Source organism: Paenirhizobium daejeonense (assembly GCF_014280875.1).
Taxonomy (GTDB): domain Bacteria; phylum Pseudomonadota; class Alphaproteobacteria; order Rhizobiales; family Rhizobiaceae; genus Allorhizobium; species Allorhizobium daejeonense.
This window is the reverse complement of sequence record NZ_JACLAL010000001.1, coordinates 456,478-568,379: the sequence shown is the minus strand read 5'-3', so window position 1 is coordinate 568,379 and position 111,902 is coordinate 456,478. Positions and strand designations below refer to the sequence as shown.

The 111,902-nt window shown below is 61.5% G+C and carries 108 protein-coding genes and 1 pseudogene (2 of these 109 only partly in view); 41 read left to right on the top strand and 68 right to left on the bottom strand.

Annotated elements, in window-relative coordinates; translation table 11 throughout:
• On the top strand, positions 1 to 513 hold the 3' portion of the coding sequence (locus H4I99_RS02715; protein WP_163904347.1) for an AraC family transcriptional regulator. 276 nt of this gene lie to the left of the window's left edge; only the last 513 of its 789 coding nucleotides appear in the window; the start codon falls outside the window, past its left edge; its stop codon occupies positions 511 to 513.
• 33 nt (positions 514 to 546) lie between these two features.
• Here H4I99_RS02715 and H4I99_RS02710 read toward each other — a convergent pair whose 3' ends face one another.
• The 4 genes from H4I99_RS02710 to H4I99_RS02695 form a co-directional block, all read right to left on the bottom strand.
• On the bottom strand, positions 547 to 1,653 hold the full coding sequence (locus H4I99_RS02710) for a branched-chain amino acid aminotransferase (protein ID WP_163904345.1): 1,107 nt from the start codon (positions 1,651 to 1,653) through the stop codon (positions 547 to 549).
• 148 nt (positions 1,654 to 1,801) lie between these two features.
• Positions 1,802 to 2,548 carry a pentapeptide repeat-containing protein gene (locus H4I99_RS02705; RefSeq protein ID WP_163906198.1) on the bottom strand — a complete coding sequence of 249 codons (747 nt, stop codon included), beginning with the start codon at positions 2,546 to 2,548 and terminating at the stop codon, positions 1,802 to 1,804.
• Between the two features lie 191 nt (positions 2,549 to 2,739).
• Positions 2,740 to 4,404: an electron transfer flavoprotein-ubiquinone oxidoreductase gene (locus tag H4I99_RS02700; protein ID WP_163906196.1), complete on the bottom strand. Its 1,665-nt coding sequence runs from the start codon at positions 4,402 to 4,404 to the stop codon at positions 2,740 to 2,742.
• Between the two features lie 301 nt (positions 4,405 to 4,705).
• On the bottom strand, positions 4,706 to 5,713 hold the full coding sequence (locus tag H4I99_RS02695; RefSeq protein ID WP_163904343.1) for a magnesium transporter CorA family protein: 1,008 nt from the start codon (positions 5,711 to 5,713) through the stop codon (positions 4,706 to 4,708).
• A 336-nt stretch (positions 5,714 to 6,049) separates the two neighbouring features.
• Here H4I99_RS02695 and H4I99_RS02690 point away from each other — a divergent pair, with 336 nt between their 5' ends.
• Positions 6,050 to 7,456: an FAD-binding oxidoreductase gene (locus tag H4I99_RS02690; protein WP_163904341.1), complete on the top strand. Its 1,407-nt coding sequence runs from the start codon at positions 6,050 to 6,052 to the stop codon at positions 7,454 to 7,456.
• 24 nt (positions 7,457 to 7,480) lie between these two features.
• Here H4I99_RS02690 and H4I99_RS02685 read toward each other — a convergent pair whose 3' ends face one another.
• Positions 7,481 to 8,266 carry a DeoR/GlpR family DNA-binding transcription regulator gene (locus H4I99_RS02685; protein WP_163904339.1) on the bottom strand — a complete coding sequence of 262 codons (786 nt, stop codon included), beginning with the start codon at positions 8,264 to 8,266 and terminating at the stop codon, positions 7,481 to 7,483.
• A gap of 164 nt (positions 8,267 to 8,430) precedes the next feature.
• Positions 8,431 to 11,595: an autotransporter domain-containing protein gene (locus H4I99_RS02680; protein WP_163904337.1), complete on the bottom strand. Its 3,165-nt coding sequence runs from the start codon at positions 11,593 to 11,595 to the stop codon at positions 8,431 to 8,433.
• A gap of 375 nt (positions 11,596 to 11,970) precedes the next feature.
• Between H4I99_RS02680 and H4I99_RS02675 the strand changes: the two genes are divergently transcribed.
• From H4I99_RS02675 to H4I99_RS02665, 3 genes are all read left to right on the top strand, one after another.
• Positions 11,971 to 12,759, top strand: a complete 789-nt coding sequence (locus H4I99_RS02675; RefSeq protein WP_163904335.1) for an SDR family oxidoreductase — start codon at positions 11,971 to 11,973, stop codon at positions 12,757 to 12,759.
• Positions 12,760 to 12,911: 152 nt separating this feature from the next.
• Positions 12,912 to 13,136 (top strand): hypothetical protein, encoded by a 225-nt coding sequence (locus tag H4I99_RS02670; protein ID WP_099057200.1) that lies wholly within the window; start codon positions 12,912 to 12,914, stop codon positions 13,134 to 13,136.
• Between the two features lie 130 nt (positions 13,137 to 13,266).
• Positions 13,267 to 13,479, top strand: coding sequence for a hypothetical protein (locus H4I99_RS02665; protein WP_163904334.1), 213 nt, complete (start codon positions 13,267 to 13,269; stop codon positions 13,477 to 13,479).
• 24 nt (positions 13,480 to 13,503) lie between these two features.
• On the opposite strand, the gene blaOXA is transcribed toward H4I99_RS02665, so the two are convergent.
• On the bottom strand, positions 13,504 to 14,325 hold the full coding sequence (gene blaOXA / locus H4I99_RS02660) for a class D beta-lactamase (protein WP_163904332.1): 822 nt from the start codon (positions 14,323 to 14,325) through the stop codon (positions 13,504 to 13,506).
• Between the two features lie 101 nt (positions 14,326 to 14,426).
• On the opposite strand from blaOXA, the gene H4I99_RS02655 reads away from it, so the two are divergent.
• Positions 14,427 to 15,314 carry a LysR family transcriptional regulator gene (locus H4I99_RS02655; RefSeq protein WP_163904330.1) on the top strand — a complete coding sequence of 296 codons (888 nt, stop codon included), beginning with the start codon at positions 14,427 to 14,429 and terminating at the stop codon, positions 15,312 to 15,314.
• A 137-nt stretch (positions 15,315 to 15,451) separates the two neighbouring features.
• Positions 15,452 to 16,744 (top strand): Hsp70 family protein, encoded by a 1,293-nt coding sequence (locus tag H4I99_RS02650; protein WP_163904328.1) that lies wholly within the window; start codon positions 15,452 to 15,454, stop codon positions 16,742 to 16,744.
• A gap of 80 nt (positions 16,745 to 16,824) precedes the next feature.
• On the opposite strand, the gene H4I99_RS02645 is transcribed toward H4I99_RS02650, so the two are convergent.
• Positions 16,825 to 17,667 (bottom strand): arylamine N-acetyltransferase family protein, encoded by an 843-nt coding sequence (locus H4I99_RS02645; protein ID WP_163904326.1) that lies wholly within the window; start codon positions 17,665 to 17,667, stop codon positions 16,825 to 16,827.
• A 103-nt stretch (positions 17,668 to 17,770) separates the two neighbouring features.
• Here H4I99_RS02645 and H4I99_RS02640 point away from each other — a divergent pair, with 103 nt between their 5' ends.
• The 4 genes from H4I99_RS02640 (at position 17,771) to H4I99_RS02625 (ending at position 20,209) form a co-directional block, all read left to right on the top strand.
• Entirely contained in the window at positions 17,771 to 18,622 is an 852-nt protein-coding gene (locus H4I99_RS02640) for a LysR family transcriptional regulator (RefSeq protein ID WP_163904324.1), read from the top strand.
• Between the two features lie 68 nt (positions 18,623 to 18,690).
• Positions 18,691 to 19,569, top strand: a complete 879-nt coding sequence (locus H4I99_RS02635; protein ID WP_163904322.1) for a uracil-DNA glycosylase — start codon at positions 18,691 to 18,693, stop codon at positions 19,567 to 19,569.
• A 153-nt stretch (positions 19,570 to 19,722) separates the two neighbouring features.
• Positions 19,723 to 19,914: a hypothetical protein gene (locus H4I99_RS02630; RefSeq protein ID WP_163904320.1), complete on the top strand. Its 192-nt coding sequence runs from the start codon at positions 19,723 to 19,725 to the stop codon at positions 19,912 to 19,914.
• A gap of 136 nt (positions 19,915 to 20,050) precedes the next feature.
• The gene (locus tag H4I99_RS02625) at positions 20,051 to 20,209 is read left to right on the top strand and encodes a hypothetical protein (protein WP_163904318.1); all 159 of its coding nucleotides are present in this window, start codon (positions 20,051 to 20,053) and stop codon (positions 20,207 to 20,209) included.
• 38 nt (positions 20,210 to 20,247) lie between these two features.
• Here H4I99_RS02625 and H4I99_RS02620 read toward each other — a convergent pair whose 3' ends face one another.
• Positions 20,248 to 21,156 carry a hypothetical protein gene (locus tag H4I99_RS02620; RefSeq protein WP_163904317.1) on the bottom strand — a complete coding sequence of 303 codons (909 nt, stop codon included), beginning with the start codon at positions 21,154 to 21,156 and terminating at the stop codon, positions 20,248 to 20,250.
• A 366-nt stretch (positions 21,157 to 21,522) separates the two neighbouring features.
• Here H4I99_RS02620 and H4I99_RS02615 point away from each other — a divergent pair, with 366 nt between their 5' ends.
• The gene (locus H4I99_RS02615; RefSeq protein WP_163904315.1) at positions 21,523 to 22,755 is read left to right on the top strand and encodes an MFS transporter; all 1,233 of its coding nucleotides are present in this window, start codon (positions 21,523 to 21,525) and stop codon (positions 22,753 to 22,755) included.
• 26 nt (positions 22,756 to 22,781) lie between these two features.
• Here H4I99_RS02615 and H4I99_RS02610 read toward each other — a convergent pair whose 3' ends face one another.
• A complete protein-coding gene (locus H4I99_RS02610) occupies positions 22,782 to 23,717 on the bottom strand; it encodes a DMT family transporter (RefSeq protein ID WP_163904313.1) in 936 nt (311 codons plus the stop codon).
• 308 nt (positions 23,718 to 24,025) lie between these two features.
• On the opposite strand from H4I99_RS02610, the gene H4I99_RS24650 reads away from it, so the two are divergent.
• Both H4I99_RS24650 and pepN read left to right on the top strand, forming a co-directional pair.
• Entirely contained in the window at positions 24,026 to 25,135 is a 1,110-nt protein-coding gene (locus H4I99_RS24650; protein ID WP_163904311.1) for a methyl-accepting chemotaxis protein, read from the top strand.
• Between the two features lie 171 nt (positions 25,136 to 25,306).
• A complete protein-coding gene (gene pepN, locus H4I99_RS02600; RefSeq protein ID WP_163904309.1) occupies positions 25,307 to 27,955 on the top strand; it encodes an aminopeptidase N in 2,649 nt (882 codons plus the stop codon).
• A gap of 54 nt (positions 27,956 to 28,009) precedes the next feature.
• Here pepN and H4I99_RS02595 read toward each other — a convergent pair whose 3' ends face one another.
• On the bottom strand, positions 28,010 to 28,843 hold the full coding sequence (locus H4I99_RS02595) for a DUF4344 domain-containing metallopeptidase (protein WP_163904307.1): 834 nt from the start codon (positions 28,841 to 28,843) through the stop codon (positions 28,010 to 28,012).
• Positions 28,844 to 29,119: 276 nt separating this feature from the next.
• Here H4I99_RS02595 and H4I99_RS02590 point away from each other — a divergent pair, with 276 nt between their 5' ends.
• Positions 29,120 to 31,465: a PAS domain-containing sensor histidine kinase gene (locus H4I99_RS02590; protein WP_163904305.1), complete on the top strand. Its 2,346-nt coding sequence runs from the start codon at positions 29,120 to 29,122 to the stop codon at positions 31,463 to 31,465.
• Positions 31,466 to 32,019: 554 nt separating this feature from the next.
• A complete protein-coding gene (locus H4I99_RS02585; RefSeq protein ID WP_163904303.1) occupies positions 32,020 to 34,239 on the top strand; it encodes an autotransporter domain-containing protein in 2,220 nt (739 codons plus the stop codon).
• 229 nt (positions 34,240 to 34,468) lie between these two features.
• Here the strand turns inward: H4I99_RS02585 and H4I99_RS02580 are convergent, their stop codons facing one another.
• Positions 34,469 to 35,266, bottom strand: coding sequence for an ABC transporter permease (locus H4I99_RS02580; protein ID WP_206110872.1), 798 nt, complete (start codon positions 35,264 to 35,266; stop codon positions 34,469 to 34,471).
• A complete protein-coding gene (locus H4I99_RS02575; protein ID WP_206110871.1) occupies positions 35,259 to 36,080 on the bottom strand; it encodes an ABC transporter ATP-binding protein in 822 nt (273 codons plus the stop codon). The genes H4I99_RS02580 and H4I99_RS02575 overlap by 8 nt, the downstream gene beginning before the upstream one ends.
• Here H4I99_RS02575 and H4I99_RS02570 point away from each other — a divergent pair.
• The gene (locus H4I99_RS02570; protein WP_163904299.1) at positions 36,070 to 36,261 is read left to right on the top strand and encodes a hypothetical protein; all 192 of its coding nucleotides are present in this window, start codon (positions 36,070 to 36,072) and stop codon (positions 36,259 to 36,261) included. The two genes, H4I99_RS02575 and H4I99_RS02570, sit on opposite strands and share 11 nt — an antisense overlap.
• Before the next feature lie 120 nt (positions 36,262 to 36,381).
• Here the strand turns inward: H4I99_RS02570 and H4I99_RS02565 are convergent, their stop codons facing one another.
• The 21 genes from H4I99_RS02565 to H4I99_RS02465 form a co-directional block, all read right to left on the bottom strand.
• Positions 36,382 to 39,339, bottom strand: a complete 2,958-nt coding sequence (locus H4I99_RS02565) for a bifunctional [glutamine synthetase] adenylyltransferase/[glutamine synthetase]-adenylyl-L-tyrosine phosphorylase (protein WP_163904297.1) — start codon at positions 39,337 to 39,339, stop codon at positions 36,382 to 36,384.
• 334 nt (positions 39,340 to 39,673) lie between these two features.
• The gene (locus H4I99_RS02560) at positions 39,674 to 41,083 is read right to left on the bottom strand and encodes a sensor histidine kinase (protein ID WP_163904295.1); all 1,410 of its coding nucleotides are present in this window, start codon (positions 41,081 to 41,083) and stop codon (positions 39,674 to 39,676) included.
• 7 nt (positions 41,084 to 41,090) lie between these two features.
• Positions 41,091 to 41,792, bottom strand: a complete 702-nt coding sequence (locus H4I99_RS02555; protein WP_099059935.1) for a response regulator transcription factor — start codon at positions 41,790 to 41,792, stop codon at positions 41,091 to 41,093.
• Between the two features lie 142 nt (positions 41,793 to 41,934).
• Entirely contained in the window at positions 41,935 to 43,503 is a 1,569-nt protein-coding gene (locus H4I99_RS02550) for a Do family serine endopeptidase (RefSeq protein WP_163904292.1), read from the bottom strand.
• Positions 43,504 to 43,681: 178 nt separating this feature from the next.
• Positions 43,682 to 44,194: a cytochrome c-type biogenesis protein gene (locus tag H4I99_RS02545; protein WP_163904290.1), complete on the bottom strand. Its 513-nt coding sequence runs from the start codon at positions 44,192 to 44,194 to the stop codon at positions 43,682 to 43,684.
• A gap of 89 nt (positions 44,195 to 44,283) precedes the next feature.
• Positions 44,284 to 46,278, bottom strand: a complete 1,995-nt coding sequence (locus H4I99_RS02540) for a heme lyase CcmF/NrfE family subunit (RefSeq protein ID WP_163904288.1) — start codon at positions 46,276 to 46,278, stop codon at positions 44,284 to 44,286.
• A complete protein-coding gene (gene ccmE, locus H4I99_RS02535; RefSeq protein WP_163904286.1) occupies positions 46,275 to 46,721 on the bottom strand; it encodes a cytochrome c maturation protein CcmE in 447 nt (148 codons plus the stop codon). The genes H4I99_RS02540 and ccmE overlap by 4 nt, the downstream gene beginning before the upstream one ends.
• Positions 46,718 to 47,860, bottom strand: coding sequence for a c-type cytochrome biogenesis protein CcmI (ccmI, locus tag H4I99_RS02530; protein WP_163904284.1), 1,143 nt, complete (start codon positions 47,858 to 47,860; stop codon positions 46,718 to 46,720). The genes ccmE and ccmI overlap by 4 nt, the downstream gene beginning before the upstream one ends.
• A 117-nt stretch (positions 47,861 to 47,977) precedes the next feature.
• The gene (locus tag H4I99_RS02525) at positions 47,978 to 48,406 is read right to left on the bottom strand and encodes an RT0821/Lpp0805 family surface protein (RefSeq protein ID WP_163906192.1); all 429 of its coding nucleotides are present in this window, start codon (positions 48,404 to 48,406) and stop codon (positions 47,978 to 47,980) included.
• A 111-nt stretch (positions 48,407 to 48,517) separates the two neighbouring features.
• On the bottom strand, positions 48,518 to 49,915 hold the full coding sequence (locus H4I99_RS02520; protein ID WP_163904282.1) for an ATP-binding protein: 1,398 nt from the start codon (positions 49,913 to 49,915) through the stop codon (positions 48,518 to 48,520).
• 1 nt (position 49,916) lies between these two features.
• Positions 49,917 to 50,576: a response regulator transcription factor gene (locus H4I99_RS02515; RefSeq protein ID WP_163904280.1), complete on the bottom strand. Its 660-nt coding sequence runs from the start codon at positions 50,574 to 50,576 to the stop codon at positions 49,917 to 49,919.
• 75 nt (positions 50,577 to 50,651) lie between these two features.
• On the bottom strand, positions 50,652 to 50,939 hold the full coding sequence (locus tag H4I99_RS02510; RefSeq protein ID WP_163904278.1) for a hypothetical protein: 288 nt from the start codon (positions 50,937 to 50,939) through the stop codon (positions 50,652 to 50,654).
• A gap of 76 nt (positions 50,940 to 51,015) precedes the next feature.
• Positions 51,016 to 51,243, bottom strand: a complete 228-nt coding sequence (locus H4I99_RS02505) for a hypothetical protein (RefSeq protein ID WP_099057177.1) — start codon at positions 51,241 to 51,243, stop codon at positions 51,016 to 51,018.
• Between the two features lie 254 nt (positions 51,244 to 51,497).
• Complete coding sequence (locus H4I99_RS02500; protein ID WP_163904276.1) at positions 51,498 to 55,340, bottom strand: baseplate multidomain protein megatron; 3,843 nt, start codon at positions 55,338 to 55,340, stop codon at positions 51,498 to 51,500.
• Positions 55,341 to 55,349: 9 nt separating this feature from the next.
• Positions 55,350 to 55,787, bottom strand: a complete 438-nt coding sequence (locus H4I99_RS02495; protein WP_163904274.1) for an NlpC/P60 family protein — start codon at positions 55,785 to 55,787, stop codon at positions 55,350 to 55,352.
• Between the two features lie 373 nt (positions 55,788 to 56,160).
• Positions 56,161 to 57,054, bottom strand: coding sequence for a phage/gene transfer agent baseplate hub protein (locus H4I99_RS02490; protein ID WP_163904272.1), 894 nt, complete (start codon positions 57,052 to 57,054; stop codon positions 56,161 to 56,163).
• The gene (locus H4I99_RS02485; protein WP_163906190.1) at positions 57,051 to 57,692 is read right to left on the bottom strand and encodes a DUF2460 domain-containing protein; all 642 of its coding nucleotides are present in this window, start codon (positions 57,690 to 57,692) and stop codon (positions 57,051 to 57,053) included. Before H4I99_RS02485 ends, H4I99_RS02490 begins: the two co-directional genes overlap by 4 nt.
• A 12-nt stretch (positions 57,693 to 57,704) precedes the next feature.
• Positions 57,705 to 58,292 carry a phage tail tape measure protein gene (locus H4I99_RS02480; RefSeq protein ID WP_163904270.1) on the bottom strand — a complete coding sequence of 196 codons (588 nt, stop codon included), beginning with the start codon at positions 58,290 to 58,292 and terminating at the stop codon, positions 57,705 to 57,707.
• Positions 58,293 to 58,604: 312 nt separating this feature from the next.
• Positions 58,605 to 58,814, bottom strand: a complete 210-nt coding sequence (locus H4I99_RS02475; RefSeq protein ID WP_163904268.1) for a phage tail assembly chaperone — start codon at positions 58,812 to 58,814, stop codon at positions 58,605 to 58,607.
• The gene (locus H4I99_RS02470; RefSeq protein ID WP_163904266.1) at positions 58,811 to 59,230 is read right to left on the bottom strand and encodes a gene transfer agent family protein; all 420 of its coding nucleotides are present in this window, start codon (positions 59,228 to 59,230) and stop codon (positions 58,811 to 58,813) included. Before H4I99_RS02470 ends, H4I99_RS02475 begins: the two co-directional genes overlap by 4 nt.
• Positions 59,230 to 59,637: a phage major tail protein, TP901-1 family gene (locus H4I99_RS02465; protein WP_163904264.1), complete on the bottom strand. Its 408-nt coding sequence runs from the start codon at positions 59,635 to 59,637 to the stop codon at positions 59,230 to 59,232. Before H4I99_RS02465 ends, H4I99_RS02470 begins: the two co-directional genes overlap by 1 nt.
• Positions 59,638 to 59,744: 107 nt before the next feature.
• Here H4I99_RS02465 and H4I99_RS02460 point away from each other — a divergent pair, with 107 nt between their 5' ends.
• Complete coding sequence (locus tag H4I99_RS02460) at positions 59,745 to 60,941, top strand: MFS transporter (RefSeq protein WP_163904263.1); 1,197 nt, start codon at positions 59,745 to 59,747, stop codon at positions 60,939 to 60,941.
• On the opposite strand, the gene H4I99_RS02455 is transcribed toward H4I99_RS02460, so the two are convergent.
• The 11 genes from H4I99_RS02455 to H4I99_RS02405 all read right to left on the bottom strand — a co-directional run bounded on the left by H4I99_RS02455 (position 60,930) and on the right by H4I99_RS02405 (position 68,128).
• The gene (locus tag H4I99_RS02455) at positions 60,930 to 61,346 is read right to left on the bottom strand and encodes a DUF3168 domain-containing protein (protein ID WP_163904261.1); all 417 of its coding nucleotides are present in this window, start codon (positions 61,344 to 61,346) and stop codon (positions 60,930 to 60,932) included. The genes H4I99_RS02460 and H4I99_RS02455 overlap by 12 nt on opposite strands.
• A complete protein-coding gene (locus H4I99_RS02450) occupies positions 61,327 to 61,515 on the bottom strand; it encodes a hypothetical protein (RefSeq protein ID WP_163904259.1) in 189 nt (62 codons plus the stop codon). The genes H4I99_RS02455 and H4I99_RS02450 overlap by 20 nt, the downstream gene beginning before the upstream one ends.
• Positions 61,512 to 61,847: a phage head closure protein gene (locus H4I99_RS02445; RefSeq protein ID WP_163904257.1), complete on the bottom strand. Its 336-nt coding sequence runs from the start codon at positions 61,845 to 61,847 to the stop codon at positions 61,512 to 61,514. Before H4I99_RS02445 ends, H4I99_RS02450 begins: the two co-directional genes overlap by 4 nt.
• A 2-nt stretch (positions 61,848 to 61,849) precedes the next feature.
• Complete coding sequence (locus H4I99_RS02440; RefSeq protein WP_163904255.1) at positions 61,850 to 62,419, bottom strand: head-tail connector protein; 570 nt, start codon at positions 62,417 to 62,419, stop codon at positions 61,850 to 61,852.
• Between the two features lie 272 nt (positions 62,420 to 62,691).
• Positions 62,692 to 63,978, bottom strand: a complete 1,287-nt coding sequence (locus H4I99_RS02435; protein ID WP_163906188.1) for a phage major capsid protein — start codon at positions 63,976 to 63,978, stop codon at positions 62,692 to 62,694.
• Between the two features lie 14 nt (positions 63,979 to 63,992).
• Complete coding sequence (locus tag H4I99_RS02430) at positions 63,993 to 64,568, bottom strand: HK97 family phage prohead protease (protein WP_163904253.1); 576 nt, start codon at positions 64,566 to 64,568, stop codon at positions 63,993 to 63,995.
• 296 nt (positions 64,569 to 64,864) lie between these two features.
• Positions 64,865 to 65,188, bottom strand: coding sequence for a DUF6107 family protein (locus H4I99_RS02425; protein ID WP_163904251.1), 324 nt, complete (start codon positions 65,186 to 65,188; stop codon positions 64,865 to 64,867).
• A gap of 270 nt (positions 65,189 to 65,458) precedes the next feature.
• On the bottom strand, positions 65,459 to 66,640 hold the full coding sequence (locus H4I99_RS02420; RefSeq protein WP_163904250.1) for a phage portal protein: 1,182 nt from the start codon (positions 66,638 to 66,640) through the stop codon (positions 65,459 to 65,461).
• 71 nt (positions 66,641 to 66,711) lie between these two features.
• Positions 66,712 to 67,020 (bottom strand): Dabb family protein, encoded by a 309-nt coding sequence (locus H4I99_RS02415; protein ID WP_113457560.1) that lies wholly within the window; start codon positions 67,018 to 67,020, stop codon positions 66,712 to 66,714.
• Between the two features lie 87 nt (positions 67,021 to 67,107).
• A complete protein-coding gene (locus tag H4I99_RS02410; RefSeq protein ID WP_163904248.1) occupies positions 67,108 to 67,533 on the bottom strand; it encodes a hypothetical protein in 426 nt (141 codons plus the stop codon).
• Complete coding sequence (locus H4I99_RS02405) at positions 67,508 to 68,128, bottom strand: lysozyme family protein (RefSeq protein WP_163904246.1); 621 nt, start codon at positions 68,126 to 68,128, stop codon at positions 67,508 to 67,510. Before H4I99_RS02405 ends, H4I99_RS02410 begins: the two co-directional genes overlap by 26 nt.
• A gap of 349 nt (positions 68,129 to 68,477) precedes the next feature.
• Here H4I99_RS02405 and H4I99_RS24645 point away from each other — a divergent pair, with 349 nt between their 5' ends.
• Positions 68,478 to 68,612 carry a hypothetical protein gene (locus H4I99_RS24645; protein WP_280513847.1) on the top strand — a complete coding sequence of 45 codons (135 nt, stop codon included), beginning with the start codon at positions 68,478 to 68,480 and terminating at the stop codon, positions 68,610 to 68,612.
• Here the strand turns inward: H4I99_RS24645 and H4I99_RS02400 are convergent, their stop codons facing one another.
• Together H4I99_RS02400 and H4I99_RS02395 are read right to left on the bottom strand one after the other, a co-directional pair.
• On the bottom strand, positions 68,613 to 69,827 hold the full coding sequence (locus H4I99_RS02400) for a DNA-packaging protein (RefSeq protein ID WP_163906186.1): 1,215 nt from the start codon (positions 69,825 to 69,827) through the stop codon (positions 68,613 to 68,615).
• Positions 69,828 to 70,470: 643 nt separating this feature from the next.
• Positions 70,471 to 71,064 carry a hypothetical protein gene (locus tag H4I99_RS02395; protein WP_163904244.1) on the bottom strand — a complete coding sequence of 198 codons (594 nt, stop codon included), beginning with the start codon at positions 71,062 to 71,064 and terminating at the stop codon, positions 70,471 to 70,473.
• A gap of 304 nt (positions 71,065 to 71,368) precedes the next feature.
• Between H4I99_RS02395 and H4I99_RS02390 the strand changes: the two genes are divergently transcribed.
• Positions 71,369 to 72,241 (top strand): hypothetical protein, encoded by an 873-nt coding sequence (locus H4I99_RS02390; RefSeq protein ID WP_163904242.1) that lies wholly within the window; start codon positions 71,369 to 71,371, stop codon positions 72,239 to 72,241.
• A gap of 46 nt (positions 72,242 to 72,287) precedes the next feature.
• Here the strand turns inward: H4I99_RS02390 and H4I99_RS02385 are convergent, their stop codons facing one another.
• The 5 genes from H4I99_RS02385 to H4I99_RS02365 all read right to left on the bottom strand — a co-directional run bounded on the left by H4I99_RS02385 (position 72,288) and on the right by H4I99_RS02365 (position 76,722).
• A complete protein-coding gene (locus H4I99_RS02385; protein ID WP_163904240.1) occupies positions 72,288 to 72,638 on the bottom strand; it encodes a hypothetical protein in 351 nt (116 codons plus the stop codon).
• A gap of 89 nt (positions 72,639 to 72,727) precedes the next feature.
• Positions 72,728 to 73,078 (bottom strand): carboxymuconolactone decarboxylase family protein, encoded by a 351-nt coding sequence (locus tag H4I99_RS02380; protein WP_163904239.1) that lies wholly within the window; start codon positions 73,076 to 73,078, stop codon positions 72,728 to 72,730.
• Between the two features lie 334 nt (positions 73,079 to 73,412).
• The gene (locus H4I99_RS02375; protein ID WP_163904237.1) at positions 73,413 to 73,619 is read right to left on the bottom strand and encodes a heavy-metal-associated domain-containing protein; all 207 of its coding nucleotides are present in this window, start codon (positions 73,617 to 73,619) and stop codon (positions 73,413 to 73,415) included.
• A gap of 86 nt (positions 73,620 to 73,705) precedes the next feature.
• A complete protein-coding gene (gene cueR / locus H4I99_RS02370) occupies positions 73,706 to 74,122 on the bottom strand; it encodes a Cu(I)-responsive transcriptional regulator (RefSeq protein ID WP_163904235.1) in 417 nt (138 codons plus the stop codon).
• Positions 74,123 to 74,220: 98 nt separating this feature from the next.
• Positions 74,221 to 76,722, bottom strand: coding sequence for a heavy metal translocating P-type ATPase (locus H4I99_RS02365; RefSeq protein WP_425314349.1), 2,502 nt, complete (start codon positions 76,720 to 76,722; stop codon positions 74,221 to 74,223).
• A 185-nt stretch (positions 76,723 to 76,907) separates the two neighbouring features.
• On the opposite strand from H4I99_RS02365, the gene H4I99_RS24410 reads away from it, so the two are divergent.
• Positions 76,908 to 77,198 carry an antitoxin MazE family protein gene (locus tag H4I99_RS24410; protein ID WP_194362006.1) on the top strand — a complete coding sequence of 97 codons (291 nt, stop codon included), beginning with the start codon at positions 76,908 to 76,910 and terminating at the stop codon, positions 77,196 to 77,198.
• Positions 77,195 to 77,518, top strand: coding sequence for a type II toxin-antitoxin system PemK/MazF family toxin (locus tag H4I99_RS02355; RefSeq protein ID WP_163904233.1), 324 nt, complete (start codon positions 77,195 to 77,197; stop codon positions 77,516 to 77,518). Before H4I99_RS24410 ends, H4I99_RS02355 begins: the two co-directional genes overlap by 4 nt.
• Before the next feature lie 45 nt (positions 77,519 to 77,563).
• Here the strand turns inward: H4I99_RS02355 and H4I99_RS02350 are convergent, their stop codons facing one another.
• Positions 77,564 to 78,028, bottom strand: a complete 465-nt coding sequence (locus H4I99_RS02350; RefSeq protein ID WP_163904231.1) for a YcgN family cysteine cluster protein — start codon at positions 78,026 to 78,028, stop codon at positions 77,564 to 77,566.
• Positions 78,029 to 78,265: 237 nt separating this feature from the next.
• On the opposite strand from H4I99_RS02350, the gene H4I99_RS02345 reads away from it, so the two are divergent.
• Positions 78,266 to 80,443, top strand: coding sequence for a transglycosylase domain-containing protein (locus H4I99_RS02345; protein ID WP_246225577.1), 2,178 nt, complete (start codon positions 78,266 to 78,268; stop codon positions 80,441 to 80,443).
• 209 nt (positions 80,444 to 80,652) lie between these two features.
• Entirely contained in the window at positions 80,653 to 81,849 is a 1,197-nt protein-coding gene (locus H4I99_RS02340; protein ID WP_163904229.1) for a GGDEF domain-containing protein, read from the top strand.
• Between the two features lie 286 nt (positions 81,850 to 82,135).
• Here H4I99_RS02340 and H4I99_RS02335 read toward each other — a convergent pair whose 3' ends face one another.
• The gene (locus H4I99_RS02335; protein WP_163904227.1) at positions 82,136 to 83,245 is read right to left on the bottom strand and encodes a hypothetical protein; all 1,110 of its coding nucleotides are present in this window, start codon (positions 83,243 to 83,245) and stop codon (positions 82,136 to 82,138) included.
• Positions 83,246 to 83,791: 546 nt separating this feature from the next.
• A complete protein-coding gene (locus tag H4I99_RS24405) occupies positions 83,792 to 84,025 on the bottom strand; it encodes a hypothetical protein (RefSeq protein ID WP_244624846.1) in 234 nt (77 codons plus the stop codon).
• A gap of 225 nt (positions 84,026 to 84,250) precedes the next feature.
• Here H4I99_RS24405 and H4I99_RS02325 point away from each other — a divergent pair, with 225 nt between their 5' ends.
• Positions 84,251 to 84,838: a DUF1214 domain-containing protein gene (locus H4I99_RS02325; RefSeq protein ID WP_163904225.1), complete on the top strand. Its 588-nt coding sequence runs from the start codon at positions 84,251 to 84,253 to the stop codon at positions 84,836 to 84,838.
• Complete coding sequence (locus H4I99_RS02320) at positions 84,831 to 85,379, top strand: DUF1254 domain-containing protein (RefSeq protein ID WP_163904223.1); 549 nt, start codon at positions 84,831 to 84,833, stop codon at positions 85,377 to 85,379. Before H4I99_RS02325 ends, H4I99_RS02320 begins: the two co-directional genes overlap by 8 nt.
• An 85-nt stretch (positions 85,380 to 85,464) precedes the next feature.
• Here the strand turns inward: H4I99_RS02320 and H4I99_RS02315 are convergent, their stop codons facing one another.
• A complete protein-coding gene (locus H4I99_RS02315) occupies positions 85,465 to 85,656 on the bottom strand; it encodes a hypothetical protein (RefSeq protein WP_163898888.1) in 192 nt (63 codons plus the stop codon).
• 316 nt (positions 85,657 to 85,972) lie between these two features.
• Between H4I99_RS02315 and H4I99_RS02310 the strand changes: the two genes are divergently transcribed.
• Positions 85,973 to 87,100, top strand: coding sequence for a DUF2336 domain-containing protein (locus tag H4I99_RS02310; RefSeq protein WP_246225575.1), 1,128 nt, complete (start codon positions 85,973 to 85,975; stop codon positions 87,098 to 87,100).
• Positions 87,101 to 87,124: 24 nt separating this feature from the next.
• Here H4I99_RS02310 and H4I99_RS02305 read toward each other — a convergent pair whose 3' ends face one another.
• Positions 87,125 to 87,478, bottom strand: coding sequence for a DUF1491 family protein (locus H4I99_RS02305; protein ID WP_163904221.1), 354 nt, complete (start codon positions 87,476 to 87,478; stop codon positions 87,125 to 87,127).
• Between the two features lie 215 nt (positions 87,479 to 87,693).
• Here H4I99_RS02305 and H4I99_RS02300 point away from each other — a divergent pair, with 215 nt between their 5' ends.
• The 6 genes and pseudogenes from H4I99_RS02300 to H4I99_RS02280 all read left to right on the top strand — a co-directional run bounded on the left by H4I99_RS02300 (position 87,694) and on the right by H4I99_RS02280 (position 91,808).
• Positions 87,694 to 88,950: a pilus assembly protein TadG-related protein gene (locus H4I99_RS02300; protein ID WP_163904219.1), complete on the top strand. Its 1,257-nt coding sequence runs from the start codon at positions 87,694 to 87,696 to the stop codon at positions 88,948 to 88,950.
• Positions 88,951 to 89,103: 153 nt separating this feature from the next.
• A pseudogene (locus H4I99_RS24330) lies at positions 89,104 to 89,532 on the top strand (DUF1801 domain-containing protein); the annotation flags it as partial.
• A gap of 42 nt (positions 89,533 to 89,574) precedes the next feature.
• A complete protein-coding gene (locus H4I99_RS24325; protein ID WP_244624880.1) occupies positions 89,575 to 89,967 on the top strand; it encodes a DUF1801 domain-containing protein in 393 nt (130 codons plus the stop codon).
• Between the two features lie 183 nt (positions 89,968 to 90,150).
• The gene (locus H4I99_RS02290) at positions 90,151 to 90,957 is read left to right on the top strand and encodes a GNAT family N-acetyltransferase (RefSeq protein ID WP_163904216.1); all 807 of its coding nucleotides are present in this window, start codon (positions 90,151 to 90,153) and stop codon (positions 90,955 to 90,957) included.
• A 90-nt stretch (positions 90,958 to 91,047) separates the two neighbouring features.
• Positions 91,048 to 91,248, top strand: coding sequence for a hypothetical protein (locus tag H4I99_RS02285; protein WP_163904214.1), 201 nt, complete (start codon positions 91,048 to 91,050; stop codon positions 91,246 to 91,248).
• An 86-nt stretch (positions 91,249 to 91,334) separates the two neighbouring features.
• Positions 91,335 to 91,808 (top strand): VOC family protein, encoded by a 474-nt coding sequence (locus H4I99_RS02280; protein ID WP_163906175.1) that lies wholly within the window; start codon positions 91,335 to 91,337, stop codon positions 91,806 to 91,808.
• A gap of 283 nt (positions 91,809 to 92,091) precedes the next feature.
• Here the strand turns inward: H4I99_RS02280 and H4I99_RS02275 are convergent, their stop codons facing one another.
• A complete protein-coding gene (locus H4I99_RS02275; protein ID WP_244624845.1) occupies positions 92,092 to 92,724 on the bottom strand; it encodes a TetR/AcrR family transcriptional regulator in 633 nt (210 codons plus the stop codon).
• Positions 92,725 to 93,001: 277 nt separating this feature from the next.
• On the opposite strand from H4I99_RS02275, the gene H4I99_RS02270 reads away from it, so the two are divergent.
• The 6 genes from H4I99_RS02270 to H4I99_RS02245 all read left to right on the top strand — a co-directional run bounded on the left by H4I99_RS02270 (position 93,002) and on the right by H4I99_RS02245 (position 102,226).
• Positions 93,002 to 94,654 (top strand): electron transfer flavoprotein-ubiquinone oxidoreductase, encoded by a 1,653-nt coding sequence (locus H4I99_RS02270; RefSeq protein ID WP_186663214.1) that lies wholly within the window; start codon positions 93,002 to 93,004, stop codon positions 94,652 to 94,654.
• A 92-nt stretch (positions 94,655 to 94,746) separates the two neighbouring features.
• The gene (locus H4I99_RS02265) at positions 94,747 to 95,868 is read left to right on the top strand and encodes a thiolase family protein (RefSeq protein ID WP_163904210.1); all 1,122 of its coding nucleotides are present in this window, start codon (positions 94,747 to 94,749) and stop codon (positions 95,866 to 95,868) included.
• Positions 95,869 to 95,870: 2 nt separating this feature from the next.
• Positions 95,871 to 98,168, top strand: a complete 2,298-nt coding sequence (locus tag H4I99_RS02260; protein WP_163904208.1) for a 3-hydroxyacyl-CoA dehydrogenase/enoyl-CoA hydratase family protein — start codon at positions 95,871 to 95,873, stop codon at positions 98,166 to 98,168.
• Between the two features lie 24 nt (positions 98,169 to 98,192).
• On the top strand, positions 98,193 to 99,956 hold the full coding sequence (locus tag H4I99_RS02255) for an acyl-CoA dehydrogenase C-terminal domain-containing protein (RefSeq protein WP_163904206.1): 1,764 nt from the start codon (positions 98,193 to 98,195) through the stop codon (positions 99,954 to 99,956).
• A gap of 131 nt (positions 99,957 to 100,087) precedes the next feature.
• The gene (locus H4I99_RS02250; protein ID WP_163904204.1) at positions 100,088 to 101,737 is read left to right on the top strand and encodes a long-chain-fatty-acid--CoA ligase; all 1,650 of its coding nucleotides are present in this window, start codon (positions 100,088 to 100,090) and stop codon (positions 101,735 to 101,737) included.
• 12 nt (positions 101,738 to 101,749) lie between these two features.
• A complete protein-coding gene (locus tag H4I99_RS02245) occupies positions 101,750 to 102,226 on the top strand; it encodes a MaoC family dehydratase (protein WP_186663190.1) in 477 nt (158 codons plus the stop codon).
• A gap of 47 nt (positions 102,227 to 102,273) precedes the next feature.
• Here H4I99_RS02245 and H4I99_RS02240 read toward each other — a convergent pair whose 3' ends face one another.
• From H4I99_RS02240 to H4I99_RS02230, 3 genes are all read right to left on the bottom strand, one after another.
• Entirely contained in the window at positions 102,274 to 103,722 is a 1,449-nt protein-coding gene (locus H4I99_RS02240) for a methyl-accepting chemotaxis protein (protein ID WP_163904202.1), read from the bottom strand.
• Between the two features lie 125 nt (positions 103,723 to 103,847).
• Entirely contained in the window at positions 103,848 to 104,912 is a 1,065-nt protein-coding gene (locus H4I99_RS02235; protein ID WP_163904200.1) for a peptidoglycan-binding domain-containing protein, read from the bottom strand.
• Positions 104,884 to 106,434, bottom strand: a complete 1,551-nt coding sequence (locus tag H4I99_RS02230; RefSeq protein ID WP_163904198.1) for a sensor histidine kinase — start codon at positions 106,432 to 106,434, stop codon at positions 104,884 to 104,886. Before H4I99_RS02230 ends, H4I99_RS02235 begins: the two co-directional genes overlap by 29 nt.
• Positions 106,435 to 106,884: 450 nt before the next feature.
• On the opposite strand from H4I99_RS02230, the gene H4I99_RS02225 reads away from it, so the two are divergent.
• Complete coding sequence (locus H4I99_RS02225) at positions 106,885 to 107,358, top strand: DUF5330 domain-containing protein (protein ID WP_163904196.1); 474 nt, start codon at positions 106,885 to 106,887, stop codon at positions 107,356 to 107,358.
• Positions 107,359 to 107,709: 351 nt separating this feature from the next.
• Entirely contained in the window at positions 107,710 to 108,144 is a 435-nt protein-coding gene (locus tag H4I99_RS02220; protein WP_163904194.1) for a SufE family protein, read from the top strand.
• A gap of 7 nt (positions 108,145 to 108,151) precedes the next feature.
• Here H4I99_RS02220 and H4I99_RS02215 read toward each other — a convergent pair whose 3' ends face one another.
• From H4I99_RS02215 to H4I99_RS02185, 7 genes are all read right to left on the bottom strand, one after another.
• Complete coding sequence (locus H4I99_RS02215; protein ID WP_244624844.1) at positions 108,152 to 109,003, bottom strand: DUF6456 domain-containing protein; 852 nt, start codon at positions 109,001 to 109,003, stop codon at positions 108,152 to 108,154.
• Entirely contained in the window at positions 109,000 to 109,377 is a 378-nt protein-coding gene (locus H4I99_RS02210) for a helix-turn-helix domain-containing protein (protein ID WP_163904192.1), read from the bottom strand. The genes H4I99_RS02215 and H4I99_RS02210 overlap by 4 nt, the downstream gene beginning before the upstream one ends.
• A gap of 199 nt (positions 109,378 to 109,576) precedes the next feature.
• Positions 109,577 to 110,005: a Ros/MucR family transcriptional regulator gene (locus H4I99_RS02205; RefSeq protein WP_163904191.1), complete on the bottom strand. Its 429-nt coding sequence runs from the start codon at positions 110,003 to 110,005 to the stop codon at positions 109,577 to 109,579.
• Positions 110,006 to 110,441: 436 nt separating this feature from the next.
• Positions 110,442 to 110,780, bottom strand: coding sequence for a monovalent cation/H(+) antiporter subunit G (mnhG, locus tag H4I99_RS02200; RefSeq protein WP_163904189.1), 339 nt, complete (start codon positions 110,778 to 110,780; stop codon positions 110,442 to 110,444).
• Positions 110,777 to 111,184 carry a cation:proton antiporter gene (locus H4I99_RS02195; protein ID WP_163904187.1) on the bottom strand — a complete coding sequence of 136 codons (408 nt, stop codon included), beginning with the start codon at positions 111,182 to 111,184 and terminating at the stop codon, positions 110,777 to 110,779. The genes mnhG and H4I99_RS02195 overlap by 4 nt, the downstream gene beginning before the upstream one ends.
• Complete coding sequence (locus H4I99_RS02190; protein WP_163904185.1) at positions 111,181 to 111,654, bottom strand: Na+/H+ antiporter subunit E; 474 nt, start codon at positions 111,652 to 111,654, stop codon at positions 111,181 to 111,183. Before H4I99_RS02190 ends, H4I99_RS02195 begins: the two co-directional genes overlap by 4 nt.
• A protein-coding gene (locus H4I99_RS02185) for a Na+/H+ antiporter subunit D (protein ID WP_163904183.1) crosses the window boundary here: on the bottom strand, positions 111,651 to 111,902 show its 3' end. Its footprint extends 1,329 nt past the window's final position; only the last 252 of its 1,581 coding nucleotides appear in the window; its start codon lies off the right edge, out of view; it ends in the stop codon at positions 111,651 to 111,653. Before H4I99_RS02185 ends, H4I99_RS02190 begins: the two co-directional genes overlap by 4 nt.

Here is a 111,902-nt window from a genome sequence, read left to right as displayed (position 1 = left end):
GCGGATCTGCCGGACGAGCCCTGCACCCTGGCTCTCAGTCCTCTATTGAAAGCCATCTTCGCTGATTTCGATGCGCGTGGTGTTAGGCATCCGCAAACCGATGCCGATCTGCGACTTGCCATGGTGATCGTAGATCAGGTCCGATCCGCGCCGCGGGTCCTGCACTACCTGCCTTCCACCGACGATCCGCTTCTCGCTCCGGTACTGCAGGCCCTGCAGGATGATCCTGGCGACAAGCGGTCGGCAGCGGAATGGGCCCGCTTCGCCGGCACGACGGAACGGACGCTCGCCCGCCGCGCACAGGATCTTCTCGGCATGCCCCTCAACGACTGGCGGCAGCGGTTAAAGTTGGTTACCGCACTTTCGCTGCTGGAAGAGGGACACAGCGTGCAATCGGTGTCGCACCGGCTGGGTTACGGCAATGCCTCGGCATTCATCGCCATGTTCCGGCGACTGACCAGGGCAAGCCCATCGCAGATGCGTAGCAGCCAGAAAAAAGGCCCGTCGGAATAACGGGCCTCAATCAAGCGCGATAGGACGGCGATCTCAGATACCGTCGATCACATGGAGCCAGCCATGCCGGTCATTGCTCTGACCGCGCTGGATGCCGACGAGCGCATCGCGAAGCTTGGTTGTAACAGGGCCGTTCTGGCCGCCGCCGATCTGGAATTCGCCTTCCGGATATTTGACGGTACCGATTGCCGCGACCACGGCGGCAGTACCGCAGGCAAATGCTTCCTTGAGCTTGCCGCTGGCGACGTCGGCTTTCCATTCCTCGAAGGAATAGGGTTTCTCATGGACGGTAACGCCTTCCTCGCGGGCAAGCGAGATTAGCGATTTGCGGGTGATGCCCGGCAGGATCGTACCGCCGAGCGGCGGGGTGACGATGGAGCCATCCTCGAAGACGAAGAAGACGTTCATGCCGCCGAGTTCCTCGACCCATTTATGCTCGGCAGCATCGAGGAAGACGACCTGATCGCAGCCCTTGGCATAGGCTTCTGCCTGCGCGACAAGGCTGGCCGCATAGTTGCCGCCGCACTTTGCAGCGCCGGTTCCGCCGGGAGCCGCACGCGTGTAATGCTCGGAAACCCAGATGCTGACCGGCTTTGCGCCGCCCTTGAAGTAAGGGCCGACCGGAGAGGCGATGACGCAGAAGATGTATTCCTTTGACGGACGGACACCAAGGAAGTTCTCGCTGGCGAACATGAAGGGGCGCAGATAAAGGCTCGCGCCATCGCCCTTCGGGATCCACTTGGCATCGAGACGAACCAGCTTTTCGACGGCCTCGAGGAAGGCCTCTTCCGGGAGTTCCGGCATGGCCATGCGACGGGCGGATTCGTTGAAACGGTGGGCATTCTGCTCGGGGCGGAAAAGGACCGCGCGGCCATCAGAGGTGCGATAGGCCTTCATGCCCTCGAAGATTTCCTGTGCGTAGTGCAGAACACTGGACGCCGGATCGATCGGGAACGGCGCGCGCGCCGTCACCTCTGCGGAATGCCAGCCCTTGCCTTCGCTCCAACGGATCACCGCCATGTGGTCAGAGAAGAGCGTGCCGAAGCCGAGATTTTCGAACGCCTTCAGGCGATCGGCTTCGGGCATCGGATTGGTATTCGGCTTGATATCGAAGGTAAGGCGGGGCGTTTCAGCTTGCATGAGTGGTGATCTTTCAACTGATCTCTAAGGTGGCGCAAACTGCCGCTTCGGCCGGGATTTTTCAAGGCATTTCGTGACGCCCATGCAAAGTCCCGACGACAACACCAAACGGCTGCAGGGCAACTGCTGAGCGAGATGCGGCGATCACTTACAGATCGTTGCTATCGTCCGGATCGTCGGCACATGGCCAGCCGGCAGGAGCGACCAGTCCGGACGGCAGGCGGGTGGAGGCGTCGCCGCAGGCGAGATTGATCTGTTCCTGCTCCAGCCCGGTAGCCTTGGAAAGATCCAGCCCCTCGATACGGGTCAGCAACAGGAAGGCGTTACGGAAATCGAGCGGCCCGGTGAAGACCGCGTCATTCAGGCGCGCACGCGCCAGATTGGTCATGGTGAAGCGGCTACCGGTAATCGTCGCCCCGCGGAAATCGGCACGACCGAGTTCGGCCTTGGTGAAATCGGTGCCCGTCAATTGCGCCTCACGAAAGTCGGCTCGCTGGACCTCGGCATTGACGAATGTGGCGCGGTCAGCGTTGCTGCGGGCGAAATTGCTTCTATAGGCCTCGACCTTGTTGAAATTGGCACCTTCCAGCTGGGCTGCGACAAAGGACGCGCGGATCAGCTTGCCCTTTTCGAGGTTGGCCGATTTCATCGAGGAACCTCGAAGGTCGGTAAAAGAAAAATCGGTATTGGTGAGATTGGCGCCGTCGAGTTCGCTCTCCGTGATGATGAGCATGGACTTCTTGCAGCCGCTCCAGTCCACGCCCTGCTGGGCATAACCCCGGCAGTCACCTGCCTTCGCGCTGCCGGTTACGACGGCAATGGAAAGCAGTACCGTCGTCGCCGCCAAAGCTGCAGCTTGTACCGTCGGCGATCGCCCGCCCAAGAGGATCTTCATCATTTCGCTCCGCAACCAGCACCGAAGCGCGACACCGCGCACCATGCCTCTTTATCTAGGAAAACTGTAGCGCCATTAAAACAGCGAAAGCGAGACAGTCGATCAAATTCCAAAGCGTGACCGTATCATCGGCTTGGACGCGGCAGGAGGGTTGCAGAAAAGGCGGCCCGGTGGACCGCCTTTTCTGCAGGTTACATGTTCGGATAAACAGGGCCTTCACCGCCTTGCGGCGGGACCCAGTTGATGTTCTGGTTGGGGTCCTTGATATCGCAGGTCTTGCAGTGGACGCAGTTCTGGGCGTTGATGACGTAGTTCATCTCGCCATCCTTCTCGACCCATTCGTAGACGCCCGCGGGACAGTAACGCGTCGATGGACCGGCGAAGATGCCAAGTTCGGACGACTTCTGCAGGGCGATGTCCTTCACCTGAAGATGGACCGGCTGGTCTTCCTCGTGGTTGGTGTTGGACAGGAAGACCGACGACAGGCGGTCGAAGGTCAATACTCCGTCCGGTTTCGGATAGTCGATCTTCTTGTGCCGAGAGGCGGGTTCCAGCGACTGGGCGTCGGTCTTGCCGTGACCCAGCGTACCGAAGACAGAAAAGCCGAAGAGCTGGTTGGTCCACATATCCAGACCGCCAAGAGCCACGCCGATTGCGGTACCGAACTTCGACCACAGCGGCTTGACGTTGCGAACGCGCTTCAGGTCCGTGCCGATATCGGTCGAACGCCATTCGTTCTCGATTTCAACCGGCTCGTCATTGGCGCGACCGGCAGCGATAGCTTCGGCAATTTTTTCCGCAGCCAGCATGCCGGAGAGCACGGCGTTGTGCGACCCCTTGATGCGCGGAACGTTGACGAAGCCGGCAGAGCAGCCGATCAGCGCGCCGCCCGGGAAGGAAAGCTTCGGCACCGACTGGTAACCGCCTTCGGTGATCGCACGGGCGCCGTAGGACAGGCGCTTTGCGCCTTCGAAGGTCGGAGCGATGGCCGGGTGGGTCTTGAACCGCTGGAACTCCTCGAACGGGAAGAGATAAGGGTTCTTGTAATTCAGGTGGACGACGAAACCGACCGCCACCATGTTATCTTCGAGATGATAGAGGAAGGAGCCGCCTCCGGTCTTCATACCGAGCGGCCAGCCGAACGAATGCTGCACGAGGCCGGGCTTATGGTTTTCCGGCTTGACCTGCCAGAGTTCCTTGAGGCCGATACCGAATTTTTGCGGCTCGCGATCCTTCTGCAGATCAAACTTTGCAATGAGCTGCTTGGCGAGCGAACCGCGCACGCCCTCGCCGATCAGGACGTATTTGCCGAGCAGCGCCATGCCGCGCGTGTAGTTCGGGCCGGGCTCACCGTTCTTCTCGATACCCATGTCGCCGGTCGCGACACCGATCACGGCGCCCTCGTCGTTGTAGAGCACTTCGGTCGCGGCAAAGCCCGGATAAATCTCGACGCCCAGCGCTTCAGCATGGGTCGCCAACCACCGACAGACGTTGCCGAGCGAGACAATGTAGTTGCCGTGATTGTTCATTAGCGGCGGCATGAAAGCATTCGGCAAGCGGACCGAGCCGGCCGGGCCAAGGAACAGGAAGTGGTCGTCGGTAACAGGTGTCTTGAACGGATGATCCGCCTCGCCACGCCAGTCCGGCAGCAGCCTGTCGATACCGATCGGGTCAACGACCGCGCCCGAGAGAATATGGGCTCCGACTTCGGCGCCCTTTTCCAGCACGACAACGGAAAGGTCCGGATTGACCTGCTTCAGACGGATCGCCGCCGAAAGACCGGCAGGCCCTCCCCCGACAATCACCACGTCGAATTCCATGCTTTCGCGTTCGGGCAGTTCCATCGTTTCGCTCATCATTCTCTCCGCTCGACCGATCCCCTTTTATTCGGTTTCTTCATTGTCAAAACACACGCGCCTTGTCGAGCCGGGATGCGACAAGCTCTGGCCCGAAATTATGGTATGGGGTCATTCTTCACTAGAATATTTTCCGTTTACGTTCACGTCAATTAATGGCATTGCGTTATCCTGACACGCTGCATCGCGGATCGAGCGCCTCATCCCCGGTGGGCAGCATCGAAAACGGAGAATGAGTGCGTCTATGGAAAGGGCCGCTCATTCCTTGCGCCCCTTCCCTGATACCCGACCTTGCCTGACGTTACAGCCAGCCGCGACGCTTGAAATAGAGGAACGGCAGGGCAGCGGAGGCCACCATAAGCATCATTGCCCAGGGATAGCCGATGTCCCATCGCAGCTCCGGCATGGATTCGAAGTTCATGCCATAGACCGAAGCGACCAGCGTCGGCGGCAGGAAGACCACCGAAGCCACCGTGAAGATCTTGATGATCTGGTTCTGCTCGAGATTGATGAGCCCGAGCGTCGCATCCAACAGGAAATTGACCTTGCCGGACAGGAAAGCGGCATGATCGCCGAGCGACGATGCATCGCGCTGGACCATCTTCACCCGCTGGCGGACTTCCTTGCTCGGCTTGCGCTGCTGTGTCTCTAGCGCGGCATGATAGGCAACCAGGCGAGAGATGCTGACAAGGCTTTCACGGACGCCACTCAGGAAGTCGCCCTTCTGCCCGAGCTGTTCGATCAGCGACTGCAAATTCTGGGTCTTTTTCGTGGATGATGCCGACTTGCTGCGGAACACCTCGCGCGAGATGCCGTCGATCTCGTTGCCGATCCGCTCCAGCACATCCGCCATACGGTCAACGATGGACTCGATCACGCCGATCATGACCTCCTCGCCGCAGCTGTAGCCCTGGGCATTGACGCGCAGTGCCCGATGCACGAAGGCGAGGAAGGGCTTCGGATCGGCGTAGCGAACCGTGACCAGCGTCGTGCCTTTAAGAATGAAGGTGACGGGGGTCTTCATCGGCTCGCCACTGTCGAGATTGGTCAGCGCCGTCAGCGTCATGAACTCGGCGCCATCCTCCTGATAAAGACGGGCAGAAAGCTCGATCTCCTCCATCTCGTCGCGGGTCGGGATGGAAAGGCGAAGGGCCTGTTCGACATGCCGGCTTTCGGCCGAGGTCGGGCTTACGAGGTCATACCAGAGAACCGGGGCGGCAACCTCGGGGACGGCGGTTTGAGCGGAGGCGATTTCGGAATCATTGCGCAGAACAAGGCGTTCTGCTTCGCGGAGATAGATGCGCAGCATGGACATGCTCCTTCAGGGCTTTTTCAGCCATCCGGAGCAGGCGCGAAGAACGGACCTGTTACCGGACGGGACGGCGGACTTGGTTCGAACTTCGACTGGAAGGATCCATTACGGTAACCTCGGATTGAGATGCGATCCTGTCGCGACGCAGATCAGATGATCCTAAATCGCGGCCGGATCAAGCCGAAAATGCCGCATTGCGAAAGTTTAACGAAGGAAGGCAAGCCCGCAGGACCGAGCCCGCCTATGCTTGCCAAAAAAGTTCCTTGGGTGCATGGCAATCGAGACAGTTCCGCCTCTCTCCCCTGGGAGGCCAATCATCCGGATTTCGCCATCATGCCAGCCGCTCCCCACCTCTCGCCAACCGACCTCGCTGAACGCCTGTCCGGGATACATCCCGAGCTCGCCATTCTCGGTCCTTCGGAACTTGCCGGACGGCATCCGGGTGAGCATCCCGACAATTTCGCGGGCGGCGTCATGGCCCAGCCGGGATCGAGCGAAGCGGCCGCGGCGCTTGTTCGCTGGTGCGCAGAAAACAACGTGGCGATCGTGCCGCAGGGCGGCCTCACCGGACTCGTCGGGGGCAATGTCAGTCATGCCGGCGAGGTGATCCTCTCCTCTTCGCGGCTGAACCGCATCCTGGTGGTTCATGCCGACGAAATGACGGTGGAGGTCGAGGCGGGCGTGGCGCTCGAGGCGCTGCAGCAGGCAGTGGCCCCCCACGGACTGACGACCGGGATCGACCTCGGCTCGCGCGGCACCGCCACCATCGGCGGCATGGTCTCCACCAATGCCGGCGGCATCCTCGCCTTTCGCAACGGCGTCATGCGCCATCAGGTTCTCGGGCTGGAAGCAATCCTGCCGTGGGGCGAAATCTATTCGGACATGACGCGGGTGGTGAAGGTTTCGGCCGGGCCGGATCTCAAGCACCTGTTCATCGGAGGCGAAGGCGCCTTCGGCTTTGTCACCAGGGTCGTGCTGAAGCTGGAGCCCATTCGCCCTCACCGCGCTACGGCCTTCATCGGGGTCTCCGATGCGACAGCGGCGCTCTCGGTCATCCGGCATTTCCGCTCACAGCCAACCGTTACGCTGGAGGGAGCGGAAATGATGTGGCCACGCTATATCCGCGACCATGCAAAGCTAAAGAGCTTCGACCTGTCGTGGCTGGAAGACGATGCAGCTGCCTTGCTAATCGAGGTTTCTGGCGAAACGGTGGAGCAGGCGACCGGAGTGCTGGAGGAAGGCCTCGAAACTCTGTGGGAGGCCGTCGGCCTCAAGGGCGGGGTCATCGCCCAGTCGCTCGATCAGGCACGGAAATTCTGGGATATCCGTGAGGATTCCGGCTTCTATTATGCCGACATCCCCGACGCGCCCTCCTTCGACATCTCGGTGCCGCCAACCGGTCTGGATACCTATGTCGCCGGTCTTCACGCACGGCTGAGAGCCATAGACCCGACCTATGATGCCTATGTCTACGGCCATATCGCCGACGGCAACCTGCATCTCACACTGATCAAGCGGGGACCGCTACCGAAAGCCGAACTGCTGGCCGTGGAGGATGCGATATATTCGGGCGTTCAGGAAGCCGGAGGCAGTTTCTCCGCCGAGCATGGCGTCGGCTTCGAAAAGCGTCACGGCTACGAGAGCAATGTCTCGCGGCAAAAGCAAGCGCTGGCTCGCACGATCAAGCAGGCCATCGATCAGAAGGGGATTTTCAACCCCGGCAAGGTCCCCTTCGCCTGAGCCTTTCGGGCGCGCTCCCCGGTATCACCTTGTGCCCTGCGATGATCCGTTCGCGACCAGCAGGCGCACGCCTGCATCGTTGAGCTTGCGCAAGAGATCGGCATCGGGGAGCGCGTCGCAAACCAGTTCGTGGATATCGGCCAGTCCGCCGAGCTTCACCAGAGCGCGGCGGCCGAACTTGCTGCTGTCGACGGCAAGGATGATGGTTTCCGCCTGTTTCATGGCAGCCTGAACGGCCGCCACTTCAGCATGGTCGTCATCGCCGATATCGCCTGCGGAATCAATGCCGCTCACCGAGATGATCGCGGTATCGAACTTGAACCTGCTGATGAATTCAGGCGTGTCCTGACGGAATACGCCGCCATCCACCCGGCGCACGAAACCGCCCGGCACGGCGACGGTGAAATCCGCACCTTCGCTGAGAACAGTCGCAACACGCAGACTGTAAGTCACGACCCGGAGCCCCTTGTGCCCCAGAAGAGCGCGAGCGACGGCCTCACAGGTCGTGCCGGTATCGATGAAGATTGCCGAACCGTCCTTGATCCGCTGGACGACGGCAGCGCCGATCCTCTCCTTGGCCTCGGCGTTCTCGACGCGCCGGGCCAGGAGGACGCCGGGATCGATCGGATGGGAGATCGTTGCACCGCCATGCAGCCGGCGTACCTTACCGGCCATTTCGAGATCCTGAATATCCCGCCGTGCCGTTTGCGTGGTCACGGAAAACCGCGTGGCTATCTCCTCGAGCGAGATGTAGCGGTACTGCTCAAGATGCTTCATCAGGCTTTCCTGACGGCGTGTCTTTTTATCCATTGTCTTTTTCGTACCCTCCGGCTGCGTCCGCCCCTACCCGGATTTCGATCTACCGCGAGGGAAACATATCGCCGGCAAAATGCAAGCAACTGCCGTGCTTCACCAACAGAAACAACGAAGGCGGGCCGTGACCCGCCTTCGCTTTTCAAGATGGCTGTTTCAAATCAGAACTTCAGCTTGAAACCGGCATTGACGCCGTGATCTGCGCCTCCGGCGGCGAATTCGCCGACGTAGTTGACGGAGACCGACGAGTTCTTCGCGACATCGAAGTCGACACCGGCCTTGACGACGGCCGTATCACGGCTGGCGGAAGCACCCTGGATATCGAACACAGAACCGCCAGCGAGCGCCATCGAGGCATCCGGGGCGTTGTCGCTGAAGGCGTGACGCCAGGATGCCTGCCCCTTGAGGCGAACCACGGTGCCGCCGACATCGAACGAGGTGGCTGCACGCAGACCGATATTGGCAAAGGTCACGTTGTAGGTGGCGTCGTCGACGGAGAGTGCGGCAGCACCGCCGTCTTCGGTAAAGCCATCCGTCGAGACGTGGACCTGGGCCAGACCGGCGAAGGGCTCGAACAACGCATCGCCAAGCTGCATGCGATAGGCAGCTTCGCCGAAGATCTGGGCGGTCGCAGCATCGTAATCGGCCTTCAGGCTGTCGGTGAAATTGCCGAAGGAGATGTCACGGTCGGCCTCGATCGAGTTCCAACCATAGCTGCCGCCGAAGCTCAGGCGCAGGGCATCGAACTGGGTGGAGCCGTAGAAGCCGAGGATGTAGCTGTCGGCATCGGCAGAGGCAGGCTGACCACTCTGCGAGAAGGAGGACCGGCCGTAGCCGCCGAGGATGCCAAGGCGCAGGTCTTCCGTCACCATGGTGTCGATACCCATCAGCAGACCACCGGTGCTGCGGTCGAGCTGATCGACGCCGCTGCCGTCGGTAGAACCCTTGGAGCCGAAGCCCTGGCTCCAGGCCTGATATCCTGAAGCATCCTCGCCCGGCTGGCCGGCTATGCCGGTTACCGCTTCCATGCCGCTTAAACGCTGTTCGACAGCATCACGGACAAAGCGGCTGTCATCGGCCAGCGCACCGGCGATCGAGGGATACATTTCGCCCGATACCTGATGGAAGGCTTCGTCGGCGGTGGCCGCATCAAGCCGCAGAACCGCAGAGTAGAGGGCATTGCCAGTGCCGAGGCTTTCGATACCGCCGGCGGTGGCGACGCGGTTGCGCGTGGTAGCGACGCTGCCGAAGTCGATGTCGTTGCGCTCGAGCCGCAGGGTAACGCCCGTCGGAGTGTAGAGCATATCCGGAGACAGGAAGGCGTAATCCGAACCGACACTGTCGAACCGGCCCGTGATCCCCGTACCGGCGGACAGGATGGTGTAATCCGTCGCCGGATCATAGCCGCTACCTGCAGCGATGAAGTAGAGCGAACCGCCGTTGATGAAGATCGAACCGGTGGCAGAGATCATGTCGGCGTTGCCGCTGCCATCGACCTCGGCCTCGTAGGTCGAGCCCTTCTCGAAGGTAACGTCACCGGCAACGTTCAGGCGGCCGATGGAATTGCCCGGGGCAACCGTACCGCCGGCTTCGACGACGAGATCGCCAACCGCGCCGTTGCCGCCGAGGATGCCGCCGCTCAGGACAGTGGTCAGGACCGAATCCTCGATCGAACCATTGACCGCCAGACGGCCACCGGCAACGATGGTCTCGCCGGTATAGCTGTTGTCGGCGGTTAGGTTCAGCGTGCCCGCGCCGGCCTTGGTGAACGCGCCCGTTCCGGAAATCTCGCGGGCGATCGTCACCTTGTTGGAGGGGGCGTTGATGTCGATCGTGCCACCGCCGGCTTCAAGGATCACAGAGCGGTCGAGCGAGGTCATGGCCGTTCCGGCGATCTGCAGTGTACCGTTGTCGAGACGAAGGTCCGCGGCAGAGGTGCCGAGAGCGGCGTCTTCGTCGACGATGACCATGCCGCCATCCGTGATGAGTGTCTCGCCGATGAAGCTGTGATCATCGATGCAGTATTCGGCGATTGCCTGCTGGAAACGTGCATCCGTACTCTTGCAGTCGAGAAGCGTCTTCTTTTCGGCATCGGTCAGACCCATCAGGATCGGCATGCCGTTTTCGTCGGAAACCTGGCCGAGATAGACGTCCTGCCGCATGTTGTTGCGCGTCAGGTAAAACTGCTTGCCGTTTTCACGGAAGGTATTGGCATCTTCGCTCCAGACAATCCGCGTCTTGTCGACATCGACGCCGCTGACCGTTTCCTTGTAGGTCTCGAGGACGGGGCCAATCCATCGGAATTCGTGAGCGACCGGTTCGTGGTCGGACAGAGGCGTGGTCGAGCCATCAGGCTTAGTGACATAGACATCCTTGATGACTCCGAGATAGGGGTCGTTCGGATCGTCGGCAATCGTGTACCACTTGCCGAAGGGCCGCGATGCCAGAAAATGGTCGATCTTGACCCGGTGCCAGCTGCCCCAGGTGTTGGTCGCATCTTCACCGGCCGACGGCCATGTGGCGCTGCCGTCGTTGAGTTCATGCGGCGCAAACTGTTCACGCTCCTCATCCGTCTGCAGCAGCATGAACTGCTTTTTGAGAACGTTCATCGTCTGTGGCGTGTTGCCGGCGACGGGATAGGTCTCATCGGCAAACAGATCCGAAGGGATTGTGGCAGCATCGATTGCCGCTGATCCCTTTCCGCGCCAGTCGGCGATAAACTGGTCCAGAGCCGTCTTGTCCTTCGCATATTGCTCGAGGAGACTGTAGTAGAAGCTGTTCGGGCTCTTGGTATAGATACGCAACAGGAGTTCCTGCTGGCTCTTGGAGTGAAGCCCACGCTCGGAAACGTCACCGGCATTGAAGTCGCCCGAGATGATCAGGGGATTGGTTTGCGTCTTCGCCCAGGCATTGAGTGCCTTGGCCTCGGCAACCCGCTTGGTCGCCTCGTCGCTATAGTCCAGATGGACGGTGCCGACAGTTGTCATCGGCCTTCCGGCTTCGCCGTCGATTATCTGGTAGCTGACATAGCGCCCCTGCGTGCTGAGTCCCGGAGCCTGATAGCTTCCGTAGGTTCCCGAAAGACGGGAGATGATCCCGACATCGCCTACGAGATTGCCGCCATAGGTGCCAAGACCGGCATCCTTCAGTATGCCGGGAATATCCGACACATATCTACTGCCGTTGGCCTCCTGGAACATCAGCACATCCCAGTTGCCGTTGATCATGAAATCGCCGGTTACTGCCGGCGTCTGCTTGAACTTGTTCCAGATGTTGAGGGAGAGAAGGCGCAAGGTGCCATCGTCAGCAGCATGAGCGGGAACCATGGCAGCCCCCAGAAAAGCCGCCCCGCAGAGCAAGGCTCCAAGGCTTCGCCGAAGAACGTGGGGGTGAGCATTTCGCATATTAAAATGATACTTTTTTGACATTTAATCACCGTGACGAAATATTTCTCATTCAGAACCGGGCTTCTTCCCGTTCGCCAATGGTTATCTCAAAGTTAAATGTAACCTTTGTGACATTTTGGATGAAACGCGCGATGAAGGGCTTACGTTCAGCAGCAATGTCGGACAAAGAGACATCCCGACACCGACGGTCCGACACGATGGCGAACCGTTATCGCTTGCAGGGACCTTTCCTTTCGCACCACGCGCTTGCTAACGTGTCGGCAACGCAATCACTTCCAAGGAAGGACGGACATCATGGATCTCGGCATCAAGGGAAAGCGCGCGCTGGTGCTGGCGTCTTCGCGCGGGCTTGGCCTCGGCATCGCCAAGGCGCTTGCGGCAGAGGGCGCGCATGTGCTGCTGTGCGGTCGTAGCGGCGAAAAGCTGAAGGCCAATTGCGAGGCTATCAATGCCGCCGGAGCCGGCAAGGCCGAATACGTGGTGGCAGACATTTCGGATGCCGATTTCGTCGACACCATGCTAGCCGCCGTTCACGAAAAACTCGGCGGCATCGATATTCTCGTTAACAATACCGGGGGACCGACGCCGGGAACAGTCGAGGACATGACCCCGGAAAAGCTCTACAACTTCTTCCAGAGCATGGTGGTCCGCGTCATCACGCTGACCAACGCGCTCCTGCCGCTGATGAAGACTCAAGGCTTCGGACGCATCGTAACCGTCGCCTCCTCCGGCGTCTTCGAGCCAATCCCCAACCTCGCGCTCTCCAATACCCTGCGGTCGGCCCTCGTCGGCTGGAACAAGACCATTTCGACGGAAATCGCCTCCTATGGAGTGACCGCTAACATGGTTCTGCCTGGCCGAATTCACACCGACCGCATTGATGAACTCGACGGCGCCAATGCGCAGCGAACCGGGCGCAGCATCGAGGAAGTGCGCACGGCCTCGATCAAGACCATCCCGGCCGGGCGACTGGGCACAGTCGAGGAGTTTTCCGCCGCAGCCGCATTCCTCTGCTCGCAGCAGGCCAGCTACATTACCGGCACGATGCTCAGGGTCGATGGCGGAGCAGCCAGCTCGATCTGATATCAGTTCCACAGATTGACGATCCCGCGCATCGTAGGGTGCGCGGGATTTTTTTGCGCCTCCAGAGCGGTTTTCAAACCCCTGAAAACACTGGATTTCGGCCGCGTATCGACTATAGTAGATGCGACAATTTGTTCCATGGGAGGAGAAATATGGAGCATATTCGGCAGCTACTGACGATTGTCGGGAGCCTGATCATTGTTGTCGGCGCGGCCTGGGTCGCGCACGGCACACATATGGTGAGCCTGCCCGGCACGGACTTCATGCCCAAGGACAGCGTCTGGACCGTCAACGGTTCCCTGGTCGCCATATTCGGGCTGATCGTGCTTGTCGGCGCACGTTTCCTGCTTCCACGCGATCACGAGCCGTCCGCCTGACCGCTCCATATTCGACGTGATGAAAAGCGCAATCGGACTGGGAACCCGATTGCGTTGAACAGAGCAAGAAGCACCTCTCTGGCGCAGATGCCAAGCCTCTGATCCAGAAGAGGAAACCGGGAGGAAAGCAATGATTGCGACTGCACGCCTGCTGTTTACCGCCATCGGGCTCATTCTGGGCCTGACCGGACTCGTGTGGGTCGGACAGGGAACCGGCCTGTTCCCCTATCCGGCCACGAGCTTCATGATCAACCAGAATGAATGGATCGCCTATGGCATGCTGGCCATGATCGCCGGTCTGGGTGTCATCTGGGCGGCGCAAAGTTATATGCGCGAGAACTGACGGGGACCTTCCCCGTCTGCCAAATCAGAAACGGGTCGCGATTCCCGCAAACTCCGCGATAAGGCTGTCGCGTGTAGAGATGCTGAGCGGCTGATCGCTGGGGCGATTGGCGACATTCAACCGGGCAAAGATCACCCGGCGGTCATCCTTGGTGGCCCATCCGACGAACCAGCCGAGGGGGCGCGAACGATCGGCCTTGCCCGCCTTGTCGCGCATGAAGCCGCTGCCAGTCTTGCCCTGAATGTCCCAGCCGTCACCGGCAGCAAAATGCGGCACGATCGCAAGCGTCATGGCAGTGGCATGTTCGGAGATCGGAAGACCGCCCGACAGAAAGTGCCGCAGGAAGGCCACCTGTTCGTCAGGCGAGATCTTCAGCGACGACATCAGCCAGGACTGCGTGAGGCCGTCCTTCCTGCCGGGATTGCCCGATACATCGCGATTGCCATAGCCGAAACGCTGGACATAATCGGCAAACCGGCGCTCACCCAAACGACGGGTGATTTCCTGCGAATACCAGACGATCGAATCCTTTTCCCATATGGTCGGATCGGTTGCCTTCCGCTCCCGCTTCGGGCGGTCAAGTTCTGCGCGATAGTCCCAGCGCGGATTGCTTTCGTCCTGAAGAATGCCCGCTTCATAGCCCATCATGGCCAAAGGCAGTTTGAATGTCGACATCGGCGAAAAGGCTTCCCCGCATTGCCCTTTCCGGTAAAGCGCATCGCCACTCACTTCATCGATGACAACCGTGCAATGGATGGGCTCCGCCGAAAACGCCGGAAATCCGGCAGAAACAAAGGCGGTCATACCGAATGAAAAACCAAGAAACATGCGTCTGCAGAATACCATGGAAATGCTCCCGTGATTGAACACGGCCTTTCTAGGTCAGCTTGTGAGCGATGGGCAAACGATGATATCTGCGGTGAGCCATTAGAAAAATAAGGCCTACCATGGTTCGCCCGCATTTGCCGCTCAATGCGCTCCGCGCCTTCGAGGCCGCCGCCCGCCACCTGAGCTTCACCCGCGCTGCTATCGAACTCTGCGTCACGCAGGCCGCCGTTAGCCATCAGGTGAAACTGCTCGAACAGCGCCTCGGCGTGACGCTATTTCGCCGCCTGCCGCGCGGGCTGCTGATTACCGAGGAGGGGCAGGCGCTTCTACCCTCGCTGCAGGAGAGCTTCGACCGCATGGCCGACATGCTGGAGCGGTTTCAGGGCGGGCATGTGCAAGAGGTGCTGGCCATTGGTGCCGTCGGCACATTTGCCGTCGGGTGGCTTCTGCCGCGCCTTACCGACTTCAGACGGCTGCACCCCTATGTCGACGTCCGGCTTTCGACCAACAACAACCGGGTCGACATAGCCGCCGAAGGACTGGACTATACCATCCGTTTCGGCAACGGCGCATGGCACGACATCGAGGCGGAAGCGCTGTTCGAAGCGCCGCTTTCTGTACTTTGCATTCCACAGATCGCCCGCCTGCTTGAAAAGCCCGAAGACGTAACACGCCAGAGCCTGCTGCGCTCCTACCGCCATGACGAATGGCCGGAATGGTTCGAGGCCGCCGGGGTCAGCCCACCACAGATTCGCGGCCCCGTTTTCGATTCCTCGATCATCATGGTGGAGGCTGCCCTGCAGGGCGCGGGCGTGGCACTTGCCCCGCCGCTGATGTTTTCCCGCCATCTCGCCAGCGGTGCTATCGAGCAGCCTTTTCCGATCCATGTCTCCAAGGGCTGCTACTGGCTGACCCGGCTGAAATCCCGCAGCATGACGCCCGCCATGCAGGCTTTCAGCACCTGGATGATGGCAATGGCACAGGAAACGAAAGAGGCGTTTGCCTAACCCGAAGGGCCTTGCCTTCGTCCCGCCATCCATGCCATTACGCGCGCTCTTCATTGCGGCGCGCATCGACTGCGCCCCTTTCCACCTTCGGGCAAAGCCCGATTCCAGAGACAGACAGATCAAAGGGAGCGGCAGCGATGGCTCACGCGCTGGGGCTTGATTTCGGCACGACCAACACGGTCATGGCGCTTGCGGATGCGGATGGCACGACGCAATCGGTGTCCTTCACCTCATCGGCCGGCGAGACCGACAGCATGCGCACCGCGCTGTCCTTTATGAAGGATGCCCAGCTCGGCGCACGCGCCCTGAAGGTCGAGGCGGGACAGGCCGCCATCCGGCAATTCATCGACAATCCCGGCGAATGCCGCTTCCTGCAGTCAATCAAGACGTTTGCTGCTTCGGCGCTGTTTCAGGGCACCATCGTCCATGCGCGCCGCTTTCAGTTCGAGGACCTGATGGAGGTCTTCCTTCGCCGGCTCGAAAATTATGCCGGCGACGGCTGGCCTTCTGACGCAAAGCGCATCGTCACTGGTCGTCCCGTACATTTCGCGGGCTCCAACCCCGATCCGCAGCTCGCGATGACGCGCTATAACGAGGCGCTTTCCCGCTTCGGCTTTCCGGAAGTGCATTACGTCTACGAACCGGTGGCCGCGGCTTTCTATTTCGCCCGCAACCTCAAGAAGGACGCGACCGTTCTGGTCGCCGACTTCGGCGGCGGCACCACCGACTATTCGTTGATCCGCTTCGAGACGAATGCTGGCCGCGTCAGCGCCACGCCGGTCGGTCATTCAGGCGTCGGCCTTGCCGGTGACCAGTTCGATGCCCGCATCATCGAACATCTGGTGGCGCCGGAAATCGGCAAGGGCAGCCAGTTCAAGAGCTTCGGCAAGCTTCTCGACGTGCCGAGCAACTACTATCTCAGCTTCTCGCGCTGGAACCAACTTTCTGTGTTCAAGACCTCTCGCGAGTTTGCCGACCTGCAATCGCTGGTGCGCCAGGCCACAGAGCCGGACAAGCTGGAGCTTTTCATCGAACTCATCGAGCATGACGAGGGCTATCCGCTCTATCAGGCTGTGTCGGCCACCAAGATGGCGCTATCGAGTGCAGAGGAGGCCGAATTTCACTTCGCTCCGCTCGGCGCGGCCGGCCGCAAGAGCGTCAAGCGCAGCGATTTCGAAACCTGGATCGCCGACGATCTCGTCCGTATCGAAGGCGCTCTCGACGACGTATTGGCAAGCACAGGCACCGCGCCCGAAAGCATCGACAAGGTGTTTTTGACGGGCGGCACGTCCTTCGTTCCGGCCGTCCGCCGCATATTCACCAACCGCTTCGATACCGACCGGATCGAGACCGGCGGCGAAATGGTATCGATCGCCCACGGCCTCTCACTCATCGGCGAGCGCGACGATATCGAGCAGTGGACGGCCTGAGGCAGGTCGAGCCGACCTGGAAGCTAGCTATCAAAGATGCGACGGCACACGCCATTGGGATACTCCCTCAACTCGCGCCTTCATGCCGCGCCAGGCGCCGGCTTAGCTTGAAGCTTTCGCCAGACCGCGGCAGCTATGGGCGCTTCGACCTGTAGCCCAAAGAGATCGCCGAGAACGCTCTGCAACTCTGTCAGGCTGGTGATTTCCCAGCCCCGAACCTCCCCGGCGCGAACGAGCTTGACCGAGCGATTGAACATGCTCGCCCGCCCGGCGGCGTTTGCGACGGTCATCATCAGATGTCGGGGAAACGGGGATTGCTCCCACCGAGAACAGACGACATTGGCGGCGATGAAGTCTGCTTCCGTCACCGGTACCCGATCAAAGCCATAAAGTGCAAACCAGTCTTCACCGTTGAGCCGCTGTAGCACCAATTCACCCGTCGCGTGATCACGCATGGTTCGGAAGGTCTCTCCGGCGATCAATTGAGGCTCTTCATCCGAGAGGTTGACAGGACCGACCGGCCCCGGCCCTCCGAAGCCAGTATCCGCCAGCCATTCGACGCCTTCGATGCTGACCACAAAAGCGTGATGCGCGCGCGGCCCTCCGACGGGGGCCCCCATGCGCACCCGGCCAAGCACCGGCGCAGCATCGAACCCGAAAGCTTGAAGCGCGCCACCGAAGAGACGGTTCAACTCCAGGCAATAGCCGCCCCGCCGGCCATCCACCATGCGGTTCCATACTACAGCCTCATCGAGATCCGGTACACGGCCGAGGAAAACATCGATGTTCTCGAAGGCAATTGCCCGCATCTGAGCGGACTGCAGCATCTGCAAGGCAGCGAGCGATGGCATAGGCTGTCCCTGCACCCCTGACAACTCGGCAACGCCAATGCGCTCAAGATAGGCCTGCACGTCGAATGTCATGATCCGTCTCCCCGGATTGCTTGTGTTCTTGGCTCCTTTGAGACGATATTGTCCGGTAGGGTCAATCAGCGTTTTCGCATAGGGCCATGCGCGGGGTTTCGGGATGATTTCCGACTGGAGTGATTTGCAGACAGTGCTTGCCATTTGGGAGGAAGGCAGTCTTTCGGCTGCCGCACGGGTGCTCGGGGTCAACCAGTCGACGATCTCGCGCCGTCTGCGAAGTATCGAGACCAATCTTGACAGGCCGCTTTTCAACCGCTCCGATGACGGCAGGCTGGAAGCGAGCGAGGAAGCGAGGCAATTGATCGGCGCCGCACGGCGCATCCGGGACGTTGTGCAGGAGGCCAACGACGTTCTGGACGGTCGGCCGGTTCCCTTGCGCGTGGCAAGCTGCGAGGTGCTCTCGCGAAGTCACGCGGCGCCGCTGCTTGCCCGATGGTCGGAAAAGACAGGTCAGCCGGGAGAGCTTTCCGTCTACGATACGCTGTTCGAGCTGCCGAAAGACAGTTTTGACGTGATGGTCACGCCGTTGGAGTCGGCGCCGAATGACATGATCGGACGGCGGATCGACATCCTGCAATGGAACCTTTACGCAAGCGACGCGTACCTGAAACAGCATCCCTTCAGTTGGGGCAGCAACTCGCTGGAATCGCATCTCGTTATCCACCCGACCGGCTCGCTTGCAGAGGTAGCTGCCTATCGCTGGCTGCGCGAACTCGGCGGGCGGGTTGTCTTCAGCGCTTCAAGCCCCATTCTCCAGCGAGACGCGGCCGAAGCCGGCAGCGGCATCGCATTATTGCCGGACGCCATTGTCGCTGAACACACCGCGCTCCGCAGACTTTCGATCGAAGGTTTGCCCCCGACGACGGAGATCTGGATGATCGCGCGAAAGGAAGCAAGACTTCGCCCGTCGATCGCGACCTTCCTCGATTGGGCGCATGGCGAAAAGCTGTAAATTCCGATGTGGTCTCATAATTGTTATGCGGCCTTCCTGTCAGTCGCGCTTTGCGCTAAGACCCCGTCATGATCCCTGCCCGCGACATGATGCCCGCCGAGTTGGCCGCGCTTTTGCATTTTTATGCCGAAGCGGGCGTCGACTGGCTTGTCGAAGACGAAGCGGTCGATCGGGTTGCGGAATTTGCGGAGCAGCGCGCCCGCGGCCAGCGGGCATCGGCACCGGCCAAACCTGCCGGCCAGGGCGCTTCCGCACAGGCCACCACATCCGAGCGCGCACGTCCCAGCGCCGAGCGGGCAGCTCCGCGACCCGTTGCGCCTAGCCAGGCGCCTGCTATTCCAGACGAGCATGCCATCACGGAAGCGCGTTTTGCGGCCGAGAGTGCGCGTTCGCTCGACGAACTCAAGACGGCGCTCGAAGCATTCGGCGGATGCAACCTGAAAACCTCCGCGCGCTCGACAATCTTTGCCAGCGGCGATCCTGCGAGCGGCATCATGGTCATCGGCCCCATGCCGTCCGGCGACGACGACCGGGAGGGTGCAGCCTTTTCCGGGCGCGCCGGGCTTCTTCTCGACCGAATGCTGGCGGCGATTGGGCTTTCACGCGATGTTGTGATGATCACAACCGTTATGCCATGGAGGCCCCCCGGCGACCGTTCACCATCGCAGCCGGAAGCCGCCATCTGCCGTCCATTCATCGAAAGACAGATCGAGCTTTCCGAACCGAAGGCAGTACTTCTTCTCGGCAATTTCACTGCACGTTTCTTCTTTGGCGAGACTGGCACCATCCACGCCCTGCGCGGCCAGTGGCGAGACATCGCTTGCGGCGGTCACGCCGTTCCCGCCATCGCCACCCTGCATCCGCAGGAACTATTGACCGCTCCGGCCAGCAAGGCGCTGGCGTGGCGGGACCTTCAGGCCTTCAAGACCCGAATGGACCGACCGTAGACGGTCAAAAAAGCGTCATTCATTAAAGGAATATGAAGAAAGCCATGCGTTGGACGCAATGCAGGGCCGCACACGCCTACCTTGCACAAACCATGTTGCGCTGCAATATGAACTCAGACCATGGGAGGATTCGGCATACAAGGATTGACAGAGATGTCCATGCGCGCCCGTCCCATTCACTGCAAGTTCGAGACCCTGCGTCTCGCCAGCGAGCCTATGCGCTCCGGTCAGCCCTATCATAACTTCGGCTCGGCAACGAATGAACAGCTTACGGCGCGCGTCTTCAGCCGTCTTGGCTATGCATCGCGTCCCTCAGCCGTCTTCGCCGATTTCCGCCAAAGCTGAGTTCTGCGAGCGGTCGACGCACCCACACATTGAAGACCGAAAATGTTGTGCGTCGCACAATGCGTAAATTTTCTAAACTCAAGCGAGTATCTTACGCGGCATTGCGCCGGCCGCACAAGTGCAAGGAACGAATAGCATGGCCGTGATGTTTCATCCCCTCCGCAAAATCAAAGCCGCAGTCTTTCAGATCGGTAGCGCCGTCGGCGCCTCGGAAGTCTATTCCAACGAGGTTCGCGGCATAACCAGCTGCGCCGCACGTGGCGACAGCGCCCTGATCCGTCAGATTCCGCTCTGAAACAGCGACCGCAACCAAGCGCTTGCTGACATGGGCTACTATGGCTCGCCGACGGCGGCGCTGCGATGAGCGGCGTCGCACTCCCCCTCTGACGCCAGCTTGCCGCTGACCTCCTCGAAAACCTGATCGACGATTGAGAACTTCACCGCCTGCCAACGACAATATTCGGCCAGAAAATCAGCGGTGAACCAGAGATTGCTTTTCTTCGTTTCATCCTGCCACTGAAGGCAGTTTTCGTCGATCGCCTTGCGGAATAGTCGCTGCAGATGGGTGCGCGACATCATGAACTGCTCTGCCATAAGCCTGGCATCGACCCGCCCGATATCGAAGCGACCATCGGCCTCTTCGGAAAGCCGCACACGGCGGATGAGTTCGTCCATGACAAGCCCGCCGGCCTCCGTCCAGAGGAACATTGCGACCCTTCTCGGCGGTTCTCGCCATTGAATATTATCGAACGACCTACGCGCCACCTGCGGCTGGATCAGCTTGAAGAGTTCCGGCTTTTCCATGAGCGTCTTCGCCCTGTTGCCTCCATCCAGCCCGTCAAGCGCAGCAAGGTTAGCCACCATCCAGCCGAACATCGCCTTCGTCGTAACATCCGCCGCCTCAAAGCGACGCGGGCGGCGCGCGGGATCACCCGCGATCTTTGCGAAACGATAGCTGACCAGCTGATCTAGAAAATTCAGCACCGTGTTGCGGCTCGCCGCACGGCCAGTTGTAACGATTTCTCTCAAGCGAGTTGTGGTGAGACCGGAATTCGGCTCATCCGGATCATATTCGAGGTGAAGCGCAAAGGCGGCCTGACTGAGAAGCCAGCGCTGATGGGAAGCCAGAAAACGCGCCAACCTCGGCTGTTCGTCGTAGCGCCCACGGAGCTGGATTGCAAAGGCCTTCAAGGCCTCTACGAATAGCGGGTTAGCGGCCAGCTGCTCAGCGGTGAAGGCCATGGACGCTCCTCCCTTCGGATGGCAGTTCCAGGCCGCAACTAGCTATCTCCGGCGTACCTGCAAAACAACCGGAGCATTCGCCGCGATAGCGGCGTCGCAAAAAGAATAAGGCACCGAGGCAATTCATAATATCAACATTTGCAACGGACGCTTGGCGCATCCCGCGTACCCGTTGCATAAGAGTGTAGCCCTAATTCATTTAAACTAAATGAAAATGTCGAGTAATAACAGCTTTATTACCCTCGACTGACAAAAATGTGAGGATGCATCGCATAACCCGGTTTTGCGTCGAAACCTGTCGCAATCGACAGTTCGCCCACATTGGAATAAAGGCACAATCCAGTCTTATCATTACAGGGTTATCCGATGCTGGCCAGCCTCGCCTCGATCGCCTCGCTCATGCTCTCGACCCTGCTGATGATGGCGGGTTTCGGCCTGATGAATTTCCTCCTTCCGATCCGGGCGATCGACGAGGGCTGGGCGACCTTCACCATCTCGATCATAGCCACGGCCTATACTTTCGGCTTTACACTCTCCTGCATCGTCACGCCGATCTTCGTGCGTCGCGTGGGCCATGTCCGCGTTTTCACCGCTCTCCTTACCCTTTTGACGGTTTCAGTACTGCTGTGCTCGCTGGTGGTGGACTGGCGGGCGTGGATGCTCTTTCGCGGTCTTGCCGGCTTTGCCATTGCCGGCGCCTACCTGCTGATCGAAAGCTGGCTGAACGAACGCGTGAACAACGAAAACCGGGGGGCGCTCTTCTCCGTTTATATGATTACCTCTCTTTCCGGCTCAATCGGCGGACAATACCTTGTCCCGGTCGGGGATCCGAAGGGCACTGAACTCTTTATCGTCTGCGCCTTGCTCTTTTGCCTCGCCTTGTTTCCGACTGCCCTTTCGACGGCTCAATCGCCCGCTCCCATTGCGGAAGCGAAGTTCGATCTGAAGCGACTGCTTAAACGCTCTCCCGTCGCATTTTTCGGCTCACTTCTTTCTGGCGCACTTTCCGGCACTTGGGGCAGCCTCGGCGGCGTCTACTCACAGAATATCGGCATGACGACCGCGCAAGGAGCAACATTGCTTGCTGCATTTCTCGCCGGCGGTGCGATCGCCCAGATGCCGCTCGGACGCCTTTCGGACTTCATCGACCGACGTCTGGTGATGATCGGCTCAGGCATATTCGGCCTGATGGCCTGCTTTGCCATGCTGATCTTCGGAGATAGTTCTGTGGCACTTTACATTGCCGGTTTCTTCGTCGGTACCGTGCTCTATCCGATCTATGCGTTGAACGTGGCTCACGCCAACGATATGGCGGAACCCGACGAATACGTGAAGATCTCGAGCGCGATCATGATCCTCTACGGTCTCGGAACCGTCACCGGACCGCTGATGGGCGGCACATTGATGGAGTATTTCGGCCCGAGCGGGCTCATCTGGTTTCTCGCAACCGCCTTTGCGCTCTATGCAGGCTATGCCGGCTACCGCATGACGCGCCGCCCCTCAAGCGAGGGACCGGCGGAAAAGACGGACTTCCAGTCCAAGTCACTCCCCATGCAGGGGCCTGATTCTTCCGGCGGCGTAGGCGATCGCCTGTGCTGAGGCATAGGAGCCGCCTCGCTTTGCGACTACTGCAGCGTCGAGGCCCGGCGGGCAGCGCGACGCTCCAGCCCAAGCTGGTGCTCTCGGAATATGATGAAGATACCGGCACCGATGACGAAGAACGCACCGATCAGCGTGGTCAACGTCGGAATCTCATCGAACAACAGGAAGGCGATGATCGATCCCAGGATAATCGAACAGTATTCGAACGGCGCGATGGTCGAGACATCGGCGAAACGATAGCTCTCGGTAAGCAGGATCTGGCCTAGCCCGCCGAAAAAACCTGCCATGACCATCAATCCCAACGTTTCCCAGGATAGAGCCTGCCAGCCGAAGAACCAGCTCAGCGCCGACAGCACGGATGCCGTCAGCGAGAAGAACAGGACGATTGTCGGGGTACGCTCTTCCTGCACCAGTTGGCGCAATTGCAGCATGGCCGCAGCGCCCAGCGCAGCGGCCAAAAGCACGGCACCCGCTCCAACGGCAGCCTGCGAAGCGAAGCCCTGCTCGCTGAACAGCGTCAGCTTGGGCCACGAGATGATGGAAACACCAACCAGCCCTACAAAGACAGCGCTCCAGCGATAGACCCTGACATGCTCCCGAAGGAAAATGGCCGCGAAAACCACCGCAAGCAGCGGCATGGCATAGCCGATTGCAATCGCATCCGGCATCGGCAGGAGAATGAGCCCGTAGAAACCGACAATCATCGATGCCACACCGAGCAGGCCCCGTTTCAGATGGCCCAACGGATTGCTGGTGCGGAAGGCAGTGCGCAGCTCGCCCTTGAAGGCAAGGTAGAGCAGGATCGGAAGAATGGCGAAGGCGGAGCGGTAGAAGCTGACCTGGCCGGTCGGCAGTTCGCCCCCGGTCAGCTTGATGCAGCTCTGCATTCCGACGAAGGCCGTGACTGAAAAAACCTTGAGAAGAATGCCCCGAATGGGATCGTATACGGCGGGGGCCATTAGCAGGGCTCTGGATATGAAACATGGAAATGGAGCAATCGAACGGGGCCGATATTCGAAGGCTGGGCTGAGACCGAAAGATAGTCGCTTATCGTGGTGAGACGCAAGGACCTGTCGGCAAAAGCTGCGATCTCGAGCCACCGCACAGCTCATCTCCAGTAAATTTGACGAAATATACTTTATTCTCAGTTAACCAATTCCACCGATACTCGTTGCCGTTCAATTGCATCCATTTTCACACCCGCTGCCAACGCCTCCCATTGCCGGCGGGATTTTGACAACAGAAATCCTTTCGCGGATAGTTGCCGATGAACGACGCCGTTGCAAAATTGAAAAGTAATGCCCACCTCGTCGCCACCCCCCGTTCGATGCGGCTTGTGACGGAGGGGATCGGTGTCGATCTGGAGCGCTTCAGCGCTGAAAATACCCATGTTGTGAAACAGATCAGGCTTCTTGCCATCAACGCCCTGATCGAAGCCGCCCGAGCCGGCGAAGCCGGCAAAGGCTTTGCGGTCGTGGCAAACGAAGTGCAGCGCCTGGCTCAGGCCGCTGCCGATATTGCGGACCGCTTCCAGGAAAATGTCCTTGGCCGCATTGGTGTCGGCCGCAGCATGGCCGACGATCTCGTCAAGCAGATGGAGGGCGTCCGCCTGACGGACCTTGCCCTGACACTCGTACAGTTCATCGTCCGGAATCTGTTCGAACGTACCGCCGACGTGCGCTGGTGGGCCACTGACCCGGCTCTCTGGCAGGCGCTGGAAGATCCGACTAGCGGCCACTTCGCCTATGCCGCCGAACGTCTGGGCGTCATCAACCGTTTCTACACCGTCTATCTAGACCTCGTGATGACCGATGCGAACGGCCGCGTCGTCGCCTCGGCCAATCCCAAGTACCAGCGGGCCCTCAAGGATCGCAACCTCTCGGCTGAACCGTGGTTCATCGCGGCCCGCCAGTGCGCCAGCGGCGACGACTATGTGGTCGATGAAGTGAAGACCAGTCTTGCCCATGACAATCGCGACGTCCTTGTCTATGCCACCGGGATCCGCGCAGGCGGCCGTTCCGACGGCGATATCGTCGGAACGCTGGGCGTCTATTTCGACTGGCAGATGCAGGGACAGGCGATCGTCGAGAAGGAAGCCAACCTGCCGCCGCAGGTGGCGGAAAAGACCGAGGTCATGCTGCTCGATGGCGCGCTCCGGGTGATCGCCTCCAGCAGTCCGGAACGTCGCTATACGCACTTCGCCCTTCACAATCCCGAGGGACAGATGCGCGGCAGCTATTATGACGGCAAGGGGTCGATCGTCGCCTTCGCCAGGACGCTAGGCTATGAAGACTACGATGGTCTCGGCTGGTATGGCGTCATCGTCCAGCAGAATGAGAGTGACGATTCGATCCGCGCAGCCTTCGGCCTGAAATAGCCAATGGAAAACTCGACGGCAGCTGTCCAAAAATGACCACCAAAATCCTCTCCGTTTTAACAATCGTTCAGGAATTGATGCAATCATCCACAATATTCTGGCGGTGATCCTGCGGGCGTATTTCGTATGCCGGTGCCGCAAGGCGGCATCTACTTACGATCAGGACAAAACATGCGAACAGATACGGGCCGGATCATTCATCTGGCAGACTACCGCCCCACCGACTTCGTGCTGGAACGCGTAGACCTGACCTTCGAGCTTGATCCCACCGAGACCAAGGTGGAAGCACGACTGATCTTCCACCGCCGCGAAGGCGCGGATCCTTCCGCCCCTCTCGTTCTCGACGGCGACGATCTCAACATGACCGGCCTCATGTTCGACCAGGTGGAACTGGCCGCCGAGCGCTACACTGCAACGCCGGAGAGCCTGACCATTCGCGACCTGCCGGAAACGGCTCCCTTCGAAATTACCGTCACGACGCAGATCAATCCTGAGGCCAACACCCAGCTGATGGGCCTCTATCGCTCCAACGGAATTTACTGCACCCAGTGCGAGGCCGAAGGTTTCCGCCGCATCACCTATTTCCCCGACCGTCCCGATGTGCTTGCCGTTTACACGGTCAACATCATCGCCGACAAGGATACCAACCCGCTGCTGCTTTCGAACGGCAATTTCCTCGGCGGCGCCGGCTATGGTCCAGGCAAGCACTTCGCCGCCTGGTTCGACCCGCATCCGAAACCGTCCTATCTCTTTGCACTCGTCGCCGGCGATCTCGGCGTCGTCGAAGACACCTTCACCACCATGTCCGGCCGGGAAGTTGCCCTTAAAATCTATGTCGAACACGGCAAGGAGGCCCGCGCCGCCTATGCCATGGACGCGCTGAAGCGTTCAATGAAGTGGGACGAAGAAGTCTTCGGTCGTGAATACGACCTCGACATCTTCATGATCGTCGCCGTGTCCGACTTCAACATGGGAGCCATGGAAAACAAGGGCCTCAACATCTTCAACGACAAGTATGTGCTGGCAGATCCGGAAACGGCGACCGACCAGGACTACGCCAATATCGAGGCGATCATCGCCCATGAGTACTTCCACAACTGGACCGGCAACCGCATCACCTGCCGCGACTGGTTCCAGCTGTGCCTGAAGGAAGGCCTGACCGTCTATCGCGACCACGAATTCTCCGCCGACCAGCGCTCGCGCCCGGTGAAGCGCATCGCGGAAGTCCGTCATCTGCGCTCCGAGCAGTTCCCCGAGGACGCCGGCCCGCTCGCGCATCCGGTCCGCCCTACGGCCTATCGCGAGATCAACAACTTCTACACGACGACCGTCTACGAGAAAGGTTCTGAAGTCACCCGCATGATCGCCACCATTCTCGGTCGCGATGGCTTCAAGAAGGGCATGGATCTCTATTTCGAGCGCCATGACGGCGAAGCCGCCACTGTCGAGGACTTCGTGAAGTCCTTTGAGGATGCCAATGGCCGCGATCTCAAGCAGTTCTCGCTCTGGTACAATCAGGCCGGTACGCCGCAGATCACCGTTTCGTCCTCCTATGACGCAGCTGCCAAGACGCTCACCCTGTCTCTGGAGCAGATGATCCCGGCCACGCCCGGACAGTCCAACAAGGAGCCGATGCATATTCCGTTGCGGTTCGCGCTGATCGGCGCAAACGGCGGCGAGCAGGCTCCCACCTCTGTCACCGGCGGCGAAGTCTCGGGCGATGTCCTGCATCTCACCGAACGCAGCCAGACCGTCGTCTTCTCCGGCATTGCCAGCCGTCCGGTCGTTTCGTTGAATCGCAGCTTCTCGGCACCGGTTACGCTGCATTTCTCGCAGACCACCGATGATCTCGCCCTGATTGCCCGCTTCGAGACCGACCTCTTCTCCCGCTGGCAGGCGATCACCGATCTCGCCCTGCCGAACCTGACGGCAGCGGCCGGCGCTGCCGCCAAGGGCAAGCCGATTTCCTGCGACAAGGGACTTCTCGACGCCTTGCTCGCGATCGCCGCCGACGAGAGCCTCGAACCGGCTTTCCGGGCGCAGGCGCTGACGCTGCCGAGCGAATCCGATATCGCGCGCGAACTCGGATCGAATAATGATCCGGATGCTATCCATGCGGGTCGCCAGGGTATCCTAAAGGAAATTGCCGTTGCGGGTGCTGCCACCTTCGAAGCCCTTTACAAGGGTCTGGTGTCGGATGCGGCCTACAGCCCCGATGCCGCAAGTGCCGGACGCCGTTCGCTCCGCAATGCCGCCCTCGGCTTCCTCGCGCTCAGCGAAAATACCCCGGTCGCAGCGGCCGAGGCTTTCGCCAAGGCCGACAACATGACGGACCTTTCGCAGGCCCTGACCGTTCTCGCCCACCGCTTTCCGGACTCTCCGGAAACCCATGCGGCGCTGGCTTCGTTCGAAACACGCTTTGCGTCTAACGCGCTCGTGCTCGACAAGTGGTTCCAGATCCAGGCGACCATTCCCGGAGATGGCTCGCTCGACCGCATCATGCGGCTGATGCAGAGCCCGAACTTCATCGCCTCGAACCCCAATCGCGTCAGGGCATTGATCGGCACCTTCGCCTTCGGCAATCCGACCGGCTTCAATCGCGCTGACGGCACGGCTTATCGGTTCTTCGCAGAGCAGGTGCTTGCCATCGACAAGCGCAATCCACAGCTTGCCGCGCGCCTGCTCACGGCCATGCGCTCCTGGCGACTGCTCGAGCCCACCAGGGCCGACCATGCGCGCGAGGCGCTGATGACCATCGAACGCAGCGCTTCGCTGTCGAATGATGTCCGCGACATTGTCGACCGTACGCTGAAGGGCTGAACCAAGCACGGGCGCGGCGTCGAACGCCTCGCCCGCCCTGCCTTCCACAGAGCGTTATTCGTCAGGATTGTCGATATACCACTGGGCGTCGAGGTTGGCGCTGTTGAGCAGGTCCTCGTAGCACAGCGTCATCTCGCGATCGCCGGGGCTCCAGTAGGCGTTCGCCTCTCCGCATTCGCTCGCCGTCAGCTTGATCCCGTCCTCGAGCTTGTAGCTGCCGGAAAACGTAACCGCGACCATCTCGAGGATTTCGGCGTCCTTGATCATCTTGCGGAAATAGGCGAGTTGCGGATCGCTGGTCTTCTCGTAGGTGATCTTGAAGTCCGTCTTGTCGTTTTTGCCCGCCTCGTGCGGAGCCAGCACGCGGTCCCAGCTTGCGGACAGGCTCTCATATTCTTCCGGGCACTGCTCGCGGCGATATTCCGGAAAATCCAGCGAGTCGGCGAAGTCCTTGAAGCGCTTCTCGTTCTTACCCATCATCAGGCAGACGGTGTTGTAGGCGCGCTGTTCGTCCAGACCGTGGGAATCCCAGAAGGCCAACTCCTCGTCTTCATCGGCCGAGCCCGCTGATAGAAACCAGACATTTGCGAAATCCTCGACGGCGCTGTTGAAGTCCTCGTCTTCCGCCTCAAGCAGCAGGACGACGGCAAGTCCATCGACGGCATCCTCTTCCTTGCCGAGAACCGGGAGAGAGAACTCCGAGATCAGCATGTGGCCGGCCTCGTGGAAGACGGTGGCGATCGCATTGTTGAGGGCGAACTGATCCGCCTCCTCCGCCTGTTCATCCGTCAGCTTCTTGTAGAGTTTCGGCGGCGTACCCTCGGCAGCCCATACCGCCGTATGAGACAACAGGAATGCGAACATCACCGCCAGGGCACCGGCCCTCACGAGACGTCTGCGAAATGGCAGGAAGTGTTTCAAGCAAAGTCCCCCTCGGGTGTCCGCCCGCATATGTTCTCTGCCCATCGATAAGGGAGATGCGGGCGCGTTTTCAATCAGATTCAAGCGGTTGGTACTTTGCGTACAAAAAAAACCGATTCGGAATAAAGGCTTAAGATTTTGTTCACCAAGCCGGGCTGGACAAGCCGAATCACCGATGATTCATTAAGGCAGATTCGGGCGGGCGGCGCTTCGAATCACACGAGAAAATCGAGGCAGGGGACGATGTCGAACGCGCAGCGGGCAACCGCAGCCGATGAACGGTTGCGGCTTAAACTTACCGGGATTGCTGCTCTTTTCGACGCGCTTTCGAAGGGCGTCTCAACGCTTGGCAATGGCAACGCCGAAGCGTCCCGGCGGATCGAAACCATTCTTCGTCGCTCCATTCCGGTGCTGATCCTGGCCTTCCTGACCGTTGTTGCTCTGGCACGGATTACCGGCATGCTTTCCGAACATGCACGGATCGAGAGCGCGGTGCGCCAGTCGACGGCGCTGGTATCGGCAACGGCCAATGCGGCGCTAGTCGCCAGGCCGGAGCTTTTCACCAATGCGGACCGCGAGAATTCCGAGGCTGCACTTGCACGCTTCCTGCCGCAGGAGCGCATGGCCGACGGTGCCTTCGTGCTGCTGGTCGATGCGAGCGGGCGCATCTATGCATCTTCTTCCGATGGCGCCGGCTATGTCGGCATGCAGCTCGGCTCGCTGTTGCCCGAGGTTAGCACCATCCGACGTTTCGCCGATCGCAGCGGTGCCATTGAGACAGATATTGGCGGCATTCGTCATTTCGCGGTGGTCACACCTGTGGGAACCGAAGGCGCGCTCATTCTCGCGGCCCATTCCCTTCAGGGCGCCATGAGCTTCTGGCGCAGCGAGATCTCACTCAACGTCACACTATTTGCCGGCATCTCGCTGATCCTGCTGGTTATCCTCTACGCCTATTTCCAGCAGGTGAAGCGCGCTCGCGATGCGGACGATATCTTCCTCGAAACCAACGTGCGGGTGGAAACCGCCCTGTCGCGCGGCCGTTGCGGACTCTGGGACTTCGATCTCGCCTCGCGCAAGCTCTTCTGGTCGCGATCAATGTATGAAATGCTCGGGCTTTCACCGTCCGATGACATGCTGACGTTCGCGGACGCGGCAAAGCTGATGCATCCCGCAGACGGCAACCTCTATGCACTGGCCCGCGCCATCGGCAAGGGCAGCTCCCGGCAGATCGATCAGGTCTTCCGGATGCGCCACGCCAGTGGCCATTATGTCTGGATGCGGGCTCGCGCCCAGGTCATCAGATCGAACACCGGCTGCCTGCATGTCATCGGCATTGCCATGGACGTCACCGAGCAGCACCGTCTGGCGCAGCGTTACGCCGAGGCCGATCAGCGACTGGCGGACGCCATCGAATGCACGTCCGAAGCCTTCGTGCTGTGGGACAAGAATGACCGTCTGGTAATGTGCAACGCGCACTTCCAGCAGGTCTACGGCCTGCCGGACAGCATTCTCGTACCCGGCACCGAACGCGCCGTGGTGCAGGCAGCGGCATCCCGACCTATCATCCAGCGTCGCATCGCCGATCCCGATCTCGGCAATAGTTCGCGAACGACCGAGGTCCAGCTTGCCGACGAGCGCTGGCTGCAGATCAACGAACGGCGTACCCGTGACGGCGGCCTCGTTTCCGTTGGCACCGACATCACCCTTCTGAAGCGTCACCAGGAGCGCCTGCGCGATCAGGAACGACGTCTGATGGCGACCATCGGCGATCTATCGGCGTCACAGAAGAAACTTGAACGCCAGAAGGCCGAACTTTCGGTCGCCAACACCAATTACCTTGCGGAAAAGGACCGCGCGGAAGCGGCCAACAAGGCGAAATCCGAATTCCTGGCCAATATGAGCCATGAACTGAGAACCCCGCTCAACGCCATTCTCGGCTTCTCGGAGATCCTCGTTGCCGGCATGTTCGGCCCGATCGGCTCGCCGAAATATTCCGAATATGCACGCGACATCCATGATAGCGGCAAGCACCTGCTGAATGTCATCAACGACATTCTCGACATGTCGAAGATCGAAGCCGGCCAAATGAAGATCCGTTGCGAGGATATCGACCTCGACGCCCTCATAGAGGAAAGCATGCGGCTCACCGCCATCCCGGCGGACGAGAAGAACATCCTCATCCAGCAGCGCGTTTCGACCGGGCTGACGATGAATGCCGACCGCCGCGCGATGAAGCAGATCCTGCTCAACATCCTGTCGAATGCGGTGAAGTTTACCGATGCGGGTGGGCGGATCGCGCTGCGGGCCCGCAGGACCGGTGATGCGGTGACGATCACCATCGCCGATACCGGCATCGGCATACCGAAGACCGCGCTCTCCAAAATCGGGCACCCGTTCGAGCAGGTACAGAGCCAGTATGCCCGCAGCAATGGCGGCTCCGGCCTCGGCCTTGCCATATCCCGCTCGCTGGTCAGCATGCATGGCGGCGAACTTCGCATCCGCTCCCGCGAAGGTCACGGCACAGTCGTGTCGGTAAGGATACCGGACAATATCCCGTCCCGGCGTGGCAAGACGGCGGCCGCCTGAAAGGCAGCCGCCCCGGCGGCAGCGAATACTCATCTGTAAAACGCTTGTTTTCAGCGAACACCTGGAGCATTTCCAGCCGAAGCGTGATCGCCTCGGCGTCGGACGATGCGGTAAAAACAAAAAGATAGAGCATTTTGGGCGATCCCGTGTTCGCTGGAAATGCTCTCAGACCTGTTCTCGCGGGCGCTCGCACTCCGGATAAAACAGACGTTCGATATGGGGTGGTCGTCGCTTCCGGTGCCTCACCCTGCGCTCCTGGGCGCCACGAACTCCCCACATCTGCCGCAATTCGGAGAATCTAATTTTAAAAGTTCTTTCAGATACTTGGAATTCGGCCGCACATGAAGTCGACTTTTTTTGGACACAATCTGACAATCCGTTGCCAGCGGGCGCACGGAACGCGAAAGTCGTTCCGAGGCAAACACGATTCGTGTTTTACACACACAACTAACGAATGAAATGGATAGTCAATTCATTTTGCAGACCGACGCATTCGATTGTGCCCCACCAGTAGATCAAGTCGGCTTCTTTGCCGCATTTCAGGGATAATATTGATGTTCATGCAGAAGCTCACCTGTCACCGGTCAAAGACCAGTTTTGCCTCGCTTTGGGCAACCTCGGCGCTTTCCATAGTACTTGCGCTGCAGGCACACTCGGCCCACTCCTCGGAAGATGGATTCAACGATGTCAGCAATGACCTCTCCATCGCCCTGCTCAATGACTGGACGGGCAGCACGACCGTAGTCAAGCTGCTCAATACCACCAGCTTCCTGCCGACTGGAACGAGCGGCTATGCGACCTACGACGTGGATACCGCCTCGACGATCATCTCCACCGGTTACTACACCTACGGACGCGCCCTGAACGCCGACGGAACCGTGGTCGTCGGAAACGCGAAGTTTTCAGCGGATGGTGGTTATCAGGCATTTATCTGGTCGGCCGCGGAAGGCTTCACCAATATTGGTGCGCTCACGACGGGCGATTCCTATGCGACGGATGTCAGCGGTGACGGCATGGCCGTCGCCGGTCAGGTAGAGTACAGCAACTACGAATACCGCGCCTTTTATTGGCAAAAGGGAAACAGCTCGCTCACTGATCTCGGAACATTGGGTGGATCGTATTCCACCGTCAGAGCAATAAGCGCGGATGGAACCACGGTTATCGGTAATTCCGATACCGCTACCAGCAATGTCTATCACGGTTTCGTCTGGCGTGTCGGCGACGCAGCAATGACGGATATAGGCACCCTCAGTGACGGTACTTATAGTTCTGCCACCATGGTCAGCGACGATGGATTGGTCGTCGTGGGATCGGCCAATACCATGGGCAACTCTACATACGGCTACAGTCGCGCAATTCGCTGGACTGACGCCGGTGGCATCATTGATCTCGGCACGCTGGGTGGAAACTATTCCTACGCCGAAGCTATGAGCAATGATGGCAGTGTGATTGTCGGCGAAGCGGAAACAGCTCCGGACGTCAACACCGACGCTACCTATTACCATGCCTACCGCTGGTCAGTGGGCACAGATGGCATCCACGGTACGATGAGCGACCTCGGCACTCTCGGGGGCAATTATTCAAGCGCCTATGATGTCAATGCCGACGGCATGGTTGTCGTAGGTTATGCTGAGGACAGCAACGATACCGGGCACGGCTTTCGATGGACCGCCACGGACGGCATGATTTCTGTAGAACAGTGGCTGCGCAACAATGGCGTTACCATCACCGATGATTTTACGCGAAATGCGATAAAGGTCTCGGATGATGGCAACGTCGTTGCGGGCTATACCAACGGGGACAGTTACTATATCGCACGCGTAGCCACCGTCTCTTCTGGCATCATCGACCTGCCGCAATACCTCAACACGATCTCTTCAACCGCAACTCCACGCGTCAGCCAGCCGCTTGGCAGTGCTAACACTATCATGTTCGGTGCGCAGGGCAGCCCCATGCGAGACCTGCTCAAGGCCGGGCAGCGCTCCATCTGGGGCACGGTCGATACTGGATATGACAATAACGATACCTCTGACGGCGGCCTCGTGCTTGGCGACTTCGGTTTCGGTTACGGCGTTGCCGATGGCATCACCGCCCGCATCTCCGCCGGCGGCACCTATACCGACCAGGACCTCGATGCTGGTGGCGACTTCCAGCACAAGGGCTGGTACGTTTCGCCGGAAGTCTCCGCCAATATCGCCGGTGACATCTACCTCACCGTCGGCGGCTACTACTCGCGCGGCAAGCTCGACATCAAGCGCGGCTATCTCAACGGCAGCGCCATGGATTACTCCTCCGGCGATACCGACACCGAAACCTGGGCCGGAAAGATCCGCGTCGACTGGCTGAACGCCTTCACCTTCGGCGATAGCGCATTCACGCCCTATGCAGCTCTGTCGCGCGCCAACACCAAGAGCGACGGTTACACGGAAACCGGCGGCTCCTTCCCAGCCATCTACGACGAGAGCAAGGATCACTCGACCATAGCCCGCGTCGGTGTCGATCTGGTTCATACCCTGACCGACGACATCCGCCTGCTCGGTCGCGCCGAAGCTGACTACCGCTTCGAGAAGGAAACGACCGGCACCAGTGGCGAGATCATCGGCATCAGCTCGTTCGACCTCGAAGGACAGGACGTCAAGCAGTTCTGGGTCCGCGCCGGCATCGGCGCCGAATTCGACGTCGGCGGCGGCACCGCCTCGCTCATGGTCAACGCCACCACCGAAGGCGACGATCCGAACGTCTGGGTCAGAAGCGGCTGGAAGGTCAACTTCTAAGCAGGAATATTGATAAAGGAGGATGCCGTCAGTGACCGAGCAGGTCCGGCGGCATTTTTCATTGGCCAGGGGTTTTACAAACGTTTCCCTATCAGAGAAGGCCTTGCCTCGTATGCTGGCACCATCACAACAGACAAAGCTCCTCGCCGCATCGGACTTCTTACGCCCGACGCCCGAATGGCCTTACGCATCGCCATCCTCTCTCGACTTTCTGTGAACGGAATCCGTGTTAAGTGGTCAGTCGCGGATACATCCGCGCTGCAATGACCACGAGAACTGACATGGTCGCCGCAAGCACCAGGCAATCGAACCCGACGCCGTATTTACTAACCGCGCCGGTCAACATCAGGGTCCGAAGGGCATCGACCTGATAGGTCAATGGGTTCACTTGAGAAACCATCTTCAGCCAGTGCGGCATTATGTCGATGGGATAGATGGCGTTGCTGGCGAAGAAGATCGGCATAGTCAGTACCTGGCCTATGCCCATGAAACGCTCACGCGTTTTGACGATGCAAGCAATGATGAGGGAAAAAGTGGAGAAGAGACCGGAACCGAGCGCTATCAGCGCCGCCACCCCAAGTAAGGCGCGCGGATCGAGGTCTACCGATATACCTAGCATCAGCGCGAGTACGTAGACGACGACTGCCTGCGAGATACCACGGACAGCCGAAGAAACAGCCTTTCCCAGGACCAGTGCCGTTCGGGGGGCGGGGCTGACCATGTAGCGATGCAACACACCGAGATCGCGTTCCCATATGGCGGCGATACCGTAGAAGATGGCTGCGAAGAGCACGCTCTGTGCAAGAATGCCCGGGGCCAGAAAATCGAGATAAGTTCCGTTGGTCGTGCTGGACAGGCCACGAACCTGCGCCATGACCTCGCCGAACAAAACCAGCCAGATCGCCGGTTGGATTGCGCGCGTCAGGATTTCGCTCGGATCGTGGCGAAGTTTGCTGATCTCGGCAGCAGAAACTGCAAGAACCGTGGTGCCATAGTCGGGGATCACCTTCCAATTCGGCTTACTCATGGGCGGTAACGCTCCTGCGAGCCTGGCGAACGTCGTAATATCCTTCCGTCTTTCCTGCATCTTCGCCGACTATGTGAACGAAGACATCATCGAGCGTCGCATTGGGGCCTATCTCGGCCTTGAGTTCATTGGCCGTACCAAGCTTTTCCAGCCGGCCACGGTGGAGGATACCGACGCGATCGCAAAGCGCCTCGACCTCGCCCATCACATGGGTGGTCAAGAGAATTGTCGTGCCGAAACGCTTCCGCAGATCGCGGATGTGGTCCCATACGGCGTCTCGCGCCATGGGATCGAGCCCGACCGTGGGCTCGTCCATGATGAGCAGCGTTGGCCGATGCAGGGTGCTCTGCGCAATTTCCAGACGCCGGAGCATTCCGCCGGAATAGTGCTGGGCCAGGCGATCGGACGCATCCGCAAGCCCGGTCATTGCCAGCGCCTCCTTGATCCTCGCGGCACGCTCGCGGCGTGGAATGAGATAGAGGCGCGCCGAAAGGAGCAGGTTCTCATAACCTGTCAGCGCGCCATCCGCAGACAGAAGCTGCGGCACGTAACCGATATGTGAGCGAACACCCCTCGCCTCTCGTCTGACATCATAACCGGCGACGGTTGCCTCACCCCTCGTCGGCGGCAGCAGCGTCGTCAGCATCTTGATCAAAGTCGACTTGCCCGCACCGTTCGGGCCTATAAGGCCAAAGATCTCACCGGACCGGACATTGAGCTCAACCTGATCCACCACCACGCGATCATCGAAAATCTTTGTCAGCCCCGTCGTCCGGATCGGGTATTCCAACTGGGAACGCTGCATGATCTCCATAGATCTTTCCCGTTTTGAAGGTGGCTCTGGTCAAAATGAATTGCTTGCCGCGGCAAGAAGAATGGCAGTTCTGATTTTATGGATGGCTAACGATCCGGCTTCTGTGCCAGCTGTTGAAACAGGCTCATTCATGGCAATACAAGTGTCGAACGCTCTTCGTCTTTTGCAAGGCCATTGTTGACCTCAACGCTGCGAAATTCAACGCCATTATTTGTTTTTTCCAACTTCGAACAATCGAGCGGAACGGTCTGCACGATTGTTCTGCTGAAACGGCGCCATGTTGCTGCAGCTATGTCCTTTATCAGCCTTTCACCACCGTCTGAAATACCTTTCGTACCGCCTTCGACAACCGTTTCACTTCTGCTTCAAGTGTACTCAGGTCAGGGCAGTCTCCCGCCCGGCAGACGAGATCGACGAGGCCAGCCGGAACCGTTTCAGTGTCGAAGGGGCCATCGATACAAAGCCGGATCACCTGAGACAGTTCGGTATAAAGCCTGAGGGCCGACAGGCAGATATCGAGATCGTTGGGGTTCATCAACTCGGGTCCGAGCTGGCGAAGGGCATCAGCCGTCGAAAGGCCGTTGACACTTCTCTCGATACCTCTGCCCGGCGCAATCAACGCCAGGTATTGGGCCATGAACTCGATATCGATCAACCCGCCCGGAATAAGCTTGAAATCCCAGATGTTACGCGGCGGTTTTTCCTTCTCGATCAGCTGGCGCATCTCCACCACGTCCGTGGCGACTTTCGCCCGATCCCTCGGACTTACAAGCACGCTTTCTATGATCGACTTCGTCTGCCCGATGAGGTCGGCATCACCGCTGATGAGACGCGCCCGTGTTAGCGCCATGTGTTCCCATGTCCAGGCCTCCTCATTCTGATACTTCTCAAAGGCGCGCAGTCTGGTTGCTACCGGCCCCTTGTTGCCGGAGGGTCGCAGTCGCATGTCCACTTCATAGAGCACGCCCTCCGCGGTCGGCGCCGAGAGTGCCGCGATCAGACGCTGTGTGATCCGGGTGAAATAGCGGACGGGATCGAGAGGCTTCAATCCATCGGAATCTCCCGCATCGTCAGCATGTTCATAGAGAAGGATCAGGTCAACGTCAGAACCTGCCGTCAGTTCGAAGCTGCCAAGCTTGCCCATGCCGGCGAGCGCCACCCGTCCGCCCTCGATCCGCCCGTGGGTCGCTTCCATCTCGTCGATTACAGCCTTCAGAGCCTCCCCGATGACAAGCCCCGCAAGGTCGGTAAAGGCATTCGCGGCCTGTGTTCCTCCAATAGAGCCGGTGAGAAGGCGGACACCGATCAGGAAGCGCTGTTCCGCGGCGAAGATCCTCAACCGATCGAGGGTTTCCTCGTAGAATCGGCTGCCGTTCAGGAAGGAGGCAAGTCTTTTGGCAAGATAATCCCGCGTCGGAAGTTCAACCATGAGACCGGGATCGAGCATGCCGTCGAAAACATGCGGGCGGCGGGCGATGATTTCGGCAAGCCTTGGCGCCGACGACATGATGTTGACGATGAGGTCGAGCAAAGCCGGATTGTTGCCGAGGAGAGAGAAAAGCTGAATGCCGGCGGGCAGGCCGGAAAGGAAATCATCGAAGCGCAAAAGAGCTTCATCGGCCCGCCGGCTTTCGCCGAAGGCCTTGAGCAGTTCGGGCATCAATTCCGTCAGACGCTCGCGCGCCTCGACGGATTGCGTGGCGCGATAGCGGCCATAATGCCAGGTGCGGATAACGCGGGAAATGTCCTCCGGCCGTTCGAAACCGAGGCTCTTTAGTGTCTTCAGCGTATCTGGGTCATCGTTCTGGCCGGTGAAGACCAGGTTTCCCGTCGCTGTCGACAGCTTTTCCTCGTGCTCGAAAAGCCTTGCATAGCGGCGTTCGACGGCTTTCAGTACCTCTTCGAGCTTGACCGAAAATCCCTTGGCATCGGCGAAACCCGACATGAAGGCGATGCGCCGCAACTCCGCCTCGCTTTCCGGCAGCAGGTGGGTCTGCTCGTCATGCACCATCTGGATGCGATGTTCGATATCCCGCAGGAACCAGTAGCAGGAGATCAGTTCGTCTCGCGTCTCGTCGTCGATCCAGTTTGCTGCCGCCAATGCGCAAAGGGCCGTTTCGGTCGGGCGAACCCTGAGCTCCGGCATGCGTCCACCCGCAATCAGTTGCTGCGTCTGGGCAAAGAATTCGATTTCGCGGATACCGCCGCGACCAAGCTTGACGTTGTGACCCTTGACCGCAATGGCCCCGTGCCCCTTGTGAACGTGGATCTGACGCTTGATAGAGTGAATGTCTGCAATTGCCGCATAGTCAAGATATTTACGGAAGACAAAGGGCACCAGTTCCCGCTGGAACTGCTCACCGGCGACAAGATCGCCAGCGATGGGACGGGCCTTGATGTAGGCGGCGCGCTCCCAGTTCTGCCCCCGGCCCTCATAATAGACCAAGGCCGCCTCCACCGGCACTGCGAGCGGCGTAGAGCCCGGATCGGGGCGAAGGCGAAGGTCGGTGCGAAACACATATCCATCGGCCGTACGCTCCTGCAGAATGCGCACCAGCCGGCGCATCATCCGGCCATAGGTCTCCGTCGCGTCATCCGGCACGGCAAGAATGCCCGCTTCCGGCTCGAAGAACACGACGAGGTCGACATCCGATGAATAGTTAAGTTCGCGAGCGCCGAGCTTGCCCATGCCAAGCACGATCAAGCCACTGCCCTTCGACGGCTCGGACGGGTCTTGAAGCGTGAGCTTACCTGCCTCCTGACCGGCGACGAGCAGGTGATCGATCGCAGCCGCCACCGATGCGTCCGCTACGGCGCTCAGCCAGCGCGTGGTGTCGCGTGCGGCGAAAATCCGTGCGAGGTCGGCAAGCGCGGTCACGAACGCGACCTTGCGCTTGGCAATCCTCAATCGCGACATCACCTGCGCCTCGGTCGCGGAGGGACCGCCCGGCTCACCCTTCCAGGCGTTGCGGGCCGACGCCACAAGCGCCTCCAGCATCAGTTCGATCGGCTGCTGGATGGCCTCGGCCAGAAGCGGCGGTGAGAGGTTTGCCATGTCGCGAAGATAAGGAGAAAGCGTCAGCGCAGCGGCGACGAAATTCTTGAGCGGTCCTTCGCTCCCCAGCAGGTTCGCGATCGCTGGCTCACTGCGCCCCAGATCCTTGAGCATCGACAGAACCGATTTCAGTTCCACCTGATTGAGCGGCCTTATCACATCCGCCGCAACATCCATCAGACGCGTTGTCTTCGGTTCCGTCATCCCACAAGGCCTCCATCCGGGCGAGAGTGCACGGGACCCTCTCCCCGAATCCCGTTCTGCTAGGCGAAGGTATACCAAGGATCGATGATAGAAACCCATAGGATGACTTTATACTGGCTCCTGGCTAGGCGCGGTGCGCAGGGCGATGTCTGCGCATCGTACAAGTATCGCAACAACGCCAGGAGCCAGTATAAAGTCACCGCAGGCCGGCTTCTCGGGCTTTCCGACGTTTTCGAGGCCCTTGACCGATGCGTCAGCATCGCTCTGCGGACCTCCCCTAGCTGGAAAGCCCGATCAAGCAGGTCCTATGGATTTCTATCATCGATCCTTGGTATCAGGTCTTCTGACCGGGGAACACCATAGTCGCGGTCAAACCCTTGTCAGTGCCATCGTCGTCATGTGTGTCGGAAAGTTCGAGCCGCCCACCATGCAAGGCCATAATTGCGCAGACCAACGAAAGCCCCAGTCCCGTTCCGGGTTTCGAACGGCTTTTGTCGAGACGGACGAAGCGCTTGACCACTTCCTCGCGCATGTCTTCGGCAACACCCGGCCCGCTATCGGAAACCCTGAGCTCCACGCCCTCTCCGGCCTTCGCGACGGTTACCTTGATCTTGCGGTCGCGTTCACCCTCGGCACCGTACTTGATGGCGTTGTCGATCAGGTTGGAGATCGCCTGCCCCACAAGCTCGCGGTTCCCCCTCACCGAGAGACCCGGCGCAATCTCGGTTTCGAGGCTCAATCCTGCCTCTTCCGCAACCGGTTCATAAAGTTCCGCGCTGTCGGCGGCGATGGCGGAAAGATCGATATCCGAGAGTTCCGCGGCTATCGAACCGGCCTCAACGCGGGAAATCATCAAGAGCGCGTTGAAGGTACGGATCAACTGGTCGGACTCCGTGATGATGCCTTCCAGCGCCGCCTTGCGGCTTGCCTCTTCGTCTTCGTTCAGCGCATCGGCGGCCTTGTTGCGAAGCCTCGTCAATGGCGTCTTCAGGTCGTGGGCGATGTTGTCGGAAACCTGCCTGAGTCCCTCGTTGAGTTTCTCGATACGACCTAGCATATCGTTCAACGAGATGGAGAGACGGTCAAACTCATCGCCCGAGCCGGAGACAGGAAGACGTTGCGACAGGTCGCCCGCCATGATCTTCTTGCTCGCGGCAGAGACACGATCAATGCGCTTAAGGGCATTGCGACCGATGGCGAACCATATGATGACAGCGCCGGTTCCCATGATCGCGAGCGCCACCATCAGCGCCTGCCGCACCAGAAGCCGCAGCTTGGCCGGCTCGCCCAGGTCGCGGCCAACAAGCACCCTCAGGCTGTTGTCGAGGAAGAAGACATGGCCCGCCGCGACATGGCGCTGCACGTCACCGCTTTCATTGTATCGCTCGTACCGGAACGGGAAATCGGTCCAGCCCTCGTGATCGAAGACGCCGGGCTGCACGGAGGCGACGTTGCCAGCTAGGATTTCGCCCGTCGGACCCGCGATCACATAAAGGTTGGCGCCCGGCTGGCGGGCCCTGCGCTCCATGATGGCGAGCAGGCGGTTGATACCTCCACGCTCGTAAGCAGTGGTGATATCCTGAACCTCTTCCTTCAGGGCGTCGCGCGTCTGTGTGTAGAGGATGCGCTCGGAAAGCGCCGTCACATAGATGACAAGCAGGGCCGCGCAGAGTGCGAAGAGGCCGATATAGAGAGCCGACAGCCGGACGGCCGTCGACTTGAACAGAAGCTTGGCGCGGCTCATCCGTGACTCAGCCTTCGTCCTTGATCATGTAACCGGCGCCGCGCACGGTCTTCAGCAGCGGCTTGTCGAAATCCTTTTCGATCTTCGAGCGAAGCCGGGAAACGTGCACGTCGATGACATTGGTCTGGGGATCGAAATGATAGTCCCAGACGTTTTCGAGCAGCATGGTGCGGGTCACCACCTGACCGGCATTCTTCATCAGATACTCGAGCAGGCGAAACTCCCTCGGCTGAAGCAGGATTTCCTTGCCCGCGCGCTTGACCTCGTGGGACAGCCGGTCGAGCTCGAGATCGCCCACCCGATACATCATGTCCTGCTCGGGCTTGCCCTTGCGGCGGCCCAGCACTTCGACGCGGGCGAGAAGTTCGGAAAAGGCATAGGGCTTGGGTAGATAATCATCACCGCCGGCGCGAAGGCCGGTCACGCGGTCGTCTACCTGGCCGAGCGCGGAGAGAATGAGCACCGGCGTGTCGATGCCACGCTTTCTAAGCTCGCTGATGACGGAGAGGCCGTCGCGACGCGGCAACATGCGGTCGATGACCATCACGTCGTAAGTATTCTCCGAGCCCATGAACAGGCCGCTTTCGCCATCGCTGGCGTGATCGGCCACAATACCTGCCTCGCGGAAAGCCTTCGTCATGTAGGCGGCGGCTTCCAGATCGTCTTCGATAACCAATATTTTCATGTGCGCGACATTACCGCCGGCCATGCCATCGGCACAACCGGAATCGGCTGGTCCAACGGTACCGCTTCCTCCGGAATTCATGCTCTCGTCCTTGTTATCCGCTTGAACAAGCGGGGCGCCGAAGACCCGATCTTCGGCGCCCCGCGATCATTCAGTCCGAGGGGCCTCAGCCCTGGTTGATCGGAAGGGCAACGAAGCGGCTGCCGTTCTCCGATTCGACCTGGAAGAGCGCCTTGGTACGGCCATCCTTCTTGGCTTGATCGATCACCTTCATCACATCGGCAGCCGAGGAGACTGCCTGATTGTTGACCGAGGTGATCTTCTCACCGGCCTTCATGCCCTTGTCGGCGGCATCGGAGTCGGGATCCACATCGATGATCGACAGGCCCTTGCCGTCTTCTGCCGGAGCGACCGAAATGCCCATGTTGGCAAGCGCCTGCTCAGTAGCCGGAGCCTGCGTGTCGCCACCGGTGCCGTCTTCCTTGCCAGCCAGTGCCTGCTCGCTCGGCAGCGTGCCGAGGTCGACCTTGACGGACGTTGCCTTGCCTTCACGCCACAGGGAAACATCGACCTTGGTACCGGGCGGGAAGGCCGCAATACGACGGGCGAGATCGCGCGGATCCTTGACCGGTTCACCGTTGACGGCCGTGACCACGTCGCCCTGCTTTATGCCAGCCTTCTCACCGGGCGAACCGGCCTGCGGCGAGACGACCAGAGCACCGCTTGCCTCGGACAGGCCAAGCGAGTCGGCGATGTCCTGGGTTACCGGCTGGATCTGAACACCGAGCCAGCCACGCTGCACGCTGCCCCCATCCTTGAGCTTGGCGATCACGTCCTTGGCGACGGATGCGGGGATTGCGAAGGCAATACCGACGTTGCCGCCGGAGGGCGAGAAGATGGCGGTGTTGATACCGACCACCTGACCGGCCAGGTTGAAGTCCGGACCGCCGGAGTTACCACGGTTCACTGCAGCGTCGATCTGGATGTAGTCGTCATACGGGCCGGAGCCGATATCGCGGCCGCGGGCCGAAATGATGCCGGCCGTTACAGTGCCGCCGAGGCCGAAGGGGTTGCCGACGGCAACGACCCAGTCACCGACGCGCATGGCTTCGTCATCGGCGAAGTCGACATAGGTGAACTTCTGCTTCGGGTTTTCGACCTTGAGCAAAGCGAGATCGGTGCGGCTGTCCTTGCCGACCAGCTTGGCGTCGAGTTCCTTGCCGTCGTTCATGACAACGGTGAAGGCGGCGCCATCATCGACAACGTGATTGTTGGTGACGATATAGCCGTCTTCGGAGATGAAGAAGCCGGAGCCCTGCGAGGTCGGACGCAGACGGCCCTTGCCTTCGCCATGTTCGCGCGGGCGGGCATTCGGACCGGCGCCGGGACCCTTGCCGTCAGGGCCGGGCATGCCGAATTCCTTGAAGAAGCGCTTCAGCGGATGGTCGTCCGGGAGGTCGTCGAAGCCGCGACCGCCGAAGTTGAACGAGAAATTGCTTTCGTCCGAGGTGTTCTGGACGTTGGACTGGACGCGGACGGAAACGACAGCCGGGGAAACGGCGGAGACGACGTCGGCGAAGCTCGGGACCTGTGCGGCCTGAACCTTGACAGCTTCCGCATAGGCTGAGTTGACGGCGACCGGAAGAGTGCCGGCCAGCATCAGCGCGGCGAGGCCGGCTGCGGTCGAGTTCTTCAGGATCGTCGTGAGGTTGGAGCGACCGTTCTTGTCAGACATGGATATTACCTTCATCTGTTCTGCTTGCTGGAGGCCGGGACCCATCCCGGCGGGAAGCGGTGGATGAAGGAGATATAGGGCGTGTCACCTTACTGCGAACTGTACGGAGAATGAAAACTTCGTAATCTTTGCAGGAAGCAGAAAGAAGCCGCCGACGGCGCCCCCGGTTGGTCGCGCATCATTCGTCCAGCAACTTGCCGAGACGGACTTCCTCTTCGGCCGACAGCTTCTGCGGAACGGGTTTGCTGCGGCCCCGCGCATAGGCAAAGGCAACGCCGAGACCGATGACGAAAAGCACGCCCGGAAGTCCCCAGAGCAGCAACGTATGCATGGACAGGCGTGGCTTCAGCAGTACGAATTCACCGTAGCGTGACACGACATAGTCGATCACCTGCTGGTCGCTGTCGCCATCGACGATCCGTTCGCGCACAAGCAGGCGCAGGTCGCGGGCAAGCTCGGCATTCGAATCGTCGATCGACTGGTTCTGGCAGACCATGCAGCGCAGCTGGGCGGAAAGGTCCCTCGCCCGCTGTTCCAGCTTGGGGTCGGGCAGGATCTCGTCCGGGTTGACGGCCAGCGCCGGAAGCGGTGCGAGGAGGAGAAAAATCAGAAGGAATGAAGCAAGTCCTCCTCTGGCATGCCGGCCATCTCCCCCACAAGGGAGGAGAAAACGCGCGGCAAGGTCTTGCATCCACCGTGACAGCAACGCGAAACAGTAAAACTCCTCCCCCTCGTGGGCAGAGGTTGGAGAGGGGTTCATCCGAGCAGGAGCTACCGTCCTCATTCCGCCGCCCCCAGAGCAGCAGGTGCCGCGACCTTCGCAGCCCGCTTCGGCACCCCCACCCGCAGGCGACGATCGGAGAGCGAGACGAAACCACCGGCCATCATGATCAGCGCTCCATACCAGATGCAGAGGATATAGGGCTTCCACCAGATGCGAACGACGATGCCGCCGTCATCCATGGGATCGCCGAGGGATACGTAGAGCTGGTGGACCAGCCCGAAGGTGCGGATGCCGGCCTCCGTGGTCGGCATCCGCCGCGCCGTGTAGAGCCGCTTGGAGGACCAGAAATCGCCCTTGTCCACACCACCCTGACGGATGGTGAAGTGGCCCCGGTCTTCCGTATAGTTCGGTCCGATTGCCTGTTTCATGCCATCGAAGGTGATGGAGTAGCCGCCGGCATCGGCCGTCGCGCCGGGCTTCATTTCCACGACGGTTTCCGTCTCGAAGGTGGTAACGGCAACGATGCCCAGCACCGTCACGCCGAAACCGAGATGAGCGATCGCCGTACCGATTGCCGAGCGCGGCAGTCCGTTCAGGCGGCTGAGCGCAGTGCGGAACGGCACCTTGCGAAAGCCGGAACGATACCAGAGGTCGGAAAGCGCACCGAAGATCAGGAAGAAACCGGCGGCGAGACCGAAGACCGCCATGACCGGCCCGCCATTTTCGATGTAATAGACAATGATAGCGAAGACGAAGGCGATGATCGCGGCGGCGAAAAGCCGCTGCATGGCGCCGAGCAGATCGCCGCGCTTCCACGCCAGCAACGGCCCGAACGGAACTGCCACCAGAAGCGGCGTCATCAGCAGGCCGAAGGTCAGGTTGAAGAACGGCGCGCCAACCGAGATCTTCTCGCCCGTCAGCGTCTCCAGCAGCAACGGATAAAGCGTGCCGATCAGCACGGTCGCTGCCGAAACGGTCAGAATCAGGTTGTTGAGCACCAGCGCGCCCTCGCGCGAGATCGGCTGGAACAGGCCGCCCGCCTTCAGCATCGGCGCGCGGAAGGCGAAGAGACTGAAAGCCCCGCCGATGAAGATCGTCAGGATGCAGAGGATGAAGATACCGCGGCTTGGATCGGTGGCGAAGGCATGCACCGAGGTCAGAACGCCGGAGCGCACGAGGAAGGTGCCGAGCAGCGACAGCGAGAATGTCAGGATGGCGAGCAGCACGGTCCAGATTTTCAGCGCATCGCGCTTTTCCATCACCAGCGCCGAATGCAGAAGCGCCGTACCCGCGAGCCAGGGCATGAAGGAGGCGTTTTCGACCGGGTCCCAGAACCACCAGCCGCCCCAGCCGAGTTCGTAATAGGCCCAGTAGGAACCCATGGCGATACCGGCGGTGAGGAAGGTCCAGGCGGCAAGCGTCCACGGCCGCACCCAGCGCGCCCATGCCGCATCGATGCGCCCGTCGATGAGTGCCGCGATGGCGAAGGAGAAGCAGACGGAGAAACCGACATAACCGAGATAGAGCAGCGGCGGATGAATGGCGAGGCCGACATCCTGCAGAACCGGATTAAGGTCCTTGCCTTCCGCTGGCACCGGCGAAAGCCGGATGAAGGGGTTGGAGGTAATGAGGATGAACAGCGTGAAAGCCGTGGTGATCCAGCCCTGTACGGCCAGCACATTGGCCTTCAATCGTTCCGGCAGGTTACGCCCGAAGATGGCGACGAGCGCGCTGAACAGGCTCAGGATCAGCAGCCAGAGCATCATCGACCCCTCGTGATTGCCCCACACGCCCGAGAAACGATAGATCGCCGGCATCAGCGAATGGGAATTCTCCCAGACGTTCTCCACCGAGAAATCGGAAACCATATAGGCCCAGGTCAGCACGCCGAAGGAGAAGGCAACCAGCGCAAATCCCGCCAGCGTACCGGTGACGGCAACCGACATCAGCCCCTTGTCGCCCTTTCGCGCGCCGATCACCGGCAGCACGGAAACGATCAGCGCCGTCGCCAGCGCCAGCACCAGAGCATAATGACCAAGTTCGATGATCATTGGGTCTTCCCCTCGCCTTCCCAGACGCCGTCCTTCTTCAGGCGGTCGGCAACTTCCTTCGGCATATAGTTCTCGTCATGCTTGGCAAGCACGCTGTCGGCGACGAAACCGCCGGCTGCATCGAAGGCACCTTCAGTGACGACGCCCTGTCCTTCGCGGAAAAGATCCGGCAGGATACCAGTATAAGTGACCGGCACCGTGCCCGTGCCATCCGTCACGGAAAACTTCACTGTCGAGCCCTCGCCGCGCACGACCGATCCTTCAGCCACGAGGCCACCGAGACGGATGCGCGTTCCCGGACCGACCGCCGTCTTTTCGAGGTCGGACGGCATGTAGAAATAGGCGACCGACTGGCCGAAGGCGAACATCATCAGCAAGACGGCCGCGATAATGAAGCTCATCCCGCCGGCGATGACGGCCAGTCTCTTCTGCTTGCGCGTCATTTCAATGCCTCCTCAACCGGCAGGCCGAGTTCCCGGGCCATGGCGATCAGTTGCTTGCCTTCTTCCCCTTCGGCCGGGAAGGTTGCAAGTCCGTCCTTCAATGCGCCAACTGCGCGCTCCGGTTCCTTCAACATGGCATAGGAGCGCACGAGGCGCATCCATCCCTCGAAATTCTTCGGATCGTCCTTGAGCTTGGCGTCCAGACTGTCGACCATGCCGCGGATCATCGCCATGCGATCGCCTGCGGACATGTCCTGTGCGGCTGCCACATCGGCCTCGGTCGGATTGCCAGGCGCAGCGGAAGCAGCTGGAGCGTCCCCGCTGTTTGTAGCAATATGCTGGTTGACAAGCGGCACCCAGGGCGCCTCCTTCGGCGAGGCCGCCAGCAGCCTCTCGAACGCGGCCTTAGCCTCAGCGCGCTTGCCGGCCTGTTCCAGCGCCAGCGCCAGATAGAATTCGGCGCGCGGATTGTTGCTGTCGAGACGCAATGCCTCTTCGAAGGCGGATCGGGCGTCCTCCGTGACGATCCCGCCGCTTCCTGCGACCAGCACTTCACCGAGACCGCTCATACGCGCCGGGTTGGTTCCGAGAAAACGAATGGCGTTGCGGTAGGCAAGCTCGGCGTCGCCGATGCGTTGGCTCTTGAAGTAGATCGGCGCCAGCACATCCCAGCCCGCCCCGTCATTGGGGTTTTCCGCCAGATGGCGTTCGGCCTTGGCGACCAGAAGTTCCAGATTGTTGCCGGGATTTTCCAGCCGCTCGGCAAGCGGCGCCGCAGGCATGCCCGGACTGCCTGTCAGCAGATAGAGTCCGAGCCCTATCGCCGGAAGACCGAGAATGACGAAAGCCTGCGCCAGCGGATGACGGCTCGCCCGAGCGCCCTTGCTAGCACCTGCGGCACCCTTGCCGGTCGAAACCGAAAGCAGGCGGCGAGCGATCTCGGCGCGGGCATAATCGGCGTCTTCGGCAGAGATCAGACCGAGGCCCTTGTCCCGCTCGAGCTCCCGCAATTGATCGCGGTAGACAGCGGCCTCGCCGACATCGTCATCGGGCTCGCTCGCCGCCCCCTTGAGCAACGGCGCCAACAGGGCGACGGCAACGGCAACGGTCAGGAGAGCGGCGATGATCCAGAACAGCATGGCGTCCAATTACTTCAAGCAGAAGCCCAATCCAACAGACAAACGGCCAATGACGCAAAGTTGAGGCGTTTGGCCGCAAGTCGAGCAGTAAGGAAGAGAACGCACTCAGGCCTTGACTTATGTCAAGGGCGTCCAGGTGCCGTCACTGTTGCGGCAGGCAGCACCTCGCGCCTCGATCTGCTTGCCGTTGTAGACCAGCTTGTGGGTGTACTGCCGGCAATTCTGCTGACCGACCTGATAGGGAGCGGCCGCGACCACCTGTCCGCTCACGTCGCCGCCCTGCCATGCAACGGGTTGCCCACCGGGGGCAGCTTCCAACGCACGATACTCGGCTTCAAGCGCCCTCTGGCGTTCGCTGTTCGAAAGCTTGACGCCGGAGCGCGACACAATGCCGCCCTGCAAAGCGGAAATGTAGAGGGTCGAAGAATTTGCTGTCTTGCCGGAGGAAGCGAGGCCTCCACGCGGGCCACCGGTGGTCCCGCAGCCCGTCAATGCAAGCGCAGTCAGCGCTACCATCGCCACCGAACGAATGCGGGTACCACCCATCGAACCAGCCCAAGTCTCGTCGAAACGCCCGATTGTCACTTCAATCCTCGCTCTGCTGCGGCATGCACATGGCATCTTTATGGCCGGCATTGTTTTTCATAGGTATATCAATCACGCAGTGTCTCTTGTCACAGCCGGCAGCACAAGTCTCGCTTTCAATCCACCAATTTCTGCACGGGACAAGCCGAAGGCCCCCTGATATTCGTTGGAAATTTCCTTGACGATGGAAAGACCGAGGCCAGTGCCGGGCTTGCTCTCGTCCAGCCGCGTGCCGCGTTTCAGCGCCTCGCCGATCTGATCGGGCTTCAAGCCGGGACCGTCGTCATCGACCGTCACCTCGATCCAGTGGCGTCGCCCGCTATCCGTTCCGCTGGCGGCGGAGTCCGCATGCGAGGCTCTCAGGAGGACCATGGTCTTGGCAAAACGTGCCGCGTTTTCGAGAAGATTACCGACGGTTTCCTCGACATCCTGCTGTTCCATCGCGAATGTCAGGCCAGGCGCGATCTCGAGGCGAAATTCGGTTTCGGGATTGAGCCTGCGCATGACCCGGACCAGCCGCTCCAGCACCGGCTCGGCATCGGTACGGGCGAGAACGGAATCCCTCTGGGCTGCAATGCGGGCGCGGTTCAGGTAGGACGTCACCTGCCCCTGCATGGCTTCCGCCTGGCTCACCACCACCTCGCCATGGGTCTTGTCGAGCGTTCTCGCTTCGTTGAGCAGAACGGCAATCGGCGTCTTCAGCGAATGCGCAAGATTGCCGACCTGCATGCGGGCCCGCTCTACAATACGGCGGTTGCTGTCGATCAGCGCGTTGATCTCGTTGGCGAGCGGCTGGATCTCGCGCGGGAATTCCCCTTCGATCCGCTCTGCCTCGCCGCCGCGAATCTTCTCCAATGCGCGCCGCGCCCGGTCGAGGGGTTTCAGGCCGTAAAGAATGGCAAGACCGTTGACCACGAGACCGCCGAAACCGAACAGGGCAAGAGCCGCATAAAGCCGCGTCGAAAAGAAGGAGATTTCCTCCTCGACCACTTCGAGATTGCCGGAAACGCGAAAACGCGCCGCGCGCCCTTCGCCGTCCAGCACGACTTCGGTTTCAGCCACCCTCAGCCGGTTTCCGGAGGCGTCTTCCATCGGATAGAAGCGCTCGTAATGTTCGTCGAAGGGATATTCCTCCAGCCCCGGCACCGGCAGGTTGGCCATGCCGAGCGAGGTGGAGGCGAGCGGCGCTGCGCCATAGCTGCCGAGCGGCTCGACCAGCCAGTACCAGCCGCTTTCCGGCTGGGAAAAGCGCAGATCCCCGAGTGCCGGATTGCCGGCGAGGCTGTTGCCATCGCTCACGGAGACCGAGTTGATAACGTTGTAAAGCTGGGCGCGCAGCAGGTTGTTGAAGCCGCGTTCGACGCCCTGCCGGTAGAGAGCCGAAATCACCACGGCAATGGTTATCAGCGCCGCCGCCGACCAGAGCGTCGCCAGCAGGAGAACCCTTGCCGTGAGGGATTTCAGCGCCATGTCAGGGCGCTTGGATACGGTAGCCGAGACCGCGCACGGTCTCGATCATGTCGATGCCGATCTTCTTGCGCAGCCGGCCGACAAAAACTTCGATGGTGTTGGAATCGCGGTCGAAATCCTGATCGTAGAGATGTTCGACAAGCTCGGTGCGCGACACGACCTCGCCCATGTGGTGCATAAGGTAGGAGAGCAGACGGTACTCGTGCGAGGTCAGCTTCAGCGCCACACCGTTGACGGTCGCCTTGGAGCTCTTGGTGTCGAGGCGCACAGGACCGCAGACGATTTCCGACGAGGCATGGCCCGCCGCCCGGCGGATCAGGGCGCGGATACGCGCCAGCACTTCCTCGACGTGGAACGGTTTGGCGACATAGTCGTCGGCGCCGGCGTCGATGCCGGCCACCTTGTCGCTCCAGCGATCACGGGCGGTCAGGATCAGCACTGGCATGACGCGACCGGCCGCCCGCCATTTTTCCAGCACCGTGATGCCGTCCATTTCCGGCAGGCCGATATCGAGGATCACGGCGTCATAAGGCTCGGTATCGCCGAGAAAATGCCCCTCCTCGCCATCCACGGCCTTGTCGACAACGTAGCCTGCTTCCTGCAGCGCCTCTACGAGCTGCCGGTTGAGATTGACATCGTCCTCGACGACGAGAATGCGCATCAGATTTGCCCCCTGCCTGCCTGCAACCGTCCCGACACGATCAATGCCGGGACGGTTGATTTTTCTGGATGTCGGTTATTCCGAAACCTGCATCGTCACCTTGCGCGGGCGCTCGTTGCCGCTACCGGGCACGAGCACCGTGATGATGCACTGGTCGCCGGACTGGCGCACCGAGAGCAGCTGCCCTCCGACCTCGGAGACAGCTCTTGCCGCGGCTGCGCGGCAATCGGTCCTTGCACGATTGCTGTCGTCCTGCGACTGAATGAGCACAGGTGCCGACGTCGTGGCATCGGACGCAAAATAGGGCCACGAGGGAACCGCGAGGCCCGCCGCCAGACCCGTGATGACCATCAATGATGCCATAGCTAATTCTTCCGGACTACTTTTACTGTTGCCGGATTATGTATCGCATGACGTCTGAATGGCAAATGAATGCTGGTTACATCGGGTTCATCTTGCGTGTTTCGATGCCTCGCGTCGCCTTCAGACGCCCATAGATCGCAAGCAGGCCACCGAGCGCGCCTGCGGCGGAAACCGCGATGTCGGCAAGCTGTAACTGGTCGGCCGCAGTCAGTTCGAACCCTGCGAGCCGCAGCGCAGACGCCGCAATCGCGATCAGCGCGCCCCAAACCGTCTTCGACTGATACCACTGTTTCAGGTCGTTCATGCCATGCTCCTTTTGTTGATCGGTTGATTGTTTTCGGTTGTTCGTTATCGGGCCTGAAACGTCCGCCGCTTCGTCGAGAGGGGTCTGCCCGACCTCCGTCATGCCGGACTTGATCCGGCATCCAGTGCACGCAAGTCCTTGCGTGCTGGAGACTCATTGACGGATGCCATCATCGGTGATGGATGCTTCTTTCGGCTCGCGGACGCTCACCTGCTGGATGCCGGATCAAGTCCGGCATGACGGCTGCATGGACGTCACCCCACCGCCACCACCGCCTCGGCGGCAATCCCCGCCGCTATCCGTCCGATCTGCCTGACGCGAAACCTGAGAGACGTCTGCGCCACCCCGAAATCGGCAAGCTCCAGCGCCTGCGGATAGACCCAGCGCGGCGCACCGGCCTCGACTGTACGAACCACCATATCGCCGTCCAGAATCTCGATCCTGTAGGCTTCCGCCGCCTCGTCGAGCGGAATATCCGCGCCGAGCCAGTTGTCGGCATCGACACGACCGCGACGCACCCAGCCGAGTACGATATCGCCCTCCGGCGCTCTCTGGGCCCGCAGGTGCACCGGCGCCAGCGGCGTTTCCGCCCTTATGCCACCGGCAAAGGCGAACGGTCCCCTCGCCGGTCCCGCTCCGCCCACGGCTTCCGCGATATAGTTGAGCACCAGCCCAGCCTCTTCTCCCGCAAGGCTTACCGGCTTCACTGCCTCGTCCAGCAGCACCACGGTCGCGCCTTCAGCGGCACCCGCCGCCATTGCATCCTCCGTGCCGGCCAAGCCCCTCAACAAGGCCGTCAGTCGCCAGCGCCCCGCAGCAATTTCCTGCGCTCCAGCAAACGCGAGGACTTCCCAGTCTCCGCTGGCGGAACGCACCGCCAGCCGGTTCGCACCGTTCAGCACCGCCAGCCGACTCGCAGAGGAAAGACCGCCAAAGGAAAGCGTCACATCCAGCGTCCGCGCCATGTCGAAGCGTCCCGAGACCCCGGGCAGCAGCGGAGCGGCCAGCACGCCCATGGTCGCCGGGCGTTCGAGAATGATGCGCAGCCCATAGCCTTCCGCCTCGGCGGAGGCGGATATCGCGATGCGTCGCCATGGCCGGCAGAAGCCTGCAACCCGCGCGAAACTTGCCGCTTCCCCCGCCTCGTATTGCGGCAGGTCCATGAAGGCGAGAAGCGGCGCAAAGCCCGCCGATGCCGGGTTGCCGGAAACACGCCCGTCCGCACTCGTCACCCGTAGCGCCGAGGTCGCGGCCGCCACTTCCCGCAGCGTCAGCCGCCGTGCCGCGCCATCGTCGATTTCCTCGACAAGAAAGCGTCCAGCCGGTCCCTCGGGAAAACTCAGGATATCCCCGGGCCGGACCTCGAGCTCGCCCGGTCCGAGTGAAAGCTCCAGCCGCCGACGCCCGACGCGGTGGTCGCGCAGCATGGCTTCCGCTGCCGCGATCGCCGTTTCCTCGGGAATGACGGCCGCCAGATCGCGGGCAAGCTGGCGCGTGGTCGCCGCCTCCACCCGGCGCGAGCGAACGCTCGCCTCGGCGTAATCGGCAGCCGGGTCGTAGAAGGTCAGCATCGCTTCGGCGGCAAAGTCACTGTCATGCCCGCGCGCTTCCCGCCACAGCGGCTCACCTTCGATGTCGGCGAGCACCGGCATTGCGGTCGCGGCCAGTCCAGCCGCCGCCCGCGACCGGAAGCGCAGGACGGCACCGTCCTCGATCACGTCGATCAGGAAGGCCTCGGCCAGCGGCTCGATCAGGCTGCGGGCGGAGGCCAGGTCGCCCTGCACATAACCGCCGAGATCGCCCGCTACTTCCGACACGTCGTAATCGTGAAAACCATGATCGTCGAGGATCGCGGCAAGCGTATCGGCCAGCGTCGCCGTGCCCAGCCGCCCGTTCAGCCAGTGGCCGGTCCGCCAGTTGCCGCCATCGGCCCAGAGCCCGGTGTCGAGCGGAAAGGCCGGCTGCGGCCGCGCATCCCAGCACCAGAGGAACAGCCTGTCGGGATCGACCATGCCGTCCGGCACCCCCACGCCCCGCCAGAGGCCAAGATGGGCCTCCAGAAAACGCCGCTGCTGGCTGTCGGCCCTGAGCCCTCCCGAAAAATGCGGCAGCGCGCTTTCCGCCGATTTCGGATCGACGAAGACATTCGGCTGGTTCGCGCCCTTGTCGATTGCCGGGCATCCGAGCTCCGTGAACCACACCGGCTTCATCCCCGGCGTCCATGCCGTCGGTATTGCCCGCTCAGCGCCGTTCACCCTGTCGTAGTGACGGTTTGCCCACCAGCCCGCGATATCCTTGTAGCGGAAGACCCAGGGCTTGCCGGCCAGCCCGTCGGTAATGGGCGTGCGAATACGTGTGGCCCGGTCGGCATCGCTCGCATAATACCAGTCGAATCCTTCGCCGCCGGCAATCTGCGCCGCCATCGCCAACCCATCGTCGGGCGTGGCAAAGCCATCGGGATTGCCGGCTTCGAGATCCCCATCACGCCAGTCGGCAAGCGGCATGTAGTTGTCGATGCCGACCGCATCGATCGCGGGACTTGCCCATAGCGGATCGAGGTGGAAATGGACGTCGTCCGTTCCATCCTGCGGATGATGACCGAAATATTCGCTCCAGTCCGCGCCATAGGTGATCTTCGTGCCGCCCCCGAGGATCGCCCTGACATCTGTCGCCAGTTCCACCAGCGCCTCTACGAAGGGAAAGGCGTCCACCCCGTCCCTCAGCGTCGTCAGCCCTCTCAGTTCCGATCCGATCAGGAAGCCGTCGACACCGCCCGCCGCCTTTGCCAGCAGCGCATAGTGCAGCACCAGCCGCCGATAGCCCTCGTCCTCGCCGGCATAGGCAACGGAAGTTCCCGAAACCGTGAAATCGGCAGCCTCAGCCGAACCGCAAAATGCCGCAACGGCATTCCGCGCGGCTGCCGTCCTGTCAGGCGAGCCTGCCCGCCCCGGCGCCGGATGGCAGGTGATACGCCCGCGCCAGGGATAGGGCGCCTGTTCCGCGCCGCCATGGGGGTCCGGCAAGCCGTTGCCAACCGGTACGTCCATCATCAGGAATGGATAGAGCGTCACCTTCAGGCCGCGCGCCTTCAGATCCCGGATCGTCTCGACCACGCTCATATCGTCGGGCGTGCCGCCATAGGCCGGACCGCCATCGTGACGGCTCACCAGCCGTGCCTCCGTGCGCGCCATGCCGCAGACGCGCCACCCCCGGCTTTCATTCTCGCGTGCGGAAACCTCAACGCCCGGCACGACCCGGCATTCGCCGGCCCTCAGATCGGTGCCGAACCAGCTCACCACCAGCGCCACGTTTTCGAGATTCGGGCAAAGAGCCTGCAATTCATCGATGGAGGCCTGCCAGTCGGTCGGCGCGGTCAGCGTGTTGCGGTTGATAATGCGCTCCTCGCCATCCCCCGTCCGCTCCGAAATCGCCTTGGCCGCATAGCCGTGCTCGGTTGCGCCAGGAATGATCGTCACGGCGCGGATATCGCTTTCCAGCCTGCCGACCGGGCGGATCACCTCGAACTGCATGAGCGGAATACGGTTGCCGAAATCATCGAGCGGCAGCCGTTCGAACACCACATAGGCGAGACCGCGATAAGCAGGCGCATTGCCCGCTCCCTGCTTCGCCTCGATCAGCGGATCGACAAGCTGTTTTTCCGACCCGGGATAGAAACGCATCTCCACCCCCGTCAGGTCGATTTCCTGCCCATCGGCCCAGACCCTTCGGATCGCCGCCACCGGCCCTTCGCAGAGCCCGAAGGCGACATTGGCGAAATAGCTGTAGGTCTTCACCCGCGTTCCCGTCGCCTTGCCGCCGGCGCGCTCGGTGGTCACCTCCTCCTCGAAGCGCGTCGCCCAGATCAGCGTGCCACCGAGCCTTGCCGTGCCGTAGAGCCGGGGGATCGCGGTTCCCTCCGAAGCCCCCGGCAGTCTCGCCGCCGAGAGACGCGAACCCGTCACCGTAGAGCCGCCGATCAGCATGCGGTCGACGGCGCTGCCGGCAAGTGCGCCGGCGGCACGGCCGATCACCGCGCCCAGCGGGCCGAAGACGGAGCCGAGTGCCGCACCCGCCGCCTGGAAAAGAATGGTCGCCATAGAAGGACCTCATAGAATGTCGGGAAAACGAAAGACGCCGGCAACCCGCCTTTTCCACGCCGGCACCAGCGCCGAGCGGATCACGGCGGCCTGCTCATACGCATGAATGAAATGGTTGGGGCCGGAGAGAATACCGGCATGCTTGGCGGCGAATTGCGGACGAAACCGGAAGACCAGCAGGTCGCCCGGTTCAGCTTCCGCTAGACTTGGCACGGGAAGGAAATGCCGCGCCGCCGCATCGAGCAGCCGCTCCTCGCCCGCCCTCTCCGCCCAATCCGGCGCATAGGCCGGCACCGACTCCGGCTCTTGGCCGTAAAGATCGCGCCAGACGCCGCGCACCAGACCGAGGCAATCGCAGCCGATCCCCGCCGCCGATCCCTGATGCCGGTAGGGCGTGCCGACATAACACCCGGCCGCTGCCAGAACGCGTGTGCCGATGGCAGTCATGGCATGCCCTCCCGGAATTGAAAGGATTGCAGGTCACCCCTCATGCGCCTACGTCCTGCGGCCCTGCCTCCCCCCACAAGCGGTAGAGAAAGCTCATATCAAGGACATGCGGGCGGTGCGGGGAGGGTTAAGAATGCCGCAACGCCGCACGTTCCATATGCGTTCATACTGACACTTGCGGGGCGAAATTCCCGGCAGGGGATGAAGGGCAAGGCCAGATCTTTGAGAAGCGCGACCTCTTCCCCCGTCATGCCGGGCTTGTTCCGGCATCCGGCGACCCGACGTCCGTCGGGTCCAAAGACCCTTTCAGCCCGACAACTTGGGCCGGCGGGATGCCTGTGACGAGCCCAGGCATGACGAACCGGAACCAGCCTCACTCATAAAGCACGCTCCCGTCATGCAGGCTCTCGCCCTTCACGTAGGAATAGGCGAAGTCGCTGCCCGGCATATGCGGAAAGCCCCGGAAATTCGCGGCATTGGCAAACCGGTCGCGGCAGGTGGAAAATGCCTTGTCACAGCCGACAGAAACGGTCACCGCATCCCCCGCCTCCGGCAATCCCTCCAGCGGCAGCCAGAGCCTGAGCCGCACCCCGCCCGTCGCCGCCTCGCTATCCTCCACCTGAACGGAGAGGCCGGCGTTAGCACCAGTATCGAACACCAGCCGGCCCAGCCGGAAATGCCCGTCCCCGACGCTTGCCGACAACGTGACCACGATCCGGTCCCGGCTTTCGGCCGCAACCACCGTCCCGGAAAGCCGCCGCCCGCCCGTCGCCATGTCGATGCCGCAGCGGCGGTCGCCAAGGCTCGCGTCGCAGCGGCGGTTGTAGATCCGTCCGTTTTCCTGCGACAGCCGGTGGGCGAAACTCCTGAGTTCGGCGGTAAAGGCCTCGCCGGCCCGCGAGACCTCGCCGATTTCCTTCACGGACACCAGCAGGTGCTGCGCCTCCGGTTCCTGCCAGTTGACGAGGAAGACCTCCACCCGCGCGCCGTCATAGCGCCCGGCGGCAAGGTCGGCCTCGGTGATCGCCTCGCTGGAAAAGCCACCGGTCACCTCCGCCGCCGGCGCCGCCATGCCGCCCGTTTCCCGCGCCTCGCTCGCGGTAAAGCCGCTCGCCGCCCGGAATGTCGTGCCGGCAAACACCAGCGGATGGTCATGCTCGGTAAACCCCAGCACCGTGCCATCTCGGCGTGTTACCCGCCAGGCGCGGCAAAGCGTCGTCACGCCGCCCGCGATATGGGCGGCCAGTGCGGCCGGTATCTTTCTCATGGCAGGATCTCGATCAACGGAATGGTGGGAATGCGCCCGGCCCGAAAGGCTTCGAGGTTGAGATCAATCCGCTCGGCATCGAAGCGCACCGGCACGTCGAATTCGAAGCCCGCCTGCACCAGCGCGCCGGACTGAGGAATATAATCCTCATCGACAGTCACGAGACCGGTCGTCGTATCGCAGGTCAAGGCGGATGCCGGCAGCTCGACGCCATTAACGGCGAGCCGCACCGTGCCCGTCACCGGCTTGGCGATCACCCGCCGCCATTCCCCCGCCGCATCGCCATAGATCTTCGCGAGCTGGAAGGTCGCGGTCTCCCCGTCCCCCTCGCCGATCCCCTGATCGAAGGGCGTCACCGCCCGGTCGGGCGCAGAGGATTTCCCGTCCACCGGATCGCGGAAGCGAAAGCCGTGAAGACCGCCGCCCCGCGCTTCGAAGAAAGAAAGCACCTCGTAAAGGTCCGCCACCGAGCGCACCCCGGACCCCGCGTCATAGGCCCGGCGGCTGTCGCGCCAGCGGCGGTTGCGCGCCTCCCTGCCGTTCGACAGGTTGACGATATCGGTGCGCCGCACCGGCCCGCCCGTCACATTGAGCGACAGGCGCAGCGGAAACCGCACCTCGTGAAAGCCGTCTACCATCGGCATGCCTCCTTACAGATTCCGCCTGCCGCGCCCGACCGAGCGCGCCAGCATGGCGGTGATCTGGCCTTCGCTGCGGGCAAAGCTCGCCGCATCCGTCGCCGTGACGTTGAAATTGATCTGGGTCGTTCCGCCTTCTCCCGCTGCGACCCCGAGCGAACCATCGGCCCCGCGCTTCAGAGGCAGGATCGCCTCCGAGCCCGCCTCGCCCATCAGGCCGAGGTCCCCGCCCAGCGGAAAATAGGTCGGCGCGGAAACCACGCCGCCCGTCGCAAACGGCGTCACCCGCCCCGGCACTCCGCCATCGGCGAAGGGCAGGATGGAACCGAACCCCGCCGTCAGCGACGAGATCAGCCCCGAACTCAGGGTCGAAAGCATGGTTTCGAGCAGCTTCAGCCCGGAGGCCAGCGCCACATCGGAGAGCCGCAGGCCCAGCGTCCTCAGCGTATCGTCCAGCCCCTTGCCGCCGATGGTGGCGCTCTTCAGCGCGCCGGTCAGCGCCCGCCCGAAACTCGCCGAGCGGTTTTCGAGATCGTCAAGCGCCTTCAGCGCCGCCGAAGCATCCAGTTCGACCGCAAAGGAAAGATCGTCGTCATTCATGATTGAACGCTCCCTTGAACAAGACGGAGGCGAGTTCGATACGTTCCACACCGTCATGCCTGTGCTCGTCACAGGCATCCAGCCAGCCCAAGTCCTTGGGCTGAAAGACTCTTCCGGCCCCTCATCCGCCTGCCGGCACCTTCTCCCCGCAGACGGGGAGAAGGCAGCAAGCCGCACCGTCTCCGTCCCCTCTCCCCGCTTGCGGGGGTCCGAAGGACGGGTCGAGACACGCGGCTCGCCCCCGGTAAGGTCAGGGTGAGGGGCAAGAACAGTTCGGGGTAAGGGGCAAACCTTCGCGAACGAACGCCTCCTTCAATCCGGAAAAGCCCGCATCAGCATCTCCAGCCCATCCCGCCTGAACCGCGCAGGCCGCGGCGCAAATGCACCGGTCATCGCGGTAAACTCGACGAGGCTCAGCTCCCAGAAAAGCTTCGGATCGAGCCGCAGGCGGCAAAGGCCGGTGTCGAGCACCGCCCCCCAGGGGAAGGGACGCGCTCCTGCCCCGCCGCCTGCGGCATTCAAGGGTCCGGGCGGTGGCCCTGGCAAGGGTCCGGGGAGGACTTGCCGGACCCGTTGCTCACCTTGCCAGCCCCTTCCGGGGCAAATGTCAGAGTCAGCAATTCACGCACTACCGAGGCCGCCCCCGCCACCCCGCCCTCGACCGCCATGCCGCTCACGTCGTCGTCGCTTAAACGGTTTCCGCCGCCGCGCAGGCCCGCAGCGATGATGCCCGTCAGATCCGCAGCCTTCAGCCGCCCGCTGGAAAAGCGCTCCGCAAGCCCCGCAAGGCTGTCCGCCTGAAACACCGTTTCCAGCTCGGCCAGAGCGCCCAGCGTCAGGCAGAGAATGCGGCGCTCGCCGTCGATCACCGCCTCCACTTCGCCACGCCTGCGGTTTGCCCTGCCGATCGCGGGCGCAAGATCGCTCCCGCCCCGCATCAGAGCGCCCCGAAGGAAAGCTGGCCCGCCGATTCCAGCGCCAGCTCGAAGGTCACCTCGCCGTCATGCGCGCCGGCATATTCGAGCGCCGTGATCTGGAAGAGACCGGTCACAGTGCCGAAATCGGGAATGACCACCTGCCAGGAGAGAATTTCGCCAGCGAAAAAGGCCGTTCGCACCCGAGCATCGGAAGCCTGGTCCTTGAACAGGCCCGCGCCGGACAGCGAGGCACGCTGCACGCCGGCTCCGGCCAGAAGCTCCCGCCAGCGACCGGCACTTTCCCCGTCGGTTACGTCCACCGTCTCGGCATTGAAGGCGAGCCGCTTCGAGCGCAGCCCGGCGACGGTGATGTATGTGCTGCCATCCAGAACCTTGAGCAGCAGGTCCTTGCCCTTCTGTGCAACCATGTCGGTTTCCTTCTCTTGTCCGTTCGTTCTGTCGAATTGTCGGGAGGCGTTCCGGTTGCCCTCGGCCTGGGAAAGCCGTAGAGGAAATGGCCCTCCGGAATCTCTTCATGTCGTCTTCGCGCATCCGCCTCATCGCCCTGCTCGCCGTCAGCCAGATCGCCGGCTGGGGCGTGAGCTTCGATATGCCCGGCGTATTCGGCCGGCGCATCGCCGCCGACCTCGGCATGTCGAACGAGATGGCCTTTGCCGGCCTCACGGTGATGATGCTGGTATCGGGTTTCGCCGGTCCGCTGGTCGGACGGTTGCTGAAACGCCACGGCGCGGCCCGCGTTCTCACCGCCGGTTCGCTTGCTTTCAGCGCTGGCCTGTTCATGCTTTCAATGGCGCAGGGTCCGGCGAGCTATTTCGCCGCCTGGCTGGTCATCGGTTTCGGCGGCGCCTTCGGCCTGTCGGTTCCCTGCTATGCCGCCGTCGTCGAGCGCGAGGGGTCCGATGCCAAGCGCAGCATCGGCCTTCTGATGATCTTCACCGGCCTCTCGGCAACCTTCGCCTGGCCGGCGCTCACCTTCTTCGGCGATCTCCATGGCTGGCGGCATACGCTCATGGGTGCCGCCCTCCTGCATCTCCTGCTGCTGGCGCCGCTGCATCTGTTCGGCCTGCCCGCGCCGGCCGATGGCAATGCGGAAGGACAGGCCTCGGCGGATCGCGAACCACTTGCGCTTTCACCAGACCAGTCCCGCCTCGCCTTCCGGCTGATCGCGGTCATCACCATCACCTTCAGTCTGCTCACCCTCGGCCTCGCCCCGTCGCTCCTTGAGCTGCTGCAGCAGTCCGGCGCATCCGCCGCCGTTGCGCTCCAGCTCGGCTCGCTCCGGTCGGTGCTCGGCATCGCCGCCCGCGCCGTCGACACGCTGGCCGGCAAAAAGGCCTCGCCGTTGTTTTCCGGCAAGCTCGCCTGCCTGCTGATGTTCGTCGCCATGCCGGTGCTCGCGCTGTCCGGCGGCGCCACCCTGCCGCTCTTCCTGTTCATCGCGCTTTACGGCTTCGGATCGGGCATCTCGGCGCTGTCGCGGGCGCTCCTGCCGCTCGGCTTCTTCTCCGCCAGCCGCTATGCGCAGCTTTCGGCGCAGTTGTCGCTGCCGGCCAATCTCGCCATGGCGATCGCGCCCGTCATCGTCACGTTCCTCATCGATCGCGGCGGTCCCAATGCCGTGCTCGCCTATTGCGCGGGCCTCGCCGTTATCTCGCTCTTGGCCTTCCTCAGCCTGTCCCGTATCGAAAAGCGCGCCGGCTCAACCAGCTGACGCAAGCGGTTCCAGCACCGCCCGGAACTGCACTTCCGCCACGAACAGCGTCGTCTTCGGCTCGCGCCGGCTGACGCTCGCCCGGTGGACAAGGCTCACCAGCGCATGCCCTGCCACACCCAACGTCGCGTCATGCAGCAGACGGCGCACCGCCCCGGCGATCTCCTCGGCCTCACGTCGGCTCACCTTCGACCAAGCCTCCAGCGTCAGCAGGATTTCCACCCCGTCCTCGCTCGCGGTCGAGAAATCCCGCGTCTCCGCCTCACCGATCACCAGCGCCGGAAGCGGCAGCCCCGCTATGCGCCGGTCGCGAATGCCGTCCGCGCCGATCAGGGCAAGAAGCGCCGCATCGGCCATTAGCCGTGCATGGATCGCCTTCAGCAGTTCATTCACCGGGTTGGCCATGGCTTCCGCCCTCCGTCGTTTGATCGGTCGCCCCGCCACCGCGGCCAGCCCTGGACGTCGGCTCGCCGCTTTCGCGAAGTTCCATCGACCGCCGGACAAGGCGCGCCGAAAGCGCCCGAGACAGCGCCGTCTTCAGATCGCCGCTGGTCAGGCGGATCGCGGCCTTCATCGTCCTTCCTCCCGGCAGCGGCAGGCGAGATAGCGGCCGCTCTCATCGGGATCACGCACGCTTTCCACTGTGAAATGCCTGGCACTCTTCGCAAAGCGCATGCCGGAAACGAGATCGCCGCGCCGGCGCACCCAGATCTCGTGGGTAATCTCCACGGTCTCGGCCCCTGCCCGTTCCTCGACTTTCGCGGCCAGCGGCGTCACCAGCGCCCAGACGCTGGCAACCGCCTCGAAATCTTCGGCAGCCCCGCCCTGCCCGTCGGAAACCGGCACGGGACGCTCCAGCAGCAGCCGGGCGCTGAGCCGGCCGGGGTCGAAATCCGCAATCCCCATGGTCAGAGCCTCCGCCGGCAATAGGGCGCAATCAGCCGTTCGTAGCCCGCCGGCATCGCTGCCGGCTGGTCCTCCAGCGAAACCGCGCCGCGCACGGAAAACATCAGCGCCACATGGGAAAGCATCGCCCGTTTCAGCGTGCCGGGCACGTCCGCGCCGGTATCGCCAAAGCCCGCGATAAAATCGATCTCGATGCCGTTCATCGCGCGGCCCGGTGCGGGCGTCTCGCGCAGCCACAGCCGCGCCGGTCGGCTGTTGCCCTCCAGCAGGTGATCGTCGAGCGACACGAGGGACGGCTCCCCCGCCTCGTCATAGACGGTCACGCTCTCGATTGAGCGGACAGGGCCGCGCTCGATGCGGATTACGCCGTCGTCAGGCCAGCGGTCGAGCGCCAGCCGGAACCCTTGCGTCATCAGCGCAAGACCGGTCTCGCGTTCCAGATGTTCGCGGGCCACCGTAATCAGCCCCGCGATCAGCGCATCCTCGTCGTCGATATCGACCCTGAGATGCGCCTTCGCCTCGGCCAGCGTCACCGGCTCGCCCGCGGGCGGCGCGGTCGGGATATAGGTCATGAATGTCTCCTGTTGGGTGGTATGGGCGGTCATCCGCCGAAGGCTGCGGCATGGCACGGTGCGTCGAGCCCCTCCCCTTGTGGGGAGGGGTTGAGGAGGCGCTTGGCCAAACACAAAAACCCCTCCCGCCTGCGTCCTGCGGCCCCCTCCCCACAAAGTGGAGGGTTAGGAGTGCCACACGGCATCCATTCCCCCTCCACGTTTACGGAGTGAGGCGGAAGGACGGCGGTTGAGGATGAGGCGCGAACGCTGTTAGCGCCCCACCCGCGTCATCAATTCGCCGAGAACTTCAACAGCTTGATCGCCTCGAAGTTCTGCACCCCGCCGCCGACACGTTTGGTGGTGTAGAACAGCACGTAGGGCTTGGCCGAATAGGGGTCGCGCAGTACGCGGACGCCTACCCGGTCGACCACGAGGTAGCCGGCGCGGAAGTCACCGAAGGCGATCGAGGTCGCGTCGGCGGCAATCGCCGGCATGTCCTCGGCCTCGGCCACCGGAAAGCCCATCAGCGAGGCTGGATCGCCCGCCTTGGCCGGCGGCTGCCAGATGTAGTTGCCGTCGGCATCCTTGAACTTGCGGATCTGCCCCTGCGTCTTGCGGCTCATCAGGAAGCTCGCATTCTGGCGATGACCGGCCTTCAGGGCATAGACCACATCGACCAGCACGTCCGAGGCACCGGCGGCGGAAAATGCGCCCGCGGCCCCCGTCGCCACATAGCCGATCTTGCCCCATTCCCAGACGCCATCGGCCACCTGATCGTAGGAAAGCAGCCCCTTCGGCTTGTTCACGCCGTCGCCGCTCACGAAAGCCGTGCCTTCCTGCTCGGCAAAGGCGATGTCCACCTCACCGGCAATCCAAGCCTCGATATCGACGGCCGCATCGTCGAGCAGCGCCTGGCTTGCGGCCGGCATGGCGTAAAGCTCCATGGTCGGGAAGGAGAGTTCGGCAAGCTGGGCCGTTCCCGTCTGCGGCCGCGCCGCGGTCTCCGACACCCAGCCCGCCGTCATGCCGGCAGGCGAGAATGGCTTTTTCAGCACCGAACCCGAGACCTGCCTGACAGTCGCCAGCGCACGCACCGGCGAGACGACGGACAGCCGGCGGCCGATCTCGCTGTCGGTTTCCGGCGGCACCAGATAGCCGCCATCGGCGGGCGTGCCGGCGCTCATCGCCTTGGCTTCGAGTTCGCGCAGGCCGCTTTCGTCGCCGCGACGGATGTAGGCGTCGAAAGCGGCCTTGTGTTCGGCCGCCTCGATCTCGCCCGCCCCGCCGCGGGAAAGCGACGGACGCATCTTCTTCAGCAGCATCTCGTCGATCATCCGGCTCTGGTCGTCCATCGCCTTGTTGATGCGCTCCACCTTGTCGCGGGTCACGACGTCGGACACGAGCTTTTCCTCGATTTCCGCAAGCCTGCGGTCGTTGACCTCCTTGAACGCCTCGAAAGCGCCCATGAAGTCCTCGAAAGCCGCCGTCACGCCGTCCGGCACGGCCTTCACTTCCGGGGCCACTTCCGGGGCCACTTTCGGAGTCCGGCCGCGCTTTGCCGGCTGCTTGTCATGCATGTTTTCCATTCTCGTCATCCTTTCCTGAAGACATTCGTCGCCATTGCCCGTGCTGCCCGGCGCATGGCGCGGACGAGCTCGGTTTCCCTGTCGCGGTAGAACCGCGCATGTTTCACGTTCGAGACCCGTGCCGCCGGCAGCATGGGGAAGGTCACCACCGAGATCTCCCAGAGGTCGGCCTCGAGGATGCGGCGGACGCCGCTTGCCTTGTCGGAGCGGGCGCGCACCGTGCGGAAACCGATGGAAAGCCCATCCAGCGCGCCGGATTTCATCAGCGCATACACCTCGCGGGCACGCGCCACGCCGGGCGAAAGCACGCCCTCGACATAGAGGCCGCGCTCGTCCTCTCGGATCACCTTCCAGGTGCCGATCGGTTCGGCCGGATCGTGCTGGAAGAGCATCCGCACACCGGGGGCACCGCGCGCCTTCAGCGATTTCGAAAAGGCCCCTGACACGATCGTGTCGCGGCCGAGGTCCACCTCGCCGAACAGGCTGGCATAGCCGGAAAAACTGCCGTCGCCGGAAACGCCCTTCAGCGTGAGGTTGGCGCGGGTATGGGTCAGCGAAGGCGGTTCGCGCTTCGGCGTCATCGTCCTACTCCTCGTCATGGAATGATGTGTTTGGTCCGGCCGCGGATGAGGTGTCTCCCCTGTCGGAGAGGGGCCAGGTTGCTGACAAAGTTCGGCCTTGAGAGCGGGTCCACTCCTCCCCGTCATGCCGGACTTGTTCCGGCATCCAGCAGCGCGGTGTCCATCGCGCGAAAGACTCTCTTGCGATTAAGGACTTGATCGCACTGGATCCCGGCTCAAGGCCGGGATGACGGCAGTGAATGAGGCGCTGCCGCCCCAAGAGGCAGTCGGCAAATGGTCTGCCTGCCGGATTGCGGTCAGGTTTCGGGCGGCCGCCCGCCATAGCGCTGGGCAAGGCGCGCCAGCACGCCGAGCGCCCACCAGGCCGAAAGGCTCGCGGCCGCCGCCCCCGCCAGCATCGTTTCCTGCGGCGACAGGCTTGCGGCCACGTCGAGCTTGCGCACCAGCCACAGCCCCACCGGGCCGCCGAAGATCAGGCCGCAGGCAACGCCAGTCAGAAAGCGGGTCGCCGCCTCGCGATTTCCCCTGGGCAGGAGATAGACGAGCGAGATCGCCGAGCCCGCGACCGCGCCGATCAGGCGGGCGGCGGAAACGCCGCCGTCGTGGCTGAAGTCAGTCATTTTTAATCTCTCGCAGCTAGGATAAATTCCGACCGGCCGCACGATCCCGCCAGGATTTCGTCTTACGATGGCGGCGGCCGGTCTCCTCCCTCCCCGTCCATGGAACGAACGGAAGCGCCTTCACGCGGCGCTTTAAGCGGAGCGGTTTTTTCGAGTCGAAAGAATCGCTTGGAGGCAGAACCTCACACTCCGATTCCGCGTCCCCATGCAGTGCTTTAAGCCGTTCACCTTCTGATTCAGCCGGAGGCAAAATCCACCCGGTATTGGGCCTCAGTATCCCACGGCCTCGCGTTTTTCTTCCTCGGACAGGAAGTCCGCCGCCCCCACGCGCGCCCACAGCGCATCGCGCTCGGCGGCAAGTCCAGCCACCTGATCGAGATCGGGAACGAGATTCAACGGCGTCCGGTAAAGTCCTGAAAGGAATGCCGAAAACCGCGCGGCGGTGCGTGTGACCAGCGGCAGCACGGTCAAACGGTAGAAGGCGCGGTTGGCCTCCTGATAATTGGCATAGGTATTGTCGCCGGGAATGCCGAGCTGCATGGGCGGCACGCCGAAGGCAAGCGCGATGTCGCGGGCGGCCCCGTTCCTCGCCTCGACGAAATCCATGTCCTTCGGCGAGAGCCCCATCGACTTCCAGTCGAGCCCGCCCTCCAGCAGCAGCGGACGACCGGCCCGCATGGGTCCGGAATAACCCTCGTCCAGCTCCTGCTTCAGCCGCTCATACTGGTCGGCGGAAAGGTTGCCGCCCTCCTTCGGCTGGTAGACCAGCGCCCCGGAAGGCCGGGCGGAATTGTCGAGCAGCGCCTTGTTCCAGCGCCCCGAAGCATTGTGCAGGTCGAGCGCGACCTGGGCTGCGGCAAGCGGCGGGAACCCCGTCTGGTCATCGAGCGGGTGGAAGAGCTTGAGATGCAGCAGCCCCTCCCCGTCACGGCCGGCAGCAATGCGCCGCCTGCCAACGTCAGCCCGGTAGTCATAGGCTTCCGGCCAGCCGTCCGCGCCCGTCACCACGCTCACCCGGTCGGGCCGCAGCAGGTGCAGTTCAGCCGGCCGCTCGCCGAGCGCCAGCGGCTCGACATAGGCATTGCCCGAGAGCAGCAGGTGGCCGTAGAGCGCTTCCATGAAGTCCGGGCCGCCCATGCGCGGGTTCGGCCGGGCGATCAGCGCCAGAACCGGATGATCGGTCAGTTCGCGGCCGTCGTCATAGGCAAGCCAGGGGATCGCGGCAGCCGCCTCCGCCACCAGCCGCACCGTGCGGTGAGCGACGGGGTTCCGCATGAAGCCTTCTCGGGCAAGCGCCCCGTAGGAACGGCCCGTCCAGTGCGCAGCCGCCTCCGCCGCGATCAGCGACAGCCCGCCAGAGCCTACAGCTCCCTTGGTATCGCTCACCGTATTTGCGGACACGGGTGATCTTTCCGCCGGGCCACGCCACGGCAGACGAAACGACAGTCTCATCGGCTGGATCCTTCAGTCGTTATGTATGAAATAGGCGTCGCCTGTTGCGGACGAAGCCTTAAGACCTATCTTCAGACAGGTCGCGTCACCGCATGGGCGACATCGTAGTCCGCCGCGATCCTGAGTTCGCGGAGCGGTTTCACGCGGGCAATCGATTCCTGGTAGAGCGGGTGCGCCCGATAGGCAGCAAGGGCCGCCTCGTCATCGAACTCGCCATAAACGATCAGATCGACGCTGGTGTCGTAGAGATCGCTCTTCACGCTCGTGCCGATTTCCAGATGCCGGGCATGGGGTATTTCGGTCAGGATCGAAAGCCCCGACCGTACGCGCTCCAGATTGGCCCTGTCAGGCACGGAAAAGAACACGATATGACGGATCAAGGATATGCACTCCGAAGGCAGCTATCGATGCGGGGCGCAGCATGTTCGCCTAGCCCTTATCCGCGATAGCATGCGCACGCGCCCGGCTCAATCGTCCGGCTTCGGCCCGGCGGTTCCGGCGATGCAGGTGCCGATCATGCGTCCCACGTCACCCTCGGCCCCGAACACCCCTGTTTTCAAGGAGGCCGCGCCCGAAACCTCGAAGGGAACGTCCCCCTCTGCGAGAATACGGAAGATCACGTAGCGCTCGTCGTCGCGCGTTCCCGTCGCCGTCTTCACCTCGGCGATGCGACCCTCGTCGCAGCGCTCGCCGCGACAATAGTTGGCCTTGCCATCCTTCGTGCTGAAGGAGAAGTCGGCAAAGCCTGCGCCCGCCTCGCAGTCGGGATGACAATAATAGATCACCTCGGCGCTGCAGCCGAGTTCGATCACTTCGTCCGCCGCCGCCGTTCCGGTCGCGGAAAGCAGCAGGCCGGCCAAGAGCAGATCAGGTCGTATAACTGATCGCGCCATAGAAGGCCCTCCCGTAATCGGCGATCTGCAGGGCCCGGTCGAGCCGGTTGATGATCTTGCGGGCATTCACCCAATCCTCACGGCCCGGATTGAAGAACTGGTCGAGCCGCGCCCCGGTGAAGGAGCCCTTTTCCATGCCGATGAACATGATCCTGATCGCCACATCCATCTGCATGGCCTTCGCCGGATCAGCGACCAGATCCGCTCCCACCAGCGGGCTCATCTTCGCGTAGTTCGTCTTGTGGGTGAGCTGCACCAGTCCGCGCCCGAGCCAGGATTTGCCCTGCGCATCGGGCCGCCAATAGGGATTGCTCACCCACGGAAGCTGCCCGCGCGCAAATGCGCGGTCGAGTATGGCGATCGCCTTTGCGTCGGTCGCCGCCAAGGTCTCACGCACCGGCTGCATGGTGCGCGCCGTCTCGTGAAAGGCAGTGGCCAGCATGTAGGCGAGCCACCGGTCGTCATTGCCGGGGCTCGTCGCCTCCCAGTGATCAATGATCGCCTCCATACCCTGCATCTGCGGCGGCTGGATGCGCCCGTTGAACAACGACATGCGCACCCGATCGTAAAAGAAGCCCCGATTGATCTTGCTCATCGCCTTCCCTCCCTGACGTCACCCCTCCCCGGTCTGGCCAATGGCGCCTTGCCGAGGGAGCATCCGTCGCGTTTACCGCACGATTCAATGCAACTATAAATATAGTTACACTTCAATGATCTTTATAGTTGCAAAAAAGATCCTGCTTCGCCGGCTCGAAAAACGCCCGCGTTAACCAGAGTGAAAATTTCCTGAGGGATTCAAACGTTTAAAATAATTTCAATCGTTTAAGGAGCTTAACCCTCATATTTACAAAGATTTAACTCTGTGGAACCTTCCCGCTCATTCCACGTTTAGGCACCTGCAGACAGCGTTTCTGGCCTAACCTTGAGCCGTGAGGAGTAGATCGATGCAGACCAACAGCACGACCCAGACGAAGACCGCCGCCGCCACCATTCCCGCTCATGTGATGGAGCGCCTCGAAAGCGAATGGCGCCAGATGCGCCAGGGCAGCACCCAGCCGTCCTCGTCCTCTTCCAAGTAATCAGATCCCGCGAATGCGCGGTTCGCCCGCCCCTTCGAGAAGAAGCGCGGTGAGCGCCCAGACCAGCGCATCCAGCCGGTCGGGCGAGCGCCCTGACGACAGGCCCTCCGGGCCGAAGTCACACATCTGGTCTTCCAATTGCTGAAACCGGGCCGCGTGCAGAACGCGGCCCTGTTCGTAGAGCGCGGCCACCGGCTCGGCCCTTAAAAACTTGCCCCGGGTCGCCCGGACCATGCTGACCGGCAGGTTCGCCTCCACGCTTTTCAGCGTGGCCGCCACCATCTCCCCGCCCTGGTTCACTTCCGCCACCACCCGGTCGGCCTCGAAGCGGCGATAGGCCGAGACCACGGCCCTCGCCCAGACCGCCGGGCTCTTGCCTTCGACTGATACGTCCGCCAGCACCACCGCCTGCCCGTTTTCCATCAGGCCGGCCACGACGATGCCGCAGCAGGAGCGCTCGCCGCTGCCCGCCGGCGGATCGACCGCGACGACGATGCGCCGGAGCGGTTCGGTCAGCCTTATGGTGATGCCTTCGAGACGGTCGCGTTTCCACAGCGCGTCGTCGCGATCCTCGATCAGTTCGCCGCCCAGTTCCTGCCGTCCGAGCCGCGTGCCGCCGTAGCGGCGCTCCAGCGCGGCGATGAAGCCGGGGGCCAGGTTTCCCGCATTGGCGGAAGTCGAAAGCCGCGTCAGCCGGGTTCCGGGCTCGGCGATCAGCCGCTTCAGGAGCGGTACGGCGCGCGGCGTGGTGGTCACCACCTGCCGGGGCGTGGTGCCGAGACGCAGCGCGAATTGCAGCATGTCGAAGGTCTCCTGCGCATGTTTCCATTTCGCCAGTTCGTCACACCAGGCAAAGTGGAATTGCGGGCCGCGCAGGCTTTCGGGATCTTCCGAGGAGAAGATCTGCGCCACTGCGCCGTTCGGCCAGACAAGCCTGCGCCGGGTGATCTCCACCTCCGGCCGCATGCGGGTTGCGATGCGCACCAGCCCCGAGGGGCCGTCGATCATCACTTCGCGGGCATCGCCCAGCGTTTCCGCCACCAGCGCGATCCTGAGATCCGTCTTCGGCCCTGCGGCCCGCACCATGGCCTGAACCCATTCGGCGCCGGCCCGCGTCTTGCCGGAGCCGCGCCCGCCCATCATCAGCCATGTGAGCCAGTCGCCCGGCGGCGGCAATTGCTCGGCTCGCGCCAGAAACCGCCAGTCGCGCCGCATGGCTGCAATCGCCCCCAAGGGTGCCGAGCGCAGCAGCGCATCGAGACCCGCCACCGCGCCGGCGGCACGTCTTCCCTTTGCCCAATCCTGATGCGCCCGCGCAGTCTCGGCACGCTCGTCTTCGACCGAACGTCTTTCGGCCTGCCCGTTCACAACCCATCCATTCCCGCCGTACCTGCCTTCGGAGTGAGCCACCTCACCCCGTCCTTCATCGGCGAGCCCGTCGGCTGCGCATCCGCCTTCGGGACCTTCGTCCGCATCGCAGCTCGCCTCGCCCGCACAGCCTGCCCCAACCCGCTCGCTGCCGGCTGCTACGGCCGCCACCGCGCTGCCGGCCCGATGCATCGTGTCCGGCCTGCCCTCCATTGCCTCTTTCAAATGAGCCTGCGTCGCTCCGGCCGGGATGGCTTGCACCTGCGCTTTCGCCGATATGGGCCCCTGCTCCCCGGGCGGGGGCGGCAACACGCAAGAGCCGGCGAAAGCAATGCCCTCCAACTCGACGGTCAACCGTCGCATGCCCACCATCCCGTCCGTGATCCGGTTGATACCCTTGGTCATGCGCTCTGTCGCCGCAGCCACCGCTTTTGCGGACGCCGCGACCCGATGATTTGCCTTTGTTTCCGTCATCCAGCTTGCCGCCCGGTTATCCGGGAGGCCCACATCCGGCCTCCATGCCGGCACACCCAGCCGCAACACCATCAGCATTTCCAGAGCCGTCGCCGCGCGCGGCCAGCATGGCGGCAGCGCGTTCCAGTGCCCGCTCTTCGATGAGGTCAGCGAGTTCCTGTCGTATCCGGTCATGATCCTCGCTCTCGGCTCGCTGTTCCTCGGCTTCCGCCCGGTCGCGGGCAAACTGCCTTTGCAGCGCATCGACCTTTTCCAGCGTGCGGACGATCAATGAGATCGCATCGGTCGCCGCCTTGGCGTCGGCGCGGGCAAGCTTTGCCGACGCATCGTCGGCCGCTCCGCCCTCCACCTCGATCCGCGAAAGCATCGCTTCCGCCGAAGCCCGGAGGTTGCGAAACAGTTCGAACTGCCGCGCCATCTCGCCCATCAACTCATTGAGCAGCAGCTCATAGCGGTCAGCGGCGGAAAGGCCTTCAGCCGATTTCAACTCCAGCACCACGCGCTCGGCCGCGCGCCCGATCTGCTCGAAGCTCCAGCCCTCGCCCTCACGCTCGAAAGCAAAAGGCTCGCGGCCCGACAGCATGAGATCGATTTCCCGCTCTTTGCGCATCGCCGCCTCCCGCTCACCGCCGGCTTCGCAAGGCAACCACCGGCCAATAAAAAAGGCCCGGTCGCCCGAGCCCTGCTACAATCCCTTTGCCGAACACCGCGCCCCGAAGCCTTCCGCTCCGGCCGCAACTCTCCGACGATGCCTGAACCCTATCAAACGACCGTCACGCCGTCAAGGATTATTTTCCTATTTTTGAATTCGATGCGCCAAGATGGACACAATTGGGCTCACCAGGCGTGCCTGATCGTTTTCCAAGAACTTCAAACATGCTACAACTCAAATATAAACCAACGGAGTCGGCGACATGATACGCGTAAATCTTATTGATTACTTCGAGCTCGGCGAATATCTTCAAACAATGCAAAAGTCTCTTTCGGTCGAAAAGTCGATGGCAGGTGAGGTACTTTTCGCCATTTGGCTAATCCCGCCAAAACTAGAGAAATTTATTAGCGATGACAACGGGTTTGAGACATGCAAGAGGGTCGCCGGGGAACTCCTAAGCGCGATAAATGAATGGATACCTGCCAACGTGATGGTCAACGGTCAGTATTCTTCTGAAAAAATGAATATAGAATTATATTCATACCAATGGAATGCAATGTTGAAGAAGCTTGGCTCTTTCAGGAGCGTATTTGAAGCTGAGTGTAATGATGTGGACGTCTATTCTGTAGGTCAAATAGCTATCTACAGAACACGGGACCTCGTAGCCAATGCGTCTAAGGCAATTCCTGCAGAGTTTCGCGCTGATATGTCCCGAGAGGCGCTAAAGGAATTTGACGACGCCGGTCGCTGCTTAGCGTTCGACCTTCCCACCGCATGTGGTTTTCATGCGCTACGCGGCACGGAGCTTGTAATGGACGACTATCTCCGCGCTTATGGAGTGACCAAAAAACTGTTTACTTGGAACGAGTACATCAAGGCTGCGGAAGAATTGGCTAACGGGAAGGGTATCAATCCGAAACCTTCAAGAAAGGTGACGGCGATGTTAGATCGAATGCGTTCTCTTGACCGAAATCCGCTGATGCATCCTCGTGATGAGTTGGACGCTGCAAGTGCAGGGCAGCTTTTCAGCCTCACAGCAATTACCGTGGCAGAGATGGTAAAGGATATGCGAGCGGTAAAGGGATCGTCTGCGGTAGCGCAAATTGCAGCCGGTGCGAGTGCGACGTTACCGTGAGGCGTCAGCAGATAGTCAATCGGCAAGACAGAGACGACCAGTAAACTTACCGCTTCATCAACGTCTCCGCATCACGAATCTTGATGCCGGGCGTGATCTTGCTGCAGGCCGGCAGCGTCTCGCCTTCCAGGACCGCCGCCATCGAGTGACGGTTCTGCGGATCGCAATAGAGTTCGACCACGCCGTCGGGGAGGCATTGCACGACCTGTTTGCGTCCACCCGAGAGGTTACGCGTGATGAATTCCGGCCGGTTTTTCCAGTCCGGCGTATTGGCGGTAAAAATCGCGTCGCAATCCTTCATCGAACCGATCTCCTTTTCGTAGAAGTTCGGCTCGGCCGCCTTCGCCACGAAAGGCATGCTTGCGAGAAAAAGCAGGATCGGGACAATGCGACGCATGGCGGGGGCTCCTCAGAAGGCGGAGGCTCAACCTAGCGTCGAGGCCTCCGCCGGAGAACCGCCAATACTGGGCGGATCGCGCCTTCCCCCTACTCCGCCGCCCCGCCATACTGTTCCCATGCCGTCATCGCGTGACCCGCATACATCAGCGAGGGGCCGCCGCCCATGTAGACCGCCATGCCCAGCGTTTCCTCGAATTCCGCCTTGGTGCAACCGAGCTTGACCAGCGTCTCGGTGTGGAAGCCGATGCAGCCGTCGCAGCGGGTGGAGATCGCAATGCCGAGCGCCACCAGTTCCTTGGTCTTCTTGTCCAGCGCGCCAGCCTTGGTGGCAGCCTGCGCAATGGCGGAGAAGCCGGCCATGACGTCGGGAATATCCTTGCGCAAGATCTTGATGCCGTTTGAAATTTCCTTTGTGATGTCGAGATAGTCCTTGCTCACCGTTCACCCTTTCGATTCATACATATAACATTATATATGTTTACAAATCGGCGGCCGGCGCAAGCCTGAAAAAAGGCAGCGAGCGGCATGTGCGGCAAAAGGCGACAGATGCGGCATGGCGTCCGGTTTTCCCGGTATCCGAGCCGACAGGCAACAGGAGAATTCCCAACAAGAAAACGGCCGGGATCACTCCCAGCCGTTTCGGACCCCTCACCCTAAAGCATGTCGCGCAAAAGTGCGCCGCGGTTTTGCGGGAACGTCATGCAATAAAACAAAGGCCTAAAGCGTACGGAGCTAATCTGAAAGATCGCGACCCGCTTTAGGCCCTGCGCCGTCAGGCGCTTTTCCGGACGGGCGTATAGCCGGCCTCGCGTATCGCTTCCTCGGCCTTGGCAGCGTCGCCCTGGACCGAGACCTCGTGTCCCTTCAGGTCGATCGTGACGGCAGCGCCCGGCAGGGCCTCGCCCAGAGCCTTGGTTACGGCCTTTTCGCAATGGCCGCAGGTCATGTCTTCCACCTCAAAGCGTACAATCTCGTTCATCGTCATCTTCCTTCCGTTTCCGACGCATCGGATCCATCTCTCTTGCACCCTCCCATTATGGGAAGGTCAAGAGACAAAATGCAGGGTCAGCTGTCGCAGTGGCGCGTCGTCTTGCCGCTGCCGGCCAGATCCGCGAGGATCGGACAGCTCGGCCGGTGATCGCCGTGACAACTCTCCGCAAGGTCGCTCAGCGTCGCCACCATGGCCTTCATCGAGGCGATTTTTTCCTCGAGTTCGGCGATGTGGTCGAGCGCCAGCTTCTTCACCTCGCTGCTCGCCCTTTCCTTGTCGGCCCAGAGCGCCAGCAGCTTTTCCGTCTCCTCCAGCGAGAAACCAAGGTCGCGGGAACGCCGCACAAAGCGCAGCCGGTTCACCTCGTCGTCGCCATAGACGCGGTAATTGCTGGCCGTGCGCATGGCCGGGCGAACGAGACCGATTTCCTCGTAATAGCGGATCATCTTGGTCGAAACGCCGGAGGCGAGTGAGGCTTCACCGATATTCATGCATGGCTCCTTTCCCTCCCGTTGTCATAACCATGTTTTCGGCCCATGTTTTCGGCCCTTGTTTCCGACCCGAGGGCCTTCCTTCAAAATCGGCCGCATCATATCGCACCCGCCGCGCCGATGTCCGTCACCGTGGCCCGCTTCAATCGCAGCGCATTCGTCAGGACGAAGACGCTTGAAAGCCCCATGGCTGCGGCGCCCACCATTGGCGAAAGCATGATCCCGAAATGCGGGTAGAGGATTCCCGCCGCAACCGGGATCAGCAATATGTTGTAGCCGAAGGCCCAGAAAAGGTTCTGGCCGATATTGCGGATCACCTTGCGGCTGATTTCGACGGCATGCACCGCACCTGAGAGGTCGCCGCCGACCAGCACCACGTCGGCGCTTTCGATGGCGACATCCGTTCCGGTTCCAATCGCGATGCCGGTATCGGCGCTGGCAAGTGCGGGCGCGTCGTTGATGCCGTCACCGATGAAGGCCACCTTGCGGCCCTTCTCGCGCAGCGCCTCGATCGCCTTCACCTTGCCCTCGGGCAGCACTTCCGCCACCACTTCGTCGATCCCGGTCGCCCGGCCGATCGCCTCCGCCGTCCGGCGGTTGTCGCCCGTCACCATGACCACCGACAGTCCCAGCGCCTTCAATGCCTTCACCGCCGGAATGCTGGTCGGCTTCAACGGATCGGCAACTGCAATCGCGGCGGCAAGCCGGCCATCGAGCGCGACATAGAGCGGCGTCTTGCCCTCCGATGCCAGCCGTGCCGCCGTCTCGCCGAAGATCGATACGTCGAGGCCAAGCTTTGCCATGTAGCGGTCGGCGCCGGCCGCCACCGTGACGCCGGAAACCTTGCCGGCAATACCGTAGCCGGCCACCGCCTCGACGGCTTCGACCGGTTCGACAACAAGCCCGCGCGCAGTCGCAGCCTTCACGATCGCCTCGGCAACCGGATGCTCGGAGCGCGCCTCAAGGCTTGCGGCCAGCGCCAGCACCCGATCCTCCTCGAAACCTGCGGCCACCGCGATATCGGTCAGTTCCGGCCGGCCCTTGGTGATCGTGCCGGTCTTGTCCATCACGACGGTGTCGACATCCTTCAGCGTCTGCAGCGCCTCGCCCTTGCGGAAGAGAACGCCGAGTTCGGCGGCGCGCCCCGTGCCCACCATAATCGAGGTCGGCGTAGCAAGCCCCATGGCGCAGGGGCAGGCGATGATCAGAACGGCGACGGCAGCAACCAGCCCGTAGGTGTAGGCCGGCTCCGGTCCGACGACGAGCCAGACGAGGAAGGTCAGCAGGGCGATCCCGATCACCGCCGGAACGAACCAGCCCGTCACCTTGTCCACCGCCATCTGGATCGGCAGTTTCGCGCCTTGCGCCTCGCCCACCATGCGGATGATCTGCGAGAGCATCATGTCTGAACCGACCCGCTCGGCGCGGAACCGGAAGGAACCCTTGCCGTTGATCGTGCCGCCGATCACGGTTGCGCCGGCGTTCTTCTCGACCGGCACCGGCTCGCCCGAAATCATCGCCTCGTCCACATGGGAGGCGCCGTCGATCACGCTGCCGTCGACCGGAATCCGCTCGCCTGGACGCACGACCACGACATCGCCGGCCACCACGTCGGAAGCGGCAATATCCAGCGTCTCGCCGTCACGCTCGACGCGGGCGGTCTTGGCCTGCAGGCCGGCAAGCTTCTTGATCGCAGCCCCGGTCCGGCCCTTGGCGCGGGCTTCCAGCAGCCGTCCGAGCAGAATCAGCGTCACGATCACGGTCGCCGCTTCGAAATAGACGTGTTGCGCCTCATAGGGCAGTACGTCGGGGGTAAACGTGGTCACCAGCGAATAGAGATAGGCCGCGCCGGTGCCGATCGCGACCAGCGAATTCATGTCCGGCCCGCCGCGCAAAAGCGCCGGCACGCCCTTGACGAAGAAGCGGCGGCCGGGCCCGAAAAGTACCAGCGTCGCGAGCGTAAACTGGATGTAATTCAGGAGGTTGCCGGGGAAGATGTCCATCAGCCTGTGATGCAGCGGCGGATAGATGTGGCTCCCCATCTCCATCACGAACAGCGGCAGCGAAAACACCAGCGCTATCCAGAAATCGCGCGTCAGGCGGGAAATCTCCCGCTCCTTGGCTTCCTCGTGGGTATCCGTCTCACCGGCCTCGGCCTGCAGCTTCGCCCTGTAACCCGCCTTCTCGACAGCCTTTGTGAGAGCCGGAACGGCGCTTCTGCCGCCAAGCACTGTCACCACCGCCTTGCCGGTTGCCAGATTGACGGCAGCGCTCTCGACGGACGGTACGCTCTTCAGGGCCTTTTCCACGCGGGAAACGCAGGAGGCGCAGGTCATGTCCTCGATGTCGAGCGTTATGGTCTCGGCCTTCGCCTCATAGCCCGCATCCTGCACCGCCTTGACCAGAGCCTCAGCGGAAAAGCCGGGTCCCGGCGTGACGCTCAGCGTCTCGGTAGCAAAGTTCACCGCACTTGCCGCAACCCCCGGCACCTTGGCGGCAGCCTTCTCGACCCGCTTGACGCAGGAAGCGCAGGTCATGCCTTCGACCGGCAGGATGATCGGCTGGACGGCAAGCGTCTTGTTTCTCGGCATTTCGTTCATCGTCGTCACCTCTCGGCCTTTTCCGTTATCGCCGGATCAGCATTCGCCCGACCCGTCCCGGCAAGGCCCGAAATCCGTTGCCACACCCCTCCCCGCGCCTGTCACGCCGGTGGAGAACTGCACCATAGATGGACCTTCCCATCATGGGAGGGTCAAGGGGTGAAGGGAGATTTTTTTGGGAAAGCATGGAAAGCTATCTGCAATTGCGTTCTGGCCCGGAAAGCGTTACATGTAACAAAAAAAGGAATGAAAACGTGGCAACCTCGATCAGCAAGCGCGTGGAAAAGCGCCGCATGGCCCTCAGGGCGGCGGGCCTGCGTCCTGTGCAAATCTGGCTGCCTGATACCAGGCGCCCGGGTTTTGCGGACGAATGCCGGCGACAGTCTCTGGCTGTCGCCGCATCCGACAGGAGCGACCCCGATCTCGGCAATCTGCTCGATGAAGTTCTGGCAGAGAGCGGAGAGGATGACGCTTGAAACGCGGCGACCTTGTCACCGTTGCAGTCTCAGGTGACTTCGGCAAACCTCGTCCGGCACTTGTTGTTCAGGCAGATGCCTTCGAGGGTACAGGCACCGTCACTGTGCTGCTCATCACCAGCACACTGGTAGAGGCCCCGCTCATCCGACCGTCCATCGAACCGAATGCCGGAAATGGCCTGAGCAAACCATCGCAAATCATGGTGGACAAAGCGCTTTCCGTGCGCCGTGAGAGGATTGGCCCGACGATCGGTCACATCGATGATGAAACCATGCTTTCGGTCACACGTTCTCTCGCCTTATTCCTTGGAATTGCCTGAAAACTGTCAAACCCGACCAACCCGCCGGAGCGATAGAGGCGAACCCTACTTCGCCTTCTCGCCCACGGTCAGCGGCCAATCGACCACATAGTCCTCGAAGTCCTCGACATCCACATCCTCTTCGGAAACCGTACGCCCGCGGGCGGAGATACCGGCGGCGTGGACGGTTTCGCGGTCGCCGGAGACGAGGTAGTGCCACCAGTACAGGTCTTCGCCGTCGCCGATCAGGCGATAGGCGCAGGTGGGCGGCAGCCAGCCGATCTCGTCCACGCCCTTGACGGTGAGCTGGATACAGTCCGGCACAGTCGCCTTGCGGTTCTCATAATCCTTGCAGCGACAGCTTTCCCCGTCGAGCAGGCGGCAGGCAACGGAGGTGAACACCACGTCACCGGTGTCCCAGTCCTCCAGCTTGTTGAGACAACAGAGGCCGCAGCCGTCGCACAGCCCTTCCCATTCAGAAAGGGTCATTTCGGCAAGGGTCTTGGTCTTCCAGTAGGGTAGCTCGCTCATTGCCCGTCACCGGGGCATATTGCGCCCCGCTTTTTTCTTGTTCTTTGCGCACAAATCGACAATCTATCAGCATTCGCCGATTTGCCGTCCGGTTCGCCATGCTCTTGGCCCCTGTCGGCGGTCGCGTCAAGGGTCGGGCAACTTGGGATCACGGGACTTGCGGCCGGAAGCCCAGGTCGGAAGGCCCGAGATAGACAGTGGCGGGCCCTGTCCGCAGCATTCCTGGGAAGCATTCGCGTGGCCGACAACCTGCCGTCAGAACCGGAAAAGAAGCCGCGCCTCAAGCGCCATATCCTGCTGCGCATCGATAGCTGGATCGATTCAACGCTGTGGAATGCCGGCTTCCGTTTTACGGAGACCTGGGAAGAAATCACCATCTTCTTCCGCCGTTTTCGCGTGCGCGGCCTGAAGCGCCTGTTCTTCGAAGTGCTCGGGGAAGGCATGACGCTCGGCACGGCGGGTTTCGTCGTGCTGCTGGCGCTCGCCCAGCCGGCCTTCGAGGAAACCAAGAAGGACTGGCGCAACCACGACAACTTCGCCGTCACCTTTCTCGACCGCTACGGCAACCAGATCGGCCATCGCGGCATCATCCACGAGAATTCCGTGCCCATCGACGAGCTGCCGGATCATCTGATCAAGGCGGTTCTGGCGACGGAGGACCGGCGCTTCTTCGATCACTACGGCATCGACTTCATCGGCCTTGCCCGCGCCATGACCGAGAACGCCCGCGCCGGCTCCGTCGTGCAGGGCGGTTCGACACTGACCCAACAGCTCGCCAAGAACCTGTTCCTCACCAATGAACGCTCTCTCGAGCGCAAGATCAAGGAAGCCTTCCTGTCGATGTGGCTCGAGGCCAATCTGAGCAAGAAGGAAATCCTCTCGCTTTATCTCGACCGCGCCTATATGGGCGGCGGCACCTTCGGCGCGGCTGCGGCCTCGCAATTCTATTTCGGCAAGCCGATCACCGAAGTGACGCTGGCCGAAAGCGCGATGCTTGCCGGCCTGTTCAAGGCGCCGGCGAAATATGCGCCGCATGTCAACCTGCCGGCCGCCCGGGCGCGAGCCAACGAAGTGCTCTCCAACATGGTGCAGAGCGGCATCATGACCGAGGGTCAGGTGATTGCGGCACGGCGCAACCCCGCAACGGTCGTCGACCGCGGTGAGGCGGAAGCACCCGATTTCTTCCTCGACTGGGCCTTCGATGAAGTGCAGCGGATCGCGGCGAAGTTTCCTGATCATTCGCTGGTGGTGCGCACCACGGTCGATACCGGCCTGCAGAAGGCCGCGGAAGAGGCCGTCGCCTCCAGTCTGCGCGAATATGGCGAGGCCTATCACGTCAAGCAGGGCGCACTGGTGATGATCGAGAACGGCGGCGCGGTGCGCGCCATGGTGGGCGGGCGCGACTATGGCGAAAGCCAGTTCAACCGCGCCACGCGAGCGCTGCGCCAGCCGGGATCGTCGTTCAAGATCTATACCTATTCGCTGGCGATGGAGAGCGGCCTCACCCCCGAGACGCCGATCACCGACGGTCCGATTTCCTGGGGCAACTGGAGCCCGAAGAACTACGGCAACAGCTATGCCGGCCGCATCAATATCGAGACGGCGCTGGTCAAGTCGATCAACACCATCCCGGTCCGTCTCGCCAAGGAAAAGCTCGGCCCCAACGCCATCAACGACATCATGGCGGAAGCGAAGAAATTCGGCGTCGAGACACCGATCCGCAAGGACGTGACGATCCCGATCGGCACGTCGGAAGTGACCGTGCTCGACCAGGCGACGGCCTATGCGGTGTTCCCGACCGGCGGCTACCAGTCGCGCCGCCACGGCATACAGCAGATCATGAACTACAATGGTGACGTGCTCTACGATTTCGATCGTGATGAACCGGCGCCGCAGCGGGTGCTCTCCGAGCAGGCGGCGCATTCCATGCTGCAGATGCTGACCAAGGTTCCCTATATCGGCACCGCGCGTCGCGCCGCCGTCGACGGAGTACTGACCGGCGGCAAAACCGGCACCACGCAGGCCTATCGCGACGCATGGTTCTGCGGCTTCACCGGCAACTACGCCGCCGCCGTCTGGTTCGGCAATGACGACTACACCTCGTCCAACAACATGACCGGCGGCTCGCTGCCCGCGATGACCTTCAAGAAGCTGATGGACTATGCCCATCAGGGCATCGACCTTCGCCCCATTCCCGGCTTCGAAAATCCGGGCAAGGAAGTGACCGGCGAGAAGGTGGCAAGCGCCAAGCCGAAGGACGGCGAGACCGCGCTGCCGGCCCCTGTTCGTCCGCGCTCGCTGTCATCCGCCTCTACCCGGCTGATTCGCGATATCGCCCGCATGATGAAGGAAGCAAAACCCATTCCCCGGACCGTCCAGAAGCTTGCCAGTGTCGAACTGCGCGGCACGGAATGAGACACTAAAAACCCCTAAAATTTGACTGGAATCAAGGATAGATCGGCTATACCCTCGGTTGTTTACCCGTCATTAACCAATGCACGCCAGATCCTTCCAAAATGAGAAGGATTTTCGTTGCTTTAAAGTCTGATTAAGTCGATCGACCTATTTATTGCGCCGCTCCCGACCGGAGTATCTCATTTCTTTCGCACTTTCGGTGAAACTCGATGGACAACTGGCTTGGCCTGGACCCGCGCCCTCGTCTGACGACCGAACAGAGGTTGGCTTACGAACGCGACCGCACGGATGTGCGCAGCCAGTCACTCAACCAGACCACCTTCACCGTCACACTGTTTTACCTGTTATATGCGGCCATCGACGTGTTGCTGCTCGGCGACATCGTCTGGCTGTCCCTCGGCCTGCGTTTCGGCGTGATCCTGCCGCTGGCGCTGGCTCTCAGCCATTATCAGAGCGGCCGCCGGCCGATCGCATACAAGGAGGCGGCGACGCTTGCCGCCGTCATCGCCGGAAACATCGTCTGGTGCATTGTGCTGGTATCGAGCGAAAGTCCGTCGGCGTTGCATTACTATTATGCTGCGGCGGTGTTCCAGATGGTCGTCACCATCGCGGTCCGCGCACCGTTGACAATCACGCTTTATGCGACGCTCTGCTGCTTTCTCATCAACTACGGCTTCATCTGGTTCCTCGAGGGCGTCACGCTCGATTACCTCCTCTATCATCTCGCCCTCTACATACCGACGGTGGCGCTGACGCTGATCTCCAGCCATCAACTGGAGGCGGAGCGGCAGATCGCGTTCCTTCAGGCGCATGAGAACGAGGCGCTGAAGCGCGAGCTTTCCCGCCAGAACGGCGAGCTGGAACGTCTGTCGGCAACCGATCCCCTGACCGCCCTTCCCAACCGGCGCGGGGCCGAGGCCGAACTGGCGCGGCTGCGCCGCTGGTACAGGACCGACGATCTCGCCCATTCGGCGCTGCTCCTGATCGACATCGACAACTTCAAGGCCTTCAACGACAATTACGGCCACAACGCCGGTGACGCCTGCCTTCGGGCCGTTGCCGAGTGCATGCGCCGGGAACTGCCGGATTCGATCCACCTGTCACGCCATGGCGGCGAGGAATTCCTGGCGCTGATGCCGCTTTCCGACCCCGCCCGCGCCGGCATGTTCGCCGAGCGCATGCGCCGCGCCGTGCGCTCGCTTGGCATCGAACACGCCCACACCGGCGACCGCAACCGCCACGTCACCATCAGCATCGGCATCGGCTACGGCTCGATCGCCGACGAAGCGCGCTTCTCCGAAACCCTCGACGCCGCCGACCGCGGCCTCTACGCCGTCAAGGACAACGGCCGCAACGCCTGGCGCTTCGGCCCGCCGGCCGAGGGCGAGCGGATCGACGCGGCTTGAGGGGGATGCCGTTGAGGTTGTTCGCGAAGGTTACAGGGATCGCGGAAAACTCTGAGGGGCCGTCATCGGAGACGCTTCTTGTGGCACACTTGCATGAGCAAAACTCTGCTTGCGCCTTATCTCATTTCGACAACGAGGAAGATTAACACCAAATCACCTCAGGCCCTAGCACAGCATCCTATCCACCTCGCCGCCTGAAAATACATCTCAAATAATAAACGCAACTCAATCTTAATATCATTTCATTTACAAAAACATCATCATACAATACAATAACTTCTTTCCATTATTTGCTATCACTCCAATCATCGCCGTTTTCTACATAAGCCCAAAGTTCTTCATCTCCAGCGTCAACTCCATTCACCTTAGTAAGGAAAACTTTATTATCGAAGAAAATACCGTTAAAATCAATCATACACGTATCTCCTTGGAGGCAATACTTATAATACCATTCATCGGAAAAATTCCTAAATAGCCTTATTTTAAAGACCTCTTTCTTCTTAAGCTTGACGTCTTGATTGACAACAGCAAGCCGATAGGCATTTTCATATTCAATTTGAGCCAACGTTCCATATTCTCTAGCGTCGACCTTAAAGCGATACATGCGTCCATCGTACACATCGTCAAATAGATCGGGAGTAATCGGCGTCAACTGCCTCTCACTCGCCTTGTCGTCAAGGTCGGCGAGCGTGGCAATCTTGACGACATTCTCCGTCGGAACATCCGGAGGCTGAGCAATCCCAACGAGCTCATTCCAGTATCTTGTATTTTTTATTAGATTTGACAGATATACGCCAATCGTGCCCTCAACAAAGGACAACTGACAATCGGCAGTTTGCCCGATCGCATAGCCGAAAGCGCCCTCATCGACATTCTTTCCTAGCGCGACACACACTTCTGAAACATTGCCGAACACCGCATCCACCGAGATACGATTGATGAACTGATTAGCGTCATCAAGCGCAGGACGAAGATCCTTCAAAACAGCAGGATCCTTACGCAACCACCCCTTAAATACCTCCGAATCACCATTGAGTTGGTGTCCGGACGCCCACACCTCAAGAAGTTCTGCAGTAACTAGCGCTGATTCCGGCAGAATTTCAGCACGTATGTAATCAACAAACAAAGGAGAATTCTCCCTTAAGGCCAACAAAGCGCCTTCCTCGTTAGCCTCATACCCCCTGCTTTTTATTAAAGCGACTACTTCTTTTTGACCCTCGCTCAATTCGCGACCATAAAAATATTCCTTTATATCCAATCCAAACTTAGCAAACAAGAAAAATGATGGCGTTATAATAAATATACTAAAATACCCAATGAATTTTACAATGAGCTCCAATTTCTTATCTATCGATTGCAGATAGTCAAAAACGCTTTTTTTATTTTTGTACTCCATTGCCAATCCATCACAATACATTTATATCTAGATTATTTATATATCTTTTGTTCGATTCTCAAAAGGCCTTTCTACAATTTCATGGAGACACAAGCGGATCAATTTTTGGCGTTTTGATTCTCTACAATAGAAACTTGTCCAACTTGGTGACCATTAACGGAAGACACCGTAGCTCAAAGTTTCTCAGGCCATCAAGAAAATTAGGTTTTTTACCTAAAGTTCGAATGGATCACTCGAACTCTTCACACCGGGATCTGCCTCAAAGGGATCAGATTTTTTGGTCGAATTGACCGCTTGTTGACAGTTCAGCATTTCAGAAATGGCTTTCGCCGACCCATTCAAGCGCAGATGCGCTATTTCTCGACCGGAAAAGGTCGAACGCATGCTCAGCTTGCTAGCGAATTCCGATGCAAAATTCGGGTCGGTTGTAGACACGACAAGAAATTTCGATTGGTTCATCTCAATAGCGCTAGCGGTTGCATCCCAGGCAGGGCTGCGATCAAACTGAATCTGGATAGGATAATCCTTACCAACCTCCAGCGACTTTCATTTGTCATTACCAAGCGCAAGATAAATGGTCGTTGGCTTCACCGTAAAATTGAAGCCGAGCCGCAGAAGTGTACCGTCTTCATAAACGTTCAATACGAAGCAGCCATTACCTAGGGATGGGTCCATGTACACTCCCCATCCGCCAACCTCTTTCCACAAAATTGTATCGGCCGCCGAAACGACGTTGGCAAAAAGACAAAGTGCTGCCGACATTCCCAACAATCGCTTCATGACTGCCTCCATTTTCAAGCAACCATAGGAGAAGGTTATATTAGTTGCTATTCAGAATGGAGTACTAGCGACGAAGTCGCAAGCGGACATTCTAAGCTTGGATAACGCATGAATCGGTGAGTTCCGTCACCATCCCCTCGCCTTCCCCTTCCCCAGAATCAGTGATACCGCTGAAACCGGCGCGGGGCGGGCCGCGTTGCATCTCAAGAGGGTCCAGAGCCAGCCGTGTTCCGTGTTCCACTGCTCATCGCCGTTACGCTCGTCATCGCCTTCGGCGGCGGCATCCTGTCGGCGCTTTCGGTGCTCAATGCTTCCGTCGGGTTCGGCGCGATCCGGCTTGGTGTGTGGAGCGCTTTCCCGCAGGCGCAGACGGATGCCGCCGACCCTTACGCGAAATCCCACAGGGCGAAGGCCGGGCGGCTGCTCTATGGCACGGCGGAAGGCCTGACGTTTACAGCCTCCCATGACGAGAACGGCCACCAGCTCATCGGCACCTGCAGCTACAGGATCGTCGGGCGCACGCCGGTTGCCCGTTTCTGGACGCTTTATGCGGCTGATGCCGCCGGACGTCCGCTGGTAACCCGCGCCGAGCTTCCGGGCTCGCACAATTCGCAGAGCATCCTGCGCAAACCGGACGGCAGCTTCGAGATCGCGATATCGCCGACGGCGCAGCCGGGCAACTGGTTGGCTCTGCCCGATGCCGGGCGTTTCTCGCTGGTGCTGACGCTGCTCGACACGCCGGCTGCCGGCAGTTCGGGGCTGATCGGGCTTGAAATGCCCAGGGTCGAGACGATCGGGTGCGGCAATGAATAAGCTTCTCTATGCCGTTGCAACCGGCCTCGTGGGTGCCGTGGTTCTGCACATCATCATCATTCTCTCGCTGCCGCATTATACCGGCCGCGACGCCTATACACGGGTGAAGGCGGAGGGCAATTCGAACCGTTTCTATGCGCTGGCCGACAAGCCGGATACGGCGGGCCTTGCCAATGGCGATCCCTATCTCAAGGTGGCCGTCTGTCACTTCGATGTGGAGCGGCGGCCGCTCCGGCTGCTGGCGCCGCGCGGGCCGGCCTTCTGGTCGCTGGCGCTCTATGACGCCAATTCCAACGAAATCTTCAGCATGAACGACCGCACCTCGGTTTCCGGCAACCTTGATGTTCTCGTGGCCAACCCGGTGCAGATGGCGCGCATCCGCAAGACGCCGGTCGCGGCGCTGACGGAATCGATCATCGTCGAGGCGAAGAGCAATACCGGCTATGCGGTGCTCAGAGCCATGGCTCCGCAATCAAGCCTTGAGGAACAGGCCGCATCCTTCCTGGAAGACGCCGTCTGCGCGCCGGTCGAAGGACTTTAAAACCGGGTTTTCCGGGCCGCAAGAAACCGTTCCGGTTTCGGCGGGTTCGCGCCGAATACCATCCTGAACGTTGAGGCAACAGGCCTCAGGGCCTCTGGTCCATGCCGCCGTCCGCAGGGCGGGGCAAGGCCGGAAGGCTCTTGCCCTTCTTCCTTGGCTGTTCGTAACGTTCGTATCTGATACCGGTGAACAACAGCACTTCGGCCGCCATTCCATCCCGCCGCACGCGCCTGTCCGACAAAGACAACCGGTCCTTGATCCTGATAATTTCCGCCATTCTCGTCTCCGTTTTCCAGATCGAGACGGATGAGGAGTGCGATCTCACCCTGCCCTTGTCCTGAAGGGCCAGCACATCTCCGGCGACGGCAACGCCATGCGGCCCATGGGCCGGAGCCAATCGTGCCTTTCTCAGCACGGCCCGACGGAGGTGGAAGCTGCCCACCGCGAGGGGCACGTCAACTGCACTAAATTAGAGATACACGAATCATACATATGCACCTGCATGCCCTGATTTGGCCACACCTTAGTTAACAGCTTGCTAACAAATTCGTTCTAATCTGAAACACGGGTATTGCGTTAGATTGGGTCGTGTCGTGAGCAGTCGTTTTCGTGAGCTGGAAAATCCGGTGGGCGTAAGGAAGAAGGACGTAGTGCTGATGGCCACCGTCACCAGTTTCGAGGAGATCGCCTTCCCTACCAAGTCCGAGCTCAGGCAGTTTGCAGAACTGTTCACCCCGCTTTTCCATGCGTCCAGCGAGGAAGCGAAACGGCAGGCAGTCGCCGCCCTTTCCCAATGTCCCACGGTTCCGACGGCGGTAGCACTCTTCATCGCCTCCCAGCCGATAGGCATCGCCGCACCGTTTCTGGCGTCTTCGCCCTGCCTTTCCGACGATATCCTGATCATGGTCGCCCGCACGCAAGGGGCGGCACATGCCCGCGCCATCGTCAAGCGGGAAGCGCTCTCGCCAACGGTAATCGACGCGCTGGTCGGGATGCGCCATCTCGACACGCCGAAGGGCCGGATGCCTGTGGAGCGGCCTGCCATGGCAGCGCGCGCCATGGCGCCGGCGCCTTTCGAAAAGCCCGCAGATATGAAGGAGGCCGCCGCCGCGAAACTCCCGGCCGAGCCGATGACAGAGACCGTTTCCCCGGACGAAGCTTCCCGGATGGAACGTGAGGAAAAGCTGCGAGGGGAGATCAAACGGCTCGCCGCCCATGTGAACCGGCCGCCTGCCGACCGCCTGGGCCTGAGAACCGTTACTTCCCTGCAGGAGGCGCTTCTGGTGCGCTTTGCCCGCAATCGCGAGGCGAGCCTTTTTGCCTCGACGCTTGCCGATACCCTGTCATCCAGCCACTGGCTGGCCGAGCGTATCCTGCTCGACATTTCCGGCCGCCAGCTTGCGACCACGCTTGTCGGCGTCGCCATGGCGCAGGACGAGATCGCCTTCGTGCTGAAGAGCCTCTATCCGCATCTCGCCCGCGATGAGGGTGGCCTGTCGCGGGCCGTTCGGCTGATCGAAAGCCTCGATCCGATCGAATGCGAGGAGCGGGTCGATACATGGCGCCGAGCCGACAGCTACACTTTCCATCCGGGCCATCCGCGCGACGAGGGCAAGAACGGTGCAACATCTGCACAGCCTCAGGCGATCAAGCCCGTCTCGTCGATCCTCAAGACCATCGACGAACACAGCCGGCAGGTGCTGAAGGCGCGCCAGCGTTAAAGCGAAGTTCGGGAAGCCGGCCCCTCAGGCCGTTCCGCCGGCATCCGCCATCGGCAGGAGATCGCCGATCTCGTCGGTTTCCAGTTCCACCACCCAGCAATCCGGATCCCAGCGGCACTCGCGCGCCAGCATCTCGTCGACTGCGTCGGGCGCCGCCTTTTCCAGCCTGATCTCGAAAAGGCGGCTGTCGCGATCCTCCTGCGAGACGAGCGCCTGCGGGGCAGGCCCGTAAAGCGTTTCCAGCCCGTCACGGAAGCGTTGACGGACAAAGATGGCGCCTGCCTCCTCCACGCCTTTAGAGACCACGGCGGCGAAACCCCCGGCGGAAAAAACGCGGCGCAGTAGTGCTGAAACGAAGATATCGGAGCGAAGGCGCATGACGGAAAGTCCCGGAAATCGGTGTCTGGCGAATGCGCGAGCGGCGTCTGCGACGCGCGGCAAACATGACGCATGATACGGCAAAACCTGCACTAACTCAGATGACATCGGCAATCGAGAGAAAAGATAGGATTTTAGCAATTGCCTTCAGCGGAACTTCAAGGCTCGCCGTTATCACCCATCGCGTTTCAGTAGCTAAACTTGCGAGCCAAACGATGTTCAACAGGAAAACGGCAGTTGTTGCCGCCCGTCATCTCGAAAATCTGTGTCAAGACCGGCTGGGCAACTTCGGCATGATCACGGCTTTGCTTGCACCCGTCATTCTGGTGGCTGCGGGCGGCGCCGTCGACGTCGCGGCCGCCATGGCCGAAAAGACACGCCTGCAAGGCAAGCTGGACGGCGCAGTGCTGGCAGCGGTGCAGGAAAAAGGAGAGGAGAAGCGCATGGCGCTCGCATCCTCCTTCATGAGCAATCTCGACAGCGAGGGCCAAATCGACGAAGACGCGATTTCCCAGCGCTCATTGACACTTGCCAGCAATTCCGATGGCAGCCTTTCGGGCACCTACAAGGTGCCGGTAAAGACCTCATTCCTCGGCATCATCGGCATCAGTTCGCTGCCGATCACCATCACCTCGACTGCCATCGCCTCGGAAGGTTCCGGCACCGGCGACGGCTGCATCTATGCGCTCGGCAACACCAGCCAGGCGGTGTTGATCAACTCCGGTGCCAATGTGAAGTCCGAGGCCTGCAAGGTGAACGTCCATTCGACGTCGTCGCCGGCCTTCATCATGAACAGCGGTTCGACCATCGACACCGCGCAATTCTGCGTGAAGGGTACGAACTACATCAAGAACGGCGGAACGCTGACCAACCTCAAGGTCGGCTGCAACGCCGCCGATGATCCCTATGCGGGCAAGCTGCCGGAGCCGACGGTTTCCTCCACCTGCACCACCCAGGGCACGATGGACGGCCAGACGATCTCGCTCAATCCGGGCGTCCACTGCGCGACGACCTTCAACGGCAGCCCGACCATCACTTTCAAGCCGGGCCTGCACATCATCAAGGGCCGGATGATCATCAACTCCGGCGCAACCGTGAAGGCCGAAGGTGTGACCTTCTACTTCCCGGACGTCAACAGCGAGATCCGCGCAAACGGCGGCCTGACGTTTACCGCGTCGGCTCCCACCAGCGGCACCTATGCCGGCATCCTGATGTTCGAGAAAACCTCGGATGCCTCCAACAATGCCAACAAGCAGCAGTACATCTTCAACGGTTCGAAGGGCGAAACCCTGACCGGCATCATCCACCTGCCGAACCGCGACGTGACCTACAACTCGACCACCAACCAGACCAACAAGATCTCGCTGGTGGTCAACACGATCATCATGAACACCGCGAACTGGAAGATCGAGCCTTACGACGGCAAAGGTCCGACCAGCGGCGCCTCCACTGCGGTGCGCCTCGTCAACTGAGACGCAAGACACATCCGATCACGGCTGAACCTGACACCGGCTCGCGGGAAACCACGGCCGGTGTTTGCGTTTGCCCGGCATGATCGACGCGCGCGGAGCGAGCGACTGCGCTATGATCGCGCCGGGAGAATGTGGCGATGGAGGCGCGCGGCCATGCAGGAAAAGAGGAAAAGCCCTGATGAAACAACGGAAGGCAACTCGCCTTCCCGGCTGATCGATGGCCGGATCGCCGAACTCGGCGACTGGCGGGGAGAAACGCTCGCGCATGTCAGGGCGCTGGTCCGGCAGGCCGATCCGGAGGTCGTCGAGGAATGGAAATGGCGCGGCATTCCCGTGTGGTCCCATGGCGGGATCATCTGCACGGGCGAGACCTACAAGAGCATTGTGAAGCTCACCTTCGCCAAGGGCGCTTCGCTGGAAGACCCGGCGCGCCTGTTCAATTCGAGCCTTGAGGGCAATACCCGCCGCGCCATCGACATTCATGAAGGCGAGACCGTCGACGGGGAAGCGCTGAAGGCACTCATCCGCGCAGCCGTTGCGCTAAACATCTCGAAACCCGCCGGAAAACGGACAGCAAAAACCAATGCGACCCAGCCGAAAGGCGACAAAGCTTCGGCACCTGTCCTGCTCTCCGGCGGCAATCCCCAGATTGCCAAGGGCGACGGCGATATAACTGTTCAGGCTTACATCGCGGCGATGCCCGGTTGGAAGAGCGAGGCCGGACGAAAACTCGACGCGCTCATCGTCCAGACCGTGCCCGAGGTGCGCAAGGCAGTGAAATGGAATTCGCCGTTCTATGGCGTGGAGGGGCAAGGCTGGTTTCTCAGCTTCCACTGCTTCACACGCTACATCAAGGTGACATTCTTCCGGGGTTCGGCCCTCCAGCCGGTTCCGCCTGTTGCCTCGAAGGACGAGGACGCCCGCTACGTCCATATCCATGAACACGAGGCAATCGACGAGACGCAGCTTTCGGACTGGATCAGGCAGGCGGCAGCGTTGCCCGGTTGGGTTCCGTAACGCTTCGCCGGCATCGAGCCTGAAGCGTTCGGGCAGATGGGAACACACCGCCCGCATAAGCCCCTTGGCTAATACCTCCGGGCGATGGTTCACCCTTGCCGCTCGTGCTAGTTTTTACCCGCCGGCGGAGCCGGCGTTCGGCGTTTCCCTGATACATTGCACGTCTTTCAAGGGGAGGCTTTCTTGGCGGGTTATTTCGGCACCGAGACACAACAGCGCCTGCAGGCAAGAGCGGAGGAAAATGCTGCCTTCATCAGTGCCACGCCCGGCGCGTGCCAGGCGGGACGAATGATGAGCTGCGACGATCCCGATCTTCTCGGATGGCCGCAGATCGATGCTTTCCTTGCCCGTGACGGCGTCTGCGGCTTCCGTCTCATTCCCGCCGAAACGGTGGATGATCTCAAAGCCCGGCTCGCCGAGAGAGACTACCGCCTCGACACCTGGGATGTCTTTCTCGGAACGCGCGAAGCCGCGCTTGCCGCCTCAGAGGCGATCCTTGCCCGAGGGCTGCCGGAGGGCCTGGACGACCTTGCAGGACCAGACGATCCGGAAGGTGCCGATACCGTGCGTATCCAGTCGTTGATGGCGGGTGCCGGCGTCGTTCCCTTTTCCGGGTCCCTTCTGACTGGCGCCGCAGGCCCGGCGCTGACCGTCGTGATTGGCAAAAGAGGGGACAAAGGGGACGGCGATATCGTGGCCACCGCCCATGGCTATCTGCCGCACAATGCCCATAGCCCATTTCATCGCTATGCCTGGGGTGGTCTCGTCGCCGTGGCGGAGAGCGAACGGGGCAAGGGTCTCGGCAAGCATGTCAATGCCCGCATGGTGAGAGGCGTGTTTCGCGATCTCGGCGCCACCCATGTTTATGAACTCGTTTCCGCAACCAACACCACATCGCGGCGCATGGTGGAAGCCTGCGGGCTCAACATCGAATCGGGCCTCGTCTGCGGAATCGCAACGCCGAGCGGCGGCGCCCACTTCACGCGCTAGAGCGCGGTTCGCCTGAAATGATATTTTCACGGCACGTTTTTGCGGTTGCGGCGTTACCCCCTGACATCGAAACAGCAGACGGAGTGCATCATGGGCAGAACCTTTGAGCTTTCGGGTCTTTCAGAGCAGGAACTGACCGATCTCATCGACGAGGCGACCAGCATCCGGGCAATCCGGCGAGCGGACCAGCGACGTGAAGCGTCCAGGGTCACCGGCGGTGCCAAGCGCCATGACATGAAGGAACCGACCCATCACCTCAGGCCGACGCCGACGACGCGTCACGAACGCTGATCCCGCTCGGGATCGCTCCGCTTCAACGCACACCTCGGTCGGCAGGGGCTTTGCAGAAGAGAAAACAGGGAGGACAAGCCATGACGATTGCCAAGAACACGATCTGTGTCTGGTACGACAAGGAGGCAGAAGCCGCAGCCCGCTTTTACGCGATGACTTTTCCGAACAGCGTCGTCGGCAGGATCTATCGCGCGCCGGGCGACTATCCCTCGGGCAAGGAAGGTGACGTGCTGCTGGTGGAATTCACCGTTGCGGGCATTCCCTGCGTCGGCCTCAACGGCGGGCCCGTGTTCAAGCACAACGAAGCCTTTTCCTTCCAGATCGCTACGGAAGATCAGGCGGAAACCGACCGCTACTGGAACGCCATCGTCGGCAATGGCGGGCAGGAAAGCGAATGCGGCTGGTGCAAGGACAAATGGGGCATCTCATGGCAGATCACCCCGCGCACATTGCTGGAGGCGATGGCCGCCGGCGGCGAAGAGGCGAAGCGGGCCTTCGCGGCCATGATGACGATGAAGAAGATCGACGTCGCCGCCATCGAGGCCGTGCGGCGCGGCTGACGGTTGTGGTCGGGCGTGTTGAGGGATGCGGCGGAAAGGCTGACCAGCCCGCTCAGGAACGTCGCGAAGCCAGTTGTATCTTGCGACCGCGAGATGCCACACCCTCTGTCGTCATCCCGGCCTTGAGCCGGGATCCAGCGCGAGCAAGTCCTTGATCGCAAGAAAAGTCTTATGCGCGATAGACATCGCGCTGCTGGATGCCGGATCAAGTCCGGCATGACGGAGAAGGACGCGACAATCTTCGACAAGACAACCGTCAACAAGCACGGTCGCTTCCCCGCCCCTATCCCCTATCCGCCTCGTGCCGGAAGATGCGGAGGATCTGGCGGCCGAGTTCGTCGGGGGTCATGCGGCCGGGGCGATACCAGCCGGAGACGTTGTTGAGCAGGGTCAGCAGCAGCAGGCGATAGACGCCACGATCGAGCGCCGGATCGAGCGGCAAAGCGGCGATCAGGTCGCGGAATACCTGTTCGAAGGCATCGCGTTTTTCGACCAGCCGTTCGCGGATTTCCGCCGGGGCCGAGGCGAAATCGTTCATCAGCGGCATGGTCAGTGAATTGGGATCGAGCTGAATTTCCATCATGGTGACGCAGGCCGCCTCCAGCCGCGCCCACGGATCGGACAGCGGCGCGATGGCCGCGCGGATGCGGTCCTCCGCCACCTGCAGGGCGATGTCGTGGATGCGGACGAACAGCGCTTCCTTCGACTTGATGTAGTGATAGAGCGAGCCGCCGAGCAGCCCCACCCGCTCGCCGATATCGCGCACCGAGGTCGCAGCATAGCCGCGCTCGGCAAAGAGGGCGGCGGCGGCATCGAGAATATCGCGGTGGCGATCGCTCAGCCCGCTGTCCTGCAATGCGCCTGCAAGCGTGCTTTTTGCAGCACTCGTCATTTCACGGCTGTCCCCTACCGTCATTGCCTCTCCCGGCGTTTTGTCATCTCTCTGCAATCTTTCCAACGCTCATAGAGCATTTCCGGCGACAACGGAATCCACGGCACACGACAGAACTGTGGGCCTGGGTCCCCCCTTTGGCCTGCCGGGCGTACGTTTTCCCAAATCCCCTCACCTTCCGCTCTCCACAGGCTTCACAGACGTTATAAAAATTTTGCACTTGCGAACTGTAACAATCGTTTGGTACATATAGCACAGTCAGCTGAAGGAGGAAAGGTTGAGCGAGACAGTCAGGGAGGCCATGGACTTCGATGTGGTAATCGTGGGCGCTGGACCGGCAGGTCTTGCGGCGGCGATCCGCCTGAAGCAGCGCGCGGCGGAGACCGGCGCGGAAATCTCCGTTGTCGTCGTGGAAAAGGGTTCGGAAGTCGGCGCGCATATTCTGTCGGGTGCGGTGATCGATCCTTCCGGCCTCGATGCGCTGCTGCCCGACTGGCGGGAAGATCCCGACCGGCCGCTCACCACCGAAGTCACCGACGACCGCTTCCATGTGCTGACCTCCACCCGTTCGCTGCGGCTTCCCAATGCGCTGATGCCGCCGCTGATGAACAATCACGGCAACTTCATCGGCTCGCTCGGCAATGTTGCCCGCTATCTCGGGGCACAGGCCGAAGCGCTCGGCGTCGAGATCTATCCGGGCTTTGCGGCGACCGAGGTTCTCTATGACGACAACGGCGCGGTCGCCGGCATCGCCACCGGCGACATGGGGATTGGCCGCGACGGAAAACCGAAGGACGATTTCACCCCCGGCATGGAGCTTCGGGCGAAATACACCGTGTTTTCCGAAGGTGCGCGCGGCAGTCTGAGCAAGCAGCTCCTTGCCCGCTTCAACCTGACCGAGGGCCGCTCCATCCAGAAATTCGGCATCGGCATCAAGGAACTCTGGCAGGTGAAGCCGGAGAAGTTCCGGGAAGGGCTGGTGCAGCATTCGTTCGGCTGGCCGCTCGACATGAACACCGGCGGCGGCTCGTTCCTCTATCATTTCGACGATCATCTGGTGACCGTCGGCTTCGTGCTGCATCTCGATTACAAGAACCCGACGCTCTCGCCCTTCGACGAATTCCAGCGTTTCAAGACGCATCCCCTGATCCGCGACACCTTCGAGGGGGGCAAGCGCATCGCCTATGGCGCTCGCGCGCTGACAGAAGGCGGTTACCAGTCGGTGCCGCAGCTTGCCTTCCCGGGCGGGCTGCTCGCCGGCTGCGCAGCTGGCTTCATGAACGTGCCGCGCATCAAGGGTTCGCACAACGCCATCCATTCCGGCATGCAGGCGGCGGATGCCGTGTTCGACGGGCTTGCGAGCGGCCGCGCCAACGATACGCTCGAAGCCTATGAGGCCGGCTGGCGCGGTTCGGCCATCGGGCGGGACCTGAAGCCGGTCCGCAATGTCAAGCCGCTATGGTCGCGGTTCGGCACCGTGATCGGCGTCAGCCTCGGCGGCATCGACATGTGGTTGCAGACGCTTTTCGGCGTTTCGCCCTTCGGCACGCTGAAGCATCAGAAGGCCGATTTCCAGAGCCTGAAGCCGCTCTCGGAGGTCACGCCGATCCAGTACCCGAAGCCGGACGGGAAACTTACCTTCGACAAGCCGTCCTCGGTCTTCCTGTCGAACACCAACCATATCGAGGACCAGCCGATTCATCTGAGGCTTGCCGATCCCTCCATCCCGGTCGAGCGCAACCTGCCGCTCTATGGCGAGCCGGCGCGGCTCTACTGTCCCGCCGGGGTCTACGAGGTGGTCTATGACGACGAGCAGGCGAAGACCGGCCCCCGTTTCGTAATCAACGCGCAGAACTGCGTGCACTGCAAGACCTGCGACATCAAGGATCCCTCGCAGAACATTACCTGGGTGCCGCCCGAAGGCGGCGGCGGCCCGAACTATCCCAACATGTGAAGTCCGTTCCACCGATTTGTTCTCAAGCATTATCCGACGCGAACCGCTCAGCTGTTTTGCCGGAAATGCCTCCAGACAGGAAGAAGAAGACCATGACCGCAATCTATATCGTCGACACTCTGCGCAGCCCGTTTACGCCCGCCTATCGCGGCGCGCTCGCCGGCGTCCGTCCCGATGATCTCGTAGCCGGCGTCATCAAGGCGCTGGTCGGCCGCTCGGGCATCGACCCGGCCGAAATCGAGGACGTGAACCTCGGCTGCGCCTTCGCGGAGGGAGAACAGGGCCTCAACATCGCCCGCTGCGCGGCGCTGATCGCCGGACTTCCTCAATCTGTCGGCGGCTCCACGGTCAACCGCTGGTGCGGCTCCTCCATGCAGGCGATCCAGATGGCCGCTGGCGCCATCGCCATGGGCGCGGGCGACGCCTTCGTCGCAGGCGGCGTGGAAAGCATGAGCCGGGTGCCGATGATGGGCTTCAATCCCATGCCGAACCCGGCATGGAGCGACGCCCAGCGCATCGCCTTCCTCAACATGGGACTGACCGCCGAAAACCTCGCCGACCGCTACGGCATCTCGCGCGAGGAACAGGACGCCTATTCACTGGAGAGCCAGAAGAAGGCGCTCGCCGCCCGCGCCGATGGCCGGCTGGCCGCCGAGATCGCGCCGATCGGCGATGTCACCCAGGACGGCTGCCCGCGCGAGACGGACGCCGAAAAACTCGCGGGCCTCAAGACCGCCTTCAAGGCCGGCGGGTCAGTCACGGCCGGCAACTCGTCGCCGCTCACCGACGGAGCTTCCGCAACGCTGGTCTGCTCGGAAGACTTCGTGAAGCGCCATAACCTCAAGCCCCTCGCCCGCATCTCGGGATATGCCATTTCCGGCTGCGCGCCTGAAATCATGGGCATCGGCCCGGTGGAAGCCAGCCGCAAGGCTCTGAAGCGCGCCGGTATTTCAGCAGGCGATCTCGACGTGATCGAAATGAACGAGGCCTTCGCCGTGCAGGTTCTTTCCTGCTGCCGCGACCTCGACATCGATCCCATCCGCCTCAATCGCGACTGCGGCGCAATCGCGCTCGGCCATCCGCTGGGTGCGACCGGCGCCCGCCTCGTCGGCAAGGCGTCGCTGCTCCTGAAGCGCGACGGCGGACGCCATGCGCTCGCCACCCAGTGCATCGGCGGCGGTCAGGGCATCGCCATGGTTCTGGAGGCCGCTTGATCATGGCTACGATCAAAAAAGCCGCCGTCATCGGCGCGGGCGTCATGGGTTCGGGCATCGCCGCCCATCTCGCCAATGCAGGGCTCGACGTGGTGCTGCTCGACATGGAGAAGAAGTTCGCCGACGGCGGCGTCGCCCGCCAGCTCAAGGCCAACGGCTTCATGGACCCGGCATTCGCAACGCGCATCGCCACCGGCTCGACGAAGGACGACCTGGCGCTGATCGCCGATGCTGACTGGATCGTCGAGGCTGTCGCGGAAAAGCTGGAAATCAAGCAGACGCTCTACCGCGCCATCGACGGCATCAGGAAGAAGGGTTCGATCGTATCTTCCAACACTTCGACCATTCCGCTGCATTCGCTGGTCGAAGGACTGCCGGAAGGTTTCGCCTCCGACTTCCTCATCACGCATTTCTTCAATCCGCCGCGCATCATGCGGCTCCTGGAACTCGTTTCCGGCAAGGCAACCAAGCCGGAAGTGACCGCGACCATCCGTGATTTCGCGGATCACGGCCTCGGCAAGAGCGTGGTCGTCTGCAAGGACACACCCGGCTTCATCGGCAACCGCATCGGCAATTACTGGATGGTCGTGGCGCAGAACGAGGCCATCGAACTCGGCCTCGATGTCGAGGAGGCCGACGCCATCATCGGCAAGCCCTTCGGTATTCCCTCCACCGGCATCTTCGGCCTGCTGGATCTCGTCGGCATCGACCTGATGCCGACCATCCTGCGCAGCCTGCAGAACGCGACGCCGGAAGGCGATGCGGTGAAGGATTACGACGCCGAACCGGCGCTGATCGCCCGCATGATCGCGGAAAACCGTCTCGGCCGCAAAAGCGGCGCAGGCTTCGTGCGCCTTTCGCCCGACCGCAAGTCGCGCGACGTAACCGATCTGAAAACCGGCGACTACCGGCCGCAGAAGGCGGTGTCCTCCGAAAGCCTCGATGCCTCGGGCGGCGATCCGCGCGCGCTGATGGAGCATGCCGGCCTCGGCGGCCGCTATGCCGCGATCGTCATGGAAAAGTCGCTCGCCTATGCCGCGTCGCTGGTGCCGGACATCGCCGACACGCCGGATGCCGTGGATGAGGCCATGCGCACCGGCTACGGCTGGAAGCAGGGTCCGTTCGAGCTGATCGACCGGCTCGGCGCCGGCTGGCTGAAGGCGCGGCTCGAAGCGCGCGGCGTTACTGTCCCCACCTACCTCTCGCTTGCTGCCGAAAAGGGCGGCTTCTATTCGGTCGTGAACGGCAAGCGCGCCAACCTCCTGCCAGACGGCACGGTCGAGCCCGTCGTCAAGGGTGACGGTGTGCTGCTCATTTCCGACCTCAAGCTCGCCGGCAAGCCGGTCGAGGACTGGGGCGCGGCAAGCCTCTGGGATCTTGGCGACGGCGTCGCCTGCCTCGAATTCCGCACCAAGATGAACACCTACAATCCGGCTTTGCTCGACGCCATCAACAAGGCTGTCGAACGCACGGCGAAGGATTTCAAGGCACTGGTGATCGGCAGCGATGCCGCCGTGTTCAGCGCGGGCGCCGACCTGCGCGTCTTCCTCGACACGGTGGAAAAGGGCGGCCGCGAGGCGTTGGGCGCCTTCATCGACCATGGCCACCGCACCTTCAAGGCGGTGAAATATGCCCCCTTCCCGGTGGTTGGTGCGGCAGCCGGGCTGGCGCTCGGCGGTGGCTGCGAGATCCTTCTGCATTGCGACGCGATCCAGGCCCATGCGGAGCTTTCCATCGGCCTCGTCGAAACCCGCATCGGCGTCGTACCGGGCTGGGGCGGCTGCAAGGAAATGATGCTGCGCTTCTCGGCATCGACCGCCGCGCTGCGCGGGCCGGTCGCGCCTGCGATTGCCGCCTTCAACCTGATCGCGCCTGCCAGGGTTTCGGCCAGCGCCTTCGATGCCCGCAACCTCGGCTTCCTGAAGGCTACCGACGGCATCACCATGAACCGCAGCCGGCTGATCGCCGACGCCAAGGCAAAGGCGCTTTCGCTCGCCGAAGGCTATGTCGCGCCGGAACCGCCTGTCATCGCCATGGCCGGGCCATCAGGGGCTTCCGCGATCCACAACATCATCGAAGGCGAAGCGCTCGCTGGGCGCGCCACCGCGCATGACGGAGTGGTCGGGCGTGCGCTCGCCAACGTTCTGACCGGCGGTCCGTCCGCCGATCCGCTGAAACCGCTCACCGAAGACGATGTGCTCGCGCTGGAGCGCGAGGCCTTCGTCGACCTGCTCGCAACACCCGCAACCGTGGACCGCGTCAAGCACATGCTGGCGACCGGCAAGCCGCTGCGCAACTGAACAAGAAGAGGCAAGGAAACTCCCATGGCTGGCTATATCCCTCCCGTCGACGACATCTCCTTCCTGCTCGGCGAGGTCTTCGACTTCGACGCGCAGATGGCCGCCCTTCCCGGCTTTGAAGAGGTCAATACCGAACTCGCAGCAAGCGTCATGGAGGAAGGCGGCAAGTTCTGCGCCGAGATCCTCGAACCGCTCAACCGCCCCGGCGACGAGGAAGGCTGCAAGCTGGAAAACGGACTGGTGACGACGCCGAAGGGCGTCGCCGACGCTTACAAGGCGTTCGTCGAGGCCGGCTGGGGCGGGCTGTCGGGCGATCCGGAATTTGGCGGACAGGGCCTGCCGCGTGTGCTGCAGATCCTGCTGGACGAGATGCTGTCTTCCGCCAACCTCTCCTTCGGCCTGTTTCCGGGGCTGACGCGCGGCGCGGTCGAAGCAATCGCCCACCATGCGAACGACGAGCTGAAGCAAAAATATCTGCCGAAGATGATCTCCGGCGAATGGACGGGCGCGATGGCGCTCACCGAATCCTCCGCCGGCACCGATCTCGGCCTGCTGACCACCCGCGCCGAGCCGGTGGGTGATGGTTCCTACGCCATCAAGGGCACCAAGATCTTCATCTCCTCCGGCGACCAGGATTTCGGTGGCAATATCGTGCATCTGGTGCTGGCCCGCCTGCCCGACGCGCCGAAGGGCGTGAAGGGTATCAGCCTGTTCCTATCGCCCAAGTTCCTCGTCAACGAAGACGGTTCGCTCGGTGAGCGCAACCGCATGTCGGTCGGTTCGCTGGAGCACAAGATGGGCATCCACGCCCAGCCGACCTGCGTGATGAACTATGACGGCGCCATCGGCTGGCTGGTCGGAGAGCCCGGCCGCGGCCTCAACGCCATGTTCACGATGATGAACGCGGAACGCCTGTTCGTCGGCATTCAGGGGCTCGGCATCGGCGAGGCCGCCAACCAGAAGGCCGTCGCCTACGCCCGCGAACGCCTGCAGGGCCGCTCCGCCGACGGCGCGCGTGGACCCGTGCCGATCATCGAGCATGCCGACGTGCGCAAGATGCTCTTGACCGGCCGTTCGCTGACCGAGGCCGGCCGCGCGCTGGCCATCTGGACCGCTCTGCAGATGGATATCGCCGCCCGCCACCCGGATGCGGAAGCCCGCCGCAAGGCCGACGGTCTCGTCGCGCTGCTGACGCCGGTGGTGAAGGCCGCCTTCACTGATTTCGGCTTCGAGATCGCCGTCCAGTCGCAGCAGGTGTTCGGCGGCCACGGCTATATCCGCGAATGGGGCATGGAACAGTATGTGCGCGATGCCCGCATCGCCCAGATCTACGAGGGCACCAACGGCGTTCAGGCCATGGACCTGGTCGGCCGTAAGCTGCCGATGGAAAACGGCGCGGTGGCGCGCGGTTTCTTCGCGCTGGTACGTGGTGACCTTTCGAGCACGAAGGGTTCGGCCGAACTGGAGACGGTGAAGGCCGCCGTTATCGAGGCCCTTTCCCGGCTCGAAAAACTGACGGAAGACTTGCTGGCCAAGGGTACTGATCCGGTTGAGGCTGGAGCGAGCGCCACCGACTACCTGCGCTTCTTCGCGCTGGTAAGCTTCGGCTGGCTCTGGGTGCGCATGGCCGAAAAAGCCTCGGCCGATGCAACAACGCCGCTGAAGCAGCGCAAGCTTGCGCTTGCCCGCTTCTTTGCGGCACGCCTGCTGCCGCAGACCATCAGCCTCGACGCGGCCATCCGCGCCGGCGCTGCCGATATCATGGCGCTCGACGCCGACCTGTTCTGATTGAAGTCCAGAGCATTTCCGGCGAGAACGGAGTCGCCGGAAATGCTCCATCTCTTTGTTTTCATGTAATTCCTAACGCAAAACCGCTTCACGCTTTTGCTGGAATTACTCTGTCCCGGGAGGAGAAGACCATGCTTGGCATGATGATGAATGCACCGCTGCTCGTGTCATCGATCCTGCGTCACGCAGAGACCTATCACGGCGGCACGGAAGTCGTGTCGAAAACCGTCGAGGGCCCCATCCACCGCTACACCTATGGCGATCTTGCGAAGCGCAGCCGGAAGCTCGCCAACGCCCTCAAAAAGCTCGGCCTCGAGCATGGCGACCGGGTGGGCACGCTCGCCTGGAACGGCTACCGCCACATGGAGCTTTACTACGGCGTATCAGGCTCAGGCTTCGTGTGCCACACGATCAACCCGCGCCTCTTCCGCGAGCAGATCGGCTACATCATCGAACATGCTGGCGACAGCGTGCTCTTCTCCGACCTCACCTTCCTGCCGATCCTCGAAGCGCTGGCCGACCGGCTGGCGCCGCTGAAGGCCGTCGTCATCCTGACCGACGAGTCGCATATGCCGAAATCGGACGTGCTGCCCAACCTCGTCTGCTACGAGACGCTGATTGCAGGAGAATCCGACGAATTCGAGTGGCCGGTGTTCGACGAAAACACCGCCTCCGGCCTGTGCTACACCTCGGGCACCACGGGCGACCCGAAGGGCGTGCTCTACAGCCACCGCTCCAGCGTGCTGCATGCCATGGCGATCAGCTTCATGGACGTGCTCAGCCTTTCAGCCAATGACGCGGTGGTGCCAGTCGTACCGATGTTCCATGTCAATGCCTGGGGCCTGCCCTTTGCGGCACCGATGGTCGGGGCAAAGCTCGTCATGCCAGGCCCTAACCTCGACGGCGCCAGCCTGCATTCGCTGTTCGAGAGCGAAGGCGTGACGGTAACCGCCGGCGTGCCGACGGTCTGGCTCGGCCTGCTCGACTGGATGGATGCCCATGGCCAGAAATTCACAAGCCTGAAGCGGGTCGCTATCGGCGGCTCGGCCACGCCTCCGATCATGATCAGCCGCTTCCATAATATGGGCGTAACGGTTCGCCATGCCTGGGGCATGACGGAAACCAGCCCGATCGGGCTTGCGGCGACGCTTCTTCCGAAGCACGAGGCTCTTTCGGCGGAACAGAAACTCATGCTCGAATGCAAGCAGGGCCGCCCGCTGTTCGGCATGGAATTCCGCATCGACGGCAGCGACGGCAAGCCGGTGGCCCGTGACGGCAAGGCCTTCGGCGCCATGATGGTGCGCGGCCCCTGGGTCGCGGCCGGTTACTACAACACCGAGAAGAGCCCGGCGCATGCCGTCGAAGGCTGGTTCGACACGGGTGACGTCGTCACCATGGACGAGGACGGATTCGTGCAGATCGTCGACCGCACCAAGGACGTAGTGAAATCCGGCGGCGAATGGATCAGCTCGATCGAACTGGAAAACATCGCGCAAGCCCATCCCGCGATCAAGGAAGCGGCGGTGGTCGGCGCTCCCGACGCCCGCTGGGGCGAGCGCCCCGTTCTGGTGGTGGTGGTCAAGCCCGGTCAGACGTTTACCCGCCACGACATGCTCGATGTCTATACCGGCAAGATCTCCAAGTGGAGCATTCCCGACGACGTCATCATCGTCGAGGAACTGCCGCATACCGCAACCGGAAAGCTGCTGAAGACCGCAATCCGCCAGATCGTTCTCGACGAGTACGCCAAGCGCTCGCCGGACTCGACGCTCGCCGGTTGAGGGATACGCGACATGACCGAAGACGCACAGGCGGTGAAGCTCTATCTCGATGACCTGACCGTCGGGCAGCGCTTCACCAGCCCTTCCCATGTGATGGAAGTCGACGAAATCCGGGAATTTGCCGGGCGCTACGATCCGCAGTTCTTCCATCTCGACGAGGAACTGGCGCGCGGCAGCCTGTTCGGCAGGCTCGCGGCCAGCGGCTGGCACACGGCCGCGACCACCATGCGGCTGTTGGTGCAGAGCCTGCCGCTGGCCGGCGGGCTGATCGGCGCGGGCGGGGAAATCTCCTGGCCCCGCGCCACATGGCCGGGCGACCGAATCCATGTGGAAAGCGAGATCGTCACCATCGCTCCGTCGCGCTCGAAACCAGAACGCGGCCTCGTCACCTTCCGCAGCGAGACGATCAACCAGAACGGCGAGATCGTTCAGGTGTTCACACCGAAGATCGTCTCGTGGAGGCGTGGGGCCGCGATGGCAGGGGCCTGAAGCAGCGGCCGTCTCCTTTCCAGCTCAAGGGGCTCGCGAAAGCGCGGCTAGACCCGGATCGCCAACCTCAGACCGCCCCAGTGGCGGCCGGAGACGGTGATCGGGGCAGAGATGTCCTTCATCACCACGAAATTGCCGCCGCCCATGTCGCGGCGGTAGGTCTGCACGAGGAAGGGTGCCGTCGAACGGCCAGCGGCAAGGCCGACGCGATCATTGAAGATACGGCGGTTGCGGCAGTTGGCGGTGTTCCACACGGGATCGCCGGGGCGCTGCGGCTGAGAGAATTTCCGGTTATGGGTCGGCAGGTAGCCATTGGTGTCCACCGCTGCGCAGAAGCCGATGCGGTCGGAGAGCGTAAGCACCGGCTCAAGGATCGGAGGCAGAACCTGATCGGTGAAATCCGTGAAGGCGGCGAGCATCTGCACCGGATCGGTGCCAACCATCGGCCGGTAGTTCTGGTCGAACAGTGCGGCGATGCCGATGCGCCCGCTATCGACGCCCTGCTGGAAGGCCCTGGAAATCGCCGCGGCTACTTCGCAAGCCGTATCGATCCAATGGCTGTCTTCCGTCTCTATGCCAGCACTGGCGGTGAGCTGGATCAGGGTCTCGGAAAGATTGACCACCTTTTCGACGCGAACCGCGGCATTCTGCAGCGCCGCGTCGGAATGCTGGACCTCCGCCGCCATCCCGCCGAGCGTGCGAACGAAATCGGCACATTGCCGCTCGACCGTCTCAGTGGTTTTCGCCATCACAGAGGACCCATCGAGAATGCGGGTGATGACCTCTTCCATCGCACCGAAGGACTGGTTCATCGCTTGCGAAGTATCGCGCACGCCGAGCGCGCTTTCGCTGGCCCCCCTGCCCGCCTCGGAAAGCTTGGTGATCTTGTTGCGGATCTCGTTGAGGATCGCCTGAATGGAGCCTGTTGCCTGCGAGGTCTGCAGCGACAACGCCCGTATTTCGGCAGCGACAACGGCAAACCCCTTGCCGGCCTCACCGGCGCGGGCCGCTTCGATTGCCGCATTCAGCGCCAGAAGATTGGTCTGGCGGGCAATCGAGCCGATTTCCTCGGCAACCTTATCGACATTGGAAAGCGACACGGCGAAGGCGCCGATTTCGCTGGAAATCTCCCCCGACGCCGCAACCATGCGGTCGATCTTGTCTACGGCGCCGGCAAGGCGGCTCGCAGACTCGCCAAGCATCTGGCGGGCACCGGCCGCCGTCTCATCTGTCGAACGCAGCGATCGGGCGACATCCTTGTTGGTTTCGGCAATGGCTAGCGCCGTGCCGGTGACCGTGTTGAAGGTGCTGGTATGGCGCTTCGACATCGTCGCGACGTCCTGAATAGCGCCGGCGATATCGACCAGATCGACGCCAAGCGTCGAGGCCTCGTGGGCCAGTTTTCCGATAATGCCGCGCAGCGTCTCGGCATCGACAAGCGGGGAGCCGGTCGGGGAGTATTCCTCCTCCGGCAGCAATCTTTCCACGACGTTCATGCGGCGAGTCCTCCAACCCGCAAGCAGTATCGGCGGCGCGGGTTAAAGATTCGCAAACATGTGCATCGACGAAAGAAGCACAACCAAAACGCGATCAAAGGCCCTACCCTGCTGGGAAAACCCCGTCAGAGAGCACCGATATCCTTAAGCTTTTTCAGAACGGCAGCACTCGGCTCGCCGTTTTCCGGCAGGCGGTAATGACGCTGGAAACGACGGATCGCGGCACGCGTCTGATCGCCGGCAACCCCGTCGATGCTGACATCAGTATAGGCAATGTTGGAAAGGCCACGCTGGATTTCCATGACGAGGCCCGGATCCGGCGCATCGGTGAGCGTCGCGGGCAAAGCTTCGGCATCGTTGGCATCGGCGGATGCCGGGATGGCGGCCGGCGGTGTCCGGCCGTCCGAATTGAGCGGGGCGGGCCTGGGCTGAACCGGCTTCGGCTGAATCGCCCGTGCCGTTTCGGGTTTAGCCGCAGGCCGGGTCGGCGCTGTCGTGACCACCTTCTCGGCACTGCGGATGGCGGCGGCAACCGGGTCCTTCGTCGCCTGCGACGACGAAACATCGGCCGGCGGGCGCTGTTTCGGCACGGCGGCGGTGGCGCTGTTGTCGACCCGGAGAGCTGCCAGCAGCTCGTCGCTGACGAGGCCGTTCGGCTCCATGCCCACGGACTTCTGGAAAACGGAAATGGCCGCTTCCGTCTGCGGGCCGATCACACCATCTGGATCGCCGGCATAAAGGCCCCGGCGAGAAAGCTCTGTCTGAACCGCGATCGCAAGCTCACTGACGCCGTCGCCATCGAGATCGCCGCTCGGCAGCGGTGCCTGGGCTTGCTGTGCGGGCGCGATATCGGTGGGCGGCTGTTCGCCCTCGGCGGGTGCGCGCTCAATCCTGAACGTGGTGGTGTTGCCCGGATCCTGCTCCTGCATGGGATTGCGGGCGACGCCCGCAAGCGCATTGAAATCGGCGGCGTCGCGGGTGCGGAAGATCGGCGATGGATGGCGGCCGGGCTGGTACCAGAGCGCATTGGCGGCGACGAAACCGAAGGCAACGGCAAAGGTCGCCACCCCGCCGATCAGGCGGGGGTGGCGGGACGCACCGCGCGCGAGCGCGGCAAAACCCGCGGAAAGCAAGCCGGACACCCGTGATGCCGGCTTCCTTTCAGGCGCTTTTCGCTTTCGCTTCGTCATGCACAGTTTCTTTCCTGCCCAATTCGCGGACCTGCATTTCCAGCGGCTTCAGCCGCGGCGGAAACTCAACCGTATTGTCTTCGGCAGCCAGCACGGCCGCCGCACCGGAACCGTCCGCCGGCAGCGTCACGGTAACCACCGTGCCCTCGCCCGGACGACTTTCCATCCTGAAGGTGCCGCCGTGGAGGGCCGTAAGCCCCTTTACCAGCGACAGGCCGAGGCCCGATCCTTCGTGGCTGCGGCTCAGACCATCGTGGATCTGGGTGAAAGGCCTGCCGACCAGCGCCATCTTCTCGGGCGCGATGCCGATGCCGGTATCGCTGACGACGATCTTGAGCTGCGAACCTTCGCGCGTCGCGTCGATAATGACGGCGCCGCCCGCTTCCGTGAACTTGATCGCATTGCCGACCAGATTGATCAAGACCTGACGCACAGCGCGACCATCGGCCACGACATCGCCAAGACCGCGCGGCAGGCGGCTCGTCAGCGAGACGCCCTTGCTGGCGGCCTGGAGCGACAGCATCTTTTCGCATTCGTAAACCGCTTCAGCGATCGGGAAAGTTTCCAGAAGCAACTCGTAACGGCCGGCCTCAATCTTGCTCACGTCGAGCATGGCATTGACCACCGACAGGAGATGGGCGCCCGACTGGCGAATCAGCTGGACATATTCGCGCTGGCGGTCGTTCTCGAGCTTGCCGAAATATTCGCCGGCAAGAATATCCGAGAAACCGAGGATGGCATTGAGCGGCGTGCGCAGTTCATGGCTTACGGCCGCGAGGAAACGCGACTTCGCCTCATGGGCGGCGGCCACCTCGTCTTCCCGGCGGGAAGCCATGTCGCGGATCTGCATTTCACCGGCGATGTCGAGCATCTGGGCATGAATGGCGCGGAGCGAGCCATCGTGCGAACGCTCGGCCGACATATCCAGACGCACATACATGAACTGGCTATGGGCGAGCCCGATGGCCGGGCGCTCCAGCCTCAGATCGATGACAACGGCATCCACGCCCTGGCGCAACTCGTCCAGCGACTGCACGAAGGCGATGCGATCGGAAACATGGATCTGCTCGACGAAGGCGCGGCCAAAGGGATCGCGCAGGAAGGAAAGATACCAGTCGCAGTCGCGGCCACCAGCCGAGCGGACGATACCGGCCGCATCGAGGCCCAACACGAGACCGGGGCAGAAATCGACAGACAGATCGCCCGGCCGTTCCTCTTCCTCTCCTGCGCGCCCGGCGGAGCCATGCCGATGGCCGGCAATCATGAGGACGCAAGAAACGAGGAAAGCCGCGATAACCAGCGTCACGCCGAGCGGCAATGCGGTCGCCGGTCCGAGAATGAAGGAGAGAATGAGGGGCACCGCGACGAGCGGAACAACGAAGCCCGCAGCAAGGCGGCGCACGATTACGATTTCGCCTGAAGCGACCGGATCGCCGTTTGCGCTCCACGACAGGCAGTTGCCGGCCGTACGATCAACGATCGCCTCCGCCCTACCCGCAATGTTACGCAATACCAACACCATTCATACTCGCGAAACGACTCATTTCGTGAGCCGAACATAGGCCGTCCGCGCTTAAAGAAAAGATAAGGTGAGCCCTTTCAACACCCTTCAGAGGGCCTGTCTGGTCCATATCGAGACAAATCGACGAAGCTTTCAAAATCGTGGTTAACGGGGCGTAAGCGACGGAATTGTCTCATATTTCTCCACCGCGTTAACTTTTGTGGCGGCGCCGTCGCGGCAAAGCCGGTGGATTACCGGGACTTCGCCATAGTTATGCTTAACGTCGCTCGCTAAACTTCGAAGCAAATGCCCCTCAAAGGCAGATCGTTCAACTTTTAATCGAATTTGGCACGAATCCGAGGAAGTTTTGAAAAGCGATCTTTGCACCCCGCCGATACCTTTGCTTCAGACGACCGGGAAACAACCCGGCACAGGCCGGGCACGACCGGCGACACGGGATTGGTGAAGACGATGTGGTTTCTGATCAAGGGAACGTTCTGGTTTTCGATGGTGCTGGTCGCGCTGTCCTATTTCGGGACCCAGCCCCAAACAGAAGAAGCGGCCGGCCCGAAATTCGCGCTCGGCGACGCAATCACCGTTGCCACCGACGCCTATCAATACATTACCGCCATCTGCAGCGAAAAGCCTGACGTCTGCGAAAAAGGTGCCGAAACCCTGACCGCGCTCGGCCACCGGGCCCGCGAAGGCGCCTATGTCGCCTACCAGATCCTCGACAGCCAGTTTGCCGACGACGGCAAGGCCGATACTGCCGCTCCGGGAATGCCTGTCAAACCGGCAACCGTGAAGCCGGCGATTGCCGCCACCGAAACCAAGCCTGCCGCCGAGCCTGCCACGATTTCCGAAATCATCACCGGCACGGTGACCCCGGAGCCGCGCCCGAAGAACGGCAACGGCCCGAAACCTTATACGCCGCCGAAACTCTGAGTCTTGCCTCTAGCCTAAGCCTTGTCTCCTGGGTCCGGTCCCGCGACCCCGCCAACCTCTTGCATCGGAACCGACCTTCCGCCTTGCGGACCGGTTCGGGTGCCTGTCTGCCTGTCCCACAGGAACTTACGGCATATTGCCGGGCCGCGCGGAGGAAACACCGCGCGGCATTTTTCTTTTCACTGCACATGTCGTGACCGCAAAACCGCACACACTTTTGCGCGATATGGCTTCCTTCCCGCATGTCGTGACCGCAAAACCGCACACACTTTTGCGCGACATGCTTAGAACTGTTCCATCTTTGCCCGGGATCGCCTATATCCAATGGGAACAGCAAGGACTTCCGACGCCATGACGACATTGCAGCAGATGATCGACGATTTTGCCTATCTCGACGACTGGGAGGATCGCTATCGCTATGTCATCGAACTCGGGAAGGCGTTGCCGGATCTGCCGGAGACCGAGAAGACGGCCGAGAACAAGGTGAAGGGCTGTGCCAGCCAGGTCTGGCTTTCCACCCATGTGCATGAAGGCGACGATCCGGTCATCGATTTCTCCGGCGACAGCGATGCGCATATCGTGCGGGGCCTCGTGGCAATCGTGCTTGCAGCCTATTCCGGCAAGCACGCTTCCGAGATCGTCAAGCTCGACGCCATCGACCTTTTCTCCCAGATCGGCCTGATCGAGCATCTCTCGGCCCAGCGCGCCAACGGGCTGCGCTCGATGATCCAGCGGATCCGCGAGGAAGCCGCCCGGCAGCTGGTGGCCTCCTCCACAACGTCCTGACCGCCCCTCACCCGCGTTCCGGGCGGTAATCCTCCGCACCCCAGCGATGTTCGCGACGGCTTTGCCGCGTGGGCGGAGCATAGTGGCGGGCGAGCGCCATCAGCCCGGTGCGCAGCATCAGCTTGGCCGAGCGTGCCGGCCACTGCCTTTCCCGCTCGACGGTTTCCAGCCCCTTCATGAAGCAGCAGACATCGAGCACGACACCTGAAAGCTCCGGTCCCACCGCCTCGATGGCCGCATTCAGGCGGTCGCGCGCACCCAGCGCTGAATCCGTGAGGTCGCCGGCGGCTGAAGGCTGGCCGCGCAGCCTGCCCGCAAGCCTTGGTTCCCAGGAAGCGGTGATACGCGGCTGCAGGCCGGCGCGCTCAAAGTCGGCAGCAAAGCGATCGCCTGCGGCAAGCGCCTCTTCGCCTAGATAGGCCTCCCCCGACTTTTCCTTCAATCGCGAGAGGGCCGAAAGCGGCGACTCCGCCATATTGCGCCGGACGGTCGTGCGCACCTCCGCGACCTCCGCGGTTCCCATGACGATGTCGCGATGCTGGCCGGTGAAGGCATCGTCGCCGTCATCGGCCATGGCGCGGCGCAGCCAGGTGCGCGTGCCCTCGCAAGCCATGAGACGGTTACCCTCACGCGACAGCAGGCCCGAAGACACCGCATGACGCAGCACGGCGACCGGAGCCTGAAGCGTTGCGCCATCTCCCGCTTTCAGGAGAGCGGCCGCTCCCTCCATTCCGGTCATGGTCAAGGGTCCCTTCAGAGACGCCCGCAAGAGACGCAGGAGCGGCCGTCGGGTGGAGGCTCCGATCTCGACGCCGGGGTTGCGCTGAGCCCGCATAGTTGCGGAGGATGACGTTCTCATGGACGGCTCCCCGGCAGGAGAAGCAGGGTTTCGGCCAGCCGCTCGACGCTGGCGACAAAGGCATCGAAACCCGGATCGTCTCGCCGGTCTTCCACCACATGGCAGGAATGGGCGACCGTCGTGCGGTCGCGGCCAAAGGCATCTCCGATTTCCGAAAGCGGCATCTGCAGCGCGACGTGGCAGACATACATGGCGATCTGACGGACATGGCAAACCATGCGACGGCGATCGCCGCGTGACTTGGCGGAGCCGTCACCTGTCATCGTCAGCATTTCGGAGGTCATCTGCCGGACGATCATGCAGAGGATACGGCGGTCAGCCGTGACTTTCACCGGACCGGGAACAGGAGGAGGCAGGGCAATATCTGGCGTCATATGAATACTCCCAAATTGTAGGAATTTATTCATACACCAACAATGGAAAGCGAGGATAAGAAAAGTGTCAGGCACAACGAAATTCGCTGAATTCGCTCAATCTTTCATTTTTCCTCAGCCCTCACATGGGATTAATTTCCTTATTCCGGACATAAAAAAACCGGGCATTGCCCGGTTTTTCAATCTTTGAGCGTGCGGCTCACTTGCCGCGCTTGCGGCGCTGTCCGAGGCCCATTTCCTTGGCGAGGCGCGAGCGAGCCTCGGCATAGGCGGGCGCGACCATCGGATAATCGACCGGCAGATCCCACTTTTCGCGGTATTCTTCCGGGCCGAGATTGTGATGGGTCATCAGGTGGCGCTTCAGCGACTTGAAGGCCCCGCCACATTCCAGGCAGATGATCTGATCGTCCTGCACGGACTTGCGCACGGCAACAGCCGGCTTCTGCTTCTCGACGACCGAAACGACGGGAGCCGGCGATGAGGTGTTGCTCAGGGCCGAATGGACGTCGGAAATAAGGTTGGCGAGGTCTGCGACCGGCACTACGTGGTTGCTGACATAGGCCGCCACGATGTCAGCGGTCAGTTCCACCAACAGATCATGGCCATGGCCATATGCAGTTTCAGTCATTTCAATTCTCCTGTTCAAAGAATGCTTGCCAGGCGCCCGCCGGAAAGCCGACGCCACTCCTTAAGCAAACAGGCGATGCCCCGGTGACGGTCCTGTCGTTTCCGACGTGGAATCCACCCCTAGATTCCGAACTGACGCGAGGATCATATCCTGCCTGATCCCGCACCTGTCTTCACAACGACGCGAAACCCCTGCAAGTGTAGTATTTTTAGATACAACAAAGGCCGGATGAATTTTCCGTTGCAACAGCCAAGTTCTCAAGATCTGTGCTTGACTAATTCGATTATCATCATTCCCGCAAAAGTCCACTTAATATTTTTCATCAATTATGGGGAGCCCGCATGCCTTTTATTCCAAACAATCCGTAGCATGCGCATGTTGGCGGTGCAAAAACAGTGAAACATCCTGAATATCAGGGCACTTAAGTAACATGTACTTAAGGATTCTTGTTTTTCAATTCATCCATCACGGAAACAGTGGATAATGTATACCCGAACTGATGAGCAGCCCGCGCAAGCAGATGCGCCGAGAGCGGCGCCGTCAGTATGAAAAAGAAGAAACCGGCAAGAGCGCGAGTGAAAACGGCGATATCTCCGGAAAATATCCCGAGCGCAAGTAAAAGCAGCCCGGAGCCGACGGTTCCGGCCTTGGACGCTGCGTGCATGCGGGTGTAAAGATCGGGAAGCCGGTTGATTCCGATGGCCGCCACGAGCGCGAAGAGCGCCCCCACGACGATCAGTATTGCGGTCACAATAGTCAGCACAGTCGCCATCATTTCATACCCTTCCCTGAAGGATCGCTCTCTGCATCGAGCAGGCCTGCCTCCTTTCGGACAAGCTGCGGATTGCCGCCGATTTCCAGCAACAGCAACGGGCCATCCTCGGCCGGCCGCTCCCCCCTGAGGCCGCGGGCAAGAATGAAGCGGGCGAAGGCTACGGTGGCAAGAAAACCGACAAGACCGAGCGAGATGGCAATATCGACATAGAGCGTATAACCGGTGCGAATCGCTATGACGGCGATCAAACCGATGGCGATGCCCACCAGCATATCGAGCGCCAGCACCCTGTCCGGCAGGGTCGGGCCTCTCACCACCCGGTAGACCGTCAGCAGCAGGGAGACGCCGAGCACGACGAGCGCGAAATTGCAGGCGAGCGGAATGACTGTGTCGGGTGCGATCATTCAAAGGCCTCCCTGATCCGGCGTTCGAAACCTTCGGCAATGTCGCGTCTTGCGCCCTCGACATCGGAACAATCGAGCGCGTGCACATAGAGTGTCTTGCGGTCTTCCGAGACATCGACGGACAGCGTGCCCGGCGTCAGCGTGATGAGATTGGCGAGAAGCGCGATTTCGAAATCGCCTTTCACCGTCAGGGGATAAGCGAAGATGCCCGGCTTTATCTCCATCTTCGGCTTTACCACCAATACCGCCACCTTGAAGGCGGATTTCGCCAGTTCGACGAAGAAGAGCCCGATCAGCAGCGAAACGCGCAGCGGGCGGACAGGATAACCGGTCGTCTTGGTCTGTTCGCGAATGAGGCTCAGGGAGAGACCGGAAACAACGAGGCCTAGAAGCAGGTTGTGCAGCGTGGCGCTGCCGGTGACCGCCAGCCAGATGACGGCCATGGGAAGAGCAAGCGCATAATAGATCATCGGCCACCTCCCGCCGGGAATACCGAGTAGTAGTAGGCGGATGGGTTACCCAGGCCGATCGACGCATCCTGACTGATCGCGACAAGCTTTTCCGGGAAAAGTCCGAAGCCGACGACAAGGGCGGCAAGCGCCGCGATGGGCAGGATTTCGACAACGTCGCCCTTCGGCGCAGCAAGCGCGGCAACCGGGGTTGCGCCTTCTCCCGCTCCGACAAGCGCGGGCCGCCAGTAGGCAAGCAGAAACAGCCG

Excerpts from the sequence above, each read along its gene's own strand:
- H4I99_RS02710 (WP_163904345.1), bottom strand. The coding sequence starts at position 1,653 with ATGCAAGCTGAAACGCCCCGCCTTACCTTCGATATCAAGCCGAATACC.
- H4I99_RS02705 (WP_163906198.1), bottom strand. The coding sequence starts at position 2,548 with ATGAAGATCCTCTTGGGCGGGCGATCGCCGACGGTACAAGCTGCAGCT.
- H4I99_RS02700 (WP_163906196.1), bottom strand. The coding sequence starts at position 4,404 with ATGAGCGAAACGATGGAACTGCCCGAACGCGAAAGCATGGAATTCGAC.
- H4I99_RS02695 (WP_163904343.1), bottom strand. The coding sequence starts at position 5,713 with ATGCTGCGCATCTATCTCCGCGAAGCAGAACGCCTTGTTCTGCGCAAT.
- H4I99_RS02690 (WP_163904341.1), top strand. The coding sequence starts at position 6,050 with ATGCCAGCCGCTCCCCACCTCTCGCCAACCGACCTCGCTGAACGCCTG.
- H4I99_RS02685 (WP_163904339.1), bottom strand. The coding sequence starts at position 8,266 with ATGGATAAAAAGACACGCCGTCAGGAAAGCCTGATGAAGCATCTTGAG.
- H4I99_RS02680 (WP_163904337.1), bottom strand. The coding sequence starts at position 11,595 with ATGGTTCCCGCTCATGCTGCTGACGATGGCACCTTGCGCCTTCTCTCC.
- H4I99_RS02675 (WP_163904335.1), top strand. The coding sequence starts at position 11,971 with ATGGATCTCGGCATCAAGGGAAAGCGCGCGCTGGTGCTGGCGTCTTCG.
- H4I99_RS02670 (WP_099057200.1), top strand. The coding sequence starts at position 12,912 with ATGGAGCATATTCGGCAGCTACTGACGATTGTCGGGAGCCTGATCATT.
- H4I99_RS02665 (WP_163904334.1), top strand. The coding sequence starts at position 13,267 with ATGATTGCGACTGCACGCCTGCTGTTTACCGCCATCGGGCTCATTCTG.
- blaOXA (WP_163904332.1), bottom strand. The coding sequence starts at position 14,325 with ATGGTATTCTGCAGACGCATGTTTCTTGGTTTTTCATTCGGTATGACC.
- H4I99_RS02655 (WP_163904330.1), top strand. The coding sequence starts at position 14,427 with ATGGTTCGCCCGCATTTGCCGCTCAATGCGCTCCGCGCCTTCGAGGCC.
- H4I99_RS02650 (WP_163904328.1), top strand. The coding sequence starts at position 15,452 with ATGGCTCACGCGCTGGGGCTTGATTTCGGCACGACCAACACGGTCATG.
- H4I99_RS02645 (WP_163904326.1), bottom strand. The coding sequence starts at position 17,667 with ATGACATTCGACGTGCAGGCCTATCTTGAGCGCATTGGCGTTGCCGAG.
- H4I99_RS02640 (WP_163904324.1), top strand. The coding sequence starts at position 17,771 with ATGATTTCCGACTGGAGTGATTTGCAGACAGTGCTTGCCATTTGGGAG.
- H4I99_RS02635 (WP_163904322.1), top strand. The coding sequence starts at position 18,691 with ATGATCCCTGCCCGCGACATGATGCCCGCCGAGTTGGCCGCGCTTTTG.
- H4I99_RS02630 (WP_163904320.1), top strand. The coding sequence starts at position 19,723 with ATGTCCATGCGCGCCCGTCCCATTCACTGCAAGTTCGAGACCCTGCGT.
- H4I99_RS02625 (WP_163904318.1), top strand. The coding sequence starts at position 20,051 with ATGGCCGTGATGTTTCATCCCCTCCGCAAAATCAAAGCCGCAGTCTTT.
- H4I99_RS02620 (WP_163904317.1), bottom strand. The coding sequence starts at position 21,156 with ATGGCCTTCACCGCTGAGCAGCTGGCCGCTAACCCGCTATTCGTAGAG.
- H4I99_RS02615 (WP_163904315.1), top strand. The coding sequence starts at position 21,523 with ATGCTGGCCAGCCTCGCCTCGATCGCCTCGCTCATGCTCTCGACCCTG.
- H4I99_RS02610 (WP_163904313.1), bottom strand. The coding sequence starts at position 23,717 with ATGGCCCCCGCCGTATACGATCCCATTCGGGGCATTCTTCTCAAGGTT.
- H4I99_RS24650 (WP_163904311.1), top strand. The coding sequence starts at position 24,026 with ATGAACGACGCCGTTGCAAAATTGAAAAGTAATGCCCACCTCGTCGCC.
- pepN (WP_163904309.1), top strand. The coding sequence starts at position 25,307 with ATGCGAACAGATACGGGCCGGATCATTCATCTGGCAGACTACCGCCCC.
- H4I99_RS02590 (WP_163904305.1), top strand. The coding sequence starts at position 29,120 with ATGTCGAACGCGCAGCGGGCAACCGCAGCCGATGAACGGTTGCGGCTT.
- H4I99_RS02585 (WP_163904303.1), top strand. The coding sequence starts at position 32,020 with ATGTTCATGCAGAAGCTCACCTGTCACCGGTCAAAGACCAGTTTTGCC.
- H4I99_RS02580 (WP_206110872.1), bottom strand. The coding sequence starts at position 35,266 with ATGAGTAAGCCGAATTGGAAGGTGATCCCCGACTATGGCACCACGGTT.
- H4I99_RS02570 (WP_163904299.1), top strand. The coding sequence starts at position 36,070 with ATGATCTCCATAGATCTTTCCCGTTTTGAAGGTGGCTCTGGTCAAAAT.
- H4I99_RS02575 (WP_206110871.1), bottom strand. The coding sequence starts at position 36,080 with ATGGAGATCATGCAGCGTTCCCAGTTGGAATACCCGATCCGGACGACG.
- H4I99_RS02565 (WP_163904297.1), bottom strand. The coding sequence starts at position 39,339 with ATGACGGAACCGAAGACAACGCGTCTGATGGATGTTGCGGCGGATGTG.
- H4I99_RS02560 (WP_163904295.1), bottom strand. The coding sequence starts at position 41,083 with ATGAGCCGCGCCAAGCTTCTGTTCAAGTCGACGGCCGTCCGGCTGTCG.
- H4I99_RS02555 (WP_099059935.1), bottom strand. The coding sequence starts at position 41,792 with ATGGCCGGCGGTAATGTCGCGCACATGAAAATATTGGTTATCGAAGAC.
- H4I99_RS02550 (WP_163904292.1), bottom strand. The coding sequence starts at position 43,503 with ATGTCTGACAAGAACGGTCGCTCCAACCTCACGACGATCCTGAAGAAC.
- H4I99_RS02545 (WP_163904290.1), bottom strand. The coding sequence starts at position 44,194 with ATGCAAGACCTTGCCGCGCGTTTTCTCCTCCCTTGTGGGGGAGATGGC.
- H4I99_RS02540 (WP_163904288.1), bottom strand. The coding sequence starts at position 46,278 with ATGATCATCGAACTTGGTCATTATGCTCTGGTGCTGGCGCTGGCGACG.
- ccmE (WP_163904286.1), bottom strand. The coding sequence starts at position 46,721 with ATGACGCGCAAGCAGAAGAGACTGGCCGTCATCGCCGGCGGGATGAGC.
- ccmI (WP_163904284.1), bottom strand. The coding sequence starts at position 47,860 with ATGCTGTTCTGGATCATCGCCGCTCTCCTGACCGTTGCCGTTGCCGTC.
- H4I99_RS02525 (WP_163906192.1), bottom strand. The coding sequence starts at position 48,406 with ATGGGTGGTACCCGCATTCGTTCGGTGGCGATGGTAGCGCTGACTGCG.
- H4I99_RS02520 (WP_163904282.1), bottom strand. The coding sequence starts at position 49,915 with ATGGCGCTGAAATCCCTCACGGCAAGGGTTCTCCTGCTGGCGACGCTC.
- H4I99_RS02515 (WP_163904280.1), bottom strand. The coding sequence starts at position 50,576 with ATGCGCATTCTCGTCGTCGAGGACGATGTCAATCTCAACCGGCAGCTC.
- H4I99_RS02510 (WP_163904278.1), bottom strand. The coding sequence starts at position 50,939 with ATGGCATCATTGATGGTCATCACGGGTCTGGCGGCGGGCCTCGCGGTT.
- H4I99_RS02505 (WP_099057177.1), bottom strand. The coding sequence starts at position 51,243 with ATGAACGACCTGAAACAGTGGTATCAGTCGAAGACGGTTTGGGGCGCG.
- H4I99_RS02500 (WP_163904276.1), bottom strand. The coding sequence starts at position 55,340 with ATGGCGACCATTCTTTTCCAGGCGGCGGGTGCGGCACTCGGCTCCGTC.
- H4I99_RS02495 (WP_163904274.1), bottom strand. The coding sequence starts at position 55,787 with ATGACTGCCATCGGCACACGCGTTCTGGCAGCGGCCGGGTGTTATGTC.
- H4I99_RS02490 (WP_163904272.1), bottom strand. The coding sequence starts at position 57,054 with ATGAGAAAGATACCGGCCGCACTGGCCGCCCATATCGCGGGCGGCGTG.
- H4I99_RS02485 (WP_163906190.1), bottom strand. The coding sequence starts at position 57,692 with ATGGTAGACGGCTTTCACGAGGTGCGGTTTCCGCTGCGCCTGTCGCTC.
- H4I99_RS02480 (WP_163904270.1), bottom strand. The coding sequence starts at position 58,292 with ATGAATGACGACGATCTTTCCTTTGCGGTCGAACTGGATGCTTCGGCG.
- H4I99_RS02470 (WP_163904266.1), bottom strand. The coding sequence starts at position 59,230 with ATGCGGGGCGGGAGCGATCTTGCGCCCGCGATCGGCAGGGCAAACCGC.
- H4I99_RS02465 (WP_163904264.1), bottom strand. The coding sequence starts at position 59,637 with ATGGTTGCACAGAAGGGCAAGGACCTGCTGCTCAAGGTTCTGGATGGC.
- H4I99_RS02460 (WP_163904263.1), top strand. The coding sequence starts at position 59,745 with ATGTCGTCTTCGCGCATCCGCCTCATCGCCCTGCTCGCCGTCAGCCAG.
- H4I99_RS02455 (WP_163904261.1), bottom strand. The coding sequence starts at position 61,346 with ATGGCCAACCCGGTGAATGAACTGCTGAAGGCGATCCATGCACGGCTA.
- H4I99_RS02450 (WP_163904259.1), bottom strand. The coding sequence starts at position 61,515 with ATGAAGGCCGCGATCCGCCTGACCAGCGGCGATCTGAAGACGGCGCTG.
- H4I99_RS02445 (WP_163904257.1), bottom strand. The coding sequence starts at position 61,847 with ATGGGGATTGCGGATTTCGACCCCGGCCGGCTCAGCGCCCGGCTGCTG.
- H4I99_RS02440 (WP_163904255.1), bottom strand. The coding sequence starts at position 62,419 with ATGACCTATATCCCGACCGCGCCGCCCGCGGGCGAGCCGGTGACGCTG.
- H4I99_RS02435 (WP_163906188.1), bottom strand. The coding sequence starts at position 63,978 with ATGCATGACAAGCAGCCGGCAAAGCGCGGCCGGACTCCGAAAGTGGCC.
- H4I99_RS02430 (WP_163904253.1), bottom strand. The coding sequence starts at position 64,568 with ATGACGCCGAAGCGCGAACCGCCTTCGCTGACCCATACCCGCGCCAAC.
- H4I99_RS02425 (WP_163904251.1), bottom strand. The coding sequence starts at position 65,188 with ATGACTGACTTCAGCCACGACGGCGGCGTTTCCGCCGCCCGCCTGATC.
- H4I99_RS02420 (WP_163904250.1), bottom strand. The coding sequence starts at position 66,640 with ATGAGACTGTCGTTTCGTCTGCCGTGGCGTGGCCCGGCGGAAAGATCA.
- H4I99_RS02410 (WP_163904248.1), bottom strand. The coding sequence starts at position 67,533 with ATGGCGCGATCAGTTATACGACCTGATCTGCTCTTGGCCGGCCTGCTG.
- H4I99_RS02405 (WP_163904246.1), bottom strand. The coding sequence starts at position 68,128 with ATGAGCAAGATCAATCGGGGCTTCTTTTACGATCGGGTGCGCATGTCG.
- H4I99_RS24645 (WP_280513847.1), top strand. The coding sequence starts at position 68,478 with ATGCAGACCAACAGCACGACCCAGACGAAGACCGCCGCCGCCACCATT.
- H4I99_RS02400 (WP_163906186.1), bottom strand. The coding sequence starts at position 69,827 with ATGCGGCGCGACTGGCGGTTTCTGGCGCGAGCCGAGCAATTGCCGCCG.
- H4I99_RS02395 (WP_163904244.1), bottom strand. The coding sequence starts at position 71,064 with ATGCGCAAAGAGCGGGAAATCGATCTCATGCTGTCGGGCCGCGAGCCT.
- H4I99_RS02390 (WP_163904242.1), top strand. The coding sequence starts at position 71,369 with ATGATACGCGTAAATCTTATTGATTACTTCGAGCTCGGCGAATATCTT.
- H4I99_RS02385 (WP_163904240.1), bottom strand. The coding sequence starts at position 72,638 with ATGCGTCGCATTGTCCCGATCCTGCTTTTTCTCGCAAGCATGCCTTTC.
- H4I99_RS02375 (WP_163904237.1), bottom strand. The coding sequence starts at position 73,619 with ATGAACGAGATTGTACGCTTTGAGGTGGAAGACATGACCTGCGGCCAT.
- cueR (WP_163904235.1), bottom strand. The coding sequence starts at position 74,122 with ATGAATATCGGTGAAGCCTCACTCGCCTCCGGCGTTTCGACCAAGATG.
- H4I99_RS02365 (WP_425314349.1), bottom strand. The coding sequence starts at position 76,722 with ATGAACGAAATGCCGAGAAACAAGACGCTTGCCGTCCAGCCGATCATC.
- H4I99_RS24410 (WP_194362006.1), top strand. The coding sequence starts at position 76,908 with ATGGAAAGCTATCTGCAATTGCGTTCTGGCCCGGAAAGCGTTACATGT.
- H4I99_RS02350 (WP_163904231.1), bottom strand. The coding sequence starts at position 78,028 with ATGAGCGAGCTACCCTACTGGAAGACCAAGACCCTTGCCGAAATGACC.
- H4I99_RS02340 (WP_163904229.1), top strand. The coding sequence starts at position 80,653 with ATGGACAACTGGCTTGGCCTGGACCCGCGCCCTCGTCTGACGACCGAA.
- H4I99_RS02335 (WP_163904227.1), bottom strand. The coding sequence starts at position 83,245 with ATGGAGTACAAAAATAAAAAAAGCGTTTTTGACTATCTGCAATCGATA.
- H4I99_RS24405 (WP_244624846.1), bottom strand. The coding sequence starts at position 84,025 with ATGAAGCGATTGTTGGGAATGTCGGCAGCACTTTGTCTTTTTGCCAAC.
- H4I99_RS02320 (WP_163904223.1), top strand. The coding sequence starts at position 84,831 with ATGAATAAGCTTCTCTATGCCGTTGCAACCGGCCTCGTGGGTGCCGTG.
- H4I99_RS02315 (WP_163898888.1), bottom strand. The coding sequence starts at position 85,656 with ATGGCGGAAATTATCAGGATCAAGGACCGGTTGTCTTTGTCGGACAGG.
- H4I99_RS02305 (WP_163904221.1), bottom strand. The coding sequence starts at position 87,478 with ATGCGCCTTCGCTCCGATATCTTCGTTTCAGCACTACTGCGCCGCGTT.
- H4I99_RS02300 (WP_163904219.1), top strand. The coding sequence starts at position 87,694 with ATGTTCAACAGGAAAACGGCAGTTGTTGCCGCCCGTCATCTCGAAAAT.
- H4I99_RS02285 (WP_163904214.1), top strand. The coding sequence starts at position 91,048 with ATGGGCAGAACCTTTGAGCTTTCGGGTCTTTCAGAGCAGGAACTGACC.
- H4I99_RS02275 (WP_244624845.1), bottom strand. The coding sequence starts at position 92,724 with ATGACGGTAGGGGACAGCCGTGAAATGACGAGTGCTGCAAAAAGCACG.
- H4I99_RS02270 (WP_186663214.1), top strand. The coding sequence starts at position 93,002 with ATGGACTTCGATGTGGTAATCGTGGGCGCTGGACCGGCAGGTCTTGCG.
- H4I99_RS02265 (WP_163904210.1), top strand. The coding sequence starts at position 94,747 with ATGACCGCAATCTATATCGTCGACACTCTGCGCAGCCCGTTTACGCCC.
- H4I99_RS02260 (WP_163904208.1), top strand. The coding sequence starts at position 95,871 with ATGGCTACGATCAAAAAAGCCGCCGTCATCGGCGCGGGCGTCATGGGT.
- H4I99_RS02255 (WP_163904206.1), top strand. The coding sequence starts at position 98,193 with ATGGCTGGCTATATCCCTCCCGTCGACGACATCTCCTTCCTGCTCGGC.
- H4I99_RS02250 (WP_163904204.1), top strand. The coding sequence starts at position 100,088 with ATGCTTGGCATGATGATGAATGCACCGCTGCTCGTGTCATCGATCCTG.
- H4I99_RS02245 (WP_186663190.1), top strand. The coding sequence starts at position 101,750 with ATGACCGAAGACGCACAGGCGGTGAAGCTCTATCTCGATGACCTGACC.
- H4I99_RS02240 (WP_163904202.1), bottom strand. The coding sequence starts at position 103,722 with ATGAACGTCGTGGAAAGATTGCTGCCGGAGGAGGAATACTCCCCGACC.
- H4I99_RS02235 (WP_163904200.1), bottom strand. The coding sequence starts at position 104,912 with ATGACGAAGCGAAAGCGAAAAGCGCCTGAAAGGAAGCCGGCATCACGG.
- H4I99_RS02230 (WP_163904198.1), bottom strand. The coding sequence starts at position 106,434 with ATGGTGTTGGTATTGCGTAACATTGCGGGTAGGGCGGAGGCGATCGTT.
- H4I99_RS02225 (WP_163904196.1), top strand. The coding sequence starts at position 106,885 with ATGTGGTTTCTGATCAAGGGAACGTTCTGGTTTTCGATGGTGCTGGTC.
- H4I99_RS02220 (WP_163904194.1), top strand. The coding sequence starts at position 107,710 with ATGACGACATTGCAGCAGATGATCGACGATTTTGCCTATCTCGACGAC.
- H4I99_RS02215 (WP_244624844.1), bottom strand. The coding sequence starts at position 109,003 with ATGAGAACGTCATCCTCCGCAACTATGCGGGCTCAGCGCAACCCCGGC.
- H4I99_RS02210 (WP_163904192.1), bottom strand. The coding sequence starts at position 109,377 with ATGACGCCAGATATTGCCCTGCCTCCTCCTGTTCCCGGTCCGGTGAAA.
- H4I99_RS02205 (WP_163904191.1), bottom strand. The coding sequence starts at position 110,005 with ATGACTGAAACTGCATATGGCCATGGCCATGATCTGTTGGTGGAACTG.
- mnhG (WP_163904189.1), bottom strand. The coding sequence starts at position 110,780 with ATGATGGCGACTGTGCTGACTATTGTGACCGCAATACTGATCGTCGTG.
- H4I99_RS02195 (WP_163904187.1), bottom strand. The coding sequence starts at position 111,184 with ATGATCGCACCCGACACAGTCATTCCGCTCGCCTGCAATTTCGCGCTC.
- H4I99_RS02190 (WP_163904185.1), bottom strand. The coding sequence starts at position 111,654 with ATGATCTATTATGCGCTTGCTCTTCCCATGGCCGTCATCTGGCTGGCG.